Source organism: Pseudomonas sp. DC3200b2 (assembly GCF_049895785.1).
GTDB lineage: Bacteria > Pseudomonadota > Gammaproteobacteria > Pseudomonadales > Pseudomonadaceae > Aquipseudomonas > Aquipseudomonas massiliensis.
In genome coordinates this window covers 345464-449425 of the sequence record NZ_JAFCTA010000005.1, presented here as the reverse complement: position 1 = coordinate 449425, position 103962 = coordinate 345464, and the positions used below count along the sequence as shown (strand labels likewise).

General features: G+C 61.7%; 93 protein-coding genes, 1 tRNA gene and 1 pseudogene (1 of these 95 running past the window's edge). 63 read left to right on the top strand and 32 right to left on the bottom strand.

The annotated features are described in order from the left end of the window. Nucleotides 1-85: 85 nt before the first annotated feature. Nucleotides 86-1285, bottom strand: coding sequence for a tyrosine--tRNA ligase (tyrS, locus tag ACP691_RS17230; protein ID WP_426151142.1), 1200 nt, complete (start codon nucleotides 1283-1285; stop codon nucleotides 86-88). A 217-nt stretch (nucleotides 1286-1502) separates the two neighbouring features. On the opposite strand from tyrS, the gene ACP691_RS17225 reads away from it, so the two are divergent. Beyond that, the gene (locus ACP691_RS17225) at nucleotides 1503-2933 is read left to right on the top strand and encodes a peptidoglycan DD-metalloendopeptidase family protein (protein WP_426151144.1); all 1431 of its coding nucleotides are present in this window, start codon (nucleotides 1503-1505) and stop codon (nucleotides 2931-2933) included. A gap of 1 nt (nucleotide 2934) precedes the next feature. Continuing rightward, entirely contained in the window at nucleotides 2935-4026 is a 1092-nt protein-coding gene (locus tag ACP691_RS17220; protein WP_426151146.1) for an anhydro-N-acetylmuramic acid kinase, read from the top strand. A 43-nt stretch (nucleotides 4027-4069) separates the two neighbouring features. Here ACP691_RS17220 and erpA read toward each other — a convergent pair whose 3' ends face one another. Together erpA and argC are read right to left on the bottom strand one after the other, a co-directional pair. Next, nucleotides 4070-4420 carry an iron-sulfur cluster insertion protein ErpA gene (gene erpA / locus ACP691_RS17215; RefSeq protein WP_426151148.1) on the bottom strand — a complete coding sequence of 117 codons (351 nt, stop codon included), beginning with the start codon at nucleotides 4418-4420 and terminating at the stop codon, nucleotides 4070-4072. A gap of 123 nt (nucleotides 4421-4543) precedes the next feature. Next, nucleotides 4544-5578, bottom strand: a complete 1035-nt coding sequence (gene argC / locus ACP691_RS17210) for an N-acetyl-gamma-glutamyl-phosphate reductase (protein ID WP_426151150.1) — start codon at nucleotides 5576-5578, stop codon at nucleotides 4544-4546. A gap of 138 nt (nucleotides 5579-5716) precedes the next feature. Here argC and hemJ point away from each other — a divergent pair, with 138 nt between their 5' ends. From hemJ to coq7, 4 genes are all read left to right on the top strand, one after another. Further along, nucleotides 5717-6142 carry a protoporphyrinogen oxidase HemJ gene (gene hemJ / locus ACP691_RS17205; protein WP_040259835.1) on the top strand — a complete coding sequence of 142 codons (426 nt, stop codon included), beginning with the start codon at nucleotides 5717-5719 and terminating at the stop codon, nucleotides 6140-6142. A 114-nt stretch (nucleotides 6143-6256) separates the two neighbouring features. Further along, nucleotides 6257-7030, top strand: a complete 774-nt coding sequence (locus tag ACP691_RS17200) for an SDR family NAD(P)-dependent oxidoreductase (RefSeq protein ID WP_426151153.1) — start codon at nucleotides 6257-6259, stop codon at nucleotides 7028-7030. A 70-nt stretch (nucleotides 7031-7100) separates the two neighbouring features. Beyond that, nucleotides 7101-7439 (top strand): histidine triad nucleotide-binding protein, encoded by a 339-nt coding sequence (locus ACP691_RS17195; RefSeq protein WP_426151155.1) that lies wholly within the window; start codon nucleotides 7101-7103, stop codon nucleotides 7437-7439. Between the two features lie 41 nt (nucleotides 7440-7480). Further along, a complete protein-coding gene (gene coq7 / locus ACP691_RS17190; protein ID WP_426151157.1) occupies nucleotides 7481-8128 on the top strand; it encodes a 2-polyprenyl-3-methyl-6-methoxy-1,4-benzoquinone monooxygenase in 648 nt (215 codons plus the stop codon). 64 nt (nucleotides 8129-8192) lie between these two features. Here the strand turns inward: coq7 and speD are convergent, their stop codons facing one another. Beyond that, complete coding sequence (gene speD, locus ACP691_RS17185) at nucleotides 8193-8984, bottom strand: adenosylmethionine decarboxylase (protein WP_426151159.1); 792 nt, start codon at nucleotides 8982-8984, stop codon at nucleotides 8193-8195. A 206-nt stretch (nucleotides 8985-9190) separates the two neighbouring features. Beyond that, complete coding sequence (locus ACP691_RS17180; protein WP_426151161.1) at nucleotides 9191-9634, bottom strand: OsmC family protein; 444 nt, start codon at nucleotides 9632-9634, stop codon at nucleotides 9191-9193. A gap of 187 nt (nucleotides 9635-9821) precedes the next feature. Here ACP691_RS17180 and crp point away from each other — a divergent pair, with 187 nt between their 5' ends. Beyond that, entirely contained in the window at nucleotides 9822-10460 is a 639-nt protein-coding gene (gene crp / locus ACP691_RS17175; RefSeq protein WP_426151163.1) for a cAMP-activated global transcriptional regulator CRP, read from the top strand. Here crp and ACP691_RS17170 read toward each other — a convergent pair. The 7 genes from ACP691_RS17170 to rpe all read right to left on the bottom strand — a co-directional run bounded on the left by ACP691_RS17170 (nucleotide 10445) and on the right by rpe (nucleotide 16756). Further along, nucleotides 10445-11161 (bottom strand): lipoate--protein ligase family protein, encoded by a 717-nt coding sequence (locus ACP691_RS17170; protein WP_426151165.1) that lies wholly within the window; start codon nucleotides 11159-11161, stop codon nucleotides 10445-10447. The genes crp and ACP691_RS17170 overlap by 16 nt on opposite strands. Nucleotides 11162-11203: 42 nt before the next feature. After that, nucleotides 11204-12010 carry an indole-3-glycerol phosphate synthase TrpC gene (trpC, locus tag ACP691_RS17165; protein WP_426151167.1) on the bottom strand — a complete coding sequence of 269 codons (807 nt, stop codon included), beginning with the start codon at nucleotides 12008-12010 and terminating at the stop codon, nucleotides 11204-11206. Then, entirely contained in the window at nucleotides 12007-13056 is a 1050-nt protein-coding gene (trpD, locus tag ACP691_RS17160; RefSeq protein WP_040259822.1) for an anthranilate phosphoribosyltransferase, read from the bottom strand. The genes trpC and trpD overlap by 4 nt, the downstream gene beginning before the upstream one ends. 9 nt (nucleotides 13057-13065) lie before the next feature. Beyond that, entirely contained in the window at nucleotides 13066-13665 is a 600-nt protein-coding gene (locus ACP691_RS17155) for an anthranilate synthase component II (RefSeq protein ID WP_426151168.1), read from the bottom strand. Between the two features lie 52 nt (nucleotides 13666-13717). Then, nucleotides 13718-15199 (bottom strand): anthranilate synthase component I, encoded by a 1482-nt coding sequence (gene trpE / locus ACP691_RS17150; protein ID WP_426151170.1) that lies wholly within the window; start codon nucleotides 15197-15199, stop codon nucleotides 13718-13720. Between the two features lie 67 nt (nucleotides 15200-15266). Next, nucleotides 15267-16085 (bottom strand): phosphoglycolate phosphatase, encoded by an 819-nt coding sequence (locus ACP691_RS17145; RefSeq protein ID WP_426151172.1) that lies wholly within the window; start codon nucleotides 16083-16085, stop codon nucleotides 15267-15269. Then, nucleotides 16082-16756, bottom strand: a complete 675-nt coding sequence (gene rpe, locus ACP691_RS17140) for a ribulose-phosphate 3-epimerase (RefSeq protein WP_426151174.1) — start codon at nucleotides 16754-16756, stop codon at nucleotides 16082-16084. Before rpe ends, ACP691_RS17145 begins: the two co-directional genes overlap by 4 nt. 109 nt (nucleotides 16757-16865) lie before the next feature. Here rpe and ACP691_RS17135 point away from each other — a divergent pair, with 109 nt between their 5' ends. Further along, nucleotides 16866-17831, top strand: a complete 966-nt coding sequence (locus ACP691_RS17135) for an alpha/beta hydrolase family protein (RefSeq protein ID WP_426151176.1) — start codon at nucleotides 16866-16868, stop codon at nucleotides 17829-17831. Between the two features lie 7 nt (nucleotides 17832-17838). On the opposite strand, the gene ACP691_RS17130 is transcribed toward ACP691_RS17135, so the two are convergent. From ACP691_RS17130 to ACP691_RS17120, 3 genes are read right to left on the bottom strand one after another with little or no spacing between them, the layout of a single operon-like run. Beyond that, nucleotides 17839-18603: a TerB family tellurite resistance protein gene (locus tag ACP691_RS17130; RefSeq protein WP_426151178.1), complete on the bottom strand. Its 765-nt coding sequence runs from the start codon at nucleotides 18601-18603 to the stop codon at nucleotides 17839-17841. Next, nucleotides 18603-19283 (bottom strand): N-acetylmuramate alpha-1-phosphate uridylyltransferase MurU, encoded by a 681-nt coding sequence (murU, locus tag ACP691_RS17125; protein WP_426151180.1) that lies wholly within the window; start codon nucleotides 19281-19283, stop codon nucleotides 18603-18605. The genes ACP691_RS17130 and murU overlap by 1 nt, the downstream gene beginning before the upstream one ends. Continuing rightward, nucleotides 19280-20305, bottom strand: a complete 1026-nt coding sequence (locus ACP691_RS17120; protein ID WP_426151182.1) for an aminoglycoside phosphotransferase family protein — start codon at nucleotides 20303-20305, stop codon at nucleotides 19280-19282. Before ACP691_RS17120 ends, murU begins: the two co-directional genes overlap by 4 nt. A 128-nt stretch (nucleotides 20306-20433) precedes the next feature. Between ACP691_RS17120 and ACP691_RS17115 the strand changes: the two genes are divergently transcribed. From ACP691_RS17115 to ACP691_RS17065, 11 genes are all read left to right on the top strand, one after another. Continuing rightward, nucleotides 20434-23232 (top strand): LPS-assembly protein LptD, encoded by a 2799-nt coding sequence (locus ACP691_RS17115; RefSeq protein ID WP_426151184.1) that lies wholly within the window; start codon nucleotides 20434-20436, stop codon nucleotides 23230-23232. Further along, complete coding sequence (locus tag ACP691_RS17110; protein WP_426151799.1) at nucleotides 23213-24505, top strand: peptidylprolyl isomerase; 1293 nt, start codon at nucleotides 23213-23215, stop codon at nucleotides 24503-24505. Before ACP691_RS17115 ends, ACP691_RS17110 begins: the two co-directional genes overlap by 20 nt. Beyond that, the gene (gene pdxA / locus ACP691_RS17105; RefSeq protein WP_426151186.1) at nucleotides 24502-25491 is read left to right on the top strand and encodes a 4-hydroxythreonine-4-phosphate dehydrogenase PdxA; all 990 of its coding nucleotides are present in this window, start codon (nucleotides 24502-24504) and stop codon (nucleotides 25489-25491) included. Before ACP691_RS17110 ends, pdxA begins: the two co-directional genes overlap by 4 nt. Next, on the top strand, nucleotides 25488-26294 hold the full coding sequence (gene rsmA / locus ACP691_RS17100; protein ID WP_426151188.1) for a 16S rRNA (adenine(1518)-N(6)/adenine(1519)-N(6))-dimethyltransferase RsmA: 807 nt from the start codon (nucleotides 25488-25490) through the stop codon (nucleotides 26292-26294). Before pdxA ends, rsmA begins: the two co-directional genes overlap by 4 nt. Before the next feature lie 78 nt (nucleotides 26295-26372). Then, a complete protein-coding gene (gene apaG, locus ACP691_RS17095; protein WP_426151190.1) occupies nucleotides 26373-26753 on the top strand; it encodes a Co2+/Mg2+ efflux protein ApaG in 381 nt (126 codons plus the stop codon). Further along, entirely contained in the window at nucleotides 26753-27571 is an 819-nt protein-coding gene (locus tag ACP691_RS17090; protein WP_426151192.1) for a symmetrical bis(5'-nucleosyl)-tetraphosphatase, read from the top strand. The genes apaG and ACP691_RS17090 overlap by 1 nt, the downstream gene beginning before the upstream one ends. A gap of 15 nt (nucleotides 27572-27586) precedes the next feature. Then, complete coding sequence (glpE, locus tag ACP691_RS17085; protein WP_040259806.1) at nucleotides 27587-27916, top strand: thiosulfate sulfurtransferase GlpE; 330 nt, start codon at nucleotides 27587-27589, stop codon at nucleotides 27914-27916. Between the two features lie 293 nt (nucleotides 27917-28209). Continuing rightward, nucleotides 28210-30132, top strand: a complete 1923-nt coding sequence (locus tag ACP691_RS17080; protein ID WP_426151194.1) for a PrkA family serine protein kinase — start codon at nucleotides 28210-28212, stop codon at nucleotides 30130-30132. Nucleotides 30133-30263: 131 nt separating this feature from the next. Continuing rightward, nucleotides 30264-31538: a YeaH/YhbH family protein gene (locus ACP691_RS17075; RefSeq protein ID WP_040259804.1), complete on the top strand. Its 1275-nt coding sequence runs from the start codon at nucleotides 30264-30266 to the stop codon at nucleotides 31536-31538. Beyond that, complete coding sequence (locus tag ACP691_RS17070; RefSeq protein WP_040259803.1) at nucleotides 31535-33097, top strand: SpoVR family protein; 1563 nt, start codon at nucleotides 31535-31537, stop codon at nucleotides 33095-33097. Before ACP691_RS17075 ends, ACP691_RS17070 begins: the two co-directional genes overlap by 4 nt. Nucleotides 33098-33147: 50 nt before the next feature. Next, nucleotides 33148-34335, top strand: a complete 1188-nt coding sequence (locus ACP691_RS17065) for a multifunctional CCA addition/repair protein (RefSeq protein ID WP_426151197.1) — start codon at nucleotides 33148-33150, stop codon at nucleotides 34333-34335. Here ACP691_RS17065 and folK read toward each other — a convergent pair. Beyond that, nucleotides 34317-34835 (bottom strand): 2-amino-4-hydroxy-6-hydroxymethyldihydropteridine diphosphokinase, encoded by a 519-nt coding sequence (gene folK, locus ACP691_RS17060; RefSeq protein WP_426151199.1) that lies wholly within the window; start codon nucleotides 34833-34835, stop codon nucleotides 34317-34319. The two genes, ACP691_RS17065 and folK, sit on opposite strands and share 19 nt — an antisense overlap. After that, nucleotides 34826-35179, bottom strand: coding sequence for a dihydroneopterin aldolase (gene folB, locus ACP691_RS17055; protein ID WP_040259800.1), 354 nt, complete (start codon nucleotides 35177-35179; stop codon nucleotides 34826-34828). The genes folK and folB overlap by 10 nt, the downstream gene beginning before the upstream one ends. Nucleotides 35180-35249: 70 nt before the next feature. Between folB and plsY the strand changes: the two genes are divergently transcribed. Beyond that, complete coding sequence (gene plsY, locus ACP691_RS17050; RefSeq protein ID WP_426151201.1) at nucleotides 35250-35819, top strand: glycerol-3-phosphate 1-O-acyltransferase PlsY; 570 nt, start codon at nucleotides 35250-35252, stop codon at nucleotides 35817-35819. Between the two features lie 17 nt (nucleotides 35820-35836). Here plsY and tsaD read toward each other — a convergent pair whose 3' ends face one another. Continuing rightward, complete coding sequence (tsaD, locus tag ACP691_RS17045; RefSeq protein ID WP_426151203.1) at nucleotides 35837-36862, bottom strand: tRNA (adenosine(37)-N6)-threonylcarbamoyltransferase complex transferase subunit TsaD; 1026 nt, start codon at nucleotides 36860-36862, stop codon at nucleotides 35837-35839. A 202-nt stretch (nucleotides 36863-37064) separates the two neighbouring features. Here tsaD and rpsU point away from each other — a divergent pair, with 202 nt between their 5' ends. From rpsU to ACP691_RS17015, 6 genes are all read left to right on the top strand, one after another. Next, nucleotides 37065-37280: a 30S ribosomal protein S21 gene (gene rpsU / locus ACP691_RS17040; protein ID WP_002551877.1), complete on the top strand. Its 216-nt coding sequence runs from the start codon at nucleotides 37065-37067 to the stop codon at nucleotides 37278-37280. 208 nt (nucleotides 37281-37488) lie between these two features. Beyond that, complete coding sequence (gene dnaG, locus ACP691_RS17035; protein WP_426151205.1) at nucleotides 37489-39474, top strand: DNA primase; 1986 nt, start codon at nucleotides 37489-37491, stop codon at nucleotides 39472-39474. A 67-nt stretch (nucleotides 39475-39541) separates the two neighbouring features. After that, nucleotides 39542-41392 (top strand): RNA polymerase sigma factor RpoD, encoded by a 1851-nt coding sequence (gene rpoD, locus ACP691_RS17030; protein WP_040259797.1) that lies wholly within the window; start codon nucleotides 39542-39544, stop codon nucleotides 41390-41392. A gap of 279 nt (nucleotides 41393-41671) precedes the next feature. Next, nucleotides 41672-41748: transfer RNA gene (locus ACP691_RS17025), tRNA-Ile, on the top strand. Between the two features lie 441 nt (nucleotides 41749-42189). Then, entirely contained in the window at nucleotides 42190-43023 is an 834-nt protein-coding gene (locus tag ACP691_RS17020) for a transporter substrate-binding domain-containing protein (protein WP_426151207.1), read from the top strand. Between the two features lie 75 nt (nucleotides 43024-43098). After that, the gene (locus ACP691_RS17015; RefSeq protein ID WP_426151209.1) at nucleotides 43099-43854 is read left to right on the top strand and encodes an SDR family NAD(P)-dependent oxidoreductase; all 756 of its coding nucleotides are present in this window, start codon (nucleotides 43099-43101) and stop codon (nucleotides 43852-43854) included. Between the two features lie 12 nt (nucleotides 43855-43866). Here the strand turns inward: ACP691_RS17015 and ACP691_RS17010 are convergent, their stop codons facing one another. From ACP691_RS17010 to ACP691_RS16995, 4 genes are all read right to left on the bottom strand, one after another. After that, on the bottom strand, nucleotides 43867-44373 hold the full coding sequence (locus ACP691_RS17010) for a heme-degrading domain-containing protein (RefSeq protein ID WP_426151211.1): 507 nt from the start codon (nucleotides 44371-44373) through the stop codon (nucleotides 43867-43869). A gap of 36 nt (nucleotides 44374-44409) precedes the next feature. Next, nucleotides 44410-45168, bottom strand: coding sequence for an SDR family NAD(P)-dependent oxidoreductase (locus ACP691_RS17005; protein WP_426151213.1), 759 nt, complete (start codon nucleotides 45166-45168; stop codon nucleotides 44410-44412). An 80-nt stretch (nucleotides 45169-45248) separates the two neighbouring features. After that, nucleotides 45249-46724, bottom strand: a complete 1476-nt coding sequence (locus ACP691_RS17000; protein ID WP_426151215.1) for an aldehyde dehydrogenase family protein — start codon at nucleotides 46722-46724, stop codon at nucleotides 45249-45251. A gap of 33 nt (nucleotides 46725-46757) precedes the next feature. After that, complete coding sequence (locus tag ACP691_RS16995; RefSeq protein ID WP_426151217.1) at nucleotides 46758-47996, bottom strand: NAD(P)/FAD-dependent oxidoreductase; 1239 nt, start codon at nucleotides 47994-47996, stop codon at nucleotides 46758-46760. Between the two features lie 229 nt (nucleotides 47997-48225). Between ACP691_RS16995 and ACP691_RS16990 the strand changes: the two genes are divergently transcribed. From ACP691_RS16990 to ACP691_RS16935, 12 genes are all read left to right on the top strand, one after another. Further along, entirely contained in the window at nucleotides 48226-49065 is an 840-nt protein-coding gene (locus ACP691_RS16990; protein ID WP_426199739.1) for a transporter substrate-binding domain-containing protein, read from the top strand. 51 nt (nucleotides 49066-49116) lie between these two features. Continuing rightward, entirely contained in the window at nucleotides 49117-49938 is an 822-nt protein-coding gene (locus ACP691_RS16985; protein ID WP_426151221.1) for an amino acid ABC transporter ATP-binding protein, read from the top strand. A gap of 11 nt (nucleotides 49939-49949) precedes the next feature. Beyond that, on the top strand, nucleotides 49950-50621 hold the full coding sequence (locus ACP691_RS16980) for an amino acid ABC transporter permease (RefSeq protein WP_426151223.1): 672 nt from the start codon (nucleotides 49950-49952) through the stop codon (nucleotides 50619-50621). Between the two features lie 10 nt (nucleotides 50622-50631). Next, nucleotides 50632-51297 carry an amino acid ABC transporter permease gene (locus ACP691_RS16975; RefSeq protein ID WP_426151225.1) on the top strand — a complete coding sequence of 222 codons (666 nt, stop codon included), beginning with the start codon at nucleotides 50632-50634 and terminating at the stop codon, nucleotides 51295-51297. 18 nt (nucleotides 51298-51315) lie between these two features. Next, entirely contained in the window at nucleotides 51316-52191 is an 876-nt protein-coding gene (locus tag ACP691_RS16970; protein ID WP_426151227.1) for a dihydrodipicolinate synthase family protein, read from the top strand. A gap of 67 nt (nucleotides 52192-52258) precedes the next feature. Continuing rightward, nucleotides 52259-53287, top strand: a complete 1029-nt coding sequence (locus ACP691_RS16965; RefSeq protein WP_426151229.1) for a proline racemase family protein — start codon at nucleotides 52259-52261, stop codon at nucleotides 53285-53287. An 88-nt stretch (nucleotides 53288-53375) separates the two neighbouring features. Continuing rightward, nucleotides 53376-54077 (top strand): GntR family transcriptional regulator, encoded by a 702-nt coding sequence (locus ACP691_RS16960; RefSeq protein WP_426151231.1) that lies wholly within the window; start codon nucleotides 53376-53378, stop codon nucleotides 54075-54077. 131 nt (nucleotides 54078-54208) lie between these two features. Next, nucleotides 54209-56197, top strand: a complete 1989-nt coding sequence (locus ACP691_RS16955) for a M10 family metallopeptidase C-terminal domain-containing protein (RefSeq protein WP_426151233.1) — start codon at nucleotides 54209-54211, stop codon at nucleotides 56195-56197. 245 nt (nucleotides 56198-56442) lie between these two features. Further along, nucleotides 56443-57066: an isochorismate family cysteine hydrolase YcaC gene (gene ycaC / locus ACP691_RS16950; RefSeq protein WP_426151235.1), complete on the top strand. Its 624-nt coding sequence runs from the start codon at nucleotides 56443-56445 to the stop codon at nucleotides 57064-57066. 202 nt (nucleotides 57067-57268) lie between these two features. Next, on the top strand, nucleotides 57269-58495 hold the full coding sequence (locus tag ACP691_RS16945; RefSeq protein ID WP_426151237.1) for a Fic family protein: 1227 nt from the start codon (nucleotides 57269-57271) through the stop codon (nucleotides 58493-58495). Between the two features lie 234 nt (nucleotides 58496-58729). Next, a complete protein-coding gene (locus tag ACP691_RS16940; protein WP_040259780.1) occupies nucleotides 58730-59110 on the top strand; it encodes a hypothetical protein in 381 nt (126 codons plus the stop codon). Nucleotides 59111-59515: 405 nt separating this feature from the next. Then, nucleotides 59516-61432 (top strand): ATP-binding protein, encoded by a 1917-nt coding sequence (locus ACP691_RS16935; RefSeq protein WP_426151239.1) that lies wholly within the window; start codon nucleotides 59516-59518, stop codon nucleotides 61430-61432. Nucleotides 61433-61738: 306 nt separating this feature from the next. On the opposite strand, the pseudogene ACP691_RS16930 reads toward ACP691_RS16935, so the two are convergent. From ACP691_RS16930 to ACP691_RS16915, 4 genes and pseudogenes are all read right to left on the bottom strand, one after another. Then, nucleotides 61739-61970: pseudogene (locus ACP691_RS16930) on the bottom strand (antirestriction protein ArdR); the annotation flags it as partial. 15 nt (nucleotides 61971-61985) lie between these two features. After that, on the bottom strand, nucleotides 61986-62396 hold the full coding sequence (locus tag ACP691_RS16925) for a type II toxin-antitoxin system VapC family toxin (protein WP_426151241.1): 411 nt from the start codon (nucleotides 62394-62396) through the stop codon (nucleotides 61986-61988). Further along, a complete protein-coding gene (gene vapB, locus ACP691_RS16920) occupies nucleotides 62393-62623 on the bottom strand; it encodes a type II toxin-antitoxin system VapB family antitoxin (RefSeq protein ID WP_426151243.1) in 231 nt (76 codons plus the stop codon). The genes ACP691_RS16925 and vapB overlap by 4 nt, the downstream gene beginning before the upstream one ends. Nucleotides 62624-62974: 351 nt before the next feature. Further along, nucleotides 62975-63169, bottom strand: coding sequence for a hypothetical protein (locus tag ACP691_RS16915; RefSeq protein WP_426151245.1), 195 nt, complete (start codon nucleotides 63167-63169; stop codon nucleotides 62975-62977). A gap of 295 nt (nucleotides 63170-63464) precedes the next feature. On the opposite strand from ACP691_RS16915, the gene ACP691_RS16910 reads away from it, so the two are divergent. From ACP691_RS16910 to ACP691_RS16890, 5 genes are all read left to right on the top strand, one after another. Then, a complete protein-coding gene (locus tag ACP691_RS16910; RefSeq protein ID WP_426151247.1) occupies nucleotides 63465-64658 on the top strand; it encodes a tyrosine-type recombinase/integrase in 1194 nt (397 codons plus the stop codon). Continuing rightward, the gene (locus ACP691_RS16905) at nucleotides 64651-66339 is read left to right on the top strand and encodes a hypothetical protein (RefSeq protein WP_426151249.1); all 1689 of its coding nucleotides are present in this window, start codon (nucleotides 64651-64653) and stop codon (nucleotides 66337-66339) included. Before ACP691_RS16910 ends, ACP691_RS16905 begins: the two co-directional genes overlap by 8 nt. After that, complete coding sequence (locus ACP691_RS16900; RefSeq protein ID WP_426151251.1) at nucleotides 66336-68417, top strand: hypothetical protein; 2082 nt, start codon at nucleotides 66336-66338, stop codon at nucleotides 68415-68417. Before ACP691_RS16905 ends, ACP691_RS16900 begins: the two co-directional genes overlap by 4 nt. A gap of 1 nt (nucleotide 68418) precedes the next feature. Further along, nucleotides 68419-68874, top strand: coding sequence for a hypothetical protein (locus ACP691_RS16895; RefSeq protein WP_426151253.1), 456 nt, complete (start codon nucleotides 68419-68421; stop codon nucleotides 68872-68874). A gap of 266 nt (nucleotides 68875-69140) precedes the next feature. After that, nucleotides 69141-71567 carry an AAA family ATPase gene (locus tag ACP691_RS16890; RefSeq protein ID WP_426151255.1) on the top strand — a complete coding sequence of 809 codons (2427 nt, stop codon included), beginning with the start codon at nucleotides 69141-69143 and terminating at the stop codon, nucleotides 71565-71567. A gap of 373 nt (nucleotides 71568-71940) precedes the next feature. Here ACP691_RS16890 and ACP691_RS16885 read toward each other — a convergent pair whose 3' ends face one another. After that, nucleotides 71941-72972, bottom strand: a complete 1032-nt coding sequence (locus ACP691_RS16885; protein WP_426151257.1) for a hypothetical protein — start codon at nucleotides 72970-72972, stop codon at nucleotides 71941-71943. Between the two features lie 549 nt (nucleotides 72973-73521). On the opposite strand from ACP691_RS16885, the gene ACP691_RS16880 reads away from it, so the two are divergent. After that, nucleotides 73522-75072 carry a M10 family metallopeptidase C-terminal domain-containing protein gene (locus tag ACP691_RS16880; RefSeq protein ID WP_426151259.1) on the top strand — a complete coding sequence of 517 codons (1551 nt, stop codon included), beginning with the start codon at nucleotides 73522-73524 and terminating at the stop codon, nucleotides 75070-75072. Nucleotides 75073-75739: 667 nt separating this feature from the next. Here ACP691_RS16880 and ACP691_RS16875 read toward each other — a convergent pair. The 5 genes from ACP691_RS16875 to ACP691_RS16855 all read right to left on the bottom strand — a co-directional run bounded on the left by ACP691_RS16875 (nucleotide 75740) and on the right by ACP691_RS16855 (nucleotide 81665). Further along, nucleotides 75740-77149 carry a DUF2723 domain-containing protein gene (locus ACP691_RS16875; RefSeq protein WP_426151801.1) on the bottom strand — a complete coding sequence of 470 codons (1410 nt, stop codon included), beginning with the start codon at nucleotides 77147-77149 and terminating at the stop codon, nucleotides 75740-75742. Nucleotides 77150-77219: 70 nt separating this feature from the next. Continuing rightward, nucleotides 77220-78173, bottom strand: a complete 954-nt coding sequence (locus ACP691_RS16870) for a lysylphosphatidylglycerol synthase transmembrane domain-containing protein (protein WP_426151261.1) — start codon at nucleotides 78171-78173, stop codon at nucleotides 77220-77222. Next, complete coding sequence (locus tag ACP691_RS16865; protein ID WP_426151263.1) at nucleotides 78170-78910, bottom strand: SDR family oxidoreductase; 741 nt, start codon at nucleotides 78908-78910, stop codon at nucleotides 78170-78172. Before ACP691_RS16865 ends, ACP691_RS16870 begins: the two co-directional genes overlap by 4 nt. Beyond that, on the bottom strand, nucleotides 78907-80217 hold the full coding sequence (locus ACP691_RS16860; RefSeq protein WP_426151265.1) for an FAD-binding protein: 1311 nt from the start codon (nucleotides 80215-80217) through the stop codon (nucleotides 78907-78909). The genes ACP691_RS16865 and ACP691_RS16860 overlap by 4 nt, the downstream gene beginning before the upstream one ends. Then, nucleotides 80214-81665: a UbiA family prenyltransferase gene (locus ACP691_RS16855; protein ID WP_426151267.1), complete on the bottom strand. Its 1452-nt coding sequence runs from the start codon at nucleotides 81663-81665 to the stop codon at nucleotides 80214-80216. The genes ACP691_RS16860 and ACP691_RS16855 overlap by 4 nt, the downstream gene beginning before the upstream one ends. 257 nt (nucleotides 81666-81922) lie before the next feature. On the opposite strand from ACP691_RS16855, the gene ACP691_RS16850 reads away from it, so the two are divergent. The 19 genes from ACP691_RS16850 to pqqF all read left to right on the top strand — a co-directional run. Next, entirely contained in the window at nucleotides 81923-82381 is a 459-nt protein-coding gene (locus ACP691_RS16850) for an Lrp/AsnC family transcriptional regulator (RefSeq protein ID WP_040259768.1), read from the top strand. A 157-nt stretch (nucleotides 82382-82538) separates the two neighbouring features. Continuing rightward, the gene (locus tag ACP691_RS16845; protein ID WP_426151269.1) at nucleotides 82539-84221 is read left to right on the top strand and encodes a flavin monoamine oxidase family protein; all 1683 of its coding nucleotides are present in this window, start codon (nucleotides 82539-82541) and stop codon (nucleotides 84219-84221) included. A 9-nt stretch (nucleotides 84222-84230) separates the two neighbouring features. Further along, nucleotides 84231-85022: a carbon-nitrogen hydrolase family protein gene (locus ACP691_RS16840; RefSeq protein ID WP_426151271.1), complete on the top strand. Its 792-nt coding sequence runs from the start codon at nucleotides 84231-84233 to the stop codon at nucleotides 85020-85022. A gap of 639 nt (nucleotides 85023-85661) precedes the next feature. After that, nucleotides 85662-86429, top strand: coding sequence for a hypothetical protein (locus ACP691_RS16835; RefSeq protein WP_426151273.1), 768 nt, complete (start codon nucleotides 85662-85664; stop codon nucleotides 86427-86429). Nucleotides 86430-86490: 61 nt separating this feature from the next. Continuing rightward, the gene (locus tag ACP691_RS16830; RefSeq protein ID WP_426151275.1) at nucleotides 86491-87606 is read left to right on the top strand and encodes a DegT/DnrJ/EryC1/StrS family aminotransferase; all 1116 of its coding nucleotides are present in this window, start codon (nucleotides 86491-86493) and stop codon (nucleotides 87604-87606) included. Between the two features lie 21 nt (nucleotides 87607-87627). Then, nucleotides 87628-89151: a lipopolysaccharide biosynthesis protein gene (locus ACP691_RS16825; RefSeq protein WP_426151277.1), complete on the top strand. Its 1524-nt coding sequence runs from the start codon at nucleotides 87628-87630 to the stop codon at nucleotides 89149-89151. Next, nucleotides 89148-90077 (top strand): glycosyltransferase family 2 protein, encoded by a 930-nt coding sequence (locus ACP691_RS16820; protein WP_426151279.1) that lies wholly within the window; start codon nucleotides 89148-89150, stop codon nucleotides 90075-90077. The genes ACP691_RS16825 and ACP691_RS16820 overlap by 4 nt, the downstream gene beginning before the upstream one ends. A gap of 70 nt (nucleotides 90078-90147) precedes the next feature. Further along, nucleotides 90148-92358 (top strand): polysaccharide biosynthesis tyrosine autokinase, encoded by a 2211-nt coding sequence (locus ACP691_RS16815; RefSeq protein WP_426151281.1) that lies wholly within the window; start codon nucleotides 90148-90150, stop codon nucleotides 92356-92358. Nucleotides 92359-92377: 19 nt separating this feature from the next. Then, the gene (locus ACP691_RS16810) at nucleotides 92378-93163 is read left to right on the top strand and encodes a WbqC family protein (RefSeq protein WP_426151283.1); all 786 of its coding nucleotides are present in this window, start codon (nucleotides 92378-92380) and stop codon (nucleotides 93161-93163) included. A 9-nt stretch (nucleotides 93164-93172) separates the two neighbouring features. Next, the gene (rfaH, locus tag ACP691_RS16805; protein ID WP_426151285.1) at nucleotides 93173-93682 is read left to right on the top strand and encodes a transcription/translation regulatory transformer protein RfaH; all 510 of its coding nucleotides are present in this window, start codon (nucleotides 93173-93175) and stop codon (nucleotides 93680-93682) included. After that, nucleotides 93672-94703 carry a glycosyltransferase gene (locus ACP691_RS16800; RefSeq protein ID WP_426151287.1) on the top strand — a complete coding sequence of 344 codons (1032 nt, stop codon included), beginning with the start codon at nucleotides 93672-93674 and terminating at the stop codon, nucleotides 94701-94703. Before rfaH ends, ACP691_RS16800 begins: the two co-directional genes overlap by 11 nt. Beyond that, nucleotides 94700-95941 (top strand): glycosyltransferase family 4 protein, encoded by a 1242-nt coding sequence (locus tag ACP691_RS16795; protein ID WP_426151289.1) that lies wholly within the window; start codon nucleotides 94700-94702, stop codon nucleotides 95939-95941. The genes ACP691_RS16800 and ACP691_RS16795 overlap by 4 nt, the downstream gene beginning before the upstream one ends. After that, nucleotides 95910-97220 carry a hypothetical protein gene (locus ACP691_RS16790; protein ID WP_426151291.1) on the top strand — a complete coding sequence of 437 codons (1311 nt, stop codon included), beginning with the start codon at nucleotides 95910-95912 and terminating at the stop codon, nucleotides 97218-97220. Before ACP691_RS16795 ends, ACP691_RS16790 begins: the two co-directional genes overlap by 32 nt. Beyond that, nucleotides 97186-98463 (top strand): hypothetical protein, encoded by a 1278-nt coding sequence (locus ACP691_RS16785; protein WP_426151293.1) that lies wholly within the window; start codon nucleotides 97186-97188, stop codon nucleotides 98461-98463. Before ACP691_RS16790 ends, ACP691_RS16785 begins: the two co-directional genes overlap by 35 nt. After that, nucleotides 98460-99575: a glycosyltransferase family 4 protein gene (locus ACP691_RS16780; protein WP_426151295.1), complete on the top strand. Its 1116-nt coding sequence runs from the start codon at nucleotides 98460-98462 to the stop codon at nucleotides 99573-99575. Before ACP691_RS16785 ends, ACP691_RS16780 begins: the two co-directional genes overlap by 4 nt. Next, nucleotides 99572-100762 carry a glycosyltransferase family 4 protein gene (locus ACP691_RS16775; protein WP_426151297.1) on the top strand — a complete coding sequence of 397 codons (1191 nt, stop codon included), beginning with the start codon at nucleotides 99572-99574 and terminating at the stop codon, nucleotides 100760-100762. The genes ACP691_RS16780 and ACP691_RS16775 overlap by 4 nt, the downstream gene beginning before the upstream one ends. Before the next feature lie 62 nt (nucleotides 100763-100824). Beyond that, a complete protein-coding gene (locus ACP691_RS16770; protein WP_426151299.1) occupies nucleotides 100825-102237 on the top strand; it encodes an undecaprenyl-phosphate glucose phosphotransferase in 1413 nt (470 codons plus the stop codon). 39 nt (nucleotides 102238-102276) lie between these two features. Continuing rightward, nucleotides 102277-103359 (top strand): polysaccharide biosynthesis/export family protein, encoded by a 1083-nt coding sequence (locus ACP691_RS16765; RefSeq protein ID WP_426151301.1) that lies wholly within the window; start codon nucleotides 102277-102279, stop codon nucleotides 103357-103359. A gap of 97 nt (nucleotides 103360-103456) precedes the next feature. Beyond that, nucleotides 103457-103962, top strand: the beginning of a protein-coding gene (pqqF, locus tag ACP691_RS16760) for a pyrroloquinoline quinone biosynthesis protein PqqF (protein ID WP_426151303.1). 1957 nt of this gene lie beyond the right edge of the window; only the first 506 of its 2463 coding nucleotides appear in the window; its start codon is at nucleotides 103457-103459; its stop codon lies off the right edge, out of view.

Genomic DNA, 103962 nt, shown 5'->3' with positions numbered 1-103962 from the left:
CAAGGAGTTTGCCGTTCCGTTGTCGCTGGAAGTGGGGCGCATTATAAGGGGTTTCGGAAGGCCGTCAACACTTATTTGAATAAACTTATTCAGCGTTGAGGGTGATGCGAGCGAAGGCCTTCTTGCCTGCCTGGCAGACGTGGGTCGCACCCAGTTCGAACACGAAGGTACGGTCTACTACCTGCCCATCGATGCGAACACTGCCAGCACTGAGCAGGTCACGCGCGGCGGCGGCATTCTTGACCAGGCCCGCCTGATTCAGCACGGCCGCGACCGGCATAGCCTCACCCGCCGTCAGGAGGACCTCCGGAAGATCCTCCGGCAGTTCGCCATCCTTCATACGGTTGCCGGCGCCACGGTGGGCGTTGGCAGCCGCTTCCTCACCGTGGAAGCGAGCGATGATTTCCTCAGCCAGCTTGATCTTGATGTCCCGCGGGTTGGCGCCAGCGGCCACGTCAGCCTTGAACTCTTCGATCTCGGCCATGGAGCGGAAGCTGAGCAGCTCGAAATAGCGCCACATCAGGGTATCCGGCACAGACAGCAGCTTGCTGTACATCACGCCCGGGGCTTCCTGGATGCCTATATAGTTGCCCAGCGACTTCGACATCTTCTTTACGCCATCCAGCCCTTCGAGCAGAGGCATGGTGACGATGTTCTGGGGCTCCTGCCCATATCCGCGCTGCAGCTCACGCCCCATGAGCAGATTGAACTTCTGGTCCGTACCACCCAGCTCTACATCGGCCTTCAACGCGACCGAGTCATAGCCTTGCACCAAGGGATAAAGGAACTCATGGATCGCAATGGGCTGGCTGGTGCTGTAACGCTTGTGGAAATCATCGCGCTCCAGCATACGGGCAACGGTGTACTGAGAGGCCAGGCGGATGAAATCGGCGGGGCCCAGCTTGTCCAGCCAGGACGAGTTGAAGGCGACCTCGGTCCGCGCAGGGTCGAGAATCTTGAACACCTGACTCTTATAGGTCTCGGCATTCTCAAGCACTTGCTCACGCGTCAGCGGCGGACGGGTCGCGCTCTTGCCGCTTGGGTCCCCGATCATTCCGGTGAAGTCACCGATCAGGAAAATGACCTGATGCCCCAGGTCCTGGAATTGCCGCAGCTTGTTGATCAGCACCGTATGCCCCAAGTGCAGGTCCGGCGCGGTCGGGTCGAACCCGGCCTTGATACGCAACGGCTGCCCACGCTTGAGCTTCTCCACCAGCTCGGCTTCGACCAGTACCTCTTCCGCGCCGCGCTTGATAAGCGCGAGCTGCTCCTCGACAGAGTTCATATAACGACCCAAAGGCTGCGATTCAAAAACGCCCAACATACAAGATCGTCACGCCAAACCCAAGCCGCTCGGCGATGTGACTCAGCCCAGGTCTGAAAGCGTCTGGGAAAGCTTGCCTCGGCAGTGAATTGGTTATATTTTAGGCAGTTATTTCATATTCATCATGTCATTCATCTTTTCCAATTCATTTTCATTCTCATTTTTTAAGCCTAAATCTATGACCGACGCCTCTCCCAAAGCGCCGCCCCTGTACCCCAAAACTCACCTTTTGGCAGCCAGTGGCCTCGCCGCGCTTCTCAGTCTTGCCTTGCTTGTCTTCCCATCGAGCGAGGTCGAAGCGAAAAAGACCTCGCTGGCCATCGACCTGGAGCCGCCCGCACAGCTGTTGCAGGACCAGCGCGCCGACACTGCCGATGGTGCCCCGGAAAGCGCCCCCTCTCCCTTCGCCCAGATAGAAGGCGAAACAGAGGCCGATACCACGGCCAGCGAACCCGCCAGCGAGCCAGCCCAGCCGGCAGTAGCGGCCGCCGAGCCCGCCAAACCGGAATTGCATCGCCAGGTAGTGGTGGGTCGTGGAGATACGCTGTCGTCCCTGTTCGAAAAAGTGGGGTTGTCGGCCGCCGAGGCGCAATCTGCGCTGGACAGCGACAAGCAGGCCAGGCAATTCGCCCACTTGAAGAAAGGCCAGGTACTCGAGTTCGAGCTCACGGCTGATGGCAAGCTGCAAACGCTGCATACCAAGCTCTCACGCCTGGAATCCATCCGCTTGCAGCGCAATGCCAGCGGCCATCTTGCCTTCGAGCGCAGCGTCGAAACCCCGGTGATGCGTGCAGCCTATGCCCACGGCACCATCACCAGTTCGCTATCGGCGTCGGCCCAGCGCGCCGGGCTGAGCCATGCCCAGGTGATGGACCTGGCCAACATCTTCGGCTACGACGTGGACTTCGCCCAGGATATCCACCCTGGCGATCAGTTCGACGTGGTCTATGAACAGAAAGTGCTCGACGGGAAGGTGATCGGCACCGGCAACGTGCTTTCGGCGCGCTTCATCAACCGCGGCAAGACCTACACGGCCGTGCGCTATACCAACCGCCAGGGCAACACCAATTACTACACGGCCGACGGCAGCAGCATGCGCAAGGCGTTCGTGCGCTCACCCGTGGATTTCGCCCGTATCAGCTCGCGTTTCTCCGGTGGCCGCAAACACCCCATCCTTAACAAGATCCGCGCGCATCAGGGCGTGGATTACGCTGCGCCGCGCGGCACTCCGATCAAGGCCACCGGTGACGGCAAGGTAATCCTGGCCGGGCGCAAAGGAGGCTACGGCAATACCGTAATCATCCAGCATGGCAACACCTACCGCACCCTGTACGGGCACATGCAAGGCTTCGCCAAGGGCATCCGCGACGGCAGCCCGGTCAAGCAGGGCCAGGTGATCGGCTATATCGGCACCACGGGGCTGTCCACTGGCCCGCACGTCCATTACGAGTTCCAGGTCAACGGCGTGCATGTGGATCCGCTTGGGCAGAAGCTGCCCATGGCAGACCCTATCGCCCGTAACGAGCGCCAGCGCTTCCTCCAGGTCGCGCAACCCCTGATGGCCCGCATGGACCAGGAACGCGCCACTCTCGTAGCGAGCAAGCGCTGAAATGGCGCTCTACATCGGTGTGATGTCGGGCACCAGCCTAGATGGCCTGGACATCGCACTGGTGGAACAAACCGAGCATACGCGCCTGGTGGCCTCGCATTACGTGCCGCTCCCCGAGCCGTTGCGCGCCCAGTTGCTGAGCCTGTGTACCACTGGCGAAGACGAAATTGCCCGCGCGGCACTGGCGGAAAATGCCTGGAGCACCCTGGCGGCCGAGGGAATCAAGCAACTGCTGGCCAAGGCCGACGTTTCGCCAGGGCGGGTTCGGGCGGTCGGCAGCCATGGGCAAACCATCCGCCACGAGCCGGCACGGGGTTTCACCGTGCAGATCGGCAACCCTGCCCTGCTGGCGGAGCGCTGCGGGATTACCGTAGTGGCCGACTTCCGCCGCCGCGACGTCGCCGCCGGCGGTCAAGGAGCGCCCCTGGTGCCTGCGTTTCATGAGTCACTTTTTGGTGGCCAGGGCAATGCCGTGGCAGTGCTCAATATCGGCGGCTTTTCCAACCTGAGCCTGCTGCGCCCTGGCCAGCCGGTACTGGGCTTCGACTGCGGCCCTGGCAACGTTCTGCTCGATGCCTGGATCTACGCCTGCCGCGGCGCCCCTTTCGACCGCAACGGGCATTGGGCCGCCAGTGGCCAGGTGAATGACCGCCTCTTGCAGCGCCTGCTGTCGGACCCTTTCTTCACGGCCACGGGCCCCAAAAGTACCGGCCGGGAAGTGTTCAACCTTCCTTGGCTGCATCGACACCTGAACGCCTTCGAGGGCATCGCGCCACAGGATGTTCAGGCAACACTGCTGGAGCTCACCGCGCGCACCATCACCGAGGCCCTGATCCAGCAAATGCCCTCGCCCGAGGGCGTGTTCGTGTGCGGCGGCGGTGCTCACAACGGAGCTCTGATGGCACGCTTGCAGGCCCTGCTGGATGGCACGCCCGTGGCCAGTACCTCGGCACTGCAGGTAGACCCGGACTGGATGGAGGCCATGGCCTTCGCCTGGCTGGCCCACTGCTGCCTGGAGGGCATCCCGGCCAACCGGCCAGAGGTGACTGGCAGCAAGGGGCCACGAATCCTGGGCGCGATTTACCCGGCATGAACGAAAACGCCGCGCTAGGCGCGGCGCTCCGGGTGGGGCGGATTCAGATCGAGAATGACTGGCCGCAACCGCAGGTGGTGCTGGCGTTGGGGTTGTTGATCACGAAGCGAGACCCTTCCAGGCCTTCCTGGTAATCCACTTCAGCGCCCGCCAGGTACTGGAAGCTCATTGGATCGACCACCAGGCTCACCCCTTCGCGCTCGACAATGGTGTCATCTTCGGCGATTTCTTCATCGAAGGTGAAACCGTACTGGAAGCCCGAGCACCCACCGCCGGTAACGAATACACGAAGCTTGAGGCGGTCATTGCCCTCTTCCTCGACCAGGGTCTTCACCTTGTGAGCGGCACCCTGAGTGAACTGCAATACCGTGGGGGTGAAGGTTTCGACACTCATTTGACTCTCCCGGCGCAAGCCGAAACTGATGCGGAATGGATACATTATCCGCTTCCCCGAGCAAAATGGTCAACAATTGCCCGGCAAGCGCACGCTTCCCCGCTGTCTTCGCGGCTCAGGGCCTCAAGGCATCAAGCCGGCGTGAGCCAGCCCCAGACGCTCATCCAGCCCGAACATGATGTTCAGGTTCTGCACGGCCTGACCCGAAGCCCCCTTGACCAGGTTATCGATCACGGAAAGCACTACTACCAGATCCCCTTCCTGCGGACGGTGCACGGCGATTCGGCACACGTTGGCGCCGCGCACGGAACGGGTTTCCGGATGACTGCCGGCTGGCATCACATCCACGAAGGGCTCATCGGCATAGCGCTGCTCGTACAAGGCTTGCAGGTCCACTGAGCGATCCACGACCGTGGCATAAAGGGTGGCATGAATGCCGCGAATCATCGGCGTAAGGTGCGGCACGAAGGTCAGCCCCACTTCGCCACCGGCTGCACGGTGCAGGCCCTGGGTGATTTCGGGGAGGTGCCGATGCCCTTTCACCGCATAGGCCTTCATGCTTTCCCCTGCCTCGCAGAACAGCGAGCCGACGCTCGCGCCGCGCCCGGCGCCACTGACGCCCGACTTGCAGTCGGCGATCAGCCGCGCTGGATCGGCCAGGCCATTTTCCAGCAGGGGCAGCAAACCCAACTGGGTCGCGGTGGGGTAGCAGCCTGGCACCGCGATCAGACGCGCCGCGCGGATGCGCTCGCGGTTCACCTCTGGCAGGCCATACACGGCCTCGTCCAGCAGGCCGGGCGCGCCATGGGGCTGGTTGTACCAGCGCGCCCATTCGTCCGCGTCCGCCAGGCGGAAATCAGCGGAAAGGTCGATGACCCGAGTGCCGGCGGCCAGCAGTTCCCCGGCCAGGGCGTGGGCCACGCCATGTGGGGTGGCGAAGAACACGACGTCACACGCGCCAAGCGCGGCCGGGTCCGGCACGCTGAACTTCAAGTGATCGTAATGCCCCCGCAGGTTCGGGTACATGTCGGCCACGCAGACACCGGCTTCCGATCGAGACGTGATGATCGCCACTTCCGCCTGAGGATGCTGCGCCAGCAAGCGCAGTAGCTCGACACCGGTATAACCGGTGCCACCAACGATTCCGACCTTGACCATGTACATTACCCGCCTTGAGCGCACCACGTGGAAAACACCCGATGATAGGGGCGCGCAACCCGCGCCACAACTGTCAAGGTGACGTGTCGGCCACGGCGCTCTACTATCGCATCGTCCTAAACCGTGGGAAGCCGACTCATGCTCTATCTCTGGATCAAGGCGCTGCACATCGTGGCGCTGGTGTGCTGGTTCGCCGCACTGTTCTACCTGCCACGCCTGTTCGTGTACCACGCCATGAGCGAAGACACCCCCAGCCGGGAACGCTTCGTGATCATGGAGCGCAAGCTCTATCGCGGCATCATGACCCCCTCGATGCTGCTGACCCTGATTTTCGGAGCCTGGCTGGTGTATCTGAACCCCAGCTGGCTGCAAATGGGTTGGCTGCATGCCAAGGCGCTGCTGGTCGTGCTGCTGATCGGCTATCACCACGTTTGCGGCGCCCACCGCAAGCGCTTCGAGCGCAACGAGAACCGCCATAGCCACAAATTCTATCGCTGGTTCAATGAGATCCCGGTGGTGCTGTTGTTGGTAATCGTCGTGCTAGTGGTGATCAAGCCGTTCTGACCCGTCACTCCTTGAACGGCCTGAAACCCATGAAGCCTGCAGGCCCAAGGCTTTGAGCCCGCGTCCACATACCGTTAAACTGCCGGCATTCATATTGTGTGTGCCGGTATCCCTATGCCTTCCTATGCCCTCGTGACTGGCGCAAGCAGCGGCCTTGGCCTGGCGCTGGCCGAGGCCCTGGCGCGGCGGGGCCGTAACCTGCTGCTGGTTGCCCGCCACCGGGACGACCTCGAGCCCATCGCCATCGAATTCACGCAGCGCTTTGGCGTGGAGGTACTGTTCCGCGCCTGCGATCTCAGCGAGCCCCTGCGCCTCACTGGCTTCCTGCTGGAACTGGAAGAAAGCGGGCAGCGCATAGACCTGCTGGTCAACTGTGCCTCCTTGCGTTCCCAGGGGCATTTCCTCGCCCAGGACTGGTTGCGCGAGCAAGACCTCATCGAGCTGAACATGCTGGCCCTGACCCGCCTGTGCCATGCCATCGGCAACAGCATGGCGGTACAGGGCGGCGGGCAGATTCTCAACGTGGCCTCGCTGGCCGCTTTCCAGCCCGGCCCCTGGATCAGCAGCTACGCTGCCAGCAAAGCCTACGTGCTGCACCTTTCCGAAGGCCTGCGCGAGGAGCTCAGGCAAAGCGGCGTCAAGGTCAGCGTGCTATGTCCAGGCCCGCTTCTCAAATCGGCCGACATGCCCTCCGCCCTGGCCCGCAGCCGGCTTCCTTTGCGCGCTGAGGAAGTGGCCCGGCAGGCCGTGCTGGCCCTGGAGCGCGATCAAGCGCTGATCATTCCAGGCTGGCGTGTACGCTGGCTGTCCCGGGTAGCTCGGGTCGCCCCCCGCTGGCTGGTGCGAAAGACGGCGGCGGCCGCATTGGCGCGCTATACCCGTCCCTGACTATACGGGAAAGGGGCGAAAAACGGCTTGCTTGAGTACACTGATGAGCACGACGACAGGGAGAACCACTGTGGATACGCTGTTCGATAAAATCATTCGGCGGGAAATCCCCGCCAACATCATCTATGAAGATGACCAGGTCATCGCCTTCCACGACATTGCACCGCAAGCCCCGGTGCATTTTCTGGTAGTGCCGAAGAAATGCATCCCGACACTCGCCGACCTTACCGAAGAGGACAAACCCCTGGCAGGCCATATCCTGTTCACCGCCCAGCGGCTGGCCAAAGAGCTGGGCTGTGAGGAAGGCTTCCGCGTGGTAATGAATTGCAATGAGCTGGGCGGCCAAACGGTCTATCACATTCATTTGCACGTGCTTGGCCAGCGCGCCATGCACTGGCCGCCGGGCTAACGCGGCCTCAAGCCCCGTTCATTCATTCCCAGGAGGCATCCGTGGCCAACGATAGACATTACACCGCCCTCGACCGGCTCCTGCTGCAGGCCGACAACGCCGCGCGCACCTTGCTGCCCTTCAGCGGTCAACCCTCACGCCCATCTCCCGCCCTGCTGCAGGCGGACGTGACCTTGGATGAGGCTCAGAGCCGGCACGTGGCAGGCCTGATGCGAGTCAACCATACCGGCGAGGTCTGCGCCCAGGCGCTTTATCAAGGGCAGGCCCTCACGGCCCGTCGCGAGGACATCCGCCAGGCGATGGAGCACTCGGCCAACGAAGAGGTGGATCACCTGGCCTGGTGCGAACAGCGCATCCGCCAGCTGGGCAGCCGGCCGAGCGTACTCAACCCCTTGTTCTATGGCATGTCCTTTGGCATGGGCGCCCTGGCGGGGCTGATCAGCGACAAAGTCAGCCTGGGTTTCGTGGCGGCTACGGAACAGCAGGTGTGCAAGCATCTGGATGAGCATCTGGACAAGCTGCCCGTGGAGGATCAGAAATCTCGGGCGATCCTGGAACAGATGCGCACCGACGAAGCCCACCACGCCCAGGCGGCCCTGGATGCCGGAGGCGTGCGCTTCCCGCTGCCGGTCAAGCTTGGCATGAGCCTGATGGCCAAGGTGATGACCAAGAGCACCTATCGCGTATAAGGCAAGGCGATGCCTCTGCCCCTTGCGAAAAGCCCGTGACCGCGCTGGCCACGGGCCTTACAGGTCAGCCGACGTTACGGCCGTAGAAGATTTCCAGCATTTCGTGCTTGACCCGCTCGGTTACCTGGGCGCGCTGCTCGCCGGACAGGTTGCTGGTCGCGTCGCCAAACAGGTAATTGTCCAGCTCGAACTCCTTGAGCAACATCTTGGTGTGGAAGAGGTTGTCCTGGTACACGTTCACGTCCACCATCTGGTAGGCGCCGCGTGTGTCCTCGGAAAGGTAGTTCTGGATCGAATTGATCTCGTGGTCGATGAAATGCTTGCGCCCCTCGATATCCCGGGTGAAGCCCCGCACGCGGTAATCCACGGTCACGATGTCCGAATCGAACTGGTGAATCAGGTAGTTCAATGCCTTGAGCGGCGAGATCACGCCACAGGTCGACACGTCGATGTCCACGCGGAAGGTAGCGATGCCATCGTCCGGATGGATTTCAGGATAGGTATGTACCGTGATATGGCTCTTGTCCAGATGAGCCAGGATGGTGTCCGGCAACGGCCCAGGCGATTCTTCGATCTGGCTGTCGGTGGGGGTAACGGGCTGTTCGGAAATGAGGATGGTCACGCTGGCGCCCTGCGGTTCATAGTCCTGACGCGCGATGTTCAGGATATTGGCACCAATGATATCCACGACGTCCGTGAGGATCTGGGTCAGGCGAGCCGCGTCGTATTCCTGGTTGATGTACTCGACGTAGGCTTGCTGATCCTGCGGCGTCTGCGCGTAGCAGATGTCGTAGATGTTGAAGCTCAAGGTCTTGGTCAGGTTGTTGAACCCATGGAGCTTGAGTTTGCTTTTCACCGTCTGAAAACTCTCTTTGAATGCGGCCGCGCCGCGTGATCAAGCATGCCCGTCAGGCGCCAGGTGGCGTCTGCGTAGGACGGTTTACACCTCTTCGCAATGGCGATTTTGGTTGTCTAGCCCGGCTTCCCGGTTTCAAGGTCGGCCTTGAAAAAGTGGCGCATTATGCAGACCCGCGCCACCCTGCGCCAGAGTATGGAGCGCTTTTATGATGCCTGGATGTCGGCGGCGCCCAGTTCGACGATCTCGTACTCATGGGTGATATGCACACCGCCGCGGCCTAGCATGATGGACGCCGAGCAATACTTCTCGGCGGAGAGTTCCACGGCACGCTTGACGTGGGATTCCTTCAGGCCGCGCCCTTCCACCACGAAGCGCAGGTGGATGCGGGTGAATACCTTGGGATCTTCCTCGGCGCGCTCGGCATCCAGGAATGCCTCGCAGCGCTCTACAGGCTGACGGGCCTTTTTAAGGATGGCCACCACATCGAAGCTGCTGCAACCGCCCAGGCCGATCAGCACCATCTCCATGGGCCGCACGCCCAGGTTGCGTCCACCACTCTCGGGGGCGCCGTCCATGACCACTGCATGACCACTGCCCGACTCGCCAATGAACATGGCGCCACCGGCCCACTGAATACGTGCCTTCATAACTGGCTCTCCCGTGAAAAGGGCGCCAGCTTAGCACAGCCGTTCGGCGGGGAATCCGGCTCGAAAATGAGACTTGACTCAAGTTATCGGTAGATATCGCGATACATAGGAAGTGCTGTTAAGCTGACGCCAAATTGATGGCAACCCTCACCGCCCTTTATCGTCGATCTGTACCGGAACCTTGCCCATGGTCGCGTCAGCCACCAAGATCACTCATCTCGACAAGCTCTTGGCACATAGCCAGCGGCGTCGCTATGCCGCCAAGAGCAACATCATTTGCGCAGGCGACAAGTGCACCGTTCTGTCGTACATCCTCAAGGGGTCGGTCACTATCCTCATTGAGGATAGCGACGGTCGTGAAATGGTGATTGCCTACCTTAACCAGGGCGATTTCTTCGGTGAGCTGGGGTTGTTCGACCCACCTCATATGGAAGGTGAGCGCAACGCCTGGGTGCGCGCCAAGACAGAATGCGAAGTGGCCGAGATCGGTTATGCCAAGGTTCGTGAACTGGTTCGGCTGGAACCGGACATCCTCTACAGCCTGAGCACGCAGATGGCCTATCGCCTACGGCGAACCACCCGCAAGGTTGGCGACCTGGCGTTCCATGATGTGACCGGGCGAGTAGCGCGCTGCCTCACTGACCTGTGCAAGGAGCCCGATGCCATGACCCACCCTGATGGCATGCAGATCAAGGTTACCCGTCAGGAAATCGGCCGCATCGTTGGCTGTTCCCGGGAAATGGTCGGCCGCGTCCTGAAGGACTTGGAGGAGCGCCAGCTGATTCACGTCAAGGGCAAGACCATGGTGGTCTACGGTACGCGCTGATGCAGTTGTCGTACGGCTGCCAGCACGTCGTCCAAAGCTTCGGACAAAGGCGCGAAGGCATCTACACCCGGGAACCGCTCGGCGAAGGCCAGATGACTGTCCGCTTGGCACCGCTGGGGTAATTCAGCCCCCCGATTGAACGCATTGACGACATCGATCATGGCCTGACGCTGGTCGCTCATCAACAACGCGCCATGTACCAGCACCACTGGGCCGCCCCAGCGCCGCGACTGGCGCCAGCGCTGGGCCGTGCCCACCCATTTGCGACCGTCGAGGTTGACGTTATAACGCCCATCACAGAACGCGCCGGGCACTTCGCCGAGGCTGGCCTTACCGCCGAGGCGAGTCAGTAGGTCACAGAGCGGCTCGCACAAGCGCAGATAGGCTCGCTCCAGACGGTTGAGGTCACCTTCCGCGCGCGGCGCGGCGTACACCAAGGCAACATTCACCGTGGCCGCCGATTGAGGCACTGGCTCGCCGCCCGTTTCCCGCAGCAGCACCGGCCAGCCCAGGTCTTCGGCCGCCGCCGCGCCCTGAGCGAAGGCAGGCAGCCGCGCCATGCGCCGCGGCATCACCAGCGCCTGGTCGGTAGGCTGCCAGAACAGCACCCCATCCTCCCGCGTGCCGTCACAGACCTGGCCCAGCAAGGCGAGCTCCGCCTGCAAGCCTGCCTCCGTGGTCATCCGTTGTACCACTGTCATGGGCAAAGCCTCCGCTTCGAGCGGCTATCAGCCGTTCCTGGGTTACCGACGGGGGAAGAACAAGCGGGCCAATTCATCGCCCGGCTGCTCGGCTCGCATGAAGGCCTCGCCAACCAGGAAACCATACACATCGTTGATTTCCATGAGCTCGACATCGGCCCGCCCGAGGATGCCGCTTTCAGTCACCACCATGCGGTCTCGTGGAATCTTCGGCAGCAGGTCCAGGGTGGCTTCCAGGCTGACCTCGAAGGTATGCAGGTTGCGGTTGTTCACTCCCACCAGCGGCGTGTCCAGGCACGTGAGGGCGCGCTCGAGTTCGGCACCGTCATGCACTTCCACCAGCACATCCAGGCCGGCATCCTTGGCGGCGGCATCGAGCTCGCTCATCTGCCCGTCGGACAGCGCGGATACGATCAGCAGAACGCAGTCCGCGCCCAGGGCACGGGATTCGTAGATCTGGTAAGGGTCGATCATGAAATCCTTGCGGATCACCGGCAGCGAGCAGGCTTGGCGTGCCTGACGCAGGTAGAGGTCCGCGCCCTGGAAGAAGTCCACGTCGGTCAGTACCGAAAGGCAGGTGGCGCCGCCCGCGGCATAGCTTCGCGCGATCTCCGCCGGATCGAAGGCTTCGCGGATCACGCCCTTGCTCGGGGAGGCCTTTTTTACCTCGGCGATCACGGCCGGCTTCTTCGCCGCCCGCTGCGCCAGCATCGCCTGGGCGAAGCCGCGTGTCGGCGCGGCCTCGCGCGCGGCGGCCTGCTGCTCGGCCAGGCTCAGGCGTGCCTTGCGCTCAGCCACTTCCTCGGCTTTGCGCGTGAGGATTCGTTCCAGCACCGTGGGCACGCTCATGCTTCGTTCTCCTGTTTGAATACCGCCGTGAAGGCGCCGAGCTCTTCGAGCTTTTCCCGGGCCAGCCCGGTATGCAGGGCGTCGCTGGCCAAGGCCACGCCGTCTTTGAGGCTGCTGGCATGGTCCGCGGCATAAAGCGCCGCGCCTGCGTTCAGCATGATCATTTCCGCCGCCTTGCGGCCGTTTTCCGTGCGGCGGCGGCCCAGCGCATCCTGGATCAACGCCAGGGAAGCCTGGGGGCTTTCCACGGTCAGCCCATGCAGGCTCTGGCTGCGCACGCCCAGGTCTTCCGGCTCGATGCTGTACTCCAGCACTTCGCCGTTCTTCAATTCGGCCACCGTCGTGGGTGCCGCCAGGCTGAACTCATCCAGCCCGTCCCGGGAATGCACCACCAGCACATGCTTGCTGCCCAGACGGAGCAACACCTGGGCCAGGGGCCGGCACAACGCCGGGTTGAACACCCCCACCACCTGGTGCAGCACGCCTGCCGGATTGGTCAGCGGCCCGATCATGTTGAACAGGGTACGCAAGCCCAGGTCCCGACGCGGCCCCGCGGCGTGCTTCATGGCGCCGTGATGCGCCTGGGCGAACATGAAGCCGATACCGATGCTGTCGATACAGCGTCCGACCTGCGCAGGCGTCAGGTTCAGGTACACCCCGGCCGCTTCGAGCAGGTCGGCGCTGCCGCTCTTGCCGGACACCGCGCGGTTGCCATGCTTGGCCACGGTGCATCCGGCGGCGGCGGCGACCAGGGCCGCAGCGGTGGAAACGTTGAAGATATTGGCGCCATCGCCCCCGGTGCCGACGATGTCCACCACACGGTCCAGGGAGCGAAGCTCCACTCGCCCGGCGAGTTCGCGCATGGCCGATACCGCCCCGACGATCTCGTCGATGCTTTCGCTTTTCATGCGCATACCCATCAGGAAGGCGCCGATCTGGGCTTCGGTGCATTGGCCGGTCATGATCTGGCCCATGACCACGCGCATTTCATCGGTAGTGAGGTCCAGCTGGCTGACCACACGGCCGAGGGCTGTCTTGATGTCCATGAACGATCCTTAACCCTGGCGGGTGCCGCCGGTTTGCTTGAGGAAATTGGCGAGCAGCTCATGGCCTTGCTCGGTCAGGATCGACTCGGGGTGGAACTGCACCCCTTCCACGTTCAATGTCTTGTGCCGCAGGCCCATGATTTCGTCGACGCTGCCGTCGGGCAATTGAGTCCAGGCGGTGATTTCCAGGCAATCGGGCAGATTCTGCCGATTGACGACCAAGGAATGGTAGCGGGTAACGGTCAAGGGTTGGGCAAGGCCTTCGAACACACCCTGGTCGCGGTGGCTGACCGGGCTGGTCTTGCCATGCATGGCCTGACGGGCGCGAATGACTTCACCGCCATAGGCCTGGCCCAGCGCCTGGTGACCCAGGCAGATGCCAAGAATCGGCAGCTTGCCGGCGAAATGGTGGATAGCCTCGATGGACACTCCGGCTTCGCTCGGCGTGCATGGCCCTGGCGACACCACGATACGCTCGGGGGCCAGGGCTTCGATCTGGGCAATGCTCAGCTCATCGTTGCGCACCACCTTCACCTCGGCGCCCAATTCGCCCAGGTATTGCACGATGTTGTAGGTAAAGGAGTCGTAGTTATCGATCATCAGCAGCATGGCGCGAACCTCTCGAATTCCGGATCGGACGGCCCCGGCAGGGCCGCGCCTTTTATTCAGCCTTGGCCTGCTCGGCCAGGGCGACGGCACGGAACATCGCCCGCCGCTTGTTCAAGGTTTCTTCCCACTCGGACGCGGGCACCGAGTCGGCGACGATGCCGGCCCCTGCCTGGACATGGAGCTCCCCATCCTTGATCACCGCCGTGCGAATGGCGATGGCCGTGTCCATGTTGCCATTCCAGGCGAAGTAGCCCACCGCGCCGCCGTACACGCCCCGCTTGACCGGCTCCAGCTCGTCGATGATTTCCATCGCGCGGATCTTCGGCGCGCCGGACAAGGTGCCAGCCGGCAGGATGGCTCGCAGCGCATCCATGGCGGTCAGGCCCTGCCTGAGCTCCCCCGTCACGTTGGACACGATGTGCATCACGTTGGAGTAGCGCTCGATCACCATTTTTTCAGTGACTTGTACACTGCCGACTTCAGCTACGCGCCCGGTGTCATTGCGGCCCAGGTCGATGAGCATCAGGTGCTCGGCCAGCTCTTTTTCATCGCTGAGCAAATCCAGTTCCAGGGCCCGGTCCGCCTCTTCAGTGGCGCCACGGGGCCGGGTGCCGGCGATCGGCCGCACCGTTACCAGGTTGTCCTCCACCCGCACCAGTACCTCGGGCGAGCTACCCACTACATGGAAGTCCCCGAAGTTGAAGAAGTACATGTAGGGGGTCGGGTTGAAGCAACGCAAGGCGCGATACAGATCGATGGGGGCTGCGTTGAAATCGATGGACATCCGCTGGGATGGCACCACCTGCATGCAGTCACCGGCCAGGATGTACTCCTTGATGGTGTCGACCGCCGCCTCGAAGTCGTCCTGGCTGAAGCTGGAACGGAAGTCCGGTTCCTGAGTGGTGGCGCGGGAGAAATCCAGCTCCGGGCGCGGCGCGATCGGCTGACGCAGGCGCTCCATCAGTTGCGCCAGTTGCGCGCGGCCTTGTTCGTAGGCATCGGGCCGGCTCGGGTCGGCCAGCACGATGGCGTGGATTTTCCCGGCTAGATTGTCGAACACCACCACGGCATCGGACACCATCAGGAGGATGTCCGGCACGCCGACAGGGTCCGGGTTCGGGCATGGGCCCAGGCGCTTTTCCACGTAACGCACGCAATCGTAACCGAAGTAACCCACCAGCCCGCCGTTGAAGCGAGGCAGGCCGGCCACCGTCGGCACTTGATAGCGCGCCTTGAAGGCTTCGACGAAGGCCAGCGGGTCCTCTACCTCATGACGCTCGGTTTCCGCCCCGTCCCGGGTAACGGTCACGACCTGGCCATGAACGCGCAGCACCGTTCTGCAGGGCAAACCGATGATGGAGTACCGGCCCCATTTCTCGCCGCCCTGCACGGACTCGAGCAGGTAGGAATTGGGTTCGTCGGCAAGCTTGAGGTAGATGGACAGCGGCGTGTCGAAGTCGGCCAGGGTTTCATGGGCCAGGGGAATGCGGTTGTAACCGGAATCGGCCAAGCGCAGGAATTCTTCGCGGGTCATAGCGGCCTCGTGGCGGAGGTAGGAATCGGGAAACGTGCAAACGCGCCGGCAGGCCGGCCAGGGGAAGTCAGGCGCGCCAGCGCCAACGGGCCAGGGCCTTGATGACTTTCATCCAGAGTTTGCAGGTAACCGCCACGGGAGATACTCGACTCGATGAGGCAGGGGTGTCGGCCAACGTTATCTCAGCGGACCGCTCGAAGCAACCAGGCAAGAGTTCACGCGGGTCATCGATCACCAGGTCAGGCCCTTCCTCGGCGATCGGCCGGCCGTGGTTATAGCCGTAGGTCAAGGCCGCGCAGGGTACGCCGGCCGCTTTGGCAGCCAGCACGTCATTGCGGGAGTCTCCGACGAACAGCGCCTGCCTGGGGCCTACGCCAGCCATTTTCATCACATGGAGCAAGGCAGCCGGGTCCGGCTTTTGCTGGGGCAAGGTATCGCCACCGATGATCCAGCGGAAATAGCGCCCCAGCTTGAGCTCATCGAGCAAGGGAGCCACGAACTGCTCAGGCTTGTTGGTGATCAAGGCCATCTCTACCCCTTCACCGTCCAGCCACTTCAGGGTTTCCCGCACGCCGGGGTAGACCGTGGTGCGTCCATGCTCAGCGGCATAGGCCGTCATGAACAGGGCCAGCGCCTGCTCGCCCAGGGTGTCGTCCACCGCGGAATGGTCCAGGCCGCCGGCCAGGGCCCGGCGTACCAGGACCCGCGAGCCGTTGCCGATCCATACCCGCACCGCCTCGATACCCGCCGGTGGGCGCCCCAGCTGGGCGAGCATCTGGTCAACCGCGGCGGCCAGGTCCGGCACCGAGTCGATCAGGGTGCCGTCCAGGTCGAACATTACCAGCCCAGGCAAGCCGGCCGGGAACAAGCGCTCCAGACCGCTCATGGGCGAGCCAGGGCGAGTTCCGCGCGCATGCTGTCGATCACCGCCCTATAATCCGGGGCATTGAAGATGGCGGACCCGGCTACGAACGTATCGGCACCGGCGGCCGCGATCTCACGGATGTTGTGCACGTTCACTCCACCGTCGATCTCCAGCCGGATGTCGCGACCGCTTGCGTCGATCAACGCCCGCGCCTGGCGCAGCTTGTCCAGGGTGCCGGGGATGAATTTCTGCCCACCAAAGCCCGGGTTGACGCTCATGAGCAGGATCATGTCCACCTTGTCCATCACGTACTCGAGCACGTTCAGGGGCGTGGCCGGGTTGAACACCAGCCCTGACTTGCAACCACCGTCGCGCACCAGCTGAAGCGAGCGGTCGATATGCTGGGTGGCTTCAGGGTGGAAGGTGATGTAGGTAGCGCCGGCTTCGATGAAGTCGCCGATGATCCGATCAACCGGGCTGACCATCAGGTGGACGTCGATGGGCGCGGTGATGCCGTACTTGCGCAACGCCGCGCAGACCATGGGGCCGATGGTCAGGTTGGGCACATAGTGGTTGTCCATCACATCGAAGTGCACCACGTCCGCTCCGGCGGCGAGTACGTTATCGACCTCCTCGCCCAGGCGAGCGAAGTCGGCGGAGAGAATGGAAGGCGCAATGGCGAACGGTTGCATGTTGGACCTGTAGGCTGAACACGGTGGCGCGCATTGTAGCCGATGGCAGGGTGGCGACGGGGGCGGAATCATCTTAGGCTTGGGCAAAGCAATGAAAATGGAACCCTCGATGCGCGCTTTCCGCCGTGCCACGCTCGTTACCCTGGCCACCGCTCTGGCCCTGCCCCTGCTCTGCGCCCATGCCGACGAGCCCGCCGCCGAAGCGCCCCCGGCCGAGCCGGCGCAACGCCCGCCGCTACTGGAGCGCAGCGCGGAAGATGCCCAGGCGCTTGCCCGGCAATTGCCGCCGGCCCAGGTTCAAACCCTGCAGGCTAGCGGTGATAACTTCATGGCCCTCTGGTTGCCGGCCAACACGGCGGACCCTGCCGGCCTGGTGATCATCGTGCCAGGCGCGGGGGAAAGCGCCAATTGGCCTGTAGCGGTGGCGCCGCTGCGCACCCGCTTGCCGGAAGCAGGCTGGGGCACACTCAGCCTCACCCTGCCGGACCTGCTCAGCGAAGCCATGCAACCGCGCGGCATCGAACCGCCAGCGCCTGTCGCGGCCGGCAGCAGCGCCACGCCGGCCGATGCCAACGCGCCCATCGAAGAGGCCGCCGCCAGCGGCGCCGAACCCAGCCCTCAAGCCCAACCACCGGGGCCGGACGAACAATTGAAAAACGATGCCGCGCGCATCTTCGCCCGTATCGATGCCGGTATCGCCTTCGCGCAGCAGGTCAAGGCGCGCAATATCGTGCTGTTGGGCCACGGGACCGGCGCTTACTGGGCAGCCCGTTACCTGAGCGACCGCCAGCCGTCCCGGGCGCAGAGGCTGGTGATGATCGCTGGCAAGACGCCGGAAGCCGCGCCCGCCGGCCTGGACCAATTGGCTCCGCAACTGAGCGTTCCCGTGGCAGACATCTACTACGCCAGCAACCCCGCCCTGCGCAGCGCCGCGGCCCAGCGCCTGCAAGCGAGCAAGCGCCAGCCCGGCAGCCAGTACAGCCAGACCGAACTCGGCGGCGTGCCCGGCGACAAGGCCGCGTCGGACGAGCAGCTCTATCGCCGGGTCCGGGGCTGGTTGAGCCCGCAGTCCTGACTGGCCGCTAAAAGCCACGCCTGCGCCTGACCACCTCGAATGCCCCATGCAACTCCCGGGTGCGCTCCGTTGCCGCGCGCACCTGGGCCTCGCTGGCCCCGCGGCCTTGAAGCTTGTCCGGATGGTGGCGGCTGAGCAGGCGCCGGTAGGCCTGCTTGATCTGCTCGACCTCGCTGGCCCCGGTCACGCCGAGCACGCGCAGGGCGTTTTCGTAGGCATCGTTGGCCTGAGGCAAGACGCGGGACGCCGGGGCATATTCGGCACCCAAGGCACGGATTCGCGGCGCCGTCCAGCCTAGCCAGTTTCCCCAATCGAGCAGCAGCTGCCGCTCACTGGCGCCGACTTCGCCATCCGCCCAGGCCATGCGCCAGCACGCGCGCAGTAGCCCTTCGGCTGTGGTGGGCTGCCCCTGCAGGCGCCGCAAATGGCCTTGCAGCGAATCCTTGCCAGCCTTGCCTCGGCCAAAGGCGGCGATGGCCTGCTTGCGGGCCGGCTCGCCTAGCCCGAGCAAGGCCATTTCGTTTCTCGCCTGGTTGATATGGCTTTCCTGCACCCTGCCGTCGGCCTTGGCCAGGCGACCGAGCAGCACGAATAGCAGGTCGCCTTCGGCAAGGCCCGCTTTACCTCGTAGGCGCGCCCACAGGTCCGCCCAGTTTTGCAGGTTCAGGCGGCGGTCCACCAACTGCCCCAGCAACGCCCCCAGGATGCCGCCAGGAATATGCGCCAGGGCAAAACCCGCCGCGGTGCCCACTACCGTGACCGGCCATAGCATCAGCGCGCTCCCGCCGGTGGGCCGCCAAGCAGCCGATCCACCTCGGCCAGGCGCTCGGGCGTGCCCACGTCAACCCAGCGCCCACGGTAGTGCTCGCCCGTCACCCGCCCCTGATCCATGGCCTGGCGCAGCAAGGGCGCCAGCTTGAACGCGCCAGGAACGCAGCCGGCGAACAGACCCGGGTCGAGCACGGCGATGCCGCTGTAGGTCAGGCCCTCGCCGCCTGGTGAGGAAGCCAGGTAGCCATTGCGCAAGGCGAAGTCCCCGCCGGGGTGATGCCCCGGGTTATCCACCATCACCAAATGGGCCAGGGCACCAGGGGCCAGGCTCAATCGATCGTAGGCGTAGTCGCTCCACACGTCGCCATTGACCAGAATGAAGGGCGACGCGCCCAGCAATGGCAAGGCCTTATAGATGCCGCCGCCGGTTTCCAGGGGATCACCCTCGGGCGAGTAGGCGATACTCGCTCCCCAGCGCTCCCCTGTTCCCAGGTAGGCTTCGATCTGCTCGCCCAGCCAGGCGTGGTTGATCACCAGTTCACGGTGCCCTGCCCTGGCCAAGGCGCGCACCTGATGTTCGATCAGGGGTATGCCGGCGGCCCGCAGCAACGGCTTGGGTGTATGCAGGGTCAGTGGCCGCATGCGCTCACCTTTGCCAGCGGCCAGGATCATCGCCTTCATGCCGTGGCCTCAGCTGCGATGGGCAAACTGTCCAACAGGGCATTGAGCTCGGCCAGCTCCTCGCGCCGTCCGGCGACAGCGCGGATATAGGCGAAGAAACGCGGCACGTCGGCCAGGTAGCGCGGCTTGCCGTCACGGTGGCAGATGCGGGCGAAGATACCGATCACTTTCAAGTGGCGCTGCACACCCATCAGGTCGCTGGCGCGCAGGAAGTCGGCGAAGGTGTCCTGTACCGGCACGCCCTGGGCTCGAGCGGCATGCCAGTATTGGCCCAGCCAGTCCGTCACCCGCGCCTCGGGCCAACTGAGGAAGGCGTCCTTGAACAGGCAGGTCACGTCATAGGTGACGGGCCCGTAGACCGCGTCCTGGAAGTCCAGCACGCCGGGGTTGGGCGTGCTCACCATCAGGTTGCGCGGCATGTAGTCCCGGTGCACCAGGACCCGGGGCTGCGCCAGGGCGCTGTCGATCAGCAACTGGCTGGCCGCGCTCCACTGCGCCTGCTGGGCGTCGGTGAATTCCACCCCCAGGTGCCGCTGCACATACCATTGGGGGAACAGTTCCAGCTCACGCCGCAGCAGGGCCTCGTCGTAGCTGGGCAGCGCCGCGCCCATGGGCAGGGCCTGCAACTTGAGCAGCGCCTGGATGGCGTCGGCGAACAAGGCGTCGGCGTTCTGTTCTTCGATCACGTCCAGGTAGGTTTGCCGGCCCATGTCACTGAGCAGTAGAAAGCCACGCTCCAGGTCTTGCCCGTGAAGGGTTGGCACATGCACCCCCGCGCTGGCCAGCAGCGTGTCGATGTGCACGAAGGGCGTGCAGTTTTCCTGGGGCGGCGGCGCGTCCATCACGATGAAGCTTCGCTCAGGGGACGCCCAGCGGAAATACCGGCGGAAACTCGCGTCGCTGCTGGCGGGGGTCAACTCGCCGTGGGGAACCTCGCCCCAGCCTTGCTCATGGTAGAGCGCGGTAAGGCGGGCCTTGAGCCAAGGCTTGAGAAGTTCCAGGCGTACATCTTGATCGGGCATTTAGAGAGTCTCCGACGGCGCTAGCCGTCAAGCGGGTCATGCTTTATTATCCAGCATCTTTTTCAGACCATCGAGAGGCGTGCACACCCGCACGGGCAGATGGCACGCAGGAAGCCCGGACTAATAAGATGGCATTGAAATCCCCCGCGTTTCGTAGAAAGTTTCCGTTGCTCGTGACCGGCGGCCTGCTGGCGATGCAACCCCTCGCCGCCGCCTACGTGAGCGCCGCGCCGCAGTATGACTGCCAGGTGTCGGCTTCCGGTTCCTGGGACTGCAAGACCCGCGACACCAACCCCAGCCTGCCACCACGCCCCCAGCATACCGCCTCTTCGGTCAGCTCCACTGGCGAAGGCGAGGCGTCCACTGGCGAGGCCGCTGCCGCCGGGCCTACCCTGGTCACCGAAAGCAAGGGCCGTGGCCTGCAGTCGCGCAGCGCGGACTACAGCCACCTGGACTGGGTCCCTCGTGAGAAGCTCACGCCGGCGCAGCTGGCCGAAACCGGCCCCTACTGCTCCGGCGCCTATGTAGAGCCCCTGCGCCCGGGCATGAGCGACAAAACGTCCAAGTCGGACGCGCCCACCTATATCAACGCCCGCGCCTCGCGCTACGAGGAGCAGTCGCAAACCGCGACCCTGGCCGGCGATGTGGTGATGCGTCAAGGCAGCATGCAGGTAGAAGCGAACGAGGCGGCCCTGCACCAGGCGGAAAACCGCGGTGAGCTCAACGGCAACGTGAAGATTCGCGACAACGGCGCGCTGATCGTGGGCGACCACGCCGAAGTGCAGCTCGACACCGGCGCGGCCCAGGTGGACAACGCCGAGTATGTATTGCACAAACAGCGCGCGCGGGGCTCGGCCCTCTACGCCAAGCGGGCAGAGAACGCCATCATCCGCTTGAAGGACGGCACCTATACCACCTGCGAGCCGAACAGCAATGCCTGGTCGCTCAAGGGCAACAACATCACGCTGAACCCGGCCACCGGTTTCGGTACCGCGACCAACGCGACCCTGCGCGTGAAGGACTTCCCCGTTCTCTACACGCCGTACTTCTATTTCCCCATCGACGATCGTCGGCAGTCCGGCTTCCTGGCGCCGAGCATCTCGAGCAGCAGCGACAACGGCCTGACCCTGGTCACGCCCTACTACTTCAACCTGGCGCCGAACTACGACGCCACCTTGTACCCCCGCTACATGGCCAAGCGCGGCCTGTTGATGGAGGGCGAGTTCCGCTACCTGACGCCCAGCAGCGAAGGGCAGTTCGGCGCCGCCTACCTTAACGACGAGAACGACGACCGCAAGGAACAGTCCGACTACTCCAAGCGCCGCTGGATGATCAACTGGCAGCACAAGGGCGGCCTGGACTCGCGCCTGCTGAGCGAAGTGGACTACACCCGCATCAGCGACCCGTACTACTTCCAGGACTTGCAAACCGACCAAGTCGGCGTGGAAGACCGTGACTTCGTCAACCAGCAGGGCGCCCTCACCTACCGCGGGCAGGGCTACACCGCGCGTTTGAACGTGCAGTCCTACCAATTGGCGACCGTTACGGAAATCACTCCCTACGACCGCCTGCCCCAGCTGACCCTGGACGGCGTACTGCCGTACAACCCGTCGGGCCTGCAGTTCAGTTATCACACCGAAGCCGTGCGCTTCGACCGGGACCTGCGTACTGGCACCTACACGGACGACGACGGCATTTCCTCGCCGCGCATCGACCGGAATGTATTCGGCCTGGCGCGCGCCAACGGTGACCGCCTGGACCTGGTCCCGGCCGTCAGCCTGCCGTTGGACTGGAGCTACGGCTACATCAAACCCACGCTCAAGTACAAGTACACCCAGTACGACCTGGACCTGGATTCCAAGGGCAAGGCAGACCTGCTTACTCAGGAAAACGCCACGGGCGAGTCCTACAGCAGCTCCCAGAACATCAGCGTGCCGATCTTCAGCGTGGACAGCGGGCTTTATTTCGACCGCGACACCCGGATGTTCGGCACCGCGTACCGGCAGACCCTCGAGCCGCGCCTGTTCTACCTCTACGTTCCGTACGAAGACCAGAACGACATTCCGGTATTCGACACCACCGAAAGCGTGTTCAGCTATTCGTCGCTCTTCCGTGACAACCGCTTCAGTGGCGGCGACCGCATCGGCGACGAGAACAAGTTGTCCCTGGGCGTGACCAGCCGCTGGATCGAGGACAACGGTTTCGAACGCCAGCGTTTCAGCATCGGCCAGGCCCTGTATTTCAAGGATCGCAAGGTCCAATTGCCACAGATCGCCTACCAGGACCGCGACGAGGCACAGTCGGACGTTTCCCCGTACGCCCTGGAATACGAATACCGCTTCAACCGCGATTGGCGCTTCACATCGGACTTCAACTGGGACCCGGACAGCCGCAGCACTCGCTCGGGCAGCGCCATGTTCCACTACCAGCCTGAAGACAACCCGAACAAGGTGGTCAACGCCGGCTTCCGCTATCGTGACGACGCCATCCACTACGACACCGCCACCGGGCGTTGGGGGTTCGGCGGCGACTACGGTACGCCGTACAACAAGGACGGCACTGCGAACCCGAACTACGTGAAGGACTACTACAAGATCCAGCAGCATGACTTCTCCGTCATCTGGCCGCTGGTGCCGCAGTGGAACCTCATCAGCCGCTGGCAGTACGACTACAACCGCAACCGCACGCTGGAGGCCTTCGGTGGCTTCGAGTACGACAATTGCTGCTGGAAGCTGCGCCTGATCAACCGCTACTGGGTGGATTACGACGAGTACAGCCAGGCCGCTCCAGAGAACGAGAAGGGGGATCGCGGCATCTTCCTGCAAATCGTGCTCAAGGGCCTGGGTGGCGTGGTAGGCAACAAGGTCGAAGGTTTCCTCGACAAAGGCATTCAGGGTTATCGTGAACGTGAAGACCAAGCTATGTGATCGCCTGCGCCCCGTGCTGTTGGGCGCACTGTTTCTGGGTACCCTGGCACATGCCCAGGTCCAGCCATTGGACAAGGTCATGGCCATCGTCGACAACGACGTGATCATGCAGAGCCAGCTGGACCAGCGCATGCAGGAAGTGCGGCAGACCATCGCCAAGCGTGGCGGTGGCGAGCCACCCATGGAGGAGTTGCAGAAGCAGGTGCTGGACCGCCTGATCCTGGAAAACCTGCAGCTGCAGATCGGGGAACGCTCCGGCATCCGGATCACCGACGAGGAGCTCAACGCCGCCATGGGCACCATTGCCCAGCGCAACAACATGAGCCTGGATCAGTTCCGCGCGGCCCTGGCCCATGACGGCCTGTCCTACGAAGCCGCCCGGGACCAGGTTCGCCGAGAGATGGTCATCAGCCGGGTGCGCCAGCGCCGGGTGGCCGAGCGCATCCAGGTCAGCGAACAGGAAGTGAAGAACTTCCTGGCCTCCGACATGGGCAAGGCCCAGTTGTCCCAGGAATACCACCTGGCCAATATCCTGATCGCCACCCCCGAGGGCGCCAACGCCGGGCAGATCCAGGCCGCGGCCCAACAGGCCATGGACCTCTACCAGCAGCTGCGCCAGGGCGCGGATTTCGCCAGCCTGGCCACCGCGCGCTCGGCCAGTGACAACGCCCTGGAAGGCGGCGACATGGGCTGGCGCAAAGCCGCCCAGTTGCCACCGCCCTTCGACCAGATGCTGGCGTCCATGAAAGCGGGAGAAGTGACCCAACCGGTGCGCACGCCCGGTGGCTTCATCATCCTCAAACTGCTGGAAGCCCGAGGCGGCCAGGCGGAGATGCGCGATGAGGTCCATGTTCGCCATATCCTGCTCAAGCCCAGCGAGATCCGCAGCCCGGCGGAAACCCAGCGCCTGATCGAAACCCTCTACACCCGGATCAAGGACGGCGAAGACTTCGCCACCCTGGCCAAGAACTACTCGGAAGACCCGGGCTCGGCCCTCAACGGTGGCGACCTGAACTGGATCGACCCACAGTCGCTGGTGCCGGAATTCCGTGAAGTCATGGCGCAAACGCCTGTGGATACCGTGTCACGGCCATTCCAGACCCAGTTCGGCTGGCACATCCTGGAAGTCCTGGGCCGGCGCGCCACCGATGCGACCCAGCAGGCCCGGGAACAGCAGGCCCTCAATGTACTGCGCAACCGCAAGTACGACGAGGAGTTGCAAACCTGGCTCCGTCAGATCCGTGACGAGGCCTACGTCGAAATCAAGCAGTGAGCGTGGCGCGTTTCGCCGTCACGCCCGGCGAGCCAGCCGGCATAGGGCCCGACCTGTGCCTGCTGCTGGCGTCCCAGGCCCAGCCTCATCCTCTCGTCGCCATCACCAGTCGTGACCTGCTCGCCGAGCGGGCCACGCGCCTGGGGCTGGCCGTTGACCTGGTTCCGGTCAGCCTCGACGCCCTGCCCCACCACCCGGCGCCTGCTGGCAGCCTGTATGTACTGGACGTGCGCCTGGCCGCGCCCGTGATACCCGGCGTGCTGGACCCGGCCAACGCCAGCTTCGTGCTACGCACCCTTACCCTGGCCGCCGAAGGCTGCCTGGCCGGCCAGTTCGCGGGCATGATCACCGCGCCTGTGCACAAGGGCGTGATCAATGATGCCGGCACGGCATTCTCCGGCCACACGGAATTCCTGCAAGACCTGACACGGGCGGACCATGTGGTGATGATGCTGGCCACCCGTGGGCTGCGGGTAGCCCTGGTGACCACCCATTTGCCGCTACGGGAGGTGGCCGACGCCATCACCCCGGCACGCCTCGAGCGCGTGGCCCGCATTCTGCACCACGACCTGGTGAACAAGTTCGGCATTGCCCGCCCCCGGATCCTGGTGTGCGGATTGAACCCTCACGCTGGGGAAGGTGGCCACCTGGGCCGGGAAGAGATCGACGTGATCGAACCCACGCTTGGACGGCTGCGCCAGGCTGGCCTGGACCTGGTAGGCCCCTTGCCCGCCGATACGCTCTTTACTCCCAAACACCTCGAGCACTGCGACGCGGTGCTCGCCATGTATCACGATCAGGGCCTGCCGGTGCTGAAGTACAAGGGCTTCGGCGCGGCGGTCAACGTCACCCTGGGCCTGCCGATCATCCGCACCTCGGTCGACCATGGCACCGCCCTGGACCTGGCCGGCAGCGGCAAGGTCGACACCGGCAGCCTGCAGGTCGCATTGGAAACCGCCTATCAAATGGCTGAGGCACCTCGATGAACGAGCAATACCAACACCGGGCGCGCAAGCGGTTCGGGCAGAACTTCCTCCACGACGCCGGCGTCATCGACCGCATCCTGCGGGCCATCCACGCCCGTGAAGGCGAGCGCCTGCTCGAAATCGGCCCGGGCCAGGGCGCCCTCACCGAAGGGCTGCTCGACAGCGGCGCCCAGCTGGACGTGATCGAACTGGACAAAGACCTCGTTCCCCTCCTCCACCAGCGCTTCGACAACCGCGGCAACTTCAGCCTGCATCAGGGCGATGCCCTGAAGTTCGACTTCAACCGCCTGGGTGCCAGCGCACGCAGCCTGCGTGTGGTGGGTAACCTCCCGTACAACATCTCCACGCCACTGATCTTCCATCTGCTGGGCAATGCCGCGCTGATTCGCGACATGCACTTCATGCTGCAGAAGGAAGTGGTCGAGCGCCTGGCCGCCGGCCCCGGCGGCGGCGACTGGGGGCGCCTGTCGATCATGGTGCAGTACCACTGCCGCGTGGAACATCTGTTCAACGTGGGCCCTGGGGCGTTCAACCCGCCACCGAAGGTGGATTCGGCCATCGTTCGCCTGGTACCCCATGACACCCTGCCGCACCCGGCCAAGGATGCGCGCGCCCTGGAGCGGGTGGTGCGCGAAGCCTTCAACCAGCGCCGCAAGACGCTGCGCAATACCCTGAAGGCATTGCTGCCCGCCGCGGCCATCGAAGCCGCCCAGGTCGACGGCAGCCTGCGCCCCGAGCAGCTCGACCTGGCCGCGTTCGTCCGCCTGGCAGACCAGCTGGCCGACCAGCCGACCACACCCTGAGACACCTGGGCCATCCTATGGCCTAGACTGCTTTCATCGGGCCTCGTCCCCACGTCATTCGTTTTAGGTCCAGGCACCATGTCCGATTCCCGTTATCACATCGACGTCAGCGTCGATACGCGCTTCCTGGCGGAGCAATCCAACCCCGAGCAAGGCCGTTATGCCTTCGCCTATACAGTCACTGTACGCAACAAGGGCCAGGTACCCGCGCGCCTGATGTCGCGCCATTGGGTGATCACCGACGGCAACGGCAAGGTCGAGGAAGTCCGCGGGCCCGGCGTGGTCGGTCAGCAACCGCTGATCGGGGTGGGCCAGGCCCATACCTACAGCAGCGGCACCATCATGGCTACCAAGGTGGGGAACATGCAGGGCAGCTACCAGATGGTGGCCGAAGACGGTAAACACTTCGACGCCATTATCGCGCCCTTCCGTCTCGCCGTGCCCGGAGCCCTGCACTGATGGCCGTGTATGCCGTAGGTGACCTGCAAGGCTGCCTGGACCCGCTCAAGACGCTGCTGGACGAGGTGGCCTTCGACCCCGCCCGGGACCAGCTATGGCTGGTGGGTGATCTGGTCAATCGTGGCCCGCAATCCCTGGAAACCCTGCGCTTCCTTTATTCGATCCGCGATTCATTGGTCTGCACCCTGGGCAACCACGACCTGCACCTGCTTGCGGCCTGGTACAACGTCGAGCGCCTGAAGAAGAACGACACCCTGGCCGAGATCCTCGAGGCACCCGACGGCGGGCAACTGGTGCAGTGGCTACGCCAGCAAAAGCTGCTGCATTACGACGAGCCACGCAACTTCGCCCTGGTGCATGCCGGCATTCCGCCCATGTGGCTCTTGAGCAAGGCGCTGCGCTACGCCGCCGAGGTGGAAACCGCCTTGCGCGACGATAACCTGGTGGAACCCTTCCTGGACGGCATGTATGGCAACGAGCCGGCCAAGTGGCACAAGGACTTGGAAGGCGTCACCCGCCTGCGGGTCATCACCAACTATTTCACCCGCATGCGCTTCTGCACCGCGGACGGAAAGCTGGACCTCAAGGGCAAAGAGGGGGCGGACAGCGCGCCCCCTGGCTACGCGCCCTGGTTCAGCCACAAGCAAAGACGCAGCCGCCACATCCGCATCCTCTTCGGCCACTGGGCCGCGCTGGAAGGCCGCTGCGACGAGCCTGGCGTATTCGCCCTGGATACGGGGTGCGTCTGGGGCAACGCAATGACCTTGATGAACCTGGACACTTTGCAACTCCATCAGTGCAAGTGCCCCCTCTGTTAACGCCTGGAGCCGAGCATGTCCGAATTCAAACGCATTCCCCCGCAAGAAGCCCAGGCGTTGCGCGCCGGCGGCGCCGTGGTCGTGGATATCCGCGATCCGCAGACCTTCGCCAACGGGCATATCGCCCAGTCCCGTCATCTGGACAACCATTCATTGCACGATTTCATTACCCAGGCCGACCTGGACGCTCCGTTGGTCGTGGTCTGCTATCACGGCAACTCCAGCCAGAGCGCGGCGGCCTATCTGGTCAGCCAAGGCTTCTCGGACGTCTACAGCCTCGACGGCGGCTTCGAGCTCTGGCGCCAGACCTACCCTGACGACATCGCTCGCCAAGCCGGCGACTGAATTTTTTTGTCATCTTCGCATGCCTCATGGGGCGCCGAATTCCGGGGCCCCTAGCCCACCTCCCCCTCTCGCGGTTGTAACTAAACGCGTGAGCGCCCTTGAATTTCTGGATTACCAACTATCCTTAAGCCCAGGCCATCCAAAACAGGGGAGAGCCGGCACACCGGCGCGCGGGTCATCGGGAGCGATTTTCGGGTGTTCTGGGGGAAAAGGGCAGCTGGCTGGCTTCGGCTGCCACCAAGCATCGGCTTAAGTGATCCGACGTCGGCTCCGGTATCGAGCGAGGTGACGTCATGAGTATTTTTAGCCACTTCCAACAGCGTTTCGAAAGCACGCGTCAGGAAGAGTTGACGCTGCAGGAATACCTGGAGCTCTGCAAAGCCGACCGCAGGGCCTACGCATCCGCGGCCGAGCGGCTGCTCATGGCCATCGGTGAACCGGAGCTGGTCGATACCACGACGGATCCGCGGCTGTCGCGCATCTTCTCCAACAAGACCATCCGCCGCTACCCGGCCTTCCGTGACTTCCACGGCATGGAGGACTGCATCGAGCAGATCGTTTCCTACTTCCGCCATGCCGCCCAAGGCCTCGAGGAGAAGAAACAGATCCTCTACCTGCTCGGCCCGGTGGGGGGAGGCAAGTCGTCCCTGGCCGAAAAGCTCAAGCAACTGATGGAAAAAGAGCCCTTCTACGCCATCAAGGGCTCCCCGGTATTCGAGTCGCCCCTGGGGCTGTTCAACGTCAATGAAGACGGGGACATCCTTCAGGAGGACTACGGCATCGACAAGCGCTACCTCAACACCATCATGTCGCCCTGGGCCACCAAGCGCCTGCAGGAATTCGGTGGGGACATCAGCCAGTTCAAGGTGGTCAAGCTGTACCCGTCGATCCTGAACCAGGTCGCCGTGGCCAAGACCGAACCTGGAGACGAGAACAACCAGGACATCTCCGCCCTCGTGGGCAAGGTGGATATTCGCAAGCTGGAGGAATTCCCCCAGAACGACGCCGACGCTTACAGCTACTCGGGCGCCCTGTGCCGGGCCAACCAGGGCCTGATGGAATTCGTGGAAATGTTCAAGGCACCGATCAAGGTGCTTCACCCGCTGCTTACCGCGACCCAGGAAGGCAACTACAACAGTACCGAAGGACTCGGGGCCATTCCCTTCAGTGGCGTGCTGCTGGCGCACTCCAACGAGTCTGAATGGCACAGCTTCCGCAACAACAAGAACAACGAGGCCTTCATCGACCGTATCTATATCGTGAAGGTGCCTTACTGCCTGCGCGTGACCGATGAGATCAAGATCTACGACAAGCTGTTGGTCAACAGCTCGCTGTCCAGGGCCCATTGCGCGCCGGACACCCTCAAGATGCTGGCCCAGTTCACCGTGCTGTCCCGGCTCAAGGAACCGGAGAACTCGAACATCTACTCGAAGATGCGGGTCTATGACGGCGAAAACCTGAAGGACACCGACCCAAAGGCCAAGTCCATCCAGGAATACCGCGACTCGGCGGGCGTGGATGAGGGCATGACCGGCCTGTCCACCCGCTTCGCCTTCAAGATCCTGTCCAAGGTATTCAACTTCGACCCCCATGAAGTGGCCGCCAACCCGGTTCACCTGCTTTATGTGCTCGAACACCAGATCGAGCAGGAGCAGTTCCCGGCCGAAGTACGCGAGCGCTACCTGCGTTTCCTCAAGGAATACCTGGCGCCCCGCTACATCGAGTTCATTGGCAAGGAAATCCAGACAGCCTACCTGGAGTCCTACAGCGAGTATGGCCAGAACATCTTCGACCGTTATGTGCTCTATGCGGACTTCTGGATTCAGGATCAGGAATACCGGGACCCGGAAACCGGCGAGATCCTCAATCGGGTCGCCTTGAACGAAGAACTGGAAAAGATCGAGAAGCCCGCCGGTATCAGCAACCCGAAGGACTTCCGCAACGAAATCGTCAACTTCGTGCTTCGCGCCCGTGCCAACAACAACGGCAAGAACCCCACCTGGCTCAGCTATGAAAAACTGCGGGTGGTCATCGAGAAGAAAATGTTCTCCAACACCGAGGACCTGCTGCCCGTCATCAGCTTCAACGCCAAGGCCAGCAAGGAAGATCAACAGAAGCACAACGACTTCGTTACCCGGATGGTGGAACGCGGCTACACCGACAAGCAGGTTCGCCTGCTCTCCGAGTGGTACCTGCGTGTTCGCAAGTCCCAGTAAGCGACAGGCCGTAAGCTGCAGTCAGTTGCGCGCAGGCATCGCCTGGCGCGCCAGCTTGCGGCCGCGCTGGCTGCTCTTTCTTGCGGCTTGAAGCTTGAAGCTTGAAGCTGCCCCGAGTTCCTGGAGGGGCCATGAGTTATGTGATCGACCGACGCTTGAATGGCAAGAACAAAAGCACGGTGAACCGCCAGCGTTTCCTGCGGCGCTACCGTGACCACATCAAGAAGGCCGTGGAAGAAGCGGTGAGCCGCCGCTCCATCACCGATATGGAGCATGGCGAGCAAATCAGCATTCCTGGCCGTGACATCGACGAACCCGTGCTGCACCACGGCCGCGGCGGCAAGCAGACCATCGTCCATCCGGGCAACAAGGAGTTCACGTCCGGGCAGCATATTCCGCGGCCGCAAGGGGGTGGCGGAGGCGGCAAGGGCCAGGGCAAGGCGGGCAACTCCGGCGAAGGCATGGATGAGTTCGTGTTCCAGATCACCCAGGAGGAATTCCTTGAATTCATGTTCGAGGACCTGGAGCTGCCCAACCTGGTCAAGCGCCACCTCACCGGCTCGGACACCTTCAAGACCGTACGCGCGGGCATTGCCAACGAAGGCAACCCATCGCGCATCAACATCATTCGTACCCTGCGCTCGGCCCATGCCCGGCGTATCGCGCTGTCCGGCAGCAGCCGCGCCCGGCTACGGGAAGTGCGCGCCGAACTCGAGCGGCTTCGACGCGAAGAGCCGGACAATTTCGGCGACATCCAGGCGCTGGAAGCGGAAGTCGAAAAGCTCAGTGCCCGCATTCATCGGGTGCCCTTCCTCGATACCTTCGACCTGAAATACAACCTGCTGGTCAAGCATCCCAACCCCAGCTCCAAGGCGGTGATGTTCTGCCTGATGGACGTGTCCGGTTCCATGACCCAAGCCACCAAGGACATTGCCAAGCGCTTTTTCATCCTGTTGTACCTGTTCCTCAAGCGCAACTACGACAAGATCGAGGTGGTGTTCATCCGCCACCACACCAGCGCCAGGGAAGTGGACGAGGAAGAGTTCTTCTATTCCCGGGAAACCGGCGGCACCATCGTCTCCAGCGCGCTGAAGCTGATGCAGGAAATCATGGCCGAGCGCTATCCCACCAACGAGTGGAACATCTATGCGGCCCAGGCCTCGGACGGGGACAACTGGAACGACGACTCGCCCATCTGCCGGGACATCCTCACCAAGCAGATCATGCCCCATGTGCAGTACTACACTTACGTGGAGATCACGCCCAGGGAGCACCAGGCCCTGTGGTTCGAGTACGAGCGTATCGGCGAAGACTTCCCGGAAACCTTCGCCCAGCAGCAGTTGGTGACGGCCGGGGATATCTATCCGGTCTTCCGTGAACTCTTCCAGCGCAGGCTAGTGACATGACCGCCAGAGAGCAGAAGCGCCAACCCCTGTCCGTAGGTTCGGAATGGACCTTCGAGCTGATCCAGACCTACGACCGGGAAATCAGTCGTATCGCCGAGCGCTATGCCCTCGATACCTACCCCAACCAGATCGAAGTCATCACCGCTGAACAGATGATGGATGCCTACGCCTCGGTGGGCATGCCCCTGGGCTACCACCATTGGTCCTACGGCAAGCATTTCCTGAGCACGGAAAAATCCTATACCCGCGGGCAGATGGGCCTGGCCTATGAGATCGTGATCAATTCCGACCCCTGCATCGCCTACCTCATGGAAGAGAACACCATGTGCATGCAGGCCCTGGTGATCGCCCATGCCTGCTACGGCCACAACAGTTTCTTCAAGGGCAACTACCTGTTCCGCACCTGGACGGACGCCAGCTCGATCATCGACTACCTGGTGTTCGCCAAGCAGTACATCATGCAGTGCGAGGAGCGCTACGGCATCGACGCCGTGGAAGACCTGCTCGACTCCTGCCATGCCCTGATGAACTACGGCGTGGACCGCTACAAGCGCCCCTACCCCATTTCCGCCGAAGAAGAGCGGCGCCGTCAGAAAGAACGGGAAGAGCACCTGCAGCGGCAGATCAACGACCTGTGGCGAACCATTCCCAAGGCCATGGAGAAAACCAGCGAGCAGGACCACGCCCGCTTCCCCGCCGAGCCTCAGGAAAACATTCTCTACTTCATCGAGAAGCACGCCCCCTTGCTGGAGCCCTGGCAGCGGGAAGTGGTGCGTATCGTGCGCAAGATCGCCCAGTATTTCTATCCACAGAGGCAAACCCAGGTCATGAACGAAGGTTGGGCGACCTTCTGGCACTACACCCTGCTCAACGACCTGTACGACGAAGGCCTGGTCACCGACGGCTTCATGATGGAATTCCTGCAGTCCCATACCAGCGTGGTGTTTCAACCCGGGTACGACAGCCCCTATTACAGTGGCATCAACCCCTACGCCCTGGGCTTCGCCATGTTCCGGGACCTGCGCCGTATCTGCGAGAACCCGGACGAGGAAGACCGTCGCTGGTTCCCGGACATCGCCGGCAGCGACTGGCTCTCTACCTTGAAGTTCGCCATGAGCAGCTTCAAGGACGAGAGCTTCATCCTGCAGTACCTGTCGCCCAAGGTGATCCGCGACCTGAAGCTGTTCAGCATCCTGGACGACGACCAGCGCGACGACCTGCTGGTACCGGCCATCCACGATGACAGCGGCTACCGGATCATCCGTGAAACCCTGGCGGCCCAGTACAACCTGGGCAACCGCGAGCCCAACGTGCAGATCTGGAGCATCGATCGCCGCGGCGATCGTTCCCTGACCCTGCGTCACCAGCAGCACGACCGCAAGCCGCTGGGAGAGTCCACCGAGGAGGTACTCAAGCATCTACATCGGCTGTGGGGCTTCGACGTGCACCTGGAGACCGTCCAGGGCGACCAAGTGGTGAAGGTCCATCACGTGCCGCCGCGCAACGAGCAGGGCGATGACAGCTATAACCGGCTGGACATGACCGTCGTGCACCTGTGAGTGAACCTTCGGCGCCACGGGTATATCCTGCGGCGCTGAAGGAGAACTGCATGAAGGTATACAAAGTCGGCGGCGCCGTGCGTGACCGCCTCCTCGGCCTGCCGGTGGCCGACATCGATTGGGTGGTGGTCGGCGCCAGCGCGCAACAGATGCATGCCTTGGGCTATCGGCCCGTGGGCGCGGATTTCCCTGTATTCCTGCACCCGCGCACCGGCGCCGAATACGCCCTGGCCCGGACGGAGCGCAAGAGCGGCCGGGGCTATGGCGGATTCGTGTTCCATGCCAGCCCGGACGTGACCCTGGAAGAAGACCTGCGCCGCCGCGACCTGACCATCAACGCCATGGCCGAAGACGACAGCGGGCATGTCATCGACCCCTACGGCGGCCAGCGCGACCTCGCCGAACGCTGGCTACGCCATGTATCCCCATCGTTCGCCGAAGACCCCTTGCGCGTGCTCAGGGTAGCCAGGTTCGCCGCGCGTTACGCCGGCCTGGGCTTTCGTATCGCCCCCGAAACCCTCGCGCTTATGACGCAATTGAGCGAGTCGGGTGAGCTGCAGGCGTTGACCCCTGAAAGAAGCTGGAAGGAGATCTCCCGCGCCCTGATGGAAGCCAGGCCGACGGTGTTCTTCGAAACCCTCCGGGCCTGCGGCGCCCTGAAGGTCCTATTCCCCGAATTGCAGGCCCTGCTCGAGCGCTCGGCGCAAACACCGGCCGCGGTGGTCGATCTTGGGGAATGGAGTATCGCTTGCCTGGCCCAGGCCGCCTGTGCCGAGCATTCCCTGGCCATACGCTGGGCCAGCCTGCTGCTGCCATTGAGCTACGCTGGGGACAGCTCGAGCGCGAAGGGCGAAATACCTGACATCCAGGCGGTGAGCCTACGCTTCAAGGTGCCTCGGGATTGCCAGGAATTGGCTCAGCTAAGTGGCCGCTACCATGCGCTGGCCAGCCAGGCGCGCGCATTGCCCACCCAGGGCCTGTTCGACCTGCTCCAGGCCTTCGACATCTATCGACGCCCCCAACGCTTCGCGGAATTCATCGACACCTGTGAAAACGCTGCCCTGTGCATCGGGCAGGAAACCTTCGGGCCTGGAGCGTTTCTGCGCGGCGCCGCTGCCACGGCCCGAGACGTGGCGGTCAAACCACTGGTGGAGGCCGGCCTGACGGGGCAGGCCCTGGGCGACGCCCTCAAGGAAGCCCGCCTGGCCGCGTTGGAGGCTTACCGGACCGCGTCTTGAACCAGCGTTCCGGGGGCCCATTGGAAGGGTACCCGCCGCAGCTGCTGGTCGATCTTCGCCTCGGCCCATAGAGCAGCGAAGCTGCGCCCCTCTTGGGGGTGCAGCTCCTCCGGAGCCAGCAGGGCCAGGGGCCAGAGCACGAAGGCGTTACGCAGGATTTCCTCGCGCGGCAGCACCAGCCCATCGAAATCGCCCACTTGCCGGCCGTACATCAATACGTCGATATCCAGCGGCAGCCCTTTGCGGTCCGGGGCGTAGCGGCCGTTGTCCGCCTCGATGAACTTCAGGCGACGATCCAGCGCCATCAGAGGCATGTCACAAAGCCCGGTGACCACCAGGTTCAGGAAAGGCCCGCTCTTGATGCCGACCGGCTCGCTTTCGAACACCGGTGAACAGCGCATGTCCACGAGCATGGCCCCCAGCGCGTCCAGCCCAGCGCGAAGATGAACCTCACGGTCGATGTTGCTACCGAGGCCAAGGTAGACCCGAGTCAGCGACATCCGCGCTCGATCTCCACACCCACGCCTCGTGCCGCTGGCACCGCACCGGGCTTGGTCACCCGCAACCGCAACCAGCGAATGCCGAATTCGCTCATCAGACGCGCCGCCAGACGCTCGGCGAAGGTCTCTACCAGCTCAAAGCGCGCCTGGCTGGCAAACGCCTGAACGGCTTCGGACACCTTGGCGTAATCCAGGGCCAAGGCCAGGTCGTCGCCATCCGCGGCGGGGCGGTTGTCCCAGGCGAAATCGAAATCCAGCCGCAGACACTGGCGGATCTCGCGCTCCCAGTCATAGGCGCCGATCACGGTATCGACCTCCAGGCCTTCGATGAACACGCTGTCCAAGCAGTCTCTCCTGACGACAAAGGCGCTTCGCGCCGTTAGAATCCGAGCATTCTCGCCCGGAATAGTTAGCATGCCCTGGTTACTGGCCGTCCTGGCCTACCTGCTCGGCTCACTGTCCTTCGCCATCCTGCTCAGTCGTGGCGCCGGGATCCCCGACCCGCGCGCCAGCGGCTCGGGCAATGCCGGGGCCACCAACATGCTCAGGGTGGCCGGCCGCAAGCTCGCCATCTTGACCTTAGTCGGCGACCTCGCCAAGGGCCTCGTACCGGTACTGCTGGCCAAGGCCCTGGGGTTGGGGCTGCAGGCCCAGGCCTGGATAGGCCTGTGCGCCGTCATCGGCCACCTGTTTCCCCTGTATTTCAACTTTCGCGGTGGCAAGGGCGTGGCCACGGCCGCCGGCATGCTGTTGGGGCTGTACCCGCCAGCCCTGCTGCTGGCGGTAGGCGTATGGCTATTGACCTTTCAGCTCAGCCGTACCGCCTCCCTGGCCGCGTTGACCGCCACCCCCCTGACCTTGCCCCTGCTGGCCTGGCAGGCGCCCCAGGCGTTGCTGCCGATGACCCTGCTCACGGCCCTGGTGATCTGGCGTCATCGGGCCAATCTCAAAGACCTGTTCGCCGGCCGGGAACGTCATTTCTAAAGCTCGCACCAGCGCGGCTAGATAGCAGGCAGTTGCTCCATCGGCCAGCGGGCATGCACCTGGATGCCCAGGCTGTCGTGCTGGCCCGCCAACAGCCGCTGGCAACCGGCGTAGGCGATCATCGCGCCGTTGTCGGTACAGAAGCGTGGCCGCGCATAGTACACACCACCCCCCAGTTCCGCCGTCATGGCTTCCAGGTGGGTACGCAAGGCCCGGTTGGCGCTTACCCCGCCAGCGATCACCAATTGCTTGAGGCCGGTCTGCTTGAGCGCCCGCTTGCACTTGATGGCGAGAGTCTCCACCACCGCCTGCTGGAATGCCAGGGCGATGTCGCAACGGGTCTGCTCGCTGTCGTCCCCAGCGCCGACGCACTGCTGCCAGGTGTTGAGGGTGAAGGTTTTCAGGCCGCTGAAACTGAAGTCCAGGCCAGGGCGGTCGGTCATCGGGCGCGGGAACACGAAGCGCCCGGCCTGCCCCTGCTCGGCCAGGCGCGCGATTTCCGGGCCGCCGGGGTATGGCAGGCCCATGAGCTTGGCGGTTTTGTCGAACGCCTCCCCGGCCGCGTCATCCAGGCTTTCCCCCAGCAGCTGGTACTGGCCGATGCCATCGACCCGCACCAGTTGGGTATGGCCGCCGGATACCAGCAGCGCCACAAAGGGAAACGCTGGCGGCTGGTCCTCGAGCATGGGCGCCAGCAAGTGGCCTTCCATATGATGCACACCCAAGGCCGGGATACCCCAGGCAAACGCCATGGCCTGGGCGCAGGAAGCACCGACCAGCAGCGCGCCCACCAGCCCGGGGCCAGCGGTATAGGCGATGGCGTCGATGTCCGAAGGCGCGCGCCCGGCCTGATCGAGCACTTCGCGGATCAGCGGCAGCATGCGCTTTACGTGGTCGCGGGAAGCCAGCTCCGGCACCACGCCACCGTAGACACGGTGCAGGTCGATCTGGCTGAATAGCGCGTCGCCGAGCAGGCCCTGCTCGCTGTCATAGAGCGCGACGCCCGTTTCATCGCAGGATGTTTCCAGTCCCAGTACTAGCATGGGTATCAATTGGCCTTTGCCGAGGCGGTAACGAAGGCGCGCATGATAGTCGCGCCCCGGCGCGCCGACCAGCGGTTTTCGATCAGAGGCTTTGCATTCCGCGGCTCCAACGGGTAACATCCGCAACCCTTGAAAACCGACGTATTCCACCGCGCTTCCAGCAGGGGTACGTTGCCCCGGTAATGAATTAAGGTAGCCCTGGATGCCAGCCGTCAAAGTTAAAGAGAACGAACCCTTCGACGTAGCTCTGCGTCGTTTCAAGCGCTCCTGCGAAAAAGCCGGTGTACTGGCTGAAGTTCGTAGCCGCGAGTTTTACGAAAAGCCGACTTCCGAGCGCAAGCGCAAGGCAGCCGCAGCGGTCAAGCGTCACGCCAAAAAAGTCCAGCGCGAACAGCGCCGCGCCGTTCGCCTGTACTGATACAAGCGTTCGCTGCAAGCATTTGTCTGGCCCGGCCCTAAAAAGCCGGGCCATTGGCAATTGTGGGTCCGGTAATTCCGGCAGGCTCCGCCCTCTTCATCGGGCGCACCAAGCCGCCGCCCTCCTGCTTTTCGTAACCTACCATTCGCTGCGAATGGCCATGCCTGGCCGTTAAACTGAAGCACCGTCTCGGATCCGAGGTCACCCCATGGCCGGGCTCATCCCGCAAGGTTTCATCGACGACCTGCTCAATCGCACCGACATTCTCGATGTGGTCAACGCCCGGATTCAGCTCAAGAAAAGTGGCAAGAACTACACCGCCTGCTGTCCGTTCCACAAGGAAAAAACCCCTTCCTTCAGCGTAAGTCCCGACAAGCAGTTCTATTACTGCTTCGGCTGTGGTGCCGGCGGCAACGCGCTGGGCTTCGTGATGGACCACGACAACCTGGACTTCCCCCAGGCCGTGGAGGAACTGGCGCGAGCGGCCGGCATGGAAGTGCCACGAGAGGAATCCCGCCGGGGCAGCAAGCCGCGCCAACCGACGGATTCGCCGCTCTACCCCTTGCTGGCCGCCGCCGCGGACTATTACCGCCAGGCCCTGCGCCAGCATCCGGCACGCAAGAGCGCGGTGGAGTACCTCAAGGGGCGCGGTCTCACGGGCGAGATCGCCCGGGACTTTGGGCTCGGCTTCGCGCCGCCCGGCTGGGACAATCTGCTGCGCCACCTGGCCAGCGACACGCTGCAGCAGCGCGCCCTGCTCGACGCTGGGCTGTTGGTGGAAAACGCCGAAAGTGGCAAGCGCTACGACCGCTTCCGCGACCGGGTGATGTTCCCCATCCGTGACAGCCGGGGCCGGGTGATCGCGTTCGGCGGGCGGGTACTTGGGGATGACAAGCCCAAATACCTGAACTCGCCGGAAACCCCGGTGTTCCATAAGGGCCAGGAGCTTTATGGGCTCTATGAGGCGCGCAAGTTCAACCGCAACCTTGACGAAGTGATAGTGGTCGAGGGCTACATGGATGTGATCGCGCTGGCCCAGCAGGGCCTGCGCAACGCGGTGGCCACCCTGGGCACGGCGACCAGCGAGGAGCATATCAAGCGGCTGTTCCGCCTGGTGCCGAGCATCCTGTTCTGCTTCGATGGCGACCAGGCCGGCCGCAACGCTGCCTGGCGCGCCCTCGAAGCCGCGCTGCCAAGCCTGCAGGATGGCCGCAAGGCAAGGTTCCTGTTCCTGCCCGAGGGCGAGGATCCGGACACCCTGATCCGCGCCGAGGGCCTGGACGCCTTCCGCGCGCGCATCGCGCAGCATGCGCAGCCGCTGGCGGATTATTTCTTCCAGCAGCTGTCCGACGAGGCGGACCCGCGCTCGCTGGAAGGCAAGGCCCATATGGTTACCCTGGCGGCGCCCTTGATCGACCAGGTACCCGGCGCCAACCTCAAGGCCCTGATGCGGGCCCGGCTGACGGAAATCACCGGCCTGAGCGGCGAGGCCCTGAACCAGCTGGCTCGCGTGGCGCAGCCCGCCCCGCCGCGCGCCTCGGAGCCTTCGGGCTTCGTCGGCCATGAAGGGACCGGTGCTGACGGAATGGATTTCCACGGCCAGGGCGACTATGTACCGGCTTATCTGGACGCTTCGCCCCCCATGGCCGAGCCCAGCCAAGGCTGGCAATCGCGCAAGGGTGGCGGCAAGCGCGATGGCAAGGCTTGGGAACGAGGCGGCAAGCGCAATTTCGAACCGCGAGCCCCTCGGGCGCCCACGTCCGTTGAGCCGCCCACGCTCAGCGCCCTGCGCACGCTGCTGCATCACCCGCAATTGGCGGCCAAGGTTGAAGATGCCAGCCATCTGGCCGATGAAGATCATGTTTACGCGCAATTGCTGGTCGCGCTGCTCGAGGCGCTGCAGAAAAATCCTCGACTCCGCTCGCTGCAATTGATCGCGCGCTGGCACGGCACCGACCAGGGGCGCTTGTTGAGGGCCCTGGCGGAGAAAGAATGGCTGATCGATGCCGATAACCTTGAACAACAGTTTTTCGACACCATTTCCAGTCTATCCGCCCGCCAACGCGAGCGCAGCCTGGAGCAATTGCTTCGAAAGGCCAGGCAGGGCGAACTGAGCGCAGAGGAAAAAAACCTGCTGCGCGAGCTGCTTAGCCGCAACGCAAACGCACAAAACCCGACCTCAACTGGCGTGTGAGGTCCTAGCTCGGGTATAATCCTCGGCTTGTTTTTTGCCCGCCAAGACCTTCAGTGGATAGGGTGTTATGTCCGGAAAAGCGCAACAGCAATCTCGTATCAAAGAGTTGATCACCCGCGGTCGTGAGCAGGGCTACCTGACTTACGCGGAGGTCAACGACCACCTGCCCGAGGATATTTCAGATCCGGAACAGGTGGAAGACATCATCCGCATGATCAACGACATGGGGATCAACGTATTCGAGACTGCTCCGGATGCGGATGCCCTCCTGTTGGCCGAGGCGGACACCGACGAAGCCGCGGCCGAGGAAGCCGCCGCCGCGCTCGCTGCCGTCGAAACCGATATCGGCCGCACGACGGACCCGGTACGCATGTACATGCGTGAGATGGGCACCGTGGAGCTGCTCACCCGCGAAGGCGAGATCGAAATCGCCAAGCGCATCGAGGAAGGCATCCGCGAGGTGATGGGGGCGATCGCCCACTTCCCCGGCACCGTGGATTACATCCTCGGCGAATATGACCGCGTCACCACCGAAGGTGGCCGTCTGTCGGACGTGCTCAGCGGCTACATCGATCCTGACGACGTGATCGCCAGCCCCTCGGACATGCCTGTGCCGGTCGACCCGAAGGCCGCCGCCGTGGCCGAGAAGGACGACGAGGAAGAGGACGAGGAAGCCAGCAGCGACGACGAAGAGGAAGGCGAAAGCGGGCCGGATCCGGAAGTGGCTCGCCAGCGTTTCGGCGCCGTGGCCGAGCAGTTGGAAGCCACCCGCAAGGTGCTGAAGAAGCATGGCCGCGACAGCAAGGAAGGCATCGCCGAGATGCTGCAGCTGGCCGAGCTGTTCATGCCGATCAAGCTGGTGCCCAAGCAGTACGAAGTGCTCGTGGAGCAAGTCCGTGGCGCGCTGGACCGTGTCCGCGCCCAGGAACGTGCCATCATGCAGCTGTGCGTCCGTGACGCCCGCATGCCTCGCGCCGACTTCCTGCGCCTGTTCCCCGGCAATGAAGTGGACCAGGGCTGGAGCGAGTTCCTGGCCAAGGGCAAGGCCAAGTACGCCGAGGCCATCGGCCGTGTGCAGGCGGATGTCCAGCGTTGCCAGCAGAAGCTGATCGACCTGGAAGCCGAAACCGGCCTCAACGTCGCTGAGATCAAGGACATCAACCGGCGCATGTCCATCGGCGAGGCCAAGGCCCGCCGCGCCAAGAAGGAAATGGTCGAGGCCAACCTTCGCCTGGTGATCTCCATCGCCAAGAAGTACACCAACCGCGGCCTGCAGTTCCTAGACCTGATCCAGGAAGGCAACATCGGCCTGATGAAGGCGGTGGACAAGTTCGAATACCGTCGCGGCTACAAGTTCTCGACCTACGCCACCTGGTGGATTCGCCAGGCGATCACTCGCTCCATCGCCGACCAGGCGCGCACCATCCGTATTCCGGTGCACATGATCGAGACGATCAACAAACTCAACCGTATCTCCCGGCAGATGCTGCAGGAGATGGGCCGTGAGCCTACCCCGGAAGAGCTGGGCGAGCGCATGGAAATGCCCGAGGACAAGATCCGCAAGGTATTGAAGATCGCCAAGGAACCGATCTCCATGGAAACGCCGATCGGTGACGATGAAGACTCCCATCTGGGCGACTTCATCGAGGACTCGACCATGCAGTCCCCGATCGACGTGGCCACGGTCGAAAGCCTCAAGGAAGCGACCCGCGAAGTGCTGTCCGGCCTCACCGCGCGTGAAGCCAAGGTACTGCGCATGCGCTTCGGTATCGACATGAACACGGACCACACCCTCGAGGAAGTGGGCAAGCAGTTCGACGTGACCCGCGAGCGTATCCGTCAGATCGAAGCCAAGGCCTTGCGCAAGCTGCGTCACCCGACCCGTAGCGAACACCTGCGTTCGTTCCTGGACGAGTAAGCCTCAACGCAACACCACGAACCCCGGGCCCGCCCGGGGTTCTTTATTTGGCAAGACCATAGACACCGCGACACAGCTGGGAACCACCCTCGACGAAGACTGGCCAGTCGTGAACGCACTTTCCAGACCTGGCCTGCGCCGGAGAATTTCGACGAACATAGCCAGCAGCGGCAGTCGCTCACCACGCGGTGGCAAGAATCCTGCCTAAAGCGCCCTGACAAATGGTTCTTTCCGATAGCACCGAGCCAAAAGGCTCGTTATAATCGCCGCTCTCTAAAAGGGCCTATAGCTCAGTTGGTTAGAGCAGAGGACTCATAATCCTTTGGTCCACGGTTCGAGTCCGTGTGGGCCCACCAGCTTCGAAAAGCCGCGCATTGCGCGGCTTTTTATTGTGTTCGATAACGCCAGTCCCCGCTTCAAGCGTCACCGCTGCGGCTGACCTTTCTGGCGCGCAAGCTTCCAATTCTTGCCAGCGTCCTGGCGAAAGGTTCGGCGAATCGTCAGATGGCTGTGACTACATGGGGCGCTTGCTTCGCAAGCTCGCTAAAGCGAGCCAGCATGGACTCAAGCTTGTACCTGGCCTCGGATCAGCCCCACTGGCTGGTCCTGAGATATGGGTAGGTCCACAGACTTCCACCCAAGGGTCTCCCTACTCGTGTAAACCCACTTGGCAAATTCGCTTTCTGATTGACAACCAATTCCTACACTCCTAGCCTGTACGCAACCATGCATACATAAGCGTGGTGCCAGCGTTTTACCTTCCTGCCTACAACAACGAACTAAAGGTGAGGTTTAAAATGGTCAGGCTTATCCCTTCCTCATTCAAAGCGATGCTCATGGGCGCCGGGCTGTGTGGAGCCTTGCTGGGCTTGCCCACTACCCAGGCGGCTGAACCTTCCCTCTGGCAAGACGTGCAGAAGGCCGGTGTGCTGCGCTGCGGCGCGGCGGTGGCGGCCCCGTACGTGATGCGAGACGCCAAGTCAGGCGATTACAGCGGTTACTTTGTGGACCTTTGCCGCGACTTTGGCGAAAAGGTGCTAAAGGTGAAGGTGCAATTCGTGGACACCAATTGGGACAACCTGGTAGCGGGCTTGCAGGGCGGCAAATGGGACTTGGCCATGGCTCTGAACCAAACGCCCGAACGAGCCCTGGCGGTAGGCTTCAGCGCGCCGGCGACGGATTACCAGGTGTCGCTGCTGGTGAACAAGGACAACCCCAAGCTGGCCAACATCACCGACGACCTTTCTACCTTGGATAAACCCGAGCTGACCTTTGCGGTGATGTCAGGAACGGCTCAGGACAAGGCCATTTCCGGCGTGATCAAGCAGGGCAAGATCATGCGCCTGCCCGGCATGGACGAGACGCGCCTGGCGGTGATGTCCAAGCGCGCTGACGTCCTGGTCGACGCCAGCGACACCAACCACCTGTTCGCTGTGGCCAATTCCACTTGGGCCAAGGAGGTATTGCCCAAGCCGGCACTGGCCAAACAGGGGGTCGCCTTTGGGGTGCGTCGGGATATATCCCTGGCGGACATGGATGTGCTCAACATCTACCTCAAGCAGAAGCGCGACAGCGGTGATATCGAGCGGCTGGTGGACAAAGCCTCGGTGGAGGCTAATACCACTCGATAACTTCCTCGCCCGGGCGACGCCTTTGCGAAGGATGCCACCTGGGCGTACCTCAATCCCGATCACAGGAATCGCCCAATGCAGCGTTTTTTAAACAAGGTCGCCATCGTTACCGGCGGCGCTGGCGGGATCGGCTCGGCTATCGCTAGCAGGCTGGCGGCCGAAGGCGCTACCGTGGTGGTCAGTGACCTGAACCTTGAGGCAGCCCAGACAGTGGCTCGCGTTATCGAGGCGGATGGCGGCAGCGCCTTTGCGCTGGCGGCGGACATCGCACAAGGGGAGGCCTGTCGTTGCTTGGTACAAGCAGTGCTGAGCCGTTTCGAACGTATCGATATTCTGGTGAACAACGCCGGCATCAATCGGCGGGGCGATCTACTGGCCTTGAGCGAAGACGACTGGCACACCAGCTTCGCGGTGAACCTGGATTCGATGTTCCACCTATGCCGCGCGGTACTGCCCGGCATGATCGCGCAGGGCGGCGGGGCCATCGTGAATACCGCCTCCCAGTGGGGCCTGCATCCGGCGCCGGGACATATTGCTTATAACGTGACCAAGGCAGCAGTGGCGTCTTTCACCCAGAACCTGGCGCGGGATTATGCGCCGCACAAGGTGCGGGTGAATGCAGTCTGTCCAGGTGAAATCCACACGCCCATGCTGGAAGCCGGCGTGCGCCGCAACGGCCGCACCATTGCCGACCTGGACAGGCTGGTGCCCTTCGGCCGCATCGGCCAACCGCAGGAGGTAGCGGCCCTGGTGGCCTTCCTGGCATCGGACGAAGCGGCCTTCATGTGTGGCTCGTTGGTGGAAATCACCGGCGCCCAGGCCGTGGCCTGAGGCGATCTCAAGCTAGAAGGGAGTTTCAGCGGGCAGCGAGAGCGCAGCCCGATCATGGCCGAGGAGGTCGCACAGCGCATCGACGATCAACTGATGATCCTGGCGGTCGGGCAGCCCCGACACCGTTACGCTGCCGATCACCCCAGCGCCCTGCACGATCAGCGGAAAGCCGCCGCCGCAGCTGGCATAGTCGGCCGGGTCCAGATGGTAGCGTTGCTGGATGTCCTGCTGCTCGATGGCCAGCTGATAGGTCAACCGATAGGAGCTTCGCAGGAAGCGTTGCACGGTGTTGACCTTGCGCCGCACCCATTCACCGTTGTCCGGCGTGATGCCGGGGCGGGCGGCAAAGAACAGAGGCCGTTCGAAACGGCGGATGTCGATCACCAGCGGCCAACCCTCACCCACGGCTCGCTCATGCAGGGCGCTACCCAGCTGCCAGGCGGTGTTTTCGTCGAAACGCTGGAATTGCAGGGTTTGCTCCTGGCGAATCAGTAATGCGAGTTCGTCTTGCAATCTCATTGCAGGCTCCTGTCCGTAGCCATTGAGTTAACACGGTCAGCGGATATAGCTGCCACCGTTCACGTCCAGAGTGGCGCCGTTGAGCGAAGCCTGAGATTTGCGCAATGTAAATGCCACCAGCTCCGCGACCTCGGCCGGGCTGGCCATCTCGCCGATAGGAATATCCGCTACCGCCGCCTGTTTGCCGTGAGTCGCGATGAAGGCTTCGGCCATCTCGGTCTGTACCCAGCCTGGTGCAATCGCCACCGCGACCACGCCGTCGGGCCCGAAGGAGCGAGCGATGGACTTGGTCAGGTTGACCAGGGCAGCCTTGGTGGCGCCATAGGGCAAGGCGTCTGCCGCGTAACCCCGCTGGCCCGCACGGCTGGCCATGTTGATGATGCGCCCGCCGCCAATCTCTTTGAAGTGACGCACGGCCTCTTTGCACAGGTCGGCTGCGGCGAAGAAGTTGACTTGGAATTCCCGCTGCCAGGCCGTTGTCCATTGTTCTGGCGTCGCTTCGATGGAGATTTCCGTACGAATGCCAGCGTTGTTGACCAGGCCATCCACCCTACCGGCCAGCGCCACGGCCTTGGCCCAGAGCTCGAATGGGCCTTGGGAGGTGGAAAGGTCCCCTTGCAGTACGAAACCCCGGCCGCCGATCTGGTCGAGCAGCCGCTCGGCAGCCGCCTGGTCGCGTCCATAGTGGATGATGACCCGCGCGCCCTCCGCCGCCAGCCGCGCCACAATGGCGGCGCCGATGCCGCCCGAAGCGCCGGTGACCAGAATGGTCTGTCCTTCCAGTGCTGTTGTCATGCCGCGTCTCCTTGATTGGGTGCCTGAATGGGTATCGGAAGGCAGCGGCCTTGAATGCTCGCCGCCGCTGCCTGCGTGCGTCATTTGATGTACCAGCCCCACGGTTGCTTGCTGGTGTAGCGAGTGATCTGCTTGGTTTCCAGATAATTATCCAGGCCCCAGCGGCCAAGCTCCCGGCCGATGCCGGACTCCTTGTAGCCACCCCAGGGCGCCTCGGTGAAGGTGGGCTGGGAGCAGTTGATCCACACAATGCCTGCCTGGAAGGCCGCGGCTACCCGCTCGGCACGGGCTTCGTCCCCGGACATCACCGCGGCGGCCAGGCCGAAGCGGGAGTCATTGGCCAATTCGATAGCCTCAGGCTCACTGGCGAAGGGCCGCACGCACACCACTGGCCCGAAGATTTCCTCCACCCAAGCGGCGCTGTCCAAGGGCACATCCGTCAGCACGGTGGGCTCGAGGTAGTAGCCTTTGTCGAAGCCGGCCGGGCGTTGGCCGCCGCAAGCCACGGTAGCACCCGCCGCTTTCGCCGCCTCGATGGCCCCCAGCACTTGCTCATGCTGACGCTTGGACACCAGAGGGCCGAGGAGCACCCCTTCGTCCAGGCCATTGCCGATGCGGATCTTGCGTGTCTCTTCCACCAGGCGGGCCAATAGCCGCGGATAAAGCCCTTCCTGGACCAGAACGCGCGAGGTCGCCGAGCATACCTGCCCCTGATTCCAGAAGATCCCGAACATGATCCACTCCACCGCCTGCTCCAGGTCGGCGTCGTCGAACACCACGAAGGGGGATTTTCCCCCCAGCTCGAGGCTTACCCGCTTGATGTCCCGAGCGGCGGCGGCCATGATGCGCGCCCCCACCGGGCCCGACCCAGTGAAGGCCAGTTTGTCCACGCCCTTATGGTCAATGATCGCCTGGCCGGCCACCGAGCCTGCCCCCGTCACCAGGTTGAATACACCCGGCGGCACCCCGGCCTCATCGATGATGGCCGCCAGCTGGATCGCCGTGAGGGAGGTGACCTCGGCCGGCTTGAGCACCACCGTGCAGCCGGCGGCCAGCGCCGGGGCGACTTTCCAGGCGGCCATCAGCAGCGGGTAGTTCCAGGGAATGATCGCGCCAGCCACCCCGATCGGCTCCTTCACCGCCTTGCAGGTAAAGCGCTCGTCGGCCAGGGCGATCACCTCCGGGCCTTCGCTATCGCGCTGCTCAGCCAGGTCCGCATAGAAATCGAAACAGCCGGCGGCATCACCGATGTCCCAAAGTGCTTCAGGCAATGGCTTGCCGTTGTCCAGCACTTCCAGGCGCGCAATTTCCTCCTGGCGATGGCGAATGCCTTGGGCAATGGCACGCAGATACTGGGCCCGCTGCGCCCCGCTGAGCCTTGGCCAGCCGTCCCGGTCGAAGGCGCGCCGGGCGGCTTTCACCGCCACATCCACGTCCTGTTCCGTAGCGTAGGCAATTTCCTGGATCGGCTCCTCGGTGGCGGGGTTGGTCACTACTTGATAGCCGCCCTGCGCCGGGGCTATCCACTTCCCGTCGATGTAAAGCATGTTTCGCATATCGGTTACCTGCCCTTGTCCAGTCCATCGTGATCAGAATCGGTTGACTCGATACGGCGTCATGTCCACGGGCGGTTGCTGCCCCGTGATCAGGTCCGCCAGCAGCCGGGCCGTGGTAGCGGCGTAGGTGAGCCCGAGGTGTCCGTGACCGCAGGCATACCAGACATTGCGCTGGGTCGCCGAGCGGCCCATCACTGGGACGGTGTCCGGCATTGCCGGGCGGTGGCCCATCCACTCACTGATGCCCTCCACCTGCAGCGTGGGCAAGGCCTCTTTGGCGCGCTTGACCAGCACCTGGGCTCGCCGGTAATTGGGCAGCGCCTCCAGCCCAGCCATTTCCACGGTGCCGCCGATGCGTACGCCGCCGGCAGTAGGGGTGACCATGAACGCCTTGGCTGGCCAGATGATGGAATGGCGCATGCTGATGCCCGGCGCCATCACCTGGGTGTGATAACCCCTCTCGGTTTCCAGCGGGATGGGCTCGCCGATCAGCTTCGACAGCCGGGCGGTATAGGCACCGGCGGCCAGCACCACTTCCTCAGCGGCCATCACCCGGCCGTCGCTCAGGCGCACGCTGGAAACACCACCATTGCTCCGGTCGAATTGCACGACTTCACCACGAACGATCTCTCCACCCAGGGCGGTAAAGCGTTGCGCCAGCTCCAGCACCAGCTTGTGCGGATCACTGATGGAGCGGTTTTCTGGAAAAAGCACTGCTTTACCGATCTGTTTCCCCAAGGCCGGTTCCAAGTCCTGGAGCGCAGCCTGATCCAGCACCTGGTGAGCGAAGCCGAAGCGCTCCAGCACCTCGATATGTTCGCGGTCGGCGCGGAATTCCGCTTCGTCGGTGTACAGGCTCAGGCAGCCTTGATCGCTGAGCATGTGTTCCAGGCCGGTCTGCTTGAGCAGCTGTGACAAGTCATCATGGACCCGGGCACACAGGGCGGCGCCGGCGGCCTCCAGTTCGCGCACCTTCGCCGGGCGGCTGGCGGCGAGGAAACGCAGGAACCAGGGCGTGAGCCTGGGCAGGTAGCCGGGCCGCACGCAGATAGGGCCCTCGGGATCGAGCAGCCATTTGGGCATCTGCGCCCACACCCCAGGACGGGACGCGGGCATGAATTCAGTCACGGCAATGCTGGCCATGTTGCCGAACGATGCTCCGCGGCCAGGCTCGTTCTTGTCCACCAGCAGCACCCGTTTGCCGGTCCGCTGGAGTTGGTAAGCGATAGTGGTGCCGATGATTCCAGCACCTACGACGACGATGGACGGCACGAGCACTCCTTAGGCTAGGTACGGGCCAGGTGCTGCCTGGCACTTATTGAATGGATGAACGGGAGCTCAAGGACCGCTGAGAACAGCCGGTGATTTTCCCGTTGACAGGGATCTTAAAGGCGACCTAACCTGAATGCAACGTTGCATACAACACGAATTCAAGCAACTGCTTGTGAACACGCTTTGCTCTTCTGCCTACAAGAACAAGTTCAACGCCAGAGGTGAAATCATGGTTCGTGCAGCTCCTCGTTTCATCAACATCCGCTTGGCCCGGGCCGCCCTGGTAGCGGCTACGCTAAGCGCGGCAACCGTTGCATCGGCGGCCGGCAATTCATGGCAAGACGTACAGAAGGCCGGTGTGCTGCGCTGTGGCGCCGCGGTCGCCGCGCCCTATGTGATGCGTGATGCCGCGTCCGGCCAGTACAGCGGCTATTTCGTCGACCTGTGCCGGGACTTCGGCGAGAACGTTCTTAAGGTCAAGGTCCAGTTCGTGGACACCAGCTGGGACAACCAGGTCGCCGGTATTCAGAGTGGCAAATGGGACATGGCCATGGCCTTGAATCCCACGCCAGAGCGCGCTCTGGCGGTGGGCTTCTCGACCCCGGCCGTGGACTACAGCGTGTCCTTGATGGTGAACAAGGAGAACCCCAAGTTCGCCGCCGCCAGCAACCGCCTGGCCGACTACGACAAGGACGGCGTCACCATCGCGGTAATGTCCGGTACTTCAGCGGACAAGGCCCTCTCCCGGGAAATCCAGCACGCCAAGATCATGCGCCTGCCTGGGTTGGACGAGACCCGCATGGCGCTGATCTCCCGCCGCGCGGATGTGTTGGCCGACGCCAGCGACACCAATCGCTTGTTCATCCGGCGCAATGACTGGGCCAAGGAAGTGGCCTTGCAGCCGGCCCTGGCCAAACAAGGCATTGCCTTCGGTGTAGCCCGTGACATGCCCGTGGCCGATCAGCAAGTGCTCAACATCTACCTGCAGCAGCGACGTGATGCCGGTGATATCGACAAGCTGGTAGAGAAGGCCAATGCCCAACTGGCCGTGGCGGGTCGCAACCCGTAACCCTTGAACTACCAAGGGCACGGCTGGCCGTGCCTGCGCGGAGACGACCCCATGAACACTCCCTATTTGGTGGCTGCGCCGCCACAGGCTTCGCTCACCCCGGATTCAGTCGAGGACGGCGATTTCATCCAGCTGCGTCAGGTGCGCAAGGCCTACAGCGAGCAGTTGGTGGTGATGGACCAGATGACCTTGAACATGCGCGCCGATGACCGGCTGGTCATCATCGGCCCTTCCGGCAGTGGCAAGAGCTCGCTGCTGCGTGTGCTGATGGGCCTGGAAAGCATCCAGGGCGGTAGCATCCACTTCCAGGGCAAGCCCTATATCGACGGCAGCCGCAAGCATGGCAAGCCGCTGGACGAGGCGCTGCACAAGCAGATCGGCATGGTGTTCCAGCACTACACCTTGTTCCCCCATCTCTCAGTGCTGGGCAACCTGATTCTGGCCCCAGTGAAGGTTCATGGCCTGAGCAAGGCCCAGGCTACCGAAAAGGCTCGTGCCTACCTGTCGCGGCTGGGGCTTGAAAGCAAGCTGCACGCTTACCCCAGCCAGCTCTCGGGAGGCCAGAAGCAGCGGGTGGCCATTGCCCGGGCGTTGATGCTCGAGCCTCGGCTGATGCTGTTCGATGAAGTCACCTCCGCCCTGGACCCTGAAATGGTCACCGAGGTGCAGAACGTGATGTTGCAACTGGCCGACCAGAAGATGGCCATGATCATCGTGACCCACGACATGCATTTCGCCCGCCATATCGCGACCCGGGTGGTGTTCTGCGCCAACGGCAAGGTGGTCGAGCAAGGCCCGCCCCAGCAATTGTTCACCGCTCCGCGTGAAGCGAGAACCCGGGAATTCCTGGAAAAAGTGCTGCATCTGGACTGAGGCGCGCCGCGATGAATTACCAATTCGATTTCCACTTTCTCAGCGGTAGCCTGCCGGCCTTGCTGGATGGGCTAAAGGTCACCCTGGAACTGGCCCTGGTGGCCAATCTGATCGGCCTGACCTGCGGTTTCCTTTTGTGCCTGATGACGCTTAGTCGCTGGTTCTTCGTTCGTTGGCCGGCCCAGCTGTTCATCGAATTCTTTCGCTGCACCCCGGCGCTGCTGCAGATTGTCTGGTTCTTCTATTGCGTGCCCATGCTGTTCAACGTCTTCGTCGACCCGGTCGCCATGGGCTTTCTGGCCCTTGGCCTGAACCTCACGGCTTTCAATGCAGAGGCCTATCGCGCTGGGGTGCAGGCCGTACCCCGAGAACACCTCGATGCCTGCGTCGCGCTCGGCCTGCGACCCTGGCAGCGCACGCTCTACGTGGTATTGCCGCAATCGTTGCGCAGCGCCTTGCCGGTACTGATGACCAACGGCATCGGCACCCTGCAGCAAAGCGCCCTGGTGGCCATAGTCGCCGTCTCAGACCTGATGTACGTGGGCAAGAGCCTGGCTACCGAAGCGTATCGCCCACTGGAAACCTACACCCTGATCGCCTTGATCTACTTCGCGCTCTCGCTGCCCATCGCCCAGTTCGTGCAGTGGTTCGAACGGCGCCAGGACCTGGCCGCGCAACGTTGAGGAAACCATTATGCCGCTCGATTTCTCGGTTGTGCTTGGTTACTGGCCCGTGCTGTTCAAGGGGCTATTGCTGACCCTGGCCTTCACCCTGGTCTGCGCGCTGCTGGGCAGCCTCTGGGGCTTCGTGGTGAGCCTGCTGCGCCAAGTCAGAACGCCCGTTCTGCGCCTGCCGCTGGCGTTGTACGTCGAGTTCTTCCGTGGCACGCCCTTGTTGATCCAGCTGTTCTGGGTCTTCTTCTGCTTCCCGGTGGTGTTCGGCTTGAACATCCCGCCCTACGCCAGCGTGCTGATCGCGCTCACTTTATATATGGGCGCGATTACCAGCGAAACCTTCCGCGGCGCGCTCAAGTCCATCGCCGGCGAACAGCACGACGCCTGCATCGCCCTGGGCCTGACGTCCAGAGTAAAGGTGCTTTATGTGGTATTTCCCCAGGCACTGCTGCGCGCCGTGCCGCCCCTGCTTTCGAATGTGGTGAGCCTGTTCAAGGAAAGCGCGCTCATCTCCTCGGTGGGCGTGGCCGACCTGATGTTCGTGGGCCAGAACATCTCCAACAGCACCGCCCGCCCCGTCGAGTTCCTTTCGGCCGTGGCCGTCATCTATTTCCTCGTGGCCTTCCCGCTCACCCGCCTGGTTGGCGTGGTGGAAGGACGGCTGTTGCGCCGTTACGCCTACTGAACCCCAAGGAGAGACACCGTGAAATTGAATGGCATCCTGCCCGCCCTCGTCACCCCTTTCAACGCTGCTGGCAAGGTCGATCACGACACCCTGGCGTCTATCCTGGAAACCCAGCTGGCCGCGGGCGTCAGCGGTTTCGTTCCGCTGGGTTCCACAGGTGAATACTATGCCCTGGCCAACGATGAGCGGCGGCAGATCCTCGCTACTGTGAAGGAAGTGGTTGGCGGACGCGGCACACTGATCGCCGGCGCCAACGGCTCCTGCACGCGTGAAGTGCTGGAACAGGTAAGCCAGACTGTGGACGCGGGCTACACCAACCTGCTGATCGCCCCGCCCTATTACGCCCTGCCTTCACAGGCCGAGCTGCTGGCCCATTATCAGACCATCCTGGACACCTTCCCGGACATCAATGTGGTGCTGTACAACTACCCCATCCGCACCAATGTGGAAGTGGGCATGGATGTTATCGCCGCGCTGCATGAGCATCCGCGTGTGCTGGGAATCAAGGAAAGCAGCGGCAACCTGCTGCGCGCCATCGAGATCGGCGAGCACTATAAAGGGCTGCAGCTTTCCTGCGGCTCAGACGACCAGGCCCTGGACTTCTACCTTTGGGGCGCGGACAGCTGGATCTGTGGCCCAGCCAACATTTTCCCGGAAAAGGTAGTGGCCTTCCATCGCACCTTCACTGGCGGTGACATCCGTGGCGCTCAGGAAATCATGCGTACGATGTTCCCCGTGATGGCCAACCTGGAAAGCGGCAAGTTCGTCCAGAAGGTAAAGTACGGGACCGAGCTGGCCGGCTTCAAGGTCGGCAACGCGCGGGCACCGCTGTTGCCGCTCACCGAAGAAGAGAAGGCAGAGTTCCGCCGCGTGTTCGAGGCGTGCCAGGGCTGACGGCCTCCCATTGCGCCGCTTCCGGTGTGCGCTCGCACCGGAGCGGCCCTATCGATAAGGCATCATCATGCGCTGGAAAAAAACACTGCAATTGGCCGAGGTTCACTGCGAAGGTGAAATCGGCAAGGTCATTACCGGCGGTGTGCTGGGTATCCCCGGCGACACCATGCTGGACAAGATGAACTACATCAACGAAGTGGACGACAGCCTGCGTCGGCTAGTGACCCTAGAGCCGCGAGGCTGCCTGCAGATGTCCGTGAACCTGCTGCTGCCGCCTACCCGGCCGGAAGCCGATGCTGGCTTCATCGTGCTGCAGGCCGACAAGGCCCATCCCATGTCTGGCAGCAACTGCGTGTGCGTGGTCACCGCCCTGCTGGAGCTGGGCATGCTTCCCATGCACGAACCGGAAACCACGGTGGTGCTGGACACCCCCGCCGGCCTGGTCACCGCCCGGGCCCTGTGCATGGACGGCCGCTGCCAGAGTGTCTCCCTTGACATGGTGCCAGCCTTCGTCGAGCACCTGGACTTTCCCATTGAAACCCCGGACCACGGCATCCTCAAGGTGGATATCGCCTTCGGTGGGGTGTATTACGCCTTGATCGACGTGGAGCAGGTAGGGCTGAGCATCGCCCCGGAACATGCTCGCCAGCTGGCCGAGACAGGCGTCGCGCTCAAGGAAGTGATCAATCGTCAGGTGAGTCTGCAGCACCCGCTGTTGCCTTCGGTCAACGAAGTGGCCTATGTGATGTTCCGCCATCGCCTGGACAACCATACCTACCAGACTTGCACCACCCTGCCGCCAGGCCGGGTGGACCGCTCCCCCTGTGGCACCGGCAGTTCAGCCAATTTGGCGACCCTGGCGGCTCGTGGTCTGGCCGAGGTAGGCGACCAGTTGGTGTCCCAATCCACCATCGGTGGGCAGTTCCAGGTGGGTTTCCTGGGCCGTACGGAGGTTGGCCACAAACCCGCGGTGCTGCCACGCATCACCGGCCGCGCCTGGCTCTACGGCTTGCAGCAGCTCGGCCTGGACCCGCAAGATCCGCTCTGCGAAGGCTTCATGCTCAGCGATACCTGGGGCTCGGGTTTCAACGCTTAGCCGGTGAGGGCGCGGCCGCCTGGCCGCGGCAGATGAAAGCCAACCGGGGTGCCATGTATCATGCTGGCTACCCCACAGAGACCTGAACATGGCTGAGAAGAAAGAGCTGGACACCGGCGTGCGCCGTCATGGGGGCCGCTATATCTATGACGAGCTGCGCAAGCAGATCCTCACCCTCAAGCTCAAGCCTGGTGAGCAGCTGGACGAAATCTCCCTGGCCGCGCAATTCGGCCTGTCTCGCTCGCCGGTGCGCGATGCCCTGGCACGGCTGACCGCCGAAGGCCTGGTGACCATACTCCCCAACCGCACCACTCTGGTGACGCCCTTCGAGATCGAGAACTTCCCCAACTACATCTCGGCCTTGGATCTGCTGCAGCGGGCGGTCTCCCGCCTGGCCGCGACCCAGCACCGCCCCGAGGACCTGATCGCCATCCGCAGGGCCGACGACGCTTACCTGGAAGCCGTGACCTCCGGGGATTTCCAGGCTATGTCCGAACTCAACAAGCGTTTTCACCTGGCTATTGCCCAGGCCGGGCGAAACCCTTACCTGGTCAGCGCCTATGAACGCCTGCTCGGCGAAGGGCAACGACTGCTGCACCTGCACTTCGACCATGTAATCAGCTCCGCCAGCACCCACCGCCTCGGCCGCGACCACGACGAGATCATCGGTTTCATCGCCGCCCGCGACGCCGATGCCGCGGAGAAGGCCGCCCATGAACACACCATGCTGTTCCAGCGCCGCTTCCTTGAATACATGCACCAGAACCTGACGGCCTCTATCTCGATCTAGCGCAGGGCTCGAAGGCGCCGCCGCGCTGGAAAATTCGCCAAACCCGGCTAGCTTGGAAGCACCGCAGCACCCATGCAGTGCCTCCTGGCGGCGAATGCGGCCCCTTTTCCTCGAGCAAAGGACTGTAGGCCATGACCTCCACAAGCTCCGATGGCGTGCGGGTTGTCCGCTCCGCCACTGGCAATATCCAGATAGACATCAACGGCGAAAACGATCCCGGCCGCAGCGTCGCCATCCAGGCGGACGGCAAGTTCTGGGTGGGCGGGTTCACCCATAACTTCGGCGAGCTATATGAATACGCCGTGGTGCGCCTCAACAGCAACGGCACCCTGGACACCGCCTTCGCCGATGGCGGCAAGTTGGTGATCGCCGACGAAGTGATGCTCGGCGATGAATACAGCCTGGCCATCCAAGGCAACGGTAAGCTTCTGGTGACCCGCGCCGGTTATCAAGACGGCAGCATCGACTTCCTCGTCAGCCGCTATAACACCGACGGCAGCCTGGACCAGACTTTCGGCCAGGGCGGCGTCACTCGGATAGACTCGGACATCAGCTATTCCAACACCGGCACGACCGTATTGGCCGATGGCAAGCTGCTGGTGAGCGGGCGCAACGACAGCCTGCACACCGTGGCCCGCCTGAACTCGGACGGCAGCCTGGACACCAGCTTCAACGGCACGGGCATCGTCCAGTTCGCCGAACCCGACAATGACACGGGCAATTTCGACTACGCCGTGGCGTTGCAGGCCGACGGCAAGATCCTGCTACCTGGCAGCGCCGACGGCGAATTCCAGCTGTACCGCTACAACGCCGATGGCAGCCTCGACACCACCTTCGGCGCCAACGGCCATGTCAGCTACAGCGTGTCTTCCGGCTGGGACGCGGCCTTTACGGTAGCGGTACAACCCGACGGCAAGATCCTCCTGGCGGGCAACAGCGATACCGAAAACTTCGGCACGGATTTCGGTATCCTGCGCCTCAACCCCGACGGCAGCCTGGACAAGACGTTCAGCGGTGACGGCAAGGCAACCTTCTCCCTGGCCGAGGGCAATGACACCGTACACTCCATTGCCCTGCAAGCCGACGGCAAGATCGTGCTGGCAGGTAGCGCCGAGGAGAACTACGGCGTGCTGCGACTCAATGCCGATGGCAGCCTGGACCGTAGTTTCGGCACTCTGATCAACGGGTTCGAAGACCTGATCGGCACCAGTGGCGACGATGTGATCATGGGTAGTGACGTGCGCGAAAACATCATCGGCTACGCAGGGAACGACCTGATCGATGGCGGACGCGGTGCGGAAACCATTATCAGCGGCGAAGGCGCGGACGTGATCCGCTATACCAGCCTCAGCGACAGCTACCGCTCGGCCAGTACCTCTTTCGCGGACGCCATCCTGGACTTCAACGCCAGCCTGGACCGCCTGGACCTTTCCGCCCTCGGTTTCACCGGCTTCGGCAACGGCCATGACGGCACCTTGGCCATCGTGCAAAGTGACAGCACCGGGCGCACCTACCTGAAAAGCTACGATGCAGACGCCGAAGGCCAGCGTTTCCAGATCACCCTCAACGGCCTCTATGAGGACCTGCTCGATCAGGACAATGTGTTGTTCAGCCCCTTGAGCCTCGAAGGCAGCGCCAGCGCCGACACCCTCAGTGGCACCGCCGTCAGTGAAGTGTTCAGCGGCCTCTCCGGCAACGACCGCCTCAACGGCGGCGCGGGCGATGATGTGCTATTGGGCGGCGCCGGGCGCGACACCCTCACTGGCGGCAGCGGCGATGACCTGTTCCGCTTCACTAGCCTTACGGACAGTTTTCGAACCACCACAACTGGGTATAGCGACCTGATCACTGACTTTGCCTCCGGCCAGGACCGTCTTGACCTCTCCGCGCTGGAGTTCACCGGCCTGGGTAACGGCCGCGACGGCACCCTGGCCATTCAGGTCAGCGCTGACGGCAGTCGCACCTACATCAAAAGCTACGACGCCGATGCCCAAGGCCAGCGCTTCGAGGTGACGCTCGCCGGCAACCACGCCGACCTGGCCAGCACAGACTTCATCTTCCATATCATGGACAACGCCTCGCTCGAATTGCTGGGCAGCGCTGCCCTGGAACAGGCTTAGGTACCTCTGACGCTGGCGAATCGGCTCTGACCGCCGCCTTCGCCAGCGTTGTTGAACGCCAGCGAAGCTGGCGAAATAGTAATCCCACCTGCGCCAATTGTCCCCATATCAGAATCAGTGCTTCCCTTTTCCGCCTAATTGTTCCTTTGCAGGCCAACCCCTAAAGTACTTCACATGCAGTGGCCACCGGCTAAACACCACCGCTAGCGCACATCCCCAATACTCTCGATCAAAGGAATACTGACATGACCACTTACAAGCGCCTGGACAAGAACGACGCCGTACTGCTGCTGGTCGACCACCAGACCGGCCTGATTTCCCTGGTGCAGGATTTTTCGCCCAACGAGTTCAAGAACAACGTGCTGGCCCTGGCCGACTGTGGCAAGTTCTTTGGCCTGCCCACCATCCTGACCACCAGCTTCGAGCAAGGCCCCAACGGCCCGCTGGTGCCGGAACTGAAAGAAATGTTCCCGGAGGCGCCCTACATTCCCCGCCCCGGCCAAATCAATGCGTGGGACAACGAAGACTTCGTCAAGGCGATCAAGGCCACCGGCCGCAAGCAGCTGATCATCGCTGGTGTGGTCACCGATGTGTGCGTGGCCTTCCCCACCCTCTCTGCCCTGGCGGAAGGCTTCGATGTGTTCGTGGTCACCGATGCCTCCGGCACCTTCAATGAAACTGTGCAACAAGCGTCTTGGGCACGCATGACCGCCGCCGGCGCGCAGTTGATGAACTGGTTCAGTGTCGCCTGCGAACTGCATCGCGACTGGCGCAACGATATCGAAGGCCTGGGCAACCTGCTGTCCCAGCGCATCCCCAACTACCGCAACCTGATGAACAGCTATTCGGCCCTGACGGCCAAGGGCTGATCGCGAGCGGCTCACAGCCTCAACATGACGGGGCTTGGAAGCCAACGAAGCTGGCGAAAGCGCAAGCCAAGCCCAAGAGCAGGATCGTGCCCCTCTACTCTTGATCATCATGCCATGAGCCGAATAAACAACCTATTCGGCTCACTACATGAGCCGAATAGCGCTATTATTCGACTCATCTCTGTCTATGCGGGCTCGAGCCATGCTCTGGATCTGGCAACACAAGGCATGGCCGGCATTTACTTGGAACGCTGACGCACTTGCACCTCAGCTCAGGGCATGTGCCCAGGCGCAAGGCCGCTTGCTCGGCCTGGCCGGGAGCGTGGAAGGAGCAGCGGACAAACAACAGCAACTGAACGCCCTTCTGCAGAACATCGTGACCTCCTCGGCCATCGAAGGCGAACAGCTCAACGTCGGCTCCGTGCGCTCTTCCCTCGCCCGTCGGCTCGGCGTGGCCGATACCGGGCAGCCCAGTCCGCGCAGCGAGGGGCTGGCCGAACTGTTGATGGACGCCACCGGCAACTACAACCAGGCCTTGACACAGGAGCGGCTGTTTCGCTGGCATCGCTGGTTGTTCCCCATGGAAACCTCGCTACTGGCGAAGCCAATCCGCGTCGGCGAACTCCGGGGGCCTTATCCGATGCAGGTAGTATCGGGTCGCCTTGACCAACCCACTGTCCACTTTCAAGCCCCACCTCGCCAAGGCCTAGAACAGCAGCTAGCCGAATTCCTGACCTGGTTCGCCAGCAGTCTTGAAGACGCTGCCCTTGATCCATTGCTACGCGCCGGTATCGCTCACTTCTGGTTCGTGACGCTCCACCCCTTCGATGACGGCAACGGCCGCCTCACCCGCGCCCTGACCGACCTGGCCCTGGCGCAAGCCGACAACGAAGGCATCCGTCTTTATGCGATGTCTGCCAGCATCCTCGACGACCGCGCCGGCTATTACCGCATCCTGGAGAACTGTCAGCGAGGCAGCCTGGACATCACGCTCTGGCTGCAATGGTTCTTGCACACGCTATTGCGCAGCCAGCAAGCTGCCCTTGCCCGTATCGATCGGGTAGTCGCCAAGGCGCGATTCTGGCAGGCCCACCGTGGCAGCGAGCTATCGCCGGAGCAGCTCAAAGTGCTAAACCGACTGCTGGACGGCGGCGAGTGGGGCTTCGAAAACGGCATCAGCGCGGCCCAGTATCAGGCAGTAGCCAAAGTCTCGAAGGCGACGGCCACCCGGCATCTGGCCGATCTGGTGAGCAAAGGATGCCTGGAGCGAATGCCGGGTGGGGGGCGGAGTACGCGCTACCAAGTAGCTGGGCCAGGGTTCCAACATCGCAGCATGCGGGTGACTGACAGCAAAGGCCTGGTCGAGCCTGGCGACTCCACGTCTACCCTTGGAAAGCACCGGCCCTCGGCTAAAACGATGCGGTCGTAAAGTACAGGGCTATGTTGGTCATAGGTCGCCGCGCCAGTCTTGGTCAACTCATAACCCATATCAAGATCATCAGGCTGTAGCTGCCTACTTTCAATTTGCTTTCAATTTGCGGGCCAGTGCGTGCAGTACCGCAGCTTTGTGGCGAATCCAAGGGCCAACCATTGGTCCAGACCGACGGCACTTCACGCCCCGCTCGGCTTCAATAGCTATAGGTACACAACCGGGAGAACCACAATGCCACGTGGTGACAAGGACAAATATACCGACAAGCAGAAACGCAAGGCCGAGCACATCGAGGAAAGCTACGAGCGCAAAGGCATGTCTGAAGGCCAGGCCGAAGCACGGGCCTGGGCCACGGTGAACAAGCAGTCCGGCGGCGGCGAGCGTAGCGGCGGCTCGGGCAGTAAAACGCCTTCCGGCGAGAAGAAAACCGCCCGTTCGGATTCGGCCAAGCGTGCAGCGAAAACCCGCGAGGGGCATTCGCGCAATTCCGGTGCCTCCCTGGAAACCCAGAGCAAGGAGAGCCTGCTCAAGGAAGCGCGGAGCCAAGATATCAAGGGCCGCTCGACCATGACCAAGGCCGAACTGATCAAGGCCTTGGGCGGGCGTGGCTGATACCTGCGATATCCATCGGTTTGCCTGTTAGGTCGGGTGTGGGATAACCGCCTGGTTTGGGCGTTTTCAGGCAGGCAAGGCTGATTGCGCCGTGCGCGGCATCACTGCCATATGCTGGCGCCCTCCTGGCTGGATGAGCGATCATTGAGCCGGCGCCTGGGTTGCTCCATCAGCTCCCAGGCCTGACCAGGGCCTACTGGCGCGGGCGCTAACTCGGTGCGGTGCAAGCGCCTGTCATCAGCTTTGTGCTTTCAATACAGCACAGTGAGCGGTCGCTGAGCGCCTCGCTTTTTGGCGTGCCGCTGGATCGTTGTATTTTCGCGCGCGAACAACGGCGTTGGCACCGCTGGCGTTGCGCCTGGTTCATTGCATGTCGGCGTACCGCTAGGCGGCCTGGAGTACTGGTTGAGTCGTTACTTCGCACACATTCCTTCTCTGCTGACCCGCATGGCCCAGTCTCGCTTCAAACGGCCGGTTCGCTACGTGGGAGCCGTGGTCATCGTTGTGCTGTGCTGCATCCTGCGCGCGCAGCTTCCCGCGACGGCGCTACCTTACCTGTTCTTCATTCCCGAACTGATGATCATCGGCTTCTGGTTTGGCGTCGGGCCCTCCCTGGTGGGTTGTGTCCTGGCTGTACTGTCAGCGCAATTTTTTTTCACCGGGCCTATCGGTTTCGCCACGGATGATGCGACCACCTGGGTCAATAGCTGCAGTTTTGGCCTGGTTTCACTGGCCATGGCCGTAGTGTGCGCTTTTCTACGACGCACCCTGATTTCCGTGCACGGCATGAACCAGCACCTGGAGGAAGAAGTCGAGCGACGCACCCAGGAGCGCGACGGCATCTGGAACGTCTCTCCTGATCTGATCTGTACCCTTTCCGAAAGCGGCGAGCTGCTGGCCATGAACCCGGCCTGGCCGGCCCGAACGGGATGTAGCGAGCAAGAGCTCAAGCATGGAGGGTTCTATCGCTTCATTACGTCTGCGCAGGTCACCGAGGCCTTGCAGCGCTTGCGCGAGCAGCCCATTGCCGAGCTCGATACCCGAGGCGAACGCGCCAATGGTGAACTGTTGCACCTGAACTGGCGCATCGCCCAGCGACACGGGCGCTACTTTGCTGTAGCCCGGGATGTCACCTTGCAGAAAGCCCGCCAGGAGGCCCTGGATGAAGTTCGCTCCCAGCTTCAGCAAAGCCAGAAGATGGACGCCATCGGCCAACTCACCGGCGGCTTGGCCCACGACTTCAACAACCTGCTGACCGTGATCACCGGCAGCCTGGACATGTTCGAAAGCCGCCTTGACCAAGGCAGGTTCTCCGAGCTGCCGCGCTACTTGGTACTAGCCAAAAGCGCCTCCACCCGCGCCGCCTCCCTCACCCATCGGCTATTGGCCTTCGCCCGCCGACAACCACTGGCCGGTCATGTGGTAGACCCGATCAAGCAGATTCGCGGGATGAAAGAGCTGGTCGCCCGGACTCTGACCCCGCGTATCGACTTCGAGGTGCTTACCCCGGAAGAGCGCTTGCTCTGCTTCTGCGACGGCCACCAGCTTGAAAATGCCGTGCTCAACCTTTGCATCAATGCCCGAGACGCCATGCCCAAGGGCGGACGCCTGCGCGTTGAGGTGCTTCGAATCACCCAGCAGCCGGCACAGGCGCTGCCTGCCCGGCCCGCCGGAGACTATGTTCAGATACGGGTATCGGACACCGGCACCGGCATGTCCCCTAAGGTACTGGAACGCGCTTTCGACCCCTTTTTCACCACCAAGCCCCAAGGCTCGGGCACGGGGCTTGGCTTATCCATGGTCTATGGCTTCGCTCGGCAATCATCCGGTGATGTACACATCGAGTCCACGCCGGGTCAAGGTACCGCGGTAAGCCTCTTCTTACCGCTTCATCAGGGGGCGGTCGACACCGGCGGCTCGGCCGAGCCGACAGCCTCGGTCATGGAAAGCACCGCCCCACGCGGCTCGGTGTTGGTGCTCGACGACGAAGGCGCCATCCGCGACCTGGTGGCCCAGGCGCTGGAAGACATGGGCCATACCGTGATCAAGAGCGAAACCGGCGCCCAGGCCATGCAGCGGTTGCAGGAAACCACGGACCTTGAGTTGTTGGTGACGGACATTGCCTTGCCCGGTGGCATCAGTGGAGACGAAGTCGCCTCAGCCACCCTTGAAGCGCACCCCACGGCCAAGGTGCTGTTTATCTCAGGCTTCTCGGAAACCGCCACGCCAGTGAATGGCTTCGGTGAAAGCCAGATGCAGCTGCTGCCCAAGCCGTTTTCGATCGGTGAATTCAAGCAGGCCGTGGTGAGGCTTCTGGGCTGATGCCGCGGCGCGCATAGCAAGCCGGTCAGCCTGTGCCCAGACCCGTGACGCCGAGAATGATCAACGCGCCCGCCACAAAATGGATGGGGTGAATGTTCTTTCTGAGAAAGTGAATCGCCCCTGCTTTCCGTGGTCGTCTCAGTTTCGGAACAGGCTTGGCCAGCTGCAGGAGAGTCGCAGCCGGTTCGGGCTCCACCTCATGCTCACCTTGGATATTCCCAGGCCGGTTTCGCAACGCAGATTCAGGAACTCGCTCTGCCACCAAACCTCGCTGCCATTGATCCGAACGCACGCTTGCGAAGCCAGCGGTACCACCGCGACCCACGCTTCTGCACCGTTGTAGTCGTCGCCGCCCTCGGCCTTGAAGATCAGCCCGGCCTTGTCCACGGCATACGCACCTGGGCGCTCGCTGGCCAGGTCGCGCAGCTCATCCTTCCAGCCGTACACCCCGCCGTTCCATACCAAAACGACACCTTCACGGCGTTCTTGATTGCCTGCTCGCCACGGTCGAGCGTAGCCCCTCGATCAGTTGTGCCATGGTCACAACTTTTTCTTAAACCCAGTCTTCGTAAACAAGGCCAGGAACACGGCCAAATTCACGCACGTTGTTGGTCACCAGCGTACAGCCGATAGCGATTGCATGGCCCGCAATGGCCGTGTTGTTAGGACCATTGAGGTTGCCTGCTTTGGCCAGCACACGCATGACCTCAACGGTGGCATCGACTGCTCGTTGATCCCACGACACCACGGCATCCAGCCGTTTTACAAACTCATCCACCAGCATCTTGTGCTTGGCCGAGGCCTTCTTCCCGATCTGGCCATAGCGCATTTCTGCGTAGGTGATGGCCGAAATAACAATCCGCTTGCCCTGCTCAACTTCGGTAGCCAAGCGTTTGATCACCGCTTCCGGGTGTTCACGCATGATGAATGAGCAGATGCAGGTATCGAGCATGTAGGTGCTCACAGATTGAACCTGCCTTCATCGCCGGCCACAGCGGGGCGCTCTTGCAGAAACTCAGCATCTGCCTTCGGCAAGTCAGAAAAGGATGACCAGGATGGACGCGCAGGTCGCAGAGTGATCACGTCACCCTCCCGCGAAATCTCAAGCTCACCGACGCCTTCATAGGCCATGTCGGTGGGTAACCGAACGGCTTGATTCTTGCCATTTTTGAAAATAGAGACGGTACGCATGGTTGCAACTCCGGCACATGTTAGATATATGCAAAATCCAGGTGCTGATGGCCAAGAATGGTGAACCGTCTCCACATCGCCGGTTGCGACCAACACCTTGGCCGCTAGGGAGCGTCTGCCGCTGTGCGACGACCCCTGCTTGATGCCGGCCTGCCTGTAGAGCCTGCTGATGGTCTGCTGGAGCGAATCACACGCCCGGTACACCTCTGGTCCACTGTCCAGTTCGCGGTGCTTGAACGCCAGTTCAAAGGCTTGGCCCTTATGCGTGGTGACCAGCTTTGAACCTGGGCGCAGGCCCCGGTATTCGTCTGCGCTGGAAAGGCTCCAGCGGCGCCGCAAGCGAACCGCGATCTAGCCGTCCAGAGCGGCAAGGCATCGAGCATGGGTCAGGTACACATTGCGCGGTCGGCAGCCCTTAGTGATGTCTGCACGTAGATACACCTCCAGCCTGATGGCTCCGCTGGGGTAAAGCACATCTGCGACCTCCAGCAAGGCCAGCTCGGTGACTCGAATGCCGGTGGCGTGGGTCAGCCATAGCAAAAGCACGTCACGCTCAGGAATACGCCCGGTTATACCGGCAACGCGAATTAGGGTTTGAATTGACCAGCGCGAAGGGATGTTGCGCGGCGGACAGGTGTAGTCATGGGGCTCTCTGTCAGAATTGGTGACGAATCGCGGACGATCCTGCGAGAGTTGGCAGCGGGCCTCCTCCTGAATAGTTTACAGGCCCGCGTGCCGGGCTGTTCACGCAGGGTAACCCTGTTTCTGTTACAGACAGCGTTCAGTTTATTCAGTAGGCTAGAGTTATTCCTCTTTCTTGATCTGAATGAGTGGTTTGGCCATGAGGCTGCTATTCACCGATGAGAGCTTCGTTCTACTGACGCAGCCATTTGTGGGAATCCCGTTTCTGCTAGATAGGCGCATGGAACTTGTTGAGCTAGCAAACGATTACCTCATGTATCTGGCCCTGGAGAGAGGCAAGACCCGCAGCCCGAAGACGTGGAGAAATCATGGTGAGGCGCTGTATGACTATTTCTCTTGGCTGGAGGCCAACCAGCTTGATTGGGCTCATGTGCCAAGCATTGGGAATGCTCAGTCAGGGGTAAGCAATCTTGCTGCCTACCGTAATTGGTCAATCTCACTGCTCAACCAGGCAACCGGGCTCCGGGCCATAAAACCGAGCACCATGAATCAGCGCCTAACCTGCCTGATGGGGTTCTATCAATGGGCGCAGAAGCGCGGACACATAGACTCGGTGCCTTGGGACGCATCGCCAAAGTTCGTGGCGGGCAACAGTCAGGGCTTCATGCGACATGCACATGCTGCCAAGACTACCGAGGGCGATGATCTACGGCTGAAGGTCTTTCGCGAACCGCCGAAGCTCCTGTCACTCGATCAAGCGAAGCTCTTGCTTCATGCCTGCTCTACAAGAACGCTTCACCTGATGACTGTCCTGATGTTGCAGACAGGTCTTCGCAATGAAGAATGCAGAACCTTCCCAGCCAAATATGTGTTCGACCCGACAGGGCTAGATGTGCGGAAACGAATTCGCATTGACCTCAGTCCGTCAGACATGCTGCTGAAAAACTCAAAACCCAGAACAGTTTTCATTGGGTGGCACGTCATGCGGGAGCTTTTTGATTACCTGTCCTTTGGAGAAGGGGCGTCGAGAGCCAATCTGGGGAGGCATAAGCGCCCCGCAGGTGCACAGCCAGTGTTCCTGAATGTCGATGGGGCTGCATTCAGCGAGAAGGGACTGAACAACGCGTACAGGCGGCTGTGGGCCGGGAATAATCCCTCATTGGCATTCAGGGTGACCCCGCACATGCTTCGACATACCTTTGCCACGTTCGAGCTGTTCCACCAGGCGCAGCGTATGGCTATAGGTCAGGCGCTGGCTTGGGTGCGTGATCGGCTTGGGCATAACAGCGTCCAGACAACAAGCATTTACCTGCACTGCATTGACCTCTTGGAGGACGCTGAACTCAATGCGTACCAGGAAGAGTTAGATTTGCTAGGGAGGGCGCATGACTAGGGCACGAAAACACTACGGGATTCAGCCTGATAACGTGATCCCTCTTCAGATTACACAGAAACCGCCTGAAGCCATGACGATTCAAGTTGAGGGGAGGATTTACGACTTCACCCGATGGGCATCAGTGCCTGGAGAAACGAACAACGCTGAAAGGCAGCAAATAGCGAGCGAGATGCGCGAGGCCGTCTACGAGATTCAATTGTCCGGGGCTAGCCCCTCCACAATTCTGAACCTTTGTGTATCAGGCATGCGTTACTGGTTCAAGTACCTGGACAACGAAACATCAAAGGGCCGTATTGTTGGATGCCTGGATGACATATCCCCTCGAACGGTCGAGAGGTATACCGAATGGCTAAAGCAGCAACCGTCAAGAGGCAAGGGAACAATATCAGTTACATCCGCGCGAGCGATCTACAACGCCACTAAAACGGTTTTGATGAACCGTGTTCGTGCCGGAAAGATGAGCATCGGCGTTTTCCCCCAAGTCCCTTTCCCGAATGCAGATAGGGCCTATGTAGGCCACCAGGCCTTCACTCAGGGCGAGGTCGAACGCCTGCTTGCAGCACTCTTGAAGGACTTGGGTCTAATCCGCTCAGGCGGCTTGCCAGGAGGCAGCGAAGCAGCAGCCATGGCGGTTTACCTTTTACTTATAGCTGCTCGAAGTGGTCGAAATCTCACCCCGTTACTTGAGCTGAGCCGGGACGCAATAACTGATCACCCCCTCAAGCCCGACATGGGTATTCTTCAGGTGTACAAGCGCCGGGGCTTCAAGATTCACCGACAAGCTTTTCGCTACCACTCAGCAGACGATGTATCGACGACGATCCCCTGTGATGTAGTGACCCTGTACCGGGAGGCCATTTCTCGCTCTGCCCTGCTCGCAGAGTTGGCCCCGAAGGGCATGCAAGATCGGGCTTGGTTGTATCGCGCAAAGGGGCGAGGCGTGACCCCCCTAAGCGCCTCTGACGTTGCCCAGCAAGCCGCGGCACTGGTTGCCAGGCATCAGATCATCAGCGATAGAACAGCCCCCGACGGTAAACCCGAACCATTGCAGGTGAACGTATCGCGACTGCGTAAGACCTTCGCTACGCGGATGTGGCAACTGACTAGTGGAAATCTGTTCAAGACAGCACAACTCTTGGGCAACAGCGCCCGAATGACAGATAGCCATTACCTTGCAGTATCGCCCGAAATGGAGCGAAACCATAAATTCGTTGGCCGCGTGCTGGAAGGAATCATGACCGGGCAAGTGAATGAGCAGAGCTTTCGCGATGACTTATCGGCCAAGTTGTCCATGGAGCCTGAAAAGGTCGATCTGCTACTCAGTGGGGCTATGAATACAGGTGTGGCAAGGTGTTCAGACCCGATCAACGGGCGTTTCGCCCTGCGAAATGGCAGCTCAAACTGCCAGCGTTTCCTTCACTGCTTTCGCTGCCCAAATCAGGTCGTGCTCGAATCAGACCTATACCGTTTGTTCAGCTTCTATTGGCTTCTAGTCAAGGAACGTGGGCTGCTTGGTAAGTCTAAATGGAAAGCGGTGTACGCATGGGTTATCAGGGTTATCGACAATGACATAGCACCTCGTTTTAATCCTGCTGTTGTCGAACGGGAGCGACAACGAGCCCTCAATGCGCCTCATCCCATGTGGGGAGATAGAGCACTGCTTGGAGGTGCTAATTGAATAATGCCGGTGTAATCACATCTAGGCCACCCTGCGCGTTGCTGCGGAACATCATACCTGACGATCGGGTCGATCTGGCCGTAACTTATATTACAGGGGATGATGGAAAGCCTATTGTGCTCTCTAGTTATAACAATAATATATGGGACTTCTCCCCCTATATTCATAATAAAAACACAGCCAACCTTCGAATTAACTTTGACTTCGAGCTATGCAGCGGCGTAAGTCTGATCAGCAAGGCCACAAGAAGCCTCATGGATGCCGCCAAATCATTTATATACACTCGCTGGCTAGCCAAGTCACCCCGCTCAAGTAAAAATATAAAGGCTGCAACACTTATTTCTTGCTGGACAAACCTAAAGCCATTACTCAAATGGATGCACGAAAATAATATAGATACATTCGCCGGATTGACGCCGGATCAATGTGCGCGCTTTGCACGTCACATTTCTACTCGCGAAAAAATAAACCAGAGGAAGATCATAGGTCATCTTGAGTGTCTTGAACTGATATACCTATTCAGAAACAGACTAGGCCAGCCTATGAGGCAGCACCCTTGGCCAGATGACACGGCATTCACCATCGCTGGAGCAAGGCGCAGTGAAGGAATGTATGACGTTAAAACGGAACTCATCCCGAAACGGATTTACGCAAAGCTTGGCAGTAAGGCGATAAGTTTTATCGAGAATGAGTCTGAGCGCGTATCGAGCACATGGACTACTTTTCACTCTGCATATGCAGAGGAAATCAGTCTCGCGGAATATCACGCTCTGAAAAGAATAGAGAACGGTGCCAAGCGCCAATATAAGACACTGCAAACTGCCACCTACGACATTGCTAGAGCAAGGGCTTTTTCCAAAGTCGAGAAGACGCTCAAATCCAACGGCTTCGATAACCTAAAAGACCTCGATGATGAAGCTCGATTTCTACGCACATGCTGCTACATAGTCATAGCCATGTTTAGCGGGATGCGAGACTCAGAGGTGGTTTCATTGAAGATCAATTGCTTCGAGCGCTCATCGGATATGGATGGCGAAGAGTACTGTTGGTTGCACGGTCTGACATATAAGCTGGAAGATCAACCCAAACCGGGCAAATGGATGGTCCCTGAAATCGTAGAGAAGGCAGTTTGCATAGCCAATGAAATACGGAGGCCCGTAGCTGCGTACATTGCAAAACAGGCAGAGCTGAATTCTGAGATAGCGGAGACACAGGCGCATGCCGCTAAAGCTGCAGATGACGCATCCATTCTTGGTGAAAGCCTGTTTTTAGGATGGAAGGCATCGGGTACAAGGCCTCAATTCCTGCTTAATATGCAATCGAACAGGATGCTGAAGCAAGTTGCAGAGCGCTTTGAACTGATCACGCAAGGCGAAGACATGTCCGAAGTGATTGATCGTGCAACAATTACTCCTAAAACTCTTTGGCCACTTGCCACACACCAATTCAGGCGGACCTTTGCGGTATTTGTTGCCAGGAATGTATTGGGCGATGTTCGGTATCTACGGCACCACTTTAAGCATTGGTCGATTGATATGACTCTGCACTACGCAAAAGACCCACTCTTTGATGACAGCCTTTTTGAATCTGTGGTGTCCAAACGAGACGAGCTACAGGCCAGCATCATTTCTGGCTGGTTAGCTCCTGGCCAAAGTCTCGCTGGCGGACGAGCCGGGCATATCGTTAGCTTCAGAGGGCGGGCCGAGGTTAAAACAGCCAAAGACCCTCAAGCTCTCGCGAAGGCCGTAGGCGAAGGCATCTTCATTCGCGGAACCGGGCACTCCTGGTGCCTTGCCACAACCGAAGGCTGCGGGGGCGAAGGACTTTACGATGCTATCCGTTGCGCAGATTGCGGTGAGGGCGTCATCGACCAAGGTCACTTGATAATCTGGCAGCGCGTTAGAGATCAGCAGATCGAGGCACTTTTTTGGCCTGATATGGGCGACCCGGCCTGGGAGCGTACCTCTCGGCATCTACGCGAGGCCGAGCGAGTGCTTGCCGAGTTGGGGCACCCAGTTGATCCTTACCCCTTACCAGATCGACCATCGCGCCTCATAGCGACAGTGGAGACTAACTAGCATGGGTAGCGATCAGACAAGGCGAGCAATTGAGCTAGCCATATCACGGATTACCAGGGGGCGACCCAAGACTGTCCAAGCAAGTCGGAAACTCAGCATCGCCTCAGTTGCCGAAGAGGCAGGGATCAGCAATGCGACGATCCATAACCGCTACCCAGATCTGGCGGAACTGATTCGCCAAAAGACCAACAAAGAGTCGAGAGAAAAGCTCGCTCAGAAAGCGAAAGACCTCCGTGGTGCCGATCGGACGATCAAAGAGCTGCGCGAGGCGCTTGCTGAGCGGGATGCCGACTTGAAGTGTATTGCTATCGTGAATCTGCGTCTCAGCGCCGAGAAAAAAGCCCTTCAAGAACAGAACACACTACTAACCAAAGCGAATCATCGCTTGGAATCAGTAAATCGTGATCTGATGGCTAGGGTTAACAGCCGTAGAGGCGCGGTAGAGAAGACCAGATGAGGTGGTGCTTTATCTTGCCCCTTGCCAACCGCTTGGCATATGCGTGATTGCATGGGCTTGACCACCCATTCGCACTCGACTTGACCAGTTATTTGCATCAGATTTGACCAGCGCATTGGGTGCGTTTTGACGGGCAGAAGTCGACCCAGAGCAGTCCTTCGTGGGGGTGGCAAACCAGCCAGTTCCACTGATCTGCCATAGAGCATTCCAAGTGGGGGGAAAATCGGCTACAAGAAACCAAAATCCACCAAGGTAGGTATGGACCAGTGATCACTCAGATAGACATCGCAAGCTTCGGCAGCTTTTCAGGCCTTGAGTGGAAAAAGACCGTCCGGGATAGCGGAAAAAATGTTAAAACTTTCCAGCGCTTGAATATTCTTTACGGGCGCAACTACTCGGGCAAGACGACCCTCTCGCGTATTTTCCGTGCACTAGAAACCGGCAAGCTCCCGACAAACTACACAGGCTCGTCCTTCACTGTTACAGGCGACCAGGGCACGGTCACCTGTTCGGAACTACTGACTCATAACTATGACGTGAGAGTCTACAACCGCGATTTTGTGGCTGAGAACTTGAGTTTCCTAGTCAACCAAGATGTCGGTGGGGAGATCAAAACTTTCGCCATCGTCGGCGAACAGAACAAGGAGATTGATGAGGCTATCGCTTCCATTGAAGCCAAGTTGGGCAGCGTTGAAGCCAAATCCGGGCTTCGTTTTGACCTTGAAACAAGAAAAAAAGAGCGGGATCGCACTAAGGCCAGCCACAGTACAGCTCAAAGCTCACTGGAAGGGAAGCTGCGCTCACACGCTGCTGAAAAGATTAAGAGAAATCTTCAATATGGCGTTCCAGTTTACAACATTGAAAATATTAAACGCGACATTGAGACTACCCAAAAGTCCGGATTTGCTCCACTGACACTTCAGGAGCAAGCTGGAAAGCTTGCGCTGCTCAAACAAGAGGCATTGCCTGATATCACAAGAACGCTTTCGATTGCACTAAACTATGACTCTCTGAAAAGCCAAGCTGATCCACTTCTGTCCAAAGCAATCACTCCGACCAAGCCTATCGAAGAACTACTCAACGACAGTGTACTGCAGCTGTGGGTTAAGCAAGGTATCACTCATCATCGTGATAAACGGGACGTATGTGCCTTTTGCCGACAGAGCTTGCCTGATAATATATGGCAATTACTCGACAAGCATTTCAGCAAAGAATCAGGCGACCTTGAAACAGATCTGGAGAGTGTAATCACCGCAGTGAAAGGCGAGATTGCAGCACTGGCTGGCTTAGTCACGTTGAGAAGCGATGACCTCTATGCAGAGGAACGCTCCACCTTTAACATAAGCAGCCAAGCGCTTGCAAACGAGTTGGGTACCTATAAGAAAGACCTGGAGGCTCTCAAGAAGTCACTAGAGTCACGAAAAAACAATCTTTTCCAACCCGTGGCCCTGCCGCTTTCACTGCATAATCCCAATGAAATTCAGCAGCATGTGGACGCTATCAATGATTTAATTACCACTAACAACAGTAAAACAAGAACTCTGGAAAAAGATAAGACTACCGCCAGAGATTTACTTCGCCTGGCTGACGTATCTACATTTGCGGCTGCAATTACCTATGAGGCGGAACTTAAAAAAATAGCAAATCTCAAAACTGAAGCCGATGCCGCCGACACGACCTATACAGATTCCGCAAGAAAAATTGGCGAAGCCGAAGTCGAAATTCAAAACTTGCGAAATAAGCAGAGAGATGAACGCAAGGGGGCTGGACGTGTCAACTCCTTGCTAAATAACTTTTTTGGCCATGACGGCCTCAAGCTTGAACCTCGTGACAGTGCAGATAAGGCAACCGTAAAATTTGAGATTACACGAGATGGAAAGGCAGCGTACAACCTGAGCGAAGGCGAATGTAGCTTGATTGCGTTTTGCTATTTTATCGCAAAGCTGGATGCACCCGAGAGCAAAGGTAAAGAATTAATAATCTACATCGATGATCCAATTTCGAGCCTCGACAGCAACCATATATTTTTCATGTTCAGCTTAATTGAGAGCTTGATTGCCAAGCCTGTAAAAAAACCCGACAGCTCAAACACCTATCGATACAAACAGCTTTTTATTTCTACACACAATCTGGACTTTTTGAAATATCTTAAGCGCCTATCCATTCCATCGAAGAAAATAGATACTGGTGGCGGCAAGCAAAAAAGCAGCCATGATCACGAGCACTTCATGGTTGAGCGCAATGGAGCTGCGAGTAGTATTTTGCTTATGCCGTCTTATCTCAGAGACTACATCACCGAATTCCATTATTTATTCCATCAAATCTACAAGTGCAGAGATCAGTCGACTGCACACATTAGCCACGAGCCGTTCTTTGGCTTCGGCAACAACTTGAGAAAATTCCTTGAGGCTTTCCTTTTCTTCAAATACCCCCACCACGACAACAAAAGCGACAGCCTTGAGCGAATAAAAAAATTCTTCGGGGAAGAAGAAGACGCGGCTATTGCCCTTGTCAACCGACTCAATAATGAGTTCTCTCATCTGGAGGAAGTACCAGACAGAAGCTTCAAGCCAGTTGAAGTTCCCGAGATAGCTAGGGTAGCAAACTACGTCTTAGACAAAATATACACTTCTGACGCAATTCAGTATAATGCCCTATTGAAAAGCATAGGAGAGCCCGAGCGGACGGATTGAGACAAGACTTCCGGGGAAGCGACAATTCGATTAATTATTTATAGCTGGCAAATATATTTCGCTGCTGACCCAAAGCTTGCCTTTCCCAAGGGCTGCTATGGGTCGTTAGCAGACGAGATCAAACGGCTGCTTTGGGTCGATTTTTGCCGGTAGAAGACACCCAGTGTGCTGGTCAAATCCTATGCGAACGCCGGGTCAAGTCGAATGAAGTTGACTTGTCAGCAGCAATCCACATGGGTGGTCAAGTGGAATGCAATTACGCAGCATCTGTTGTTGCCGCTTCTGAAGTTTTACGGCACTGGATGTTGAGTGAATCTGGCAGGGTTAATGTGGCATCGATAGATTGGTCAATCCCGCCTCAGCACCAACAGGCCTAGCTTACGTTTGGCTCATATTCATCATTGTAATGGGCATATTCTGAGCATCTATCGCAGAGCATCCCATTCTCTGCCTCGTAACTTTCAAGTGTCCGATGGCAACCTCCGCACCGTGGCGGTTGATAACTATAGCCGCAAAGATGGCAGTGGCCCTCGGTCAAGTCAAACATAGGCGCGCCACAGCTGCCGCAATCTGTAATCAGCTCCTCATCGCTGAAAGGGTCTTCCTTCCCGAAGCGTAACTTCTCAGCCATCATTTCAATAAACGGATCAGTCTGGTTGCAAGCAAGGCAGTTGTAACGGAACTCTGAGTAGTCGAACGGCATCCCCGCCTGGACATCATCACGGTTTGGCTCAAGCAATGGAGACCCGCAAGCGCGGCATACGCAAGCCTTGAATAGTTCACGAGTGTGCTCCATGACCCCTAGCTCTGCCCACTGGCGCTGTATCTCATCCAGGTTGCGAGCGAAGAACTCATGATTTCTAAGCATCACTTCCCATGTATTACCTAGCAGGGCTGCTGGGTTCTCTGAAAGCTCGTGTGTGATGAAATCTCTCAGAAGTGGGAAGAGGTCAAGCAAGAACTTGTTGATGTCTTCCAACGGGTGTTTTGGATGAAGATGTTCCAGATCATTCCGGCACGTTTGCAAAGCGTTAACCGCTTTCCAGTCTGTACGAATTCCCAACCCTTCGAAATGAAGCTGAATGTCTGTTACGTCGATTGTCTTGTTTCTTTCAAGCTCGGGACGCCATTCGATCATACCGCCATCGGTTCGGCATGGTTTGAATTTCCTGGCCTTGTAGATAAGGGTCGCCGCGTGCTCCGGAGAGTCGGCGAGAGTTGATATCTTGTATTTGAATAGTAAAAGTACGCCAGCGAACAAATTGCGAGCGGCTGATACAGCTCGGAGCGGGTTTCCATTTTTTCCCTGAGTGAGCTGATAGTCCTCAATCCCCAGCTGGATCGAGGTCACTGCGTTTTCTAGAACTTTCGCCTTATCTAACGTTGGCGCGCTCTTCCCGGACATCTAGCTCCCCTCCCTGAGCGCCTGCGGCGCGATTGAGGCAGCAAGATACTCTAATCCTCAATAACAAAAAAAGGTGGCACCATGCGCGTCCCGCAGCGCGTTGTGGCTATGCTTCGGCTCGCTCCTGTGCTGGTCCAATGAGCTACTTTGTCCTATGGCTGAACGCGTTGCGGCAATCACTTTCGGCAATGAGCGTCTGTCTCGCCTGACAGGCTTGCTCAAGCTTCTATCTGAGTTGAACCTCTTTCTTTCTTGTAGGCCTGTAACAGAAAATCAGTTACCTGGCTCTGTACCTTCGAGAAGCAAAGGACTCAAGGAATGTAACACCTTTCGAGGTTACCTTTTTCACGGAAAATGACAAAACCGAGGCTGGCCAGGGATAGCTATCGACCCTTAGCGGCCATTGCCCGTCCAAGGTGTCAGACCTAGTGATCGGCCGCCCTGATGAGCTGTTTGGTGGAGATGGGGCGCGTTGACGCGCCTATGCAATTCATCTAGTACATGACAGCAACAGTCGTGCTGGTCTAGCCCAATGGGCTATTGCCTGAATTGCCGACCCAAACCCAGCAATTCAACCTGCTCAGGATCAATACTGTGCCTACAGCCTCCAAAGGTGTCCTGCAAGCCGCGCTCGATGAGCAAGTCACCTATCACCATCGATATACCTTCGAGACCTACACCGGTACGTCGGGCGATGACGTCATTACCGGTACCTCTCGGAAAGATCACATATTCGGCGGCGACGGGAACGACACTCTGGACGGCGGAGGCCGTAGCGACATGTTAGTAGGCGCCGCCGGGGTCGATAACCTCACTGGTGGTGCGGCTTACGGTACTGGAGTGAAATTCGTGTTCACGTCGCTCAGCGACAGTTACGCCGATGCTCAGGGCTCTCATTCTGACCTGATTACCAATTTTTTGGGCCCATACGATGTACTGGACCTGAGCGCCCTTGGTCTGGAACGGATCGGTAACGGCCACAATGGGGATTTGGCCGTCAGCTATGATGCGGCCACAGACATTACCTACGTGCGCTCGCTAGACAAAGACGCCGACGGCAGGTTCTTCGAGGTGCGCCTGGCAGGCGATTTCCAAGGTCAGCTAAGCACCGTCAACTTTGTACTGCGCCATGACGGCACAGCCGGCAACGATACCCTGGACTTCAACTTCAGCACCAAGCGATACGTGCTCAATGGCCTGGACGGCGACGATACGCTGATTGCTGGGAAAAGAGAAAGCGTACTGGATGGCGGCGCGGGTGCGGACCACCTGATCGGCAATGTTGGCGACGAAACCTTCCTCTATCACCAGCTCAGCGACAGTTTTGTCAACGACGCCTCGGGTGTGTCCAGCGTTGACCTTATCAGCAATTTCAACCTGTTCGACGGGGACGTATTGGACGTTTCCGCGCTGGGCTTCACTGGCCTGGGCAATGGCTACAACGGCACGCTGAATTACGCTTACGACAAAACCGTAGGGCATATTGTAGTGCAGTCGTTCGAAACGGATGCCGAAGGCAATCGCTTCAAGGTGTATATCGACCAGGAGAGACCCCGCTATAACCTCGCTTCTCAAGATGCCGATGGTTTTATCTTCGCCGGCGATAATAGCCATGTTGACGCTGACCAGACCGTTACCGGAAGGCCAGCGTGGGATGCACTCTATGCGGGAGCGGACGGCGGTATCCTGATCGGCGGAGGGGCCGGGGATACGCTAGCCGGCGGTCCAGGGGTCGATACCTTCCGTTATCTGGAGAGCAGCGACAGCGTCCATGGCTATGGCAGTGCTGATCTGATTACGGATTTCGATGTGACCCAGGACAAGATCGATGTGTCGGCCCTCGGCTATACCAGTCTGGGCGACGGCCACGATGGCACTTTGAAGCTGATCTACAACACAGACCTTCACCGCACCTACCTCAAGGACTACGACCTTAATGCCGAGGGCCAGCGCTTCGAGATTGGCTTCGAAGGCGGCTACACTAGGACATTCACCGCAGCCAACCTGGTCGTCGCGAGCACCGTTTCAACAGCCGAGCACGTTCCTGATGCGCCTATTGAATTAGTAGGTGTTGCGCCTAGTGATATCCATCCTGCGTAAGTGAGAGGCGCCCTAGGTGGTCGTCAGTAGTCCTTCCCTACTGCCGGCTACCGCTCCAAGGCTGCCCTTTAACGAACGGCTGCAATAGGTCGATAGCAGCCATACCCCAAGTAAACCGACACTCCGCTTCAAGCGGCATAAGGCCCCTCAACCTGGCGTGAAGGCTGCGCTTACCCAGCCTCCTTTTAATGCCACTAACCAGTAGAGGCCTGTGCTTGCGCCGCGTCTTGGTAGCCGCTATGGTTCGCCCGTCGCTGCAAATACGGCGACCAGGCTTGGCGCCCCTGAAGACTACAGGGCGCAACAGCGCCCATTTCCCCTGCCGACGCTTTTTTGTGTGCGCAGTTCGAGTCATGGCGGCTGTGCGCGGGAGACAAGCTTGTCTGCCGGGTTCCGTGTGTCCCGGTTCGCCAACCTGCGTACAGCTGCCCACCCTTTGTTTGGCGACGACGCGTGGCAGCTCTATGAATGCACACGGAGTCTTCACCATGCACGTCCCTGGTTCCCTGACTATTCAGGCAGCGACTCTATGCATGCGTTGGAAAAGGCCTATGCACTATTGCAAGTCATCGTCGGCAGTATCGAAGACGCCGCGATAGGGCTCAGTCCCAGCAACAATCGAAACAACGTTGAATGAAGCCTCACGCAGTCTGGCCCCGCCTCGGCCTCATTTACTTGATAGTTGGTACCCCACCACCAGTTTCTCCAACTTGTAACGCATGGTAAGGCTGTCGCAGTAACTCATGCGCGGCAGGAACGCACCGGCCCCTTTCAGGTACGTACTCAAATCCCTGGCATTGTCACAGGACTCGAAGCTGCGTCCTTGCAACGCCCCGGCGGCCTGGGCCGAGCGCAGCGCGCCCATGGGTGTCCAGTCGCTGACGATGAGCGCACCGGCCGGTGCCGAGGTTTCGTAGTAGCGGGCGAAGTCTTCGGCGGAGCGGTCGCGCAGGTAGGGCACCATGAAATAGTGGATGTCGTTGCGATAGGGCAGCGCTTCGGCGTGTACGGGCAGGCGCACGAAGCCAGCGGAATAGAGCGTCCACATGAACAGCAGCGCCGCTGGGGAGCAGAGCACCGAAGCCAGAAGCATCGGGTTGGCCAAGCGTGAATTCCCCAGCCACTGACGCAGGCGCAGCACGCCCAGGATGGCGGCGAAGCAGGCGCCGGGCAGGAAGAAAGTAAAGCGGTCGTTCACGTTATAGGACGCGGCGAAAATGAAGTCGAGCAACAGCGCCCACCATACCAGGCGCAGGCGGCTGTCCTTCGGATAGCACACCAGCCCGAGCAGTTGTGGCCCCAACAGAGACAGGCACAGCAAGGCCACGGAGTTTTTCTCATGCCACATGGTGTCGAAGCGCAGCATGCTGCCTTCCCAGTTTGGATTGCTTTCGAAGGGCGTGGCGCCGGTGAGATAGTGACGGGCGATCTGGAACAGGGAAAGGCCTGAATCCAGGTCATTGAACATGGCCGGGTAGGCAGTGGCGAAGCCTAGGGCAAAGGCCGGTAGCGTCAGCAGCAGGCGTGTCCGCTGCTCCTTCAGCAGGCGCAGATACAGGGGCAACAGCACAATGAAAGTCAGCTGATGGATGCTGGCCGCCATGCCGGTGAACAGGCCGATCAACAGCAGCTTGCTCACTGCGCCCAGGCCGCCGCGGCGCTCGAAGTAAAGGGCATAGGCGGCGATTACGAAGAGGGCGTGGAACAGATACACCTCGGCCTTGGTGGACACCCAGAACACCGCATGGGCCAGCACGGCCACGGCAGCGCCGAGCATAGCCAGGTTGCGCTGGGCGCCCAGGTTCACTGCCAGCCAATACAGCGACGCGGCCAGGGGCAGCAACAGGATGGAATTGAGCAGGCTCAACACCTGGGTACCGAATAGCTCGAACACCGCCGTATTGAAGAATTGATAGAGCGGATGGTCGAGAGGACCAAGGGTTTCGCTGAAGTAGCGACCGATGGAGGCGTCCGCCAGGAACATGCCATTGTCCATCCATTGAACCGGCCCGCTGGAGGCGAGGAAGCTGGCCGTGATGGCGAGGGCCAGGAGCAGGAGCGCCCAGGGGCCACGCAGTGGGGTAGCCCGGGGGCCAAGAGGGTAAGCGAAGGGTCCTTGCTTCACGGGTGTCATCTCCTTGAACGATTCAAGCGCGCGCATCGCGGCGACAGCGCATCAGCATCAGCGCCCCCAGCCCCACCGCGAACCACAGGGTAGCCAAGCGAATGAGTACGGTGGCGGCCACGGCGTCGGCGCCGGACATGCCCTTCCACACCAGCAACCCCACCATCACCGCCTCGGTGCCGCCCAGCCCGCCGGGCATGAAACTGATCGCGCCGGCAAGCATGGCCAGGGCGTACACGAACACGGCAAAGGCCAGGGGCACATCCGCGCCCATCCACTGCAGGATCCAGTGAAAGGCCAGCGCCTCGGCGCTCCAGGCCAGCACACTGAGGACGGTGGTCCAGGCAAGCATGGCCGGGCGATGGCAGCGCTGGGCTTCGAGCACGATCTGCAGCGGCGTGCCAAGCAAGCGTGCCCAGCGGCCAGGCTGCATGGCGAGCCAGCGCCCGACCCAGGCCAGCAGGCGGCTTTGGGAAAGCACCAGCAAGCCGCTGCCCACCAGGCCCAGCCCCAGGAAGATCAGCGGCTTGGCTTCGGGGTAAAGGCTCAGGCCGAACAGGGTCAGCAGCACTACGGCCAAGAGGTCCGAGAGCCGCTCGCTGAAGAAAGCCGCAAGGCTGGCCGGCCAAGGCACGCCATGGTCTTTGAGCAGCACCCCGCGCAGGGCTTCGCCGGCCTTGCCCGGAGTGGTGGTCAGGGCGAAGCCGGCCAGGTAGATGCGCCAGCTGGTGACCCAGGGCACCCTGTGCCCCATCAGCCCCAGGTAGGTTTGCCAGCGAATGAAGCGCAGACCGTAGTTCACCAGGGACATGCCCAAGGCTAGCAAGGTGCCGCCCAGGCCCACGGCCAGCACCGCATGGCTTACCGGCTGCCAACCGGCCCAGAGCGAGAACAGCAGGTAACCCAACGCCGAGGCCACCACGGACAGCGCCACGGCCCGGTACTGCCAGGTGCCGCCGGCGGCCAGGGCGGTCACAGTTTGAGCCTCTTGAACAATGGCTGCGGAATGGCACGGATCACCCACATGATGAGCGCCCAGAACCCCGGTGCATAGAGCGTGGAAGCGCGGGCACCGATACCCTGCACGATCCGTCGCGCCACCGCCGCCGGGCTGGCTACCAGGGCCGCGGGCAGTGGCAGGCCCTGGGTCATGGGAGTATCGACGAAGCCTGGCTTGATGGTCACCACGTGCACGCCTACCTTGAACAGGCGCGCCTGCAAGCCATCGCAGAAAGTGGTCACCGCTGCCTTGGCCGCACCATAGAGGTAATTGGAGCCTCGACCCCGGTCGCCGGCCACCGAGGAAATCACCGCCAGGGTGCCACAGCGCTGGCGTTCGAAATGGTTGGCCAGCAAGGTGCCCAGGGCGATCACCGAGGTGGCGTTGTTGGTGAACTCCTCGATGGCGATCGTCACATCCTGCTCGCAGGCAGCCTGGTCCGGTAGCGTGCCATGGGCGATCAGAGCAATGTCGATCTGCCCCAGGGCGGCCAGGCAGACAGCCATCATCGCTGCATGGGCAGCAAAGGCGGTAGCGTCCATCAAATGGGTGTGGATAGCGCCAGCGCCACGGGCGCGCAGGTCGCTGGCGGTCAACTCCAGCTTTTCGACATTGCGCGCTACCAGGAAGAACTCGCAGCGCTCCACCGCCCAAAGGCGGGCGCAGGCGCTGGCGATGCCGGAGGTGGCGCCGATGATCAGCACTTTTTTCATTGGGTGACCCTGTTCCAGAAACGAGACATCAGCGTGGGGTCGCGCAGGGCTTCGACGCGCTCCCAGGCCGGGTAGGCATGGCGAAAATCCGCGCCGCTCATGTGCGCATCCTTGGCCGGATAGAGGCGGCCGCCGGCTTCACGGACCAGCGCGTCCAACCGGGGAAAGAGACGCTCCACCAGCGCGGGGCTTTGCGGGAAGTCCAGCGCCAGGGACACACCAGCCATTGGAAAGGACAGCAAGCCAGGCGAACGCAAGTGGCCGCAACGCTTGAGCACCGCCAGGAAAGAGCCTTCCCCGGCCGCGGCGATCTGCTCGAGCAACTGTCCCAGCGCCGCCCTGGCGCTGCGTTCGGGAAGCACGCACTGGTATTGCTGGAAGCCACGCCGGCCGTAGATGCGGTTCCAGTGCAGAATGCGGTCCAATGGGTAGAAGAAAGGCTCGTAGCGGCTGCGCCCTTGGGTCAGCACCTTGGGATGGGCGTGCCAGTACAGACTGTTGAATGGCTTGAGGGAATAGCGGTTCACCAGGGATACCGGCGGCGTCAGCGGCACCCGCAACCTGGGCTGGCCGCCTGTTTCCAGAGACCCATAGGCGGCATGGTCGCCCACGATGTATACCCCACGCCCGCGCTGGGCGCCGCGTGCCAGGCAATCCACCCAGGCCACGGCATACTCGTGCTGGCTGTCCAGGGTTTCGGAAAGGGCGAAGAACTCATCCAACCCACCGAAGCGCACCGTCTGGGTGTCGATCTGGCTGGCGCGAATGGGGATCAAGCGAATGCGCGCCGCGCAGATGATCCCGGTAAGCCCCAGCCCGCCGATGGTGGCGGCGAAGAGTTCGGCCTGCTCGTCCGGGCTGCAATGGAGCGATCCCTCCCCATGGCGCAACAGGCTGAAGCTGATCAGGTGATGGCCGAAAGTGCCGCGGCGGTGATGGTTCTTGCCGTGCACGTCATTGGCGATGGCGCCGCCCACGGTGGCGAACTGGGTTCCTGGCGTCACCGGCAGAAACCACCCGCGAGGAATGGCCAGCGCCAGCAGTTCGGCCAGAGTCATGCCGGCCTCGACCTCGACAACCCCAGCGGCCCAGTCTGCCTCGATGAGGCGGTCCAGCCGGCGCATGGTCAGCACCTGGTTGCTGCTGGCCAGGCAACTGTCACCGTAGCTGCGTCCATTGCCATACGGCAGGGTGCTGCCATGACCTTTTACCACCCGAGCCGCAGCCTTTGCCAGTTCGCTACGCCAGCCGCAACCGTGGCCCTGTTGCGGTGCGTGCGGCACCCGCCCCCAGGAGTAGAGGTTCATGTGGCTACCCAGAACACGACACCGAACAACAGGCCGATCACCTGGCTCATACGGTCGCGAATAGCGAACACTACCGGATCGTCGTTCATTTCGCCGCGATGAGTCAGCATCCATACCCGAGTGATCCAGAACAGCAACAAGGGGCAGGCCAGCCAGATCACATGGGGAAAGGCGTACAAGGACGCCGTGGCGCCATCATGGATGTACAGCGCCAGCACCATCACCGACAGGTAGCCAGAGGCGGCGCCCAGGGAAGCGATCATGTCCAGGTCGCCAGGGTAATAACCGCGGCCGCGGGTCATGGCGTGCATGTCGCGCGAACGCGCTTCGCGCAGTTCGGCGTAGCGCTTGACCAACGCCAGGCTGAGGAAGATGAACATGGAGAACGCCAGTATCCAGAACGTCAGCGGCACGCTTAAGGCTGCCACGCCCGCGATGATCCGCACCGTGTAGAGCATGGCCAGCACGATCACATCCACGGTCATCTGCCGCTTGAGGTACAGGGAATAGGCCAGGGTCAGCAGGTAATAGGCACCCAGCACCGCGCTGAACTGCCACGGCAGCAGCATGGCGGCGGCGCCAAAGGCCGCCGCCAGCAGCAAGGGCACCGCCAGCAGTCCATGACCCAGACGCAGGCGCCCACTGGCGAAGGGCCGGTTGCGCTTGGTGCGGTGGTGGCGGTCGTCGTTCAGGTCCAGCAGGTCATTGAGCACGTATACGCTGGAAGCGCACAGGCCGAAGCAGAAAAACGCCAGTACTCCGTTGAGCAACTGCTGCGGTTGACCGAGCAGGTGTGCCGCCAGCAGCGGGACAAAGATCAGCAGGTTCTTCATCCATTGATGCAGGCGCAGCGCCTTGAACCAAAGGCGCAGGCTCGGCGGGTTGGAATCGATCACCTGGCTTACCTGGGCCAGCCGCCGAGCCTTGCGCTCAACCCCAGCGTCCGGGTTGACCACTATCGCTTCTCGGGCGCTGGGCCATACCGCCAGGTCGTCCCGGGAGTTGCCCAGGTAATCGAAGCCGCCCTCTCCATAGCGCGCTACCAGCAGGGCCCGTTTACGCTCGGCGGAAAGGTTCAGGCCCTGCTCGCTGGCGAACACCGCGTCGAATTCCCCCACGTGCGCGGCGATGCGTTCGGCCAAGGTACGATGGCTGGCGGTGGCCAGCACCACCTCGCGCCCCTCTCGCCGCGCCTGGCGGATCAACTCCAGCACCTCGGGATCGTAGGGCAGCACGGCTACATCCAGCTCAGCGGCCAGGGCCAGCCCTTCCTTGAGTTCGGCCTTGCCCTGACGCAACCAGCCAAGAACGGAAACGACCCCGGTGGGTTTTTTCCGAACATAGGCCAGGAAGGTTTCAAGTAATAGATCTGAACGTAAAAGTGTTCCGTCCAGATCCACTATCAAAGGGGGCACGGCGTCTAACAACTTTCCCTGCGTCAATGCCATGTCGATCGCTCCTGCTGAATCAGCACGCGACTATAGCGATTATTATTCAATTGCCACTTCAAATTAATAAATAGCTAGATGGCATTTCGCCATAACGTTGGCGCCAAAAAAAACGAAAAGAACCTGTTAGTTGCCGATCGTTGTCAAAAGGTAACGTAAAAGAGTTTCGTCGGTATTTTGTATTTTGCTGCGATAGAGAGTGACTGCCGGGTCGCGGTTTACTAGGATAGCCCTATGCCTCCATCCGTTGAGATCCAATGACCGACCATAGCGCCTTTGCCCTCGACGGGGTTGACCGTCAATTGATTGCCGCCCTGCAGGTGAACGCCCGCGAAAGCGTCGCCACCTTGGCTCGGAAACTGGGCATTGCCCGCACAACCGTTACTGCCCGCCTCGCCCGCCTGGAACGTACCGGCGTCATCGTTGGCTACGGCGTGCGCCTGGCCCAGCGCGCCTTGAGCGGCGGGCTGCAAGCCTACGTCGGCATCACCGTGCAGCCCAAGGCTGGCCGCGATGTGCTCAAGCGTCTCGGCGCCATGGCGCAGATCCAGCAATTGTGCGCCGTGAGTGGTGAGTTCGATTATGTGGCCTGGCTGCATACGGATTCGCCGGAACAGCTCGATGAATTGCTGGACCAGATCGGCGGCATCGAGGGTGTGGACAAGACCACCACCTCGATCATCCTGAGCACCAAGATCGACCGCGGGCGCGGCTGACGGGTGCCAGGGTTACAAAACGGCATCCTTTCGCATCACAATGACCAATAACCACTCATTTAGACGACATTCTGCGTCTTAATAACGTGCGCGCACCTACCTAGAATGCCGGGCATCGCTTTCTATACTGACAAGATCGCAACCCCGCGAGGTGCCCATGCTCAAGCCCAACCGCCATCCTGCTGGCTCCGACAAGCCGATTACCGTGTTCGGCCCGGACTTTCCCTTCCCGTTTGACCAATGGATCACCCATCCGGACGGTCTCGGCAGCATTCCGCAAGCCAATCACGGCAAGGAAGTGGCGATTATCGGCGCCGGCATCGCGGGTCTGGTGGCCGCCTACGAGCTCATGAAGCTGGGCCTGCGGCCGGTGGTGTACGAAGCGTCGCGCCTGGGTGGCCGGTTGCGTTCGCAGCCCTTCGAAGGTGCCGAGGGCATCATCGCCGAACTGGGTGGCATGCGTTTTCCCGTATCCTCCACCGCCTTCTACCATTACGTGGACCTGCTCGGCCTGGAAACCCGGCCCTTCCCCAACCCGCTGACAGCAGCTTCCGGAAGCACCGTTATCGATCTGGAGGGGCAAACCTACTATGCCGAAAGCGCATCCGAGCTGCCGCCGCTGTTTCAGGAAGTGGCCGACGCCTGGGCCGACGCACTGGAAGAACGCGCTCACTTCAGCGAGATCCAGCAAGCCATCCGCGACCGCGATACCGTGCGCCTCAAGGAATTGTGGGACACGTTGGTCCCCCTGTGGGATGACCGTACCTTCTATGATTTTGTCGCCACTTCGCGCTCCTTCGCCGGGCTGAGCTTCCAGCATCGGGAAGTGTTCGGCCAGGTCGGCTTCGGCACTGGCGGCTGGGATTCAGACTTCCCCAACTCCATGCTGGAAATCTTGCGCGTGGTGATGACCAACTGCGACGACCATCAGCATCTGGTCGTCGGCGGCGTTGAACAGGTGCCGCTGGGCATCTGGCGGCACGCGCCCGAGCGCTGCGCCCACTGGCCCGCCGGCACCAGCCTGAGCAGCCTGCACAGCGGGGCGCCACGCTGCGGCGTGCAGAAAGTGGCGCGGGCAGCCAACGGCCAGTTCGCGGTCACTGACGTGTGGGGCCACACGCGGGTGTACCCGGCGGTTCTCGCAACGTGCCAAAGCTGGTTGCTGACCACCCAGATCGAATGTGAAGAATCGCTGTTCTCCCAGAAGATGTGGATGGCCCTGGATCGAACCCGCTATATGCAGTCGTCCAAGACCTTCGTGATGGTGGACCGCCCGTTCTGGAAGGACAAGGACCCGGTCACCGGGCGCGATACCATGAGCATGACCCTGACCGACCGCCTTACCCGTGGCACCTACCTGTTCGACAATGGCGAAGGCAAACCGGGAGTGATCTGCCTGTCCTACTCATGGATGAGTGACGCCCTGAAGATGTTGCCCCACCCCGTAGAGAAACGAGTCAAGCTGGCGCTGGACGCGTTGAAGAAGATCTACCCCACCGTAGACATCGCCGGGCACATCATCGGTGACCCCATTACCGTTTCCTGGGAGGCGGACCCGCACTTCCTCGGCGCGTTCAAAGGCGCGCTGCCGGGCCATTACCGTTATAACCAGCGCATGTACGCCCATTTCGTGCAGAAGGACATGCCCGCCGAGCAACGCGGCATCTTCATTGCGGGCGACGACGTGTCCTGGACACCCGCCTGGGTGGAGGGCGCCGTGCAGACGTCGCTCAATGCCGTGTGGGGCATCATGAATCATTTCGGCGGCAAGACTTCGCCCAACAACCCAGGCCCGGGCGATCTCTTCGACAGCCTGGGCCCCGTCGTCCTGCCCGACTGAGATTCCCTTATGCGCATTGCCATCTACCAAGGGCCCGCCGGGCCTGGATCGAGCGAGCATAATCTGCGCCGCCTGGGCCACTGGGCCGCCGAGGCGGCTCGCCAGGGCGCGCATTTGGTGGTGTTTCCGGAAATGTTCCTCAGCGGTTACAACATCGGCGCCTCGGCCGCCAAAGCGCTGGCCCAGCCCCCGGATGGCGAGCTGCCTCGGGCGGTGGCCGGCATCGCCCGGGCTCAAGGCATCGCCATCGCCTATGGCTACCCCGAAGCGAGCGAACACGGGGCCGTGTACAACGCGGCGCAACTGGTGGATGCCCAAGGCCAGCGGCTTCTGGACTACCGCAAGGCACATTTGTTTGGTGCGCTGGACCGCGCCATGTTCAGCCCGGGCGATGGAGGCTTCGCCGTGGCCCAGCTTCATGGCTGGTCACTGGGCCTGTTGATCTGCTACGACGTGGAGTTTCCCGAAGCCGTGCGGCAACTGGCCCTGGCCGGGGCCGAGCTGGTACTGGTGCCCACCGCCAACATGACGGGCTTCGAGTTCGTCGCTCAGGTCACCGTGCGTGCCCGTGCCTACGAAAACGGCTGCTACCTCGCCTATGCCAATTACTGTGGGGTTGAGGCAGACCTGCATTACTGCGGCCTGAGCAGCCTGAGCGGGCCGGCTGGCGAGATCCTAGCCTCGGCCCAGGCCCAGGAGTGCCTGTTGGTGGCGGATCTGGACCGCAACCATCTCGCGAAACTTCGATCCTCGACCCCCTACCTCAATGATCGGCGGCCTGACCTGTATGATCGCCCCTGACGTGATGTCAACTTAACGGCACGGCATGGTTTCAGCATCAAGCCATCGCTGGCAAGCCGACGCCAAACTTTTGGCCATGCCAGCGAACGATTTTTTTCCCGCTACGCCTGGGAAAGCCAGCAATTCCAAGGGTTGCCGTGCTTTTTTACTATGAAAACAATACCTTTCAAGTGGGGGCCATCATCAAAAGTCAAAATGACATCATTTAGATGGCGTCAATTTTATTTATCCTTTTAAATCAATGACTTATATTGCGCTAGCCCGAAAGGTTAAGCTGTGAGCTGTTTTTTCGACGGAAATGATTGACAGCCCAACAGGAAAAAACGATATATCACTCATCCGGGCAAAGACTCGGATCGGGCCATGAAGTCCCGAAGAAGAAAATCCTCCGCAAAAGTACCTTGAGGCTGCCCCGGCTAAATGCTGTTGTTTTCAGCATGAAGGACATCGGCTCGCCCAAAGTTTTATAACGTTCAAATGCTGCCAAACTTCAATGGAAGAGCCTTTGGCGTTGCCGCGAAATTTGCCTGCGGTATTACCAAGTCGCCCTGCTAATTATCAGCCGGGCTGGCGGTAGCTTTGACCGAAGTTAGCACTTCGACTGCAAAGAAAGTTCATTCACGGATAGAGTGTCTTGTCATGTCGCCAACTTTTCGCTATGACCCGGTTTCCATCGCGCTGTTGGTCAACGATATGGACCAGCGTGGCCATGCCGTGATCGAACAGGCGTTTTGCGCTAATGAACTGGCGGACATGCGCCATTACGTCGAGCGGCACGCCAGCCAACACAACGGCCAATACTTCGCCTATCACGGCCTGGACGCTCTTGCCGACAGCCCCATGGCGCGGCTGGCCGCCTCGCCCGAACTGGCCACCTTGCTGGACCGCCTGCACCGCCATGCCACAGGCGCGAGCGCCACCAGCCGCGAGATCTTCCCGGTATTGCGCTGCGTCCAGGGCGGTAGTGGCGCCCGTGAATCCAATGCCTTCCATTACGACGCCACCTTGATCACGCTGCTGGTACCCGTCTTCATTCCCGAAGAAGGCCAGCAGCGCGGCGACCTGGTGCTGTTTCCCAATCTGCGCCCAGTGCGCGCCAGCGTGGCCCTGAACGTAGCCGAGAAAGCGGTACTGCAGAACAGGCTCAGTCGCCGCTTGATCTGTCGCGGCATCGATGCCGGCTGGCTCAAGCCTCGTACCCTGCCCCTGGTGCCCGGCAACCTCTACCTCTTCTGGGGCTACCGCAGCCTGCATGCCAATCAGCCCTGTGATCCGCACCTCAGGCGCGCCACCGCCCTGTTCCACTACGGCGATCCACATGCCGGCAGCCTGGCTACGCGGCTGATCCTCACGCTCAACCAGCAACGCGCCCGGCGCAGCGTTGCCCGTTCCGACACCGCCGCTTGATCTCCCTGGTCCGCACTGCAGCCCCACAGCCAGCCGCGCAAGCCTTGCGCAAGGAAGAGCCATGATCAATGTCACCAAGTCGTACATGGGCAACCTGGAAAAATTCAAAGCCTACGTCGACGGCATCTATGCCTCGCGCTGGCTCACCAATCAGGGCCCACTGTGCTGTGAGCTGGAAGAGCGCCTGAAAGAATACCTGGGCGTGCGCAACATCGTGCTGGTGAACAACGGCACCATGGCCTTGCAAGTGGCCTACCGCGCCTTGGGCTTGCGCGGCAGCGCCATCACCACCCCGTTCAGCTTCATCGCCACCAGCAGCACCTTGCACTGGGAACGGATCCGACCCGTGTTCGCCGACATCTGCCCCGCCACCTGGAACCTGGACCCGGCCCGCATCGAGGCCAGCCTGGTCAGCGATACCAGCGCCATCGTGGCAACTCATGTGTTCGGCAACCCCTGCGCGGCCGATGCCATCGACAGCATCGCCCAGCGTCATGCCCTGGCAGTGATCTACGACGGCGCCCACGCGTTCGGCAGCTTTCATGCGGGCCGGTCGGTGCTCAACCGGGGCCATGTCAGCACCTTGAGCTTCCATGCCACCAAGCTGTTCCACACCATCGAAGGCGGCGCCATCGTAACCAACGATGACGACCTGGCCGAGCGGGTGCGGCTGATGATCAACTTCGGCATCGCCGACTACGAAACCATCGAAGGTCTGGGCACCAATGCCAAGCTCAACGAATTCGCCGCGGCCATGGGCCTGTGCGTGCTCGACGACATCGCGCTGATCCTCGAGGAGCGAGCGCAGATCGCCGACTTCTACCAGCGCAGCCTGGGTGACTACCTCCAGCTGCAACAGCCCACCGCCCTGAGCGAGCTCAACCACAGTTATTTCCCAATCGCCCTGGCCAGCCACCGTGACATGCTCGCGGCCCGGGCAGCCCTGCAGGAAGCGGGCATCAACCCTCGGCGCTATTTCTATCCGTCCCTGGACACCATCGACTACCTGCAGCCGCAGCTGCCGCAGCCGGTCTCGCGCCAGCTTGCCGCCCGGGTACTGTGCCTGCCCATCTACCCCGGCCTGGCCAAGCCTGCCCAGCAACGCATCGTCGAAACCCTGCTACGCCAGTGCGAGTCGCCACGCTTCAACATCGCGCCTCTGCGTCGCGCCCTTTAATCGACAATCGCCGGGCAGGTCATGAACAGCAAACGATCGATCTTCCAGAACACCACGCTCAACTACGTTGGCCAGGCCTATGCGCTGCTGATCGGCATCCTGATCATGCCCTTCTACCTCAGCCACCTGGGCGCCGAGGTGTATGGCCTGATCGGTTTCTACACGGTGCTGCAGACCTGGCTGCAGCTGCTGGACGTCGGCCTGTCACCGTCCCTGGTACGGCAGATCGCTCACCACCAACATGCCGGCTCCTCGACCGGTCGCGCCAGCGGCGGCTTGCTGCGCTCCTTCGAGCTGATCTTCCTGCCTCTGTGTGTCGCCACGGTGGCCAGCATCCAGGCGGGCAGCCCATGGATCGCCGCCCACTGGCTCAACGCCCAGGCACTGCCGACCGACACCATCGTGCACTGTGTCGTGCTCATGGGCTGGATGGTTGCCCTGCGCCTGTACGCCACCCTCTACAAGAGCGGCCTGCAAGGCCTGGAGCTGCACGGCTGGCTCAACGGCGCCAACGTAGTGATCACCACCCTGCGCTATTTCGGCGGGTTGTTCCTGGTGGCCTTCGTGTCCCAGGACGCCCTGGTGTTCTTCGAGGTCCAGCTCGCCGTGGCGCTGATCGAAACCCTGATCTTCGCCAGCAAGGCTTACGGCCGTCTGCCCGCGCCGCGCTGGTTCAGCGGCTTCGACTGGGCCCTGGTCAAGCCGATCGTGCCCTTCGCCCTGAGCCTGTCGTTCACCTCGGTGCTGTGGATCGTGCTCACCCAGCTGGACAAGATGCTGCTCTCCGAGCGTCTGCTGCTGACCGAATACGGTTACTTCTCCCTGGTGGCGCTGATGACCACCGGCATCCTGATGCTGATCAACCCCCTGGTGCAAACCTTGCTGCCGCGCATGACCGTGCTGCTGGCCGAAGGCCGTCACGGCGACATGCACCAGCTCTACCTGGCGGCCAGCCGCTTTACCTGCACGCTGCTGTTTCCCCTGGCCAGCGTGATGGCGGCGCACGCCGGAGACCTGCTCTACGCCTGGAGCGGTGACCGCGCCGCCGCCGACTGGGGCAGGCCGATCCTGTTCTGGTACGCGTTGGGCAGCGCCATCATGGCCGCCAGCAGTTTCCAGTATCACCTGCAGTACGCCTACGGGCGGATCCGCTTGCACGTCTGGTACAGCCTGGTGTCGGCCGCGGTCACCGTGCCGGTGATGTGCCTGGCCATCGACAGCTGTGGCGCGCTGGGCGCGGCGGCGGCCTGGTTCGTGCTGCGCCTGCTGTCCTTCGCCATCTGGCCAAGGGTGGTGCACCAGCACCTGGCTCCCGAAATACACGGCGCGTGGCTGCGCGACATCCTGCGGATCAGCCTGATGACCCTGCTTGGCCTGGGGCTGACCGAGCCTATCGTGCGCTCGATGGCGGGCGAGGATCGCTTGCTGACCTTCGTCGGCCTGGCCCTGTGCGGCCTGGGAACCCTCGCGCTGGTGGTCGGTAGTGACCGCCTGCTGACCGCCAGGGTGGCCCTTCTGTTCAGCAAACCGAGTGTAGGACGATGAACATTCGAACCGAACAAGACATCATGCAGCGCTGGGGCGAGGCAAGGGCTCCCCTGCTCAGCATCCTTTGCCCGGCCTTCAATCAGCGTGCGTTCATCGCCGCCACGCTGGACAGCTTCCTGGCCCAGCGCACGGATTTCCCCTTTGAAATCCTGATCAACGACGATGCCTCCAGCGACGGCACCCGGGAAATCATCCAGGCCTATGCCCAGCGCTACCCGAAGCTGATCCGCCCGGTACTGCATGAGCAGAACCAGTACCAGCAGGGCAAGCTTTTCTTCCCCTCGCTGTTCAACCTGGCCAAGGGGCGCTACCTGGCATATTGCGATGGCGACGACTACTGGACCGATCCGCTCAAGCTGCAAAAGCAGGTGGATTTCCTAGAGCACCATCCCGATTACGTCATCACCTATCACGATGCCGTGATGGTAAGCGAACGCGGCGAACTGGGCCTGCAACTGGGCCGCGCCTACCAACGCGACGCCACCGCCCTGGAACTGATGCGTGGCAGACAAATTTCCACCCTTACCGCCTGCTTCCGCAACGTCCTGCGCGAGCTGCCCCGGGAGCTGGAACAAGCGCCCCTGATGGACGTGTGCTGGTGGTCACTGCTCGGTGCCCACGGCAAGGGCAAGTATCTGGCAGACATCACCCCCGGAGGTTACCGGGTGCACAGCGGCGGAATCTTCTCCATGCGCAGTGAGAAGAAAAAGCTGCACATGTCGCTGCAAACCGCCGCCTGCCTGGCCAACTACTACCACCACCGCGGCCAGCAGGCCCTCTACGAGCACTTTGTCACCCAGCTGTTCGGGTTGTCCCTGGCGGCGGTTTCGCCCTGGCAGAAGCTCAGCGCCCTGGGCCTGATGCTGGCCAATGTCAGCCGCAACCTGTGCCGCCGCCTGGCCTTGCCCGTGGGGAGAGGTTAGCCATGCAACCCGTCATTACCCATCAGAAACCCCTTGTGAATACCGTCAGTCCTGGCCCAGGAGCAAGACCATGACCGCAATGCCTCGTACCAGCCTGGAATATCACCAGGACAGCCGCATCGACGTGGCAAGCATCCTGCGCATGCTGTTCGACCACAAGGTCCTGATCGCCTGGGTGGTGGGTCTGTGCACACTGGTCGGCATTGCCTATGCGGTGGTCGCCACGCCTGTCTACCAGGCCAATGCGATGATTCAGATCGAGCCCAAGAAAATCGGCCTGGACGCCACCCCCGTGTTCAACAGCAAGCCGACGTCGGTGTCCGAGGCCGCTACGGAGATCGAGCTGATCAAGTCTCGCGCAGTGCTTGGCCGGGTCATCGCTGACCTCAAGCTGGACATAGTCGCGACCCCACGCTACTTGCCGCTCCTTGGCAAATGGTATGCCCGCCAGTTCAAGCCGGCCGACGGCCAACCGGCCGCCGCCCCACTGGGGTTGGATCGCTTCGCCTGGGGCGGCGAACGCATCACCGTGGACGCGCTGGATGTACCCAAGGCGCTGCTTGGCCTGCCCTTGACGCTTGCCGTTGGCGCCAGTGGCCAATACACCGTGAAAGACCCGGACGGCCAGCCCTTGTTGAGCGGCCAGGTGGGCAGCGACAGCCAGGGCGGTGGCGTGAGCCTTTCTGTCAGTGAGCTGCAGGCCCGGCCTGGCACCGAGTTCCGTCTGGTGCGCAACCGGGAACTGGCCACCGCCCTGGAGTACCAGGAGCGCCTGAAGGTCAGCGAAGCCGGCAAGGATTCCGGCATCGTCTACCTCTCCATCCAGGATGCGGACCCGGCCCGCGCGGTAATGCTGGTCAAGGAAGTGAGCGATCGCTATGTACGCCAGAACGTGGAGCGCAGCTCAGCCGAAGCTGCCCAGCGCCTGGATTTCCTACGCTCGCAACTGCCGGTGGTGCGCGCCGAACTGGAAAAGTCCGAACAGGCCCTGCATGAGTTCCAGCTGCGCACCCATGCCGTGGACATCGGCCAGCAGACCCGCGCCCTGCTCGACCAGGTAGTGGCCTACGACAATCAACTGTCGGAGCTGCGCCTCAAGCGCACCGACCTGGACCGCCTCTACACCCGCCAGCACCCGCAATCCGTGGCGCTGAGCCAGCAGATCGGCCAGCTTGAAGCGCAGAAGGCCAAGCTGCAGGGCGAGGTCGGCCAGTTGCCTGAAACCCAGCAGGACTTGCTGCGCCTGACCCGTGACATGCAGGTCACCACCCAGACCTACACCAACCTGCTTAACCGCGTGCAGGAACAAGACATCATCCGCGCCGGCAATATCGGTAACGTGCGCATCATCGACGCGGCTGACGCCAACGTGGAAGAACCGGTCAAGCCCATGCGCAAGCTGATCGTCGCCTTCGCCGCCGTGCTCGGCGCGCTGCTGGCGGTAGGGCTGATCTTCCTGCGCCAAGCGTTCTACCGAGGTGTGGAAAACCCCGAGAGCGTTGAGCAGCTCGGCTTGCCGGTGTATGCCTCGCTACCCTTGTCGCGCCAGCAGGAACGCCTGAACCGCGGGCAGACCCGCAAGGGCCAGGCGCCGTCACGCCTGCTCGCGGTAGTGGCGCCACGGGAAGCGACCATGGAAGCGCTGCGCAGTCTGCGTACCAGCTTGCACTTCGCCATGGCCGAGGCGCCCAACCAGGTCCTGATGGTCACCAGCCCCACCCCAGGGGTGGGCAAGTCGTTCGTCTGCGCCAACCTGGCCGTGGTCAGCGCCCAGACCGGCAAGCGCGTGCTGCTGATCGACGCCGACATGCGCAAGGGCTACCTGCACCAGCAGTTCGGCGTGCAACCGCGCCACGGCCTGGCCGACGCCTTGGCCGGCAAGTTGCCATTCACCCAAGTAGTGCACGACACGCCTGTGGACAACCTGCAGATCATCTCCTGCGGCTACGCGGCCCCTAACCCGTCCGAATTGCTGATGCACCAGAACTTCAGCGACCTGCTCCACGCCCTGGCACCTCATTACGACCTGGTGATCATCGATACCCCGCCAGTGATGGCGGTAACCGATGCCACCCTCGTAGGCCGCCAGGCCGGCACCTGCATGATGGTCAGCCGCTTCGGCCAAAGCACCGTGAAGGAGGTGGATGTCGCGCGCCGGCGGCTGGCCCAGAACGGCGTGTCACTCAAGGGCGCGATCTTCAACGGCGTGATCCGCAAGGCTTCCACCGCCGAGTACGACTGCGCCTCCTATGGATACGACTACGGCGACAGCCGCGCCTGAGGCGCGAAGGACCGACAGCATGAATACCACCATTGCCATGATGCAGCCCTACTGGTTCCCCTACCTGGGCTACTTCCAGCTGATCGCCGGCGCGGACGTGTTCGTGCTCGGCGACGACCTGCAGTACATCAAGGACGGCTGGATCAATCGCAACCGGGTGCTTTGCGGCGGCAAGCCCTGGTTGTTCAGCCTGCCACTGGCGCGAGACATCCACGGCCTGGCCATCAATGAGCGGTGCCTGGCCGACACCGCTGGCGGCGCGCTGGACAGCCTGCTCAAGACCCTGAGCCTGCACTATGCCCGCGCGCCTCAGCGTGCCCAGGTGCTACCGCTGCTGGAAAGCTGCCTGCGCTACCCGGAGCGCAACCTGGCTCGCTACCTGGAACACAGCCTGCGCCAGGTATGCGCCTACCTTGGCATCGACACACCCATCCTGCTGGCGTCCAGCCTGGGCATCCGCGATATCGCCGATAAGCAGGACCGGGTCGTCAAGACCATGCACCGACTGGGGGGAAACCGTTACGTCAACGCCATCGGCGGTCGCGCCCTGTATGAAGAACATCGCTTCCGCCAGGCCGGCCTGAGCCTGCGCTTTCACCGCATGCATGACATCGCCTACCCCCAGTTCGGCCAGCCGTTCGTGCCCTGCCTGTCGATCATCGATGTGTTGATGTTCAACCCGGTAACCCAGGTTCGCCAGTGGCTGAACGAGTACGACCTGTTGCTGCCCGCGCCTCGCCCGGCCCCAACGCCGGCACCCGCGCCCTCACCGGTAGCCTCGCGCACCGCCTACCCCTTCGCCTAGGACATTGCCATGGACGCCACTGTCACCCGCACCAATGCCAACTGGTACCTGATCCAGACCAAGCCACGCCAGGAAGCGCGGGCCGAGGAGCATCTGGTTCGCCAGGGCTTTACCTGCTATCGGCCGCTGCAACCGCTCGCGCAACGGGCAAACCGCCTGCTCGAGCAACCGTTGTTCCCGGGCTATCTGTTCATCCGCATGGAGCGCGACGCCAACTGGTATCCGATCCGTTCGACCCGTGGCGTGTGCCGGATCGTGGCATTCGGCCCACAGCCGTGCCCGGTCAGCGAGCATCTGATTGCCGGCATTCGCCAGCGGGTGGCCCTCGATGCTGCGCCACAGCCGTTCGAGCAGGGCGAGAAGGTGCAGGTGATCGCTGGCGGCAGCGAGCTGGAGGCCATTTTCCTGTGCAACGACGGCGATGAACGCGCGGTGATCCTGCTGACCCTGCTGCAACGCCAGCAGCGCGTCGTACTGCCCCGGCACAGCCTGCAGCGGGTCGCCAGCCATGCGTATTGAAGCCCGGCAGCAGCGCCGCTCTGGCGGCACCACTACCCTGGTGACCCTCACCTATGGCCAGCGCCTGAGCTACCTGCAAACGTTGGTGGCTCGCTCGTTGAGCAACTGGCGTATCCAGCGGGTGATCGTGGTCAACAATGCCTCCAGCGAAAACCTGCGCGCTTTGTGCGCGGCCTGGCCCGACCAGGTGGAGATCATTGACCTGCCCACCAATACCGGCTCGGCCGTGGGCTATCGGGTGGGTATCGAGGCGGCTCTGAGACGGGGCGCGGAGTACATCTGGCTGATGGACGACGATAACGCGCCCAGGCCCGGGGCCATCGATGCGCTGCATCAACGCCTGTTCGAGTGCGCCCAGGGACGCGGCTGGGACAAGGCCGCGGTGATCGGCTTCCGTCCTACCCACCAGGCCGATATTGCCGCCGGCGTGCCGCGGCCGTTCGCGGTGCAATGGCGCTCCAGTTGCTTCGGCTTCCACGTGGCCCAGCTTCCGTACAAGGTCTGGCGGCGCACTCCCTGGGGACGGCCCAAAGGCAAGCGTCTCCCGACTGGCCTGGTGAGACTGCCTTTCACGACCTACGGCGGGCTGCTGGCGCACCGCTCGCTTTACGAGCGCATCGGGCTGCCCCTGGAAGACTTGCTGCTGTACGCCGACGACACCGAGTACACCTGGCGCATCACGGCGTCCGGCGGCGAAATCTTCCTCGCCACCGAGGCCGTGCTGGATGACCTGGAGCACTCGTGGAACATCAAGGCACGCACCGCGAACATCTACGAAACCTTCCTGCTCGGCAATTCGGAGTTTCGCGCCTATTACGCCGCGCGCAACCAAGCCTGGTTCGACAAGCATGTCTGGGCTGCCTCGGGCTGGCTGTACGCCCTGAATCGCTCGCTGTTCCTGTTCCTGTTGCGCCAGGTCGCCCGGCGCAAGGGCTCGCTGGAACGGCTCAACCTGATCGAACAGGCCATCCGTGACGGTGAGTCCGGACGCCTTGGCGCGCACGAGTCCTACCCCCTATGAAGTTACTGTTCATCAATAGCCTGTATGCGCCTCACGTGGGCGGCGGCGCCGAGATCGTACTGCAACGCACTGCCGAGGGGCTGCAACGGCGCGGCGACGACGTGTGCGTGCTGGCCACCGGGCCGCAGCCCGGCCTGCATGTAAGCGAGGTGCGCGGGGTGAAGGTGTACCGCGCCGGCTTGCTCAACACCTATTGGCACTACAGCCCCCAGCGCCCTGGCCCCCTGGCGCGCCTGGGCTGGCACTTGCGCGACCGCTACAACGGCGCGATGCGCCAGTACGTGCGCGAAGTGATCCAGCGGGAAAAAGTGGACCTGGTGGTATGCCACAACCTGGCCGGCTGGTCTGTGGCGGCGTGGGATGAAGTGTCCGCGGCAGGGGTGCCGATCGTGCAGGTATTGCACGACCTCTATCTGCTTTGCCCCGGTAGCAACATGTTCAAGAAGAGCGCGCCCTGCAAGACGCCCTGCACGCTGTGCAAAAGCCTGCGCCAAGGCCACGCCGAACGCTCGGGCCAGGTGGCGGCGGTGATTGGGGTCAGCGAATTCTTGTTACAACGGGTTCGCGCCGCCGGCTTCTTCGGCCAGGCGCAGGCCAGCGTGGTCTACAGCGCCAGCCCGAGGGCCGAAACCGGCATCGCGGCCTACCAGCCCATGGCCGATGCGGCGCCGGTGCGCTTTGGCTACATGGGGACCCTGTCGGAACAGAAAGGGCTGACCTGGCTGATCGATCAGTTCAAGGCTTTGGATGTAGCCGCGACCCTGGATATCGCCGGACGCGGCCAGGCCGCCTATGAGGCCCAGCTCCGAGCACAGGTGGGCGATAGCCCGCGCATACGCCTGGTCGGTTACCAATCACCAGAGCATTTCTATCGGGCCATCGACGTGGCGGTGGTGCCCTCTCTCTGGAACGAGCCCTTCGGCCTGGTGGCGGTTGAAGCCTGCGCCCATTCGGTTCCGGTCATCGCCAGTTGCCGCGGCGGCCTGACGGAAATCGTCCAGGACGGCGTCAACGGCCTGTTCTGCTTCCCCGAACAGCCTGCCTCCCTGGCCGCGGCCATGGGCCGGATCGCCCGGGATCACGGCCTGCGCCAGCGGCTTACCGACCAGGCCCGTTGCAGCGTGGAGCACCTGCTGGACATGGAACGCATGCTCGATGCTTACCAGAACACCTTTAACGAAGTCGTGATCAAAGGACGTCCACGTCATGGCAGCAACCTTGCCGTACACAGCGACTGAGCGGCGGCTTACCCTGGCTTTTCGCAAGTCCACGTTGATGGCGCTGACAGCCGCCAGCCTGGTCGGGGTGGAGACCTTTTCCGGCGCGCTGCGCTATTTCCTGGACATGGCCGGTGCCTCGGCCTTGCTGTACCTGCCCAAGGTGGCCTGCCTGGCGCTGTTCTGCCTGGAATTGCTGAGCGCGCGGCTGAGCCGCGGCTTCTGGCTGGCCCTGTTGTCGCTGTTGGCCTCGAGCCTGCTGGGCATGCTGCACGGCGCCAGCACCAGCAACGCCGGTTTCAGCCTGTTCATCTACAGCCCCTTGCTGTTCGGCATGCTCTGTGGCACCTACCTGGAACGCCAGCGACACTTGATGGCCTGGGTGATCGCGCTCTGTCTGCTGGCCTCGATGCTGGGCATCCTGCTGGACAAGTACACCAGCGTGCCGTGGAAGGGCTACAGCTATAACCTGGGCGACACCACCTTGCGCGGCAACCAGGCCTGGTCCGCCGGCGGCACCGATCGCCTGGGCGGCTTCGCGCGGATGTCCACCACGGCGGCAATGATGATGGCGATCTATGCCCTGTACCTGACCGCCTTCACCCGCTCGCGCCTGTTCATGGGGCTGCTGTTCGCCAGCACCCTGGGCGCGATACTGCTGACCACCAACAAATCTACCGCGGCGGCCTTTACCTGCTCGCTGTTGCTGTTGCCCATCCTGCGCCGGCCGCTGCTGTGCCGCCTGCTGTTCCTGCTGGTGGTGGGGCTGGGCTTGGCCCTGCCGGTGCTGTCTGTGCTGCTGGACTTCGACGCCCATGCCACCACCGGCGATACCGTGCTGTCCTCGTTCTACGACCGCTTGGTGAACACCTGGCCGCTGGTGATCCAGGCCATCGACCGGGAAGGCTGGGGGGTACTGGGCGCCGGGTTCGGCATGATCGGCAGCAGCGTGGCGCTGTTCCCGGTGTATTCAGCCAACGTGCCCTATGTCACCGACAACACGGCGCTGTATCTGTGGGCCACCCTCGGCATTGGCGGCATCGTGCTCTATGCCGCGTTACTGCCATTGCTCACTGGCCTGGCCGCTCGGCGCGACTGGATGAGCGGCGCGCTCATGACCCTGACTTTCTGCATCGCCCTGATCAGTTGGACCACTGATGTGCTGGAGGTACCGGTGGCCGCGCTCTTCCTGGGCATTGCCGTTTCGCACCTGTTGTCCCGCACTTCCGTCCCCGCTTTCGAGCAGTATTTGCGAGAACTCTCCTGTGACCCTGTACTCCCTGCGCCACGCGCTCTGTAGCGTCCTGTTGCTGTTCAGCGGCGGGCTGCCCGCCTGGGCCGCCGCCCCGGATTTCATCGTCGGGGTACACACCCGGCTGTTCAATCTGCCGCGCCTGGTGGGTACGCCCTTTGACCTGATGCGCGAGGCCGGGGTGCGCTCGGTGCGTGACGACGCGTTCTGGTCCACGGTGGAGCAACAGCCAGGCGTCCTCGGCATTTCGCCAGACTGGGCCAAGTACCTGGCCGCCCAGCATGCCCACGGCATGGACAACATCCTCATGCTGGGCTACGGCAACCGCTTCTATTCTAGCGACAGCAAGCCCATCTACCCCACCGTGCGCGCGGGCTACGCGCGTTTCGTGGACTTCGTGGCACGGCGTCTCAAGGGCCAGGTAGGCTTCTACGAGGTATACAACGAGTGGGATCTGGAAGACTCGGTGTCGCCGGCCTACAGCGACGCCTACCTGGAGCTGGTGCGCGACACGTCCGGTCAATTGCGCAGGATCGACCCCAAGGCGCGCATCCTGGCCGGCGCGGTGACCAGTCATGGCATCAAGGTTGGCTTCGCCGACCGTCTGCTGCAGGGCGGAGTCATGAAGTACGTGGATGGCCTCTCACTCCACCCTTATGTGCATTGCGAAAAAACCGGCGGTGGCAATACCCCCGAGCATTGGATCGGCTGGATGCGCGAGCTGTCCGCCCACCTGGACGCGGTGGCCGGGCAGGCGGTGCCGCTGTACCTCACGGAAATGGCCTGGCACAGCACTGGCAGCCTGCACCCCTGCGGCATAGACGAGGACACCCAGGCGAGCTACCTGGCGCGGGCCTACCTGCTGGCCAAGACGTTGCCCGCGATCAAGGGGCTGTGGTGGTACGACCTGGCCAATGACGGCAGCGACCCAGCCGAACAGGAGCACAACTTTGGCCTGCTGCGCAAAGACCTGAGACCCAAGCCGGCCTACGCCGCGCTCAAGGCCATCGCCCCGGTGCTCAATGAGTACCACTACCTGCCAGCCGAAACCCGGCCCGTCGAGCCCGGCACCGCGCAGGTGGTGCAGCTGATGTTCGGCAAGGGCGAGCAACGCTTGCTGGCGGTCTGGACCCAGGGCGCGCCTACCCAGGTCACCCTCAGCATGCCCGGCGCGCCGGCGGGCCCGGTGGACGTCACTGGCATACCGCGCTTCATCAAACTCGAACACGTCATGAGCGGGCCAACCGGCCGGCTTGCAAACGAATTGCCGCACAAGGATGTAACAAGATGATCGTCGTCAATGCTCGCTTTCTGACTCAGGAGCTACGTGGCGTGCAGCGGTTCGCCGAGCAGATCTGCCTGTCGCTCAAGGCCCAGCGAAACGACCTTGTCTTCGTTTCGCCCCCGGGCATCCGGATGAAGGATACCGCCAAGGCCCTCGAGGCCGAAGTGATCGGCCGCCACCGCGGCCACCTCTGGGAACAACTGGACCTGCCTGCCTACCTACGTCGGCAAGGCAAGCCCTGGCTGTTGTCGCTGTGCGCGACCGCGCCGCTGTTCTATCCACGGCAGGTGGTCACGCACCACGACATCACCTATGTGCGCCACCCGGAAAGCTATAGCTGGGCCTTTCGCACCGCCTACCGGCTCATGACCCCGCTGATGCTCAAGCGTGCCCACACCCTGATCACTGTCAGCGAGTTTTCCCGTCGAGAAATCGGCGGGTTCTACGGGATTCCCGGGCAACGCATCCTGGTGGTGCCCAATGCCGTGAGCGGCGCCTTTCGCCCGCGACGGCTGGAGATCCCGCGGCCTTACCTGCTGGCCGTGTCCTCGCCCAGCGCGCACAAGAACTTCGCCCGGCTGATCGAAGCGTTCCTGAAGATCGAGCATCACCCGGAGGTGGAACTGCGGATCGTGGGGGCAGCCAACGGCATCTTCGCTGACCCTGACCTGACCAGCCAGGCCGCGCGCGACCCTCGCATTCGTTTTCTTGGCCGCCTGAGCGACACCGAGCTGATCCAGCAATACCAACTGGCCAGCGCCTTCGTATTCCCCTCGCTGTACGAAGGCTTCGGCATACCACCGCTGGAGGCACAGGCCTGCGGCTGCCCCGTACTGGCCGCCAACGCGGCATCGATGCCGGAGGTGCTGCAATCGAGCGCGCTCTATTTCGACCCGTTGGACGTCGACCAGATGGCCCGGGCCATGGCCTTGGTGCTGGACAACCCGACCATCGGCGATCACTTGCGCACCCTTGGCATGCGCAACGTGGCCCGCTTCAGCTGGCAAGCCTCGGCCCGCCTGATCAGTGACCGGCTCGACCAGCTGCAGGGCACCCGCAACGCCTCGCCCATCCTCACTATCAAGGCCGCCGAACGGCGAGCCAGGGAGCATCAATGAAAATCGCCATCGTCCATGACTGGCTGGTGACCTTCGCTGGCGCCGAGCGTGTATTGGCGTCCATGTTCAAGCTATGGCCCCAGGCCGACCTGTTCTCGGTCATCGATTTTCTCAGCGATGAAGACCGTGCCCGCCTGGGTGGCAAGCGCGCCACCACTACCTTCATACAACGCCTGCCCAAGGCCCGGCGGCATTACCAGAAGTACTTGCCGCTGATGCCCATGGCCATCGAACAGCTGGACCTCTCCGGCTACGACCTGATCATTTCCAGTAGCCATGCAGTGGCCAAGGGTGTGCTCACCGGCCCGGACCAGCTTCACATTGCCTATGTACACTCGCCCATCCGCTATGCCTGGGACCTGCAGCACCAATATCTGGCTGAAAGCGGCCTGAACAAAGGCCTGAAGGGCAAACTGGCGCGGATGGTCCTGCACTACATGCGCCTGTGGGACCAGCGCACCGCCGCGGCCGTGGATGAGTTCGTGGCCAATTCCCGGTTCATCGGCCGACGCATCGACAAGGCCTACCGGCGCCCGTCCACGGTGATCTACCCGCCCGTGGACACCAGTGGCTTCAGCTTCAACAGCGAAAAGCAGGACTACTACGTCACCGCCTCGCGCATGGTGCCGTACAAGAAGATCCCGATGATCGTGGAAGCCTTCTCGGCCATGCCGGACAAACGCCTGGTGGTGATCGGCGATGGCCCGGAGCTGGCCAGGGTACGCGCCCTGGCTGGGCCGAACATAAGCGTGCTCGGCCCGCAACCCTTCGAAGTGCTGCGCCAGCATCTACAGAACGCCCGGGCGTTCGTGTTCGCCGCTGAAGAAGACTTCGGCATTACGCCGGTGGAGGCCCAGGCCTGTGGCACCCCCGTGATCGCCTTCGGGCGTGGCGGCGTTCTGGAAACCGTGCGCGGCCTGGATGACCCATCGCCCACCGGGGTGTTCTACCCGCGGCAAAGCACCGAAGCCCTGATCGCCGCCGTGGCGACCTTCGAGCGCGAGCAGTACCGCATCGATGCCCAGGCCTGCCGCGAGCAAGCCGAGCAGTTCAATGAGCGGCGTTTCGAACGCCAACTGCGCCAGTTCGTCGAGGTCCGGGCCGCCGAAGCCTTGCTGCCGACACCCGTGGCGAATGCTCCACGTCTGGCCCTCGCGACGGTTCAGACGGCGGCACCAGCGCTATGAGCGGCCGGCCCGACTGACCTGCGCACGCCCGAATGACAAAGGCCAATTGACGAGACGACCTTATGGCAACTTCCAACAAGGGCATCCTCCACGCCCATCAGTCCTTCCTGTCCCTGGCGCACCGCCTGCTCGACCTGGCCGTGATTGCCGGCGGCACACTTTGGGTGGAGTGGCTGGACCTGCGCCCCATCACCAGCGAAACCTGGACCAAGGTATTGCTGGCCGTGCTGGTGTTCCACTGGCTGAGCGAATACCACAAGCTGTACGGCTCCTGGCGCGGTGAGCGGGTGGGCCGCGAGCTGGCACGGGTGGCGGCCTACTGGTCGCTGACCTTCATGTGCCTGCTGGTGGCCGACCAGCTGTTGCCTACCGACGCGGCCCAGCCTACGGCTCATCAGTTGCAGGCATTCGCTGTGGTGCTGGCGATACTCTGTGGCTATCGGCTGGCCATTCGCAGCAGCCTGCACAGCTTGCGTCGGCGTGGTTTCAACACCCGCAACGTGGCCATCGTCGGCACCGGCCGAGTAGGGGAACGCCTGGCCCTTTCCATGGCCCGGGCGCCCTGGATGGGGCTACGGCTGTTCGGCTTCTATGACGACCAGCCGCAGCAGATGGACCTTTCCGGCTTGAACCGTCGGGTCACCGTGCGCGGTGGCCTGGACCAATTGATCGAACATGCCCGCCAGGGACGCATCGACAAGGTGTACATCACGCTGCCCATGGCCCAGGAGGCGGTGATCCTGCAACTGGTCAAGGCCCTGGGCGACACCACGGCCTCGGTGTACCTGATCCCGGACGTGTTCATGTTCGACCTGCTGCACGCACGCAGTGAAAGCATCAACGGCCTGCCCAGCATCAGCCTGATCGACAGCCCCATGGAGGGGTCCAGCAGCCTGGTCAAGCGCCTGGAAGACATCGTTGCCGCCAGTCTGATCCTGGCGGTGATCGCCTTGCCTATGCTGCTGATCGCCCTGGCCATCAAGCTCACGTCCCGGGGGCCGGTGCTGTTTCGCCAACTGCGCTACGGGCTCGATGGCCGCCCGATCAAGGTCTGGAAATTCCGCAGCATGACCGTGCAGGAGAACGGTACCGAGGTGCGTCAGGCCAGCCGCGACGATGCCCGGATCACGCCCCTGGGCAAGCTGTTGCGGCGCACGTCCCTGGACGAGCTGCCGCAGTTCTTCAACGTGCTCATGGGTGACATGTCCATCGTGGGCCCGCGCCCCCACGCGGTAGCCCATAACGAACAGTACCGCCGCCTGGTGAGTTGCTACATGCTGCGCCACAAGGTCAAGCCAGGGATCACCGGTTGGGCCCAGGTCAACGGCTGGCGCGGAGAAACCAACACCCTGGACAAGATGCAGAAACGGGTCGAGTACGACCTGGACTACATCGAGCGCTGGTCGGTGTGGCTGGACCTGAAGATCATCGCACTGACGCTGTTCAAGGGTTTCGTCAACAAGAACGCTTATTGATGCTTTGGGCTGTGCAGCCCGTTTCCAAGGAAGACTTTCATGAAACTCAATGTGTGTGTCGCCATGTTGTTGAGCGCGGTGCTTCAGGGTTGTGCCTTCGCCCCTGGGCAACACATGACCCCCGACGATGCCTCCGAGGATACGGGCATCAACGGCCCGGTGCGGGTGGTCCAGATCACCAGCGCCAGCGTGGCCCAGGAACAGTCGCTGTACCGTCCGCAACCGGTACCTGGCGAGCTGCTCGGCTTCAGGCCCGAAGAATATCGCATCGGCCCTGGGGATTCCCTGGTGGTGACGGTGTGGGAGCATGAAGAGCTGAACGCGCCTTCCGGGCCGGACCAGGGCAGTGCCGCCGCTCGCGTGGTGCGCGGCGACGGTACCATCTACTACCCCTACATCGGCGCCATCACGGCCGGCGGCAAGACTGTCGAGCAGTTCCGCGCCGAATTGCAGCAGCGCCTGTCCCGCTACCTGACGGTGGCCAAGGTCGACGTGAACGTTCAGGGCTATGAAAGCCAGCGGGTGGTATTGTCCGGCGCCTTCCGCAGCCCCGGACCGCAGGCGCTCACCAATATCCCGCTGTCGCTGGTCAGCGCGCTGAGCAAGGCCGGCGGCGAAGCGGACAACGCCAACCTCGCCGGGCTGATTCTCAAGCGCGACGGCAAGGAATACCTGTTGGACATCGACACCCTCAACCGCAAGGACTCGCCGCTGAACCGGATCTACCTCAAGGACGGCGACCAGCTGCACCTGGGTAACTATCGCGCCAACAAGGTGTATGTGCTCGGCGAAGTGCATAACCCCCAGGTGATGAACTACGGCGGTAGTACCTTCAACCTGATGGAAGCACTGGGTAACGCTGGCGGGCTGAGCCAGGAAACCGCCAACGCCGAAGCGGTGTACGTGATCCGTAATGCCCAGGCCGATAATGGCGAACCTCCCACGGTGTTCTACCTCGATGCCCGCAAGCCCACGGCTTTCCTGTTGGCGCGCCAGTTCGACCTGCAGCGCGCGGATGTGGTGTTCGTCGGGCCGTCGAACATCACTCGCTGGAATCGTTTCATCAGCCAATTGTTACCATCGGCCAGCGTAGTGGCCACTGGCGCGGCCTTCCGTAACTGACCCCAGGCCGCGCACATCCTCTCTGTTACTCGAAATTTCCCCCGCCACTCTGGGGATCCGCTACGATGAAGGCCTGTTGCCACCGGATCGGATCCCCATGTCTGCTGTTACTTCAGCCGCCAGCGAGACGCTGGTACTCGACAATGGGCTGCGCGTGAACATCTGCCATGAGCCACGCCTCAAGCGCGCGGCGGCTTTCTTGCGGGTCGACGCCGGCAGCCATGACGTTGATGCCGCCTGGCCCGGCCTGGCCCACTTTCTCGAGCATCTGTTTTTCCTGGGCACTGCCCGGTTCGCTGGCGACCAGGCCCTGATGCCGTTCGTCCAACGACAGGGTGGGCAACTCAATGCCTCCACTGGCGAGCGCGCCACGGACTTTTTCTTCGAGGTGCCGGTACCGGCCTTTTCCGGCGCGCTGGAGCGACTGTGCGAAATGCTGGTCAATCCTCGGCTCTCCGCCTCGGATCAGCGCCGCGAGCGCGAAGTGTTGCACGCGGAATTCATCAGTTGGTCCCGGGACAACGAGGCCCATCATCAGCTGTGGCTGACCGGCCCGCTTTCGGCGCGCCACCCGCTGCGCGCCTTCCATGCGGGCAACCGCTA

What these genes read in the sequence shown, in the direction of transcription:
- tsaD (WP_426151203.1), bottom strand. Translation starts at nt 36,862, where the DNA reads ATGCTAGTACTGGGACTGGAAACATCCTGCGATGAAACGGGCGTCGCG.
- ACP691_RS16980 (WP_426151223.1), top strand. Translation starts at nt 49,950, where the DNA reads ATGAATTACCAATTCGATTTCCACTTTCTCAGCGGTAGCCTGCCGGCC.
- apaG (WP_426151190.1), top strand. Translation starts at nt 26,373, where the DNA reads ATGTCCGATTCCCGTTATCACATCGACGTCAGCGTCGATACGCGCTTC.
- ACP691_RS17065 (WP_426151197.1), top strand. Translation starts at nt 33,148, where the DNA reads ATGAAGGTATACAAAGTCGGCGGCGCCGTGCGTGACCGCCTCCTCGGC.
- glpE (WP_040259806.1), top strand. Translation starts at nt 27,587, where the DNA reads ATGTCCGAATTCAAACGCATTCCCCCGCAAGAAGCCCAGGCGTTGCGC.
- ACP691_RS17010 (WP_426151211.1), bottom strand. Translation starts at nt 44,373, where the DNA reads ATGAGATTGCAAGACGAACTCGCATTACTGATTCGCCAGGAGCAAACC.
- ACP691_RS16855 (WP_426151267.1), bottom strand. Translation starts at nt 81,665, where the DNA reads ATGGCATTGACGCAGGGAAAGTTGTTAGACGCCGTGCCCCCTTTGATA.
- ACP691_RS17090 (WP_426151192.1), top strand. Translation starts at nt 26,753, where the DNA reads ATGGCCGTGTATGCCGTAGGTGACCTGCAAGGCTGCCTGGACCCGCTC.
- ACP691_RS16975 (WP_426151225.1), top strand. Translation starts at nt 50,632, where the DNA reads ATGCCGCTCGATTTCTCGGTTGTGCTTGGTTACTGGCCCGTGCTGTTC.
- crp (WP_426151163.1), top strand. Translation starts at nt 9,822, where the DNA reads ATGGTCGCGTCAGCCACCAAGATCACTCATCTCGACAAGCTCTTGGCA.
- ACP691_RS17080 (WP_426151194.1), top strand. Translation starts at nt 28,210, where the DNA reads ATGAGTATTTTTAGCCACTTCCAACAGCGTTTCGAAAGCACGCGTCAG.
- ACP691_RS17135 (WP_426151176.1), top strand. Translation starts at nt 16,866, where the DNA reads ATGCGCGCTTTCCGCCGTGCCACGCTCGTTACCCTGGCCACCGCTCTG.
- ACP691_RS17015 (WP_426151209.1), top strand. Translation starts at nt 43,099, where the DNA reads ATGCAGCGTTTTTTAAACAAGGTCGCCATCGTTACCGGCGGCGCTGGC.
- ACP691_RS16865 (WP_426151263.1), bottom strand. Translation starts at nt 78,910, where the DNA reads ATGAAAAAAGTGCTGATCATCGGCGCCACCTCCGGCATCGCCAGCGCC.
- argC (WP_426151150.1), bottom strand. Translation starts at nt 5,578, where the DNA reads ATGGTCAAGGTCGGAATCGTTGGTGGCACCGGTTATACCGGTGTCGAG.
- ACP691_RS16885 (WP_426151257.1), bottom strand. Translation starts at nt 72,972, where the DNA reads ATGTCCGGGAAGAGCGCGCCAACGTTAGATAAGGCGAAAGTTCTAGAA.
- ACP691_RS17225 (WP_426151144.1), top strand. Translation starts at nt 1,503, where the DNA reads ATGACCGACGCCTCTCCCAAAGCGCCGCCCCTGTACCCCAAAACTCAC.
- ACP691_RS16770 (WP_426151299.1), top strand. Translation starts at nt 100,825, where the DNA reads ATGGCAACTTCCAACAAGGGCATCCTCCACGCCCATCAGTCCTTCCTG.
- ACP691_RS16835 (WP_426151273.1), top strand. Translation starts at nt 85,662, where the DNA reads ATGTCGCCAACTTTTCGCTATGACCCGGTTTCCATCGCGCTGTTGGTC.
- erpA (WP_426151148.1), bottom strand. Translation starts at nt 4,420, where the DNA reads ATGAGTGTCGAAACCTTCACCCCCACGGTATTGCAGTTCACTCAGGGT.
- tyrS (WP_426151142.1), bottom strand. Translation starts at nt 1,285, where the DNA reads ATGAACTCTGTCGAGGAGCAGCTCGCGCTTATCAAGCGCGGCGCGGAA.
- ACP691_RS16800 (WP_426151287.1), top strand. Translation starts at nt 93,672, where the DNA reads ATGCGTATTGAAGCCCGGCAGCAGCGCCGCTCTGGCGGCACCACTACC.
- ycaC (WP_426151235.1), top strand. Translation starts at nt 56,443, where the DNA reads ATGACCACTTACAAGCGCCTGGACAAGAACGACGCCGTACTGCTGCTG.
- ACP691_RS16845 (WP_426151269.1), top strand. Translation starts at nt 82,539, where the DNA reads ATGCTCAAGCCCAACCGCCATCCTGCTGGCTCCGACAAGCCGATTACC.
- ACP691_RS16860 (WP_426151265.1), bottom strand. Translation starts at nt 80,217, where the DNA reads ATGAACCTCTACTCCTGGGGGCGGGTGCCGCACGCACCGCAACAGGGC.
- ACP691_RS16780 (WP_426151295.1), top strand. Translation starts at nt 98,460, where the DNA reads ATGATCGTCGTCAATGCTCGCTTTCTGACTCAGGAGCTACGTGGCGTG.
- dnaG (WP_426151205.1), top strand. Translation starts at nt 37,489, where the DNA reads ATGGCCGGGCTCATCCCGCAAGGTTTCATCGACGACCTGCTCAATCGC.
- ACP691_RS17070 (WP_040259803.1), top strand. Translation starts at nt 31,535, where the DNA reads ATGACCGCCAGAGAGCAGAAGCGCCAACCCCTGTCCGTAGGTTCGGAA.
- ACP691_RS16955 (WP_426151233.1), top strand. Translation starts at nt 54,209, where the DNA reads ATGACCTCCACAAGCTCCGATGGCGTGCGGGTTGTCCGCTCCGCCACT.
- ACP691_RS17220 (WP_426151146.1), top strand. Translation starts at nt 2,935, where the DNA reads ATGGCGCTCTACATCGGTGTGATGTCGGGCACCAGCCTAGATGGCCTG.
- ACP691_RS16895 (WP_426151253.1), top strand. Translation starts at nt 68,419, where the DNA reads ATGGGTAGCGATCAGACAAGGCGAGCAATTGAGCTAGCCATATCACGG.
- rfaH (WP_426151285.1), top strand. Translation starts at nt 93,173, where the DNA reads ATGGACGCCACTGTCACCCGCACCAATGCCAACTGGTACCTGATCCAG.
- murU (WP_426151180.1), bottom strand. Translation starts at nt 19,283, where the DNA reads ATGAAGGCGATGATCCTGGCCGCTGGCAAAGGTGAGCGCATGCGGCCA.
- ACP691_RS16940 (WP_040259780.1), top strand. Translation starts at nt 58,730, where the DNA reads ATGCCACGTGGTGACAAGGACAAATATACCGACAAGCAGAAACGCAAG.
- ACP691_RS17120 (WP_426151182.1), bottom strand. Translation starts at nt 20,305, where the DNA reads ATGCCCGATCAAGATGTACGCCTGGAACTTCTCAAGCCTTGGCTCAAG.
- ACP691_RS16775 (WP_426151297.1), top strand. Translation starts at nt 99,572, where the DNA reads ATGAAAATCGCCATCGTCCATGACTGGCTGGTGACCTTCGCTGGCGCC.
- ACP691_RS17075 (WP_040259804.1), top strand. Translation starts at nt 30,264, where the DNA reads ATGAGTTATGTGATCGACCGACGCTTGAATGGCAAGAACAAAAGCACG.
- rsmA (WP_426151188.1), top strand. Translation starts at nt 25,488, where the DNA reads ATGAACGAGCAATACCAACACCGGGCGCGCAAGCGGTTCGGGCAGAAC.
- ACP691_RS17005 (WP_426151213.1), bottom strand. Translation starts at nt 45,168, where the DNA reads ATGACAACAGCACTGGAAGGACAGACCATTCTGGTCACCGGCGCTTCG.
- ACP691_RS17155 (WP_426151168.1), bottom strand. Translation starts at nt 13,665, where the DNA reads ATGCTGCTGATGATCGATAACTACGACTCCTTTACCTACAACATCGTG.
- ACP691_RS16810 (WP_426151283.1), top strand. Translation starts at nt 92,378, where the DNA reads ATGAATACCACCATTGCCATGATGCAGCCCTACTGGTTCCCCTACCTG.
- trpE (WP_426151170.1), bottom strand. Translation starts at nt 15,199, where the DNA reads ATGACCCGCGAAGAATTCCTGCGCTTGGCCGATTCCGGTTACAACCGC.
- plsY (WP_426151201.1), top strand. Translation starts at nt 35,250, where the DNA reads ATGCCCTGGTTACTGGCCGTCCTGGCCTACCTGCTCGGCTCACTGTCC.
- ACP691_RS17180 (WP_426151161.1), bottom strand. Translation starts at nt 9,634, where the DNA reads ATGAAGGCACGTATTCAGTGGGCCGGTGGCGCCATGTTCATTGGCGAG.
- ACP691_RS17170 (WP_426151165.1), bottom strand. Translation starts at nt 11,161, where the DNA reads ATGACAGTGGTACAACGGATGACCACGGAGGCAGGCTTGCAGGCGGAG.
- ACP691_RS16820 (WP_426151279.1), top strand. Translation starts at nt 89,148, where the DNA reads ATGAACATTCGAACCGAACAAGACATCATGCAGCGCTGGGGCGAGGCA.
- ACP691_RS16905 (WP_426151249.1), top strand. Translation starts at nt 64,651, where the DNA reads ATGACTAGGGCACGAAAACACTACGGGATTCAGCCTGATAACGTGATC.
- ACP691_RS16910 (WP_426151247.1), top strand. Translation starts at nt 63,465, where the DNA reads ATGAGGCTGCTATTCACCGATGAGAGCTTCGTTCTACTGACGCAGCCA.
- ACP691_RS16795 (WP_426151289.1), top strand. Translation starts at nt 94,700, where the DNA reads ATGAAGTTACTGTTCATCAATAGCCTGTATGCGCCTCACGTGGGCGGC.
- ACP691_RS17130 (WP_426151178.1), bottom strand. Translation starts at nt 18,603, where the DNA reads ATGCTATGGCCGGTCACGGTAGTGGGCACCGCGGCGGGTTTTGCCCTG.
- ACP691_RS17020 (WP_426151207.1), top strand. Translation starts at nt 42,190, where the DNA reads ATGGTCAGGCTTATCCCTTCCTCATTCAAAGCGATGCTCATGGGCGCC.
- ACP691_RS16825 (WP_426151277.1), top strand. Translation starts at nt 87,628, where the DNA reads ATGAACAGCAAACGATCGATCTTCCAGAACACCACGCTCAACTACGTT.
- ACP691_RS17200 (WP_426151153.1), top strand. Translation starts at nt 6,257, where the DNA reads ATGCCTTCCTATGCCCTCGTGACTGGCGCAAGCAGCGGCCTTGGCCTG.
- ACP691_RS16850 (WP_040259768.1), top strand. Translation starts at nt 81,923, where the DNA reads ATGACCGACCATAGCGCCTTTGCCCTCGACGGGGTTGACCGTCAATTG.
- rpsU (WP_002551877.1), top strand. Translation starts at nt 37,065, where the DNA reads ATGCCAGCCGTCAAAGTTAAAGAGAACGAACCCTTCGACGTAGCTCTG.
- ACP691_RS17115 (WP_426151184.1), top strand. Translation starts at nt 20,434, where the DNA reads ATGGCATTGAAATCCCCCGCGTTTCGTAGAAAGTTTCCGTTGCTCGTG.
- rpe (WP_426151174.1), bottom strand. Translation starts at nt 16,756, where the DNA reads ATGCAACCGTTCGCCATTGCGCCTTCCATTCTCTCCGCCGACTTCGCT.
- ACP691_RS16765 (WP_426151301.1), top strand. Translation starts at nt 102,277, where the DNA reads ATGAAACTCAATGTGTGTGTCGCCATGTTGTTGAGCGCGGTGCTTCAG.
- ACP691_RS16840 (WP_426151271.1), top strand. Translation starts at nt 84,231, where the DNA reads ATGCGCATTGCCATCTACCAAGGGCCCGCCGGGCCTGGATCGAGCGAG.
- ACP691_RS17145 (WP_426151172.1), bottom strand. Translation starts at nt 16,085, where the DNA reads ATGAGCGGTCTGGAGCGCTTGTTCCCGGCCGGCTTGCCTGGGCTGGTA.
- ACP691_RS16965 (WP_426151229.1), top strand. Translation starts at nt 52,259, where the DNA reads ATGCGCTGGAAAAAAACACTGCAATTGGCCGAGGTTCACTGCGAAGGT.
- rpoD (WP_040259797.1), top strand. Translation starts at nt 39,542, where the DNA reads ATGTCCGGAAAAGCGCAACAGCAATCTCGTATCAAAGAGTTGATCACC.
- ACP691_RS16815 (WP_426151281.1), top strand. Translation starts at nt 90,148, where the DNA reads ATGACCGCAATGCCTCGTACCAGCCTGGAATATCACCAGGACAGCCGC.
- trpC (WP_426151167.1), bottom strand. Translation starts at nt 12,010, where the DNA reads ATGAGCGTGCCCACGGTGCTGGAACGAATCCTCACGCGCAAAGCCGAG.
- hemJ (WP_040259835.1), top strand. Translation starts at nt 5,717, where the DNA reads ATGCTCTATCTCTGGATCAAGGCGCTGCACATCGTGGCGCTGGTGTGC.
- ACP691_RS16790 (WP_426151291.1), top strand. Translation starts at nt 95,910, where the DNA reads ATGGCAGCAACCTTGCCGTACACAGCGACTGAGCGGCGGCTTACCCTG.
- folK (WP_426151199.1), bottom strand. Translation starts at nt 34,835, where the DNA reads ATGTCGCTGACTCGGGTCTACCTTGGCCTCGGTAGCAACATCGACCGT.
- trpD (WP_040259822.1), bottom strand. Translation starts at nt 13,056, where the DNA reads ATGGACATCAAGACAGCCCTCGGCCGTGTGGTCAGCCAGCTGGACCTC.
- vapB (WP_426151243.1), bottom strand. Translation starts at nt 62,623, where the DNA reads ATGCGTACCGTCTCTATTTTCAAAAATGGCAAGAATCAAGCCGTTCGG.
- ACP691_RS16990 (WP_426199739.1), top strand. Translation starts at nt 48,226, where the DNA reads ATGGTTCGTGCAGCTCCTCGTTTCATCAACATCCGCTTGGCCCGGGCC.
- ACP691_RS16960 (WP_426151231.1), top strand. Translation starts at nt 53,376, where the DNA reads ATGGCTGAGAAGAAAGAGCTGGACACCGGCGTGCGCCGTCATGGGGGC.
- ACP691_RS16985 (WP_426151221.1), top strand. Translation starts at nt 49,117, where the DNA reads ATGAACACTCCCTATTTGGTGGCTGCGCCGCCACAGGCTTCGCTCACC.
- ACP691_RS17000 (WP_426151215.1), bottom strand. Translation starts at nt 46,724, where the DNA reads ATGCGAAACATGCTTTACATCGACGGGAAGTGGATAGCCCCGGCGCAG.
- ACP691_RS16945 (WP_426151237.1), top strand. Translation starts at nt 57,269, where the DNA reads ATGCTCTGGATCTGGCAACACAAGGCATGGCCGGCATTTACTTGGAAC.
- ACP691_RS16830 (WP_426151275.1), top strand. Translation starts at nt 86,491, where the DNA reads ATGATCAATGTCACCAAGTCGTACATGGGCAACCTGGAAAAATTCAAA.